The organism is Clostridium sp. BNL1100, assembly GCF_000244875.1.
Taxonomy (GTDB): domain Bacteria; phylum Bacillota; class Clostridia; order Acetivibrionales; family DSM-1351; genus Ruminiclostridium.
On the sequence record NC_016791.1, the window covers coordinates 1,504,216 to 1,619,558 of the forward strand.

General features: G+C 35.9%; 85 protein-coding genes, 1 tRNA gene, 2 rRNA genes and 1 pseudogene (2 of these 89 only partly in view). 75 read left to right on the forward strand and 14 right to left on the reverse strand.

The window, feature by feature from the left end; translation table 11 throughout:
- From CLO1100_RS06305 to CLO1100_RS06355, 11 genes are all read left to right on the forward strand, one after another.
- A 23S ribosomal RNA gene (locus CLO1100_RS06305) occupies positions 1-1,403 on the forward strand (it extends 1,649 nt beyond the left edge of the window).
- A gap of 247 nt (positions 1,404-1,650) precedes the next feature.
- Positions 1,651-1,767: ribosomal RNA gene (gene rrf / locus CLO1100_RS06310) — 5S ribosomal RNA — on the forward strand.
- Between the two features lie 6 nt (positions 1,768-1,773).
- Positions 1,774-1,849 (forward strand) — tRNA-Asn (locus CLO1100_RS06315).
- A gap of 509 nt (positions 1,850-2,358) precedes the next feature.
- Positions 2,359-3,468, forward strand: a complete 1,110-nt coding sequence (locus CLO1100_RS06320) for a hypothetical protein (protein WP_014312920.1) — start codon at positions 2,359-2,361, stop codon at positions 3,466-3,468.
- A gap of 841 nt (positions 3,469-4,309) precedes the next feature.
- Positions 4,310-10,843, forward strand: coding sequence for a non-ribosomal peptide synthetase (locus tag CLO1100_RS06325; protein ID WP_014312921.1), 6,534 nt, complete (start codon positions 4,310-4,312; stop codon positions 10,841-10,843).
- A gap of 37 nt (positions 10,844-10,880) precedes the next feature.
- The gene (locus CLO1100_RS06330) at positions 10,881-21,023 is read left to right on the forward strand and encodes a non-ribosomal peptide synthetase (RefSeq protein WP_014312922.1); all 10,143 of its coding nucleotides are present in this window, start codon (positions 10,881-10,883) and stop codon (positions 21,021-21,023) included.
- 14 nt (positions 21,024-21,037) lie between these two features.
- Complete coding sequence (locus CLO1100_RS06335; protein WP_014312923.1) at positions 21,038-21,859, forward strand: CPBP family intramembrane glutamic endopeptidase; 822 nt, start codon at positions 21,038-21,040, stop codon at positions 21,857-21,859.
- 28 nt (positions 21,860-21,887) lie between these two features.
- Complete coding sequence (locus CLO1100_RS06340) at positions 21,888-22,709, forward strand: CPBP family intramembrane glutamic endopeptidase (RefSeq protein ID WP_014312924.1); 822 nt, start codon at positions 21,888-21,890, stop codon at positions 22,707-22,709.
- Positions 22,696-26,304: a condensation domain-containing protein gene (locus tag CLO1100_RS06345; protein ID WP_014312925.1), complete on the forward strand. Its 3,609-nt coding sequence runs from the start codon at positions 22,696-22,698 to the stop codon at positions 26,302-26,304. Before CLO1100_RS06340 ends, CLO1100_RS06345 begins: the two co-directional genes overlap by 14 nt.
- Before the next feature lie 38 nt (positions 26,305-26,342).
- Positions 26,343-34,217 carry a non-ribosomal peptide synthetase gene (locus tag CLO1100_RS06350; RefSeq protein WP_014312926.1) on the forward strand — a complete coding sequence of 2,625 codons (7,875 nt, stop codon included), beginning with the start codon at positions 26,343-26,345 and terminating at the stop codon, positions 34,215-34,217.
- 15 nt (positions 34,218-34,232) lie between these two features.
- Positions 34,233-40,067: a non-ribosomal peptide synthetase gene (locus CLO1100_RS06355; RefSeq protein WP_014312927.1), complete on the forward strand. Its 5,835-nt coding sequence runs from the start codon at positions 34,233-34,235 to the stop codon at positions 40,065-40,067.
- Between the two features lie 241 nt (positions 40,068-40,308).
- On the opposite strand, the gene CLO1100_RS06360 is transcribed toward CLO1100_RS06355, so the two are convergent.
- Positions 40,309-40,665: a hypothetical protein gene (locus tag CLO1100_RS06360; protein WP_014312928.1), complete on the reverse strand. Its 357-nt coding sequence runs from the start codon at positions 40,663-40,665 to the stop codon at positions 40,309-40,311.
- Positions 40,666-41,147: 482 nt separating this feature from the next.
- On the opposite strand from CLO1100_RS06360, the gene CLO1100_RS06365 reads away from it, so the two are divergent.
- From CLO1100_RS06365 to CLO1100_RS06380, 4 genes are all read left to right on the forward strand, one after another.
- Complete coding sequence (locus CLO1100_RS06365) at positions 41,148-41,459, forward strand: hypothetical protein (protein WP_014312930.1); 312 nt, start codon at positions 41,148-41,150, stop codon at positions 41,457-41,459.
- A 290-nt stretch (positions 41,460-41,749) separates the two neighbouring features.
- The gene (locus CLO1100_RS06370) at positions 41,750-42,379 is read left to right on the forward strand and encodes a hypothetical protein (protein WP_014312931.1); all 630 of its coding nucleotides are present in this window, start codon (positions 41,750-41,752) and stop codon (positions 42,377-42,379) included.
- A 188-nt stretch (positions 42,380-42,567) separates the two neighbouring features.
- Positions 42,568-42,972 (forward strand): hypothetical protein, encoded by a 405-nt coding sequence (locus tag CLO1100_RS06375; RefSeq protein ID WP_014312932.1) that lies wholly within the window; start codon positions 42,568-42,570, stop codon positions 42,970-42,972.
- 189 nt (positions 42,973-43,161) lie between these two features.
- Entirely contained in the window at positions 43,162-43,683 is a 522-nt protein-coding gene (locus CLO1100_RS06380) for a GyrI-like domain-containing protein (RefSeq protein WP_014312933.1), read from the forward strand.
- A 454-nt stretch (positions 43,684-44,137) separates the two neighbouring features.
- Here CLO1100_RS06380 and CLO1100_RS06385 read toward each other — a convergent pair whose 3' ends face one another.
- Entirely contained in the window at positions 44,138-44,767 is a 630-nt protein-coding gene (locus tag CLO1100_RS06385; protein WP_014312934.1) for a hypothetical protein, read from the reverse strand.
- Positions 44,768-45,152: 385 nt separating this feature from the next.
- Here CLO1100_RS06385 and CLO1100_RS06390 point away from each other — a divergent pair, with 385 nt between their 5' ends.
- On the forward strand, positions 45,153-46,151 hold the full coding sequence (locus CLO1100_RS06390) for an alpha/beta hydrolase (RefSeq protein WP_014312935.1): 999 nt from the start codon (positions 45,153-45,155) through the stop codon (positions 46,149-46,151).
- Between the two features lie 34 nt (positions 46,152-46,185).
- Here CLO1100_RS06390 and CLO1100_RS06395 read toward each other — a convergent pair whose 3' ends face one another.
- Complete coding sequence (locus CLO1100_RS06395; protein WP_014312936.1) at positions 46,186-47,079, reverse strand: AraC family transcriptional regulator; 894 nt, start codon at positions 47,077-47,079, stop codon at positions 46,186-46,188.
- A gap of 180 nt (positions 47,080-47,259) precedes the next feature.
- Between CLO1100_RS06395 and CLO1100_RS06400 the strand changes: the two genes are divergently transcribed.
- Positions 47,260-48,378, forward strand: coding sequence for a dockerin type I domain-containing protein (locus CLO1100_RS06400; protein WP_014312937.1), 1,119 nt, complete (start codon positions 47,260-47,262; stop codon positions 48,376-48,378).
- Between the two features lie 294 nt (positions 48,379-48,672).
- Here CLO1100_RS06400 and CLO1100_RS06405 read toward each other — a convergent pair whose 3' ends face one another.
- The 6 genes from CLO1100_RS06405 to CLO1100_RS06430 all read right to left on the reverse strand — a co-directional run bounded on the left by CLO1100_RS06405 (position 48,673) and on the right by CLO1100_RS06430 (position 51,923).
- A complete protein-coding gene (locus CLO1100_RS06405; RefSeq protein ID WP_014312938.1) occupies positions 48,673-48,999 on the reverse strand; it encodes a hypothetical protein in 327 nt (108 codons plus the stop codon).
- A gap of 337 nt (positions 49,000-49,336) precedes the next feature.
- Positions 49,337-50,107, reverse strand: a complete 771-nt coding sequence (locus tag CLO1100_RS06410; RefSeq protein ID WP_014312940.1) for an ABC transporter permease — start codon at positions 50,105-50,107, stop codon at positions 49,337-49,339.
- Positions 50,094-50,867 (reverse strand): ATP-binding cassette domain-containing protein, encoded by a 774-nt coding sequence (locus CLO1100_RS06415; RefSeq protein WP_014312941.1) that lies wholly within the window; start codon positions 50,865-50,867, stop codon positions 50,094-50,096. Before CLO1100_RS06415 ends, CLO1100_RS06410 begins: the two co-directional genes overlap by 14 nt.
- A 16-nt stretch (positions 50,868-50,883) precedes the next feature.
- Positions 50,884-51,234, reverse strand: coding sequence for a DUF1048 domain-containing protein (locus CLO1100_RS06420; protein ID WP_014312942.1), 351 nt, complete (start codon positions 51,232-51,234; stop codon positions 50,884-50,886).
- A gap of 9 nt (positions 51,235-51,243) precedes the next feature.
- Complete coding sequence (locus CLO1100_RS06425) at positions 51,244-51,591, reverse strand: DUF1048 domain-containing protein (protein ID WP_014312943.1); 348 nt, start codon at positions 51,589-51,591, stop codon at positions 51,244-51,246.
- Positions 51,591-51,923 carry a PadR family transcriptional regulator gene (locus CLO1100_RS06430; RefSeq protein WP_278244399.1) on the reverse strand — a complete coding sequence of 111 codons (333 nt, stop codon included), beginning with the start codon at positions 51,921-51,923 and terminating at the stop codon, positions 51,591-51,593. Before CLO1100_RS06430 ends, CLO1100_RS06425 begins: the two co-directional genes overlap by 1 nt.
- A gap of 236 nt (positions 51,924-52,159) precedes the next feature.
- Here CLO1100_RS06430 and CLO1100_RS06435 point away from each other — a divergent pair, with 236 nt between their 5' ends.
- The 8 genes from CLO1100_RS06435 to CLO1100_RS06465 all read left to right on the forward strand — a co-directional run bounded on the left by CLO1100_RS06435 (position 52,160) and on the right by CLO1100_RS06465 (position 61,684).
- Positions 52,160-54,328 carry a DUF4474 domain-containing protein gene (locus CLO1100_RS06435; protein WP_014312945.1) on the forward strand — a complete coding sequence of 723 codons (2,169 nt, stop codon included), beginning with the start codon at positions 52,160-52,162 and terminating at the stop codon, positions 54,326-54,328.
- Positions 54,329-54,339: 11 nt separating this feature from the next.
- The gene (locus tag CLO1100_RS06440; protein WP_014312946.1) at positions 54,340-54,885 is read left to right on the forward strand and encodes a DUF5104 domain-containing protein; all 546 of its coding nucleotides are present in this window, start codon (positions 54,340-54,342) and stop codon (positions 54,883-54,885) included.
- On the forward strand, positions 54,882-55,682 hold the full coding sequence (locus CLO1100_RS06445; protein WP_014312947.1) for a class I SAM-dependent methyltransferase: 801 nt from the start codon (positions 54,882-54,884) through the stop codon (positions 55,680-55,682). The genes CLO1100_RS06440 and CLO1100_RS06445 overlap by 4 nt, the downstream gene beginning before the upstream one ends.
- Before the next feature lie 68 nt (positions 55,683-55,750).
- Entirely contained in the window at positions 55,751-56,143 is a 393-nt protein-coding gene (locus tag CLO1100_RS06450) for a VOC family protein (RefSeq protein WP_014312948.1), read from the forward strand.
- 199 nt (positions 56,144-56,342) lie between these two features.
- A complete protein-coding gene (locus tag CLO1100_RS06455; protein ID WP_014312949.1) occupies positions 56,343-58,889 on the forward strand; it encodes a dockerin type I domain-containing protein in 2,547 nt (848 codons plus the stop codon).
- Between the two features lie 236 nt (positions 58,890-59,125).
- The gene (locus tag CLO1100_RS20965; RefSeq protein WP_242836689.1) at positions 59,126-59,287 is read left to right on the forward strand and encodes a hypothetical protein; all 162 of its coding nucleotides are present in this window, start codon (positions 59,126-59,128) and stop codon (positions 59,285-59,287) included.
- 15 nt (positions 59,288-59,302) lie between these two features.
- Entirely contained in the window at positions 59,303-60,538 is a 1,236-nt protein-coding gene (locus CLO1100_RS06460; protein WP_242836690.1) for a cellulase family glycosylhydrolase, read from the forward strand.
- A 150-nt stretch (positions 60,539-60,688) separates the two neighbouring features.
- Entirely contained in the window at positions 60,689-61,684 is a 996-nt protein-coding gene (locus CLO1100_RS06465) for an MYG1 family protein (protein ID WP_014312950.1), read from the forward strand.
- A 50-nt stretch (positions 61,685-61,734) separates the two neighbouring features.
- Here the strand turns inward: CLO1100_RS06465 and CLO1100_RS06470 are convergent, their stop codons facing one another.
- On the reverse strand, positions 61,735-62,004 hold the full coding sequence (locus tag CLO1100_RS06470; protein WP_014312951.1) for a hypothetical protein: 270 nt from the start codon (positions 62,002-62,004) through the stop codon (positions 61,735-61,737).
- Positions 62,005-62,311: 307 nt separating this feature from the next.
- On the opposite strand from CLO1100_RS06470, the gene CLO1100_RS06475 reads away from it, so the two are divergent.
- From CLO1100_RS06475 to CLO1100_RS06495, 5 genes are all read left to right on the forward strand, one after another.
- Positions 62,312-62,956, forward strand: coding sequence for a class I SAM-dependent methyltransferase (locus CLO1100_RS06475; RefSeq protein WP_014312952.1), 645 nt, complete (start codon positions 62,312-62,314; stop codon positions 62,954-62,956).
- A gap of 122 nt (positions 62,957-63,078) precedes the next feature.
- Positions 63,079-63,342, forward strand: coding sequence for a CPCC family cysteine-rich protein (locus CLO1100_RS06480; RefSeq protein ID WP_014312953.1), 264 nt, complete (start codon positions 63,079-63,081; stop codon positions 63,340-63,342).
- Positions 63,343-64,066: 724 nt separating this feature from the next.
- Complete coding sequence (locus CLO1100_RS06485; RefSeq protein ID WP_014312954.1) at positions 64,067-64,900, forward strand: helix-turn-helix domain-containing protein; 834 nt, start codon at positions 64,067-64,069, stop codon at positions 64,898-64,900.
- A 336-nt stretch (positions 64,901-65,236) separates the two neighbouring features.
- On the forward strand, positions 65,237-66,358 hold the full coding sequence (locus CLO1100_RS06490) for a hypothetical protein (RefSeq protein WP_041700182.1): 1,122 nt from the start codon (positions 65,237-65,239) through the stop codon (positions 66,356-66,358).
- Between the two features lie 119 nt (positions 66,359-66,477).
- Positions 66,478-66,738 (forward strand): hypothetical protein, encoded by a 261-nt coding sequence (locus CLO1100_RS06495; RefSeq protein WP_014312956.1) that lies wholly within the window; start codon positions 66,478-66,480, stop codon positions 66,736-66,738.
- Between the two features lie 39 nt (positions 66,739-66,777).
- On the opposite strand, the pseudogene CLO1100_RS06500 reads toward CLO1100_RS06495, so the two are convergent.
- Positions 66,778-67,221 (reverse strand): annotated as a pseudogene (locus tag CLO1100_RS06500) (manganese catalase family protein); the annotation flags it as partial.
- A 332-nt stretch (positions 67,222-67,553) separates the two neighbouring features.
- On the opposite strand from CLO1100_RS06500, the gene CLO1100_RS20970 reads away from it, so the two are divergent.
- The 4 genes from CLO1100_RS20970 to CLO1100_RS20695 all read left to right on the forward strand — a co-directional run bounded on the left by CLO1100_RS20970 (position 67,554) and on the right by CLO1100_RS20695 (position 69,475).
- Positions 67,554-67,886 (forward strand): hypothetical protein, encoded by a 333-nt coding sequence (locus CLO1100_RS20970; protein WP_041700183.1) that lies wholly within the window; start codon positions 67,554-67,556, stop codon positions 67,884-67,886.
- The gene (locus tag CLO1100_RS20975; protein ID WP_041700184.1) at positions 67,883-68,089 is read left to right on the forward strand and encodes a hypothetical protein; all 207 of its coding nucleotides are present in this window, start codon (positions 67,883-67,885) and stop codon (positions 68,087-68,089) included. Before CLO1100_RS20970 ends, CLO1100_RS20975 begins: the two co-directional genes overlap by 4 nt.
- Positions 68,090-68,446: 357 nt before the next feature.
- Positions 68,447-69,046 (forward strand): hypothetical protein, encoded by a 600-nt coding sequence (locus tag CLO1100_RS06515; protein ID WP_014312957.1) that lies wholly within the window; start codon positions 68,447-68,449, stop codon positions 69,044-69,046.
- A gap of 264 nt (positions 69,047-69,310) precedes the next feature.
- Complete coding sequence (locus CLO1100_RS20695) at positions 69,311-69,475, forward strand: hypothetical protein (protein ID WP_014312958.1); 165 nt, start codon at positions 69,311-69,313, stop codon at positions 69,473-69,475.
- Positions 69,476-70,046: 571 nt separating this feature from the next.
- Here CLO1100_RS20695 and CLO1100_RS06520 read toward each other — a convergent pair.
- A complete protein-coding gene (locus tag CLO1100_RS06520) occupies positions 70,047-70,472 on the reverse strand; it encodes a DUF3888 domain-containing protein (protein WP_014312959.1) in 426 nt (141 codons plus the stop codon).
- Between the two features lie 527 nt (positions 70,473-70,999).
- Between CLO1100_RS06520 and CLO1100_RS06530 the strand changes: the two genes are divergently transcribed.
- From CLO1100_RS06530 to CLO1100_RS20990, 6 genes are all read left to right on the forward strand, one after another.
- Complete coding sequence (locus tag CLO1100_RS06530; protein WP_014312961.1) at positions 71,000-71,209, forward strand: hypothetical protein; 210 nt, start codon at positions 71,000-71,002, stop codon at positions 71,207-71,209.
- A 275-nt stretch (positions 71,210-71,484) separates the two neighbouring features.
- Entirely contained in the window at positions 71,485-71,670 is a 186-nt protein-coding gene (locus tag CLO1100_RS06535; protein ID WP_014312962.1) for a DUF4177 domain-containing protein, read from the forward strand.
- 351 nt (positions 71,671-72,021) lie between these two features.
- Positions 72,022-72,315, forward strand: coding sequence for a GNAT family N-acetyltransferase (locus CLO1100_RS20980; RefSeq protein WP_347456236.1), 294 nt, complete (start codon positions 72,022-72,024; stop codon positions 72,313-72,315).
- Positions 72,316-72,834: 519 nt separating this feature from the next.
- Positions 72,835-73,539 (forward strand): NAD(P)H-dependent oxidoreductase, encoded by a 705-nt coding sequence (locus tag CLO1100_RS06545; protein ID WP_014312964.1) that lies wholly within the window; start codon positions 72,835-72,837, stop codon positions 73,537-73,539.
- 239 nt (positions 73,540-73,778) lie between these two features.
- The gene (locus tag CLO1100_RS20985; protein WP_014312965.1) at positions 73,779-74,012 is read left to right on the forward strand and encodes a DUF6199 family natural product biosynthesis protein; all 234 of its coding nucleotides are present in this window, start codon (positions 73,779-73,781) and stop codon (positions 74,010-74,012) included.
- A gap of 18 nt (positions 74,013-74,030) precedes the next feature.
- The gene (locus CLO1100_RS20990) at positions 74,031-74,180 is read left to right on the forward strand and encodes a conjugal transfer protein TrbL family protein (protein WP_347456239.1); all 150 of its coding nucleotides are present in this window, start codon (positions 74,031-74,033) and stop codon (positions 74,178-74,180) included.
- Between the two features lie 256 nt (positions 74,181-74,436).
- On the opposite strand, the gene CLO1100_RS06555 is transcribed toward CLO1100_RS20990, so the two are convergent.
- A complete protein-coding gene (locus CLO1100_RS06555) occupies positions 74,437-75,870 on the reverse strand; it encodes a hypothetical protein (protein WP_014312966.1) in 1,434 nt (477 codons plus the stop codon).
- Positions 75,871-76,773: 903 nt separating this feature from the next.
- Here CLO1100_RS06555 and CLO1100_RS20700 point away from each other — a divergent pair.
- Together CLO1100_RS20700 and CLO1100_RS06560 are read left to right on the forward strand one after the other, a co-directional pair.
- Positions 76,774-76,929 (forward strand): hypothetical protein, encoded by a 156-nt coding sequence (locus tag CLO1100_RS20700; RefSeq protein ID WP_014312967.1) that lies wholly within the window; start codon positions 76,774-76,776, stop codon positions 76,927-76,929.
- A gap of 66 nt (positions 76,930-76,995) precedes the next feature.
- Positions 76,996-78,597, forward strand: coding sequence for a recombinase family protein (locus CLO1100_RS06560; RefSeq protein ID WP_014312968.1), 1,602 nt, complete (start codon positions 76,996-76,998; stop codon positions 78,595-78,597).
- Positions 78,598-78,728: 131 nt separating this feature from the next.
- Here the strand turns inward: CLO1100_RS06560 and CLO1100_RS06565 are convergent, their stop codons facing one another.
- Positions 78,729-81,521 carry a carbohydrate-binding domain-containing protein gene (locus tag CLO1100_RS06565; RefSeq protein ID WP_014312969.1) on the reverse strand — a complete coding sequence of 931 codons (2,793 nt, stop codon included), beginning with the start codon at positions 81,519-81,521 and terminating at the stop codon, positions 78,729-78,731.
- Between the two features lie 661 nt (positions 81,522-82,182).
- Here CLO1100_RS06565 and CLO1100_RS06570 point away from each other — a divergent pair.
- The 33 genes from CLO1100_RS06570 to CLO1100_RS06720 form a co-directional block, all read left to right on the forward strand.
- Entirely contained in the window at positions 82,183-82,935 is a 753-nt protein-coding gene (locus CLO1100_RS06570; protein ID WP_014312970.1) for a hypothetical protein, read from the forward strand.
- 70 nt (positions 82,936-83,005) lie between these two features.
- Entirely contained in the window at positions 83,006-89,131 is a 6,126-nt protein-coding gene (locus CLO1100_RS06575) for a DEAD/DEAH box helicase family protein (RefSeq protein ID WP_014312971.1), read from the forward strand.
- 24 nt (positions 89,132-89,155) lie between these two features.
- Positions 89,156-89,596, forward strand: coding sequence for a hypothetical protein (locus tag CLO1100_RS06580; protein WP_014312972.1), 441 nt, complete (start codon positions 89,156-89,158; stop codon positions 89,594-89,596).
- A gap of 160 nt (positions 89,597-89,756) precedes the next feature.
- Entirely contained in the window at positions 89,757-90,191 is a 435-nt protein-coding gene (locus CLO1100_RS19960; protein WP_014312973.1) for a hypothetical protein, read from the forward strand.
- Positions 90,192-90,526: 335 nt separating this feature from the next.
- Positions 90,527-90,895: a hypothetical protein gene (locus CLO1100_RS20455; protein ID WP_187288909.1), complete on the forward strand. Its 369-nt coding sequence runs from the start codon at positions 90,527-90,529 to the stop codon at positions 90,893-90,895.
- A gap of 121 nt (positions 90,896-91,016) precedes the next feature.
- Positions 91,017-91,469 (forward strand): hypothetical protein, encoded by a 453-nt coding sequence (locus CLO1100_RS06595; protein WP_041700185.1) that lies wholly within the window; start codon positions 91,017-91,019, stop codon positions 91,467-91,469.
- Between the two features lie 167 nt (positions 91,470-91,636).
- Positions 91,637-92,416, forward strand: coding sequence for an AAA family ATPase (locus CLO1100_RS06600; protein WP_014312976.1), 780 nt, complete (start codon positions 91,637-91,639; stop codon positions 92,414-92,416).
- On the forward strand, positions 92,417-93,475 hold the full coding sequence (locus CLO1100_RS06605; protein ID WP_014312977.1) for a ParB N-terminal domain-containing protein: 1,059 nt from the start codon (positions 92,417-92,419) through the stop codon (positions 93,473-93,475).
- Entirely contained in the window at positions 93,462-95,180 is a 1,719-nt protein-coding gene (locus tag CLO1100_RS06610; RefSeq protein WP_014312978.1) for an ankyrin repeat domain-containing protein, read from the forward strand. The genes CLO1100_RS06605 and CLO1100_RS06610 overlap by 14 nt, the downstream gene beginning before the upstream one ends.
- Positions 95,181-95,188: 8 nt before the next feature.
- Complete coding sequence (locus CLO1100_RS06615) at positions 95,189-96,211, forward strand: DUF3991 domain-containing protein (protein ID WP_014312979.1); 1,023 nt, start codon at positions 95,189-95,191, stop codon at positions 96,209-96,211.
- Between the two features lie 61 nt (positions 96,212-96,272).
- A complete protein-coding gene (locus CLO1100_RS20705; RefSeq protein ID WP_187288910.1) occupies positions 96,273-96,416 on the forward strand; it encodes a hypothetical protein in 144 nt (47 codons plus the stop codon).
- Between the two features lie 274 nt (positions 96,417-96,690).
- A complete protein-coding gene (locus CLO1100_RS06620; protein WP_014312980.1) occupies positions 96,691-98,103 on the forward strand; it encodes an N-6 DNA methylase in 1,413 nt (470 codons plus the stop codon).
- Positions 98,096-100,615: an ATP-binding protein gene (locus tag CLO1100_RS06625; protein WP_014312981.1), complete on the forward strand. Its 2,520-nt coding sequence runs from the start codon at positions 98,096-98,098 to the stop codon at positions 100,613-100,615. The genes CLO1100_RS06620 and CLO1100_RS06625 overlap by 8 nt, the downstream gene beginning before the upstream one ends.
- Positions 100,616-100,633: 18 nt before the next feature.
- Positions 100,634-101,290: a hypothetical protein gene (locus CLO1100_RS06630; protein WP_014312982.1), complete on the forward strand. Its 657-nt coding sequence runs from the start codon at positions 100,634-100,636 to the stop codon at positions 101,288-101,290.
- 5 nt (positions 101,291-101,295) lie between these two features.
- Positions 101,296-101,925: an HNH endonuclease signature motif containing protein gene (locus CLO1100_RS06635; protein ID WP_014312983.1), complete on the forward strand. Its 630-nt coding sequence runs from the start codon at positions 101,296-101,298 to the stop codon at positions 101,923-101,925.
- Between the two features lie 201 nt (positions 101,926-102,126).
- Complete coding sequence (locus CLO1100_RS06640) at positions 102,127-102,585, forward strand: hypothetical protein (protein WP_014312984.1); 459 nt, start codon at positions 102,127-102,129, stop codon at positions 102,583-102,585.
- Between the two features lie 18 nt (positions 102,586-102,603).
- Positions 102,604-102,819 carry a hypothetical protein gene (locus CLO1100_RS06645; protein ID WP_014312985.1) on the forward strand — a complete coding sequence of 72 codons (216 nt, stop codon included), beginning with the start codon at positions 102,604-102,606 and terminating at the stop codon, positions 102,817-102,819.
- Positions 102,820-103,036: 217 nt separating this feature from the next.
- Positions 103,037-103,672 carry a hypothetical protein gene (locus tag CLO1100_RS06650; RefSeq protein WP_014312986.1) on the forward strand — a complete coding sequence of 212 codons (636 nt, stop codon included), beginning with the start codon at positions 103,037-103,039 and terminating at the stop codon, positions 103,670-103,672.
- A 15-nt stretch (positions 103,673-103,687) separates the two neighbouring features.
- A complete protein-coding gene (locus tag CLO1100_RS06655; RefSeq protein WP_014312987.1) occupies positions 103,688-104,053 on the forward strand; it encodes a mCpol domain-containing protein in 366 nt (121 codons plus the stop codon).
- Between the two features lie 93 nt (positions 104,054-104,146).
- Entirely contained in the window at positions 104,147-104,476 is a 330-nt protein-coding gene (locus tag CLO1100_RS06660) for a hypothetical protein (RefSeq protein WP_014312988.1), read from the forward strand.
- Positions 104,477-104,675: 199 nt separating this feature from the next.
- A complete protein-coding gene (mobP3, locus tag CLO1100_RS06665; RefSeq protein ID WP_014312989.1) occupies positions 104,676-105,890 on the forward strand; it encodes a MobP3 family relaxase in 1,215 nt (404 codons plus the stop codon).
- A gap of 24 nt (positions 105,891-105,914) precedes the next feature.
- Entirely contained in the window at positions 105,915-108,206 is a 2,292-nt protein-coding gene (locus tag CLO1100_RS06670) for a VirD4-like conjugal transfer protein, CD1115 family (protein ID WP_014312990.1), read from the forward strand.
- A gap of 167 nt (positions 108,207-108,373) precedes the next feature.
- Positions 108,374-109,087 carry an FRG domain-containing protein gene (locus CLO1100_RS06675; RefSeq protein ID WP_014312991.1) on the forward strand — a complete coding sequence of 238 codons (714 nt, stop codon included), beginning with the start codon at positions 108,374-108,376 and terminating at the stop codon, positions 109,085-109,087.
- Positions 109,088-109,376: 289 nt separating this feature from the next.
- The gene (locus tag CLO1100_RS20710) at positions 109,377-109,535 is read left to right on the forward strand and encodes a hypothetical protein (protein ID WP_187288911.1); all 159 of its coding nucleotides are present in this window, start codon (positions 109,377-109,379) and stop codon (positions 109,533-109,535) included.
- 276 nt (positions 109,536-109,811) lie between these two features.
- Complete coding sequence (locus CLO1100_RS06680; protein ID WP_014312992.1) at positions 109,812-110,150, forward strand: hypothetical protein; 339 nt, start codon at positions 109,812-109,814, stop codon at positions 110,148-110,150.
- A 142-nt stretch (positions 110,151-110,292) separates the two neighbouring features.
- Entirely contained in the window at positions 110,293-110,505 is a 213-nt protein-coding gene (locus CLO1100_RS06685) for a hypothetical protein (RefSeq protein ID WP_014312993.1), read from the forward strand.
- Between the two features lie 216 nt (positions 110,506-110,721).
- Positions 110,722-111,684, forward strand: coding sequence for a topoisomerase C-terminal repeat-containing protein (locus tag CLO1100_RS06690; RefSeq protein WP_041700187.1), 963 nt, complete (start codon positions 110,722-110,724; stop codon positions 111,682-111,684).
- Entirely contained in the window at positions 111,668-112,063 is a 396-nt protein-coding gene (locus CLO1100_RS06695; protein WP_014312994.1) for a hypothetical protein, read from the forward strand. Before CLO1100_RS06690 ends, CLO1100_RS06695 begins: the two co-directional genes overlap by 17 nt.
- Before the next feature lie 42 nt (positions 112,064-112,105).
- A complete protein-coding gene (locus tag CLO1100_RS06700; RefSeq protein WP_014312995.1) occupies positions 112,106-112,999 on the forward strand; it encodes a conjugal transfer protein TrbL family protein in 894 nt (297 codons plus the stop codon).
- Between the two features lie 12 nt (positions 113,000-113,011).
- Positions 113,012-113,245: a hypothetical protein gene (locus tag CLO1100_RS06705; protein ID WP_014312996.1), complete on the forward strand. Its 234-nt coding sequence runs from the start codon at positions 113,012-113,014 to the stop codon at positions 113,243-113,245.
- Positions 113,242-113,586 carry a hypothetical protein gene (locus CLO1100_RS06710; protein ID WP_014312997.1) on the forward strand — a complete coding sequence of 115 codons (345 nt, stop codon included), beginning with the start codon at positions 113,242-113,244 and terminating at the stop codon, positions 113,584-113,586. Before CLO1100_RS06705 ends, CLO1100_RS06710 begins: the two co-directional genes overlap by 4 nt.
- A complete protein-coding gene (locus tag CLO1100_RS06715; protein WP_014312998.1) occupies positions 113,583-114,770 on the forward strand; it encodes a hypothetical protein in 1,188 nt (395 codons plus the stop codon). The genes CLO1100_RS06710 and CLO1100_RS06715 overlap by 4 nt, the downstream gene beginning before the upstream one ends.
- Before the next feature lie 7 nt (positions 114,771-114,777).
- Positions 114,778-115,343 carry the 5' portion of a hypothetical protein gene (locus CLO1100_RS06720; RefSeq protein ID WP_014312999.1) on the forward strand. Its footprint extends 115 nt past the window's final position, so 566 of the gene's 681 nt are visible here — the first part of the coding sequence; its start codon is at positions 114,778-114,780; the stop codon falls past the right edge of the window.

A 115,343-nucleotide genomic window follows, 5' to 3' on the forward strand; every position in this document is an offset into this window, starting at 1 on the left:
TGCAAGCGAGGTAGATAGTCCGGTAGGCAAATCCGCCGGATGTTTCGAAGACGTGATGCGGAGGGAAAACAAGTACCGAAGTGACAGATTCCACACTGACGAGAAAAACCACTATCCAGATTAAAGGTACCAGTACCGCAAACCGACACAGGTAGGTGAGGAGAGAATCCTAAGACGAGCGGGAGAAGCGTTGTTAAGGAACTCGGCAAATTGACCCCGTAAGTTAGCGAAAAGGGGTGCCTCAAGAGATTGAGGCCGCAGAGAATAGGCCCAAGCAACTGTTTATCAAAAACACAGGTCTCTGCTAAATCGAAAGATGAAGTATAGGGGCTGACGCCTGCCCGGTGCTGGAAGGTTACGGGAATTGCTTAGCGCAAGCGAAGGCATGAACTTAAGCCCCAGTAAACGGCGGCCGTAACTATAACGGTCCTAAGGTAGCGAAATTCCTTGTCAGGTAAGTTCTGACCCGCACGAATGGCGTAATGACTTGGGCACTGTCTCAACAACGTACCCGGCGAAATTGTAGTACTTGTGAAGATGCAAGTTACCCGCGACTAGACGGAAAGACCCCATGGAGCTTCACTGTAGCTTGATATTGGGTTTCGGTATTTTTTGTACAGGATAGGTGGGAGACTGAGAAGTGGTGGCGCCAGCCATCATGGAGTCGACGTTGGGATACCACTCTAAAAGTACTGGAACTCTAACCTGAGACCATAAGCTGGTCTAGGGACACTGTCAGGTGGGCAGTTTGACTGGGGCGGTCGCCTCCCAAAGAGTAACGGAGGCGTCCAAAGGTTACCTCAGCGCGGTTGGAAATCGCGCAACGAGTGCAAAGGCATAAGGTAGCCTGACTGCGAGAGAGACACCTCGAGCAGGTACGAAAGTAGGGCTTAGTGATCCGGTGGTATGAAAGTGGAATTGCCATCGCTCAACGGATAAAAGCTACCCTGGGGATAACAGGCTTATCTCCCCCAAGAGTCCACATCGACGGGGAGGTTTGGCACCTCGATGTCGGCTCATCGCATCCTGGAGCTGTAGCAGGTTCCAAGGGTTTGGCTGTTCGCCAATTAAAGCGGTACGCGAGCTGGGTTCAGAACGTCGTGAGACAGTTCGGTCCCTATCTGTCGCGGGCGCAGGATATTTGAGAGGATCTGTCCTTAGTACGAGAGGACCGGGATGGACGAACCTCTAGTGCACCAGTTGTCATACCAATGGCACAGCTGGGTAGCCAAGTTCGGCAGGGATAAACGCTGAAGGCATCTAAGCGTGAAACCCACCTCAAGATGAGATATCCCACTAGCAATAGGTAAGACCCCATGTAGACTACATGGTTGATAGGTCAGGAGTGTAAGCATAGTAATGTGTTAAGCTGACTGATACTAATAGGTCGAGGGTTTGACCCAAAGAAAACAGGTATTCAAAAGTAGAAGGTCTTAAAACTAGACAATGAGAGAGCTTCACATCTTCTTAAAAGGATAACATTAGTCAGTTCTGAAGGTACAAAAAGTATCTTAAAAAAGTTAATAAAATTGTCAGAAGCGAGTAGTACAAGAAAGATGAGTGATGAGGAGCGGAGTTTATACACATAAATGAGCACCACAAGAACGAAATCTGACGCAGTAATACGAAGCTTATCACAATTTTAAATCTTCTGGTGGAAATGACGAGATGGCCACACCCGTTCCCATACCGAACACGGCAGTTAAGCATCTCAGTGCCGATAATACTTGGCTGGAAACGGCCCGGGAAAGTAGGTCTCCGCCAGATTTATATTCCTCAATAGCTCAGTCGGTAGAGCATGCGGCTGTTAACCGCAGGGTCGTAGGTTCAAGTCCTACTTGAGGAGCCAAAAAGATCCTTTAAGGGTCTTTTTTTGTTACTTTAAATTAGTTCTTAAATATATCTCTTTTTAAATCGGGAGTTTCATTTTATTCTTAATTCGTAAAAACTGATAAAGCTGATAAGTTGAGAAAGAGTGTAAAGTTTTATTACCAAATATAATAAAACTTTTTTACATAATATTACAACATAACAAATTCTGCTTTATCTAATAATTAGACAGCACAAGGACATAGCAATCTAGTTATGTTGAAAAATTTGGATTTCTCTTTGACATTATCAAAAACATAATATACAATAAATGTAATAATTTGCCACATTCTTGTCTTAGAATTTCTATTTCCATTGGGCTCGATATTTGGTAAGTTCTGTACCCCTAAGCAAATAGGGCTTATTTACTTGTGACCACATGGGGATATTTGCTAAGGGAGATGTTTAAAAAGGGAGGGTAAGTATATTTAAAAGTCATAAATTCCCCTAATTGTATTTAACAAAATTTAAAACTTAAGGAGAAATTTTATGAAAACGATTTTGAGAACTATAGTATCAATTTTTATGGCAGTGGTATTAGTAAGTAGTTCATTGACTGCTTTTGCTGAAAGTGGTGATAATGCCAACACTGCAAATATTAATATCGCAGATGTAAACATAAAAAGCCATGTGAATATAGACTATAGTAAGCCAGCAATAAAATTAAAAGCAAATAAGGCATCAAAAGCAGCTTCCAGTGTGAGTGCCTATATGACATCAACCGTAGTTTCAAATACCGTATTTTTACAAAATAATCCAAGATTAATTCAAAACGGAATAATAACAGCTGAGAATAATACAAATTATGTTTACTTTACTGTAACGAAAGATACCTTTATTTGGGCTAAATTAGCTTCAAGTAATGCTGATTATACAATAAGTCTTTACAAAATTGATGATATAACGGGTCAAGCTTTACCTACGGATATTGTAGAGAGTTCAAACAACATAATAGCAAATAGTGGACTGGAACAGGGCGATTATTTATTTCTGATATCTTCTAAGGGTTCCGTAGGAGATAATTATGACTTGCAAATCAATGCTACTAATCCAGCAGGCGAGTTTAGCAGTATCAATGCAATTACTCCTTCTTTACAACAGTTGGTTATATCATATGCAAATCAAGAAGTTTATGCAAATGGAATATATGTTTTTAGTTGGGATACTGTAGCATCTAACAGTCATTTAAATTGGAGAAGGGATGTTATGACTGTGAAAGAGCTAGTTACTGAAACAAAGAAAATGATTTTAGAAAATGTTAAAGTTAGAACACTTTCCGCTCCTGTTACGTATAAATCACAATATGCATCTTCTGATAATGCAATATTGTTATATTTAAATGAAGGTACCACATATACATATTACGAAACAATTACTGAAAATTCCAATCCTTTAAACTATTCAAAATCTTTTGTGGATCCGAATGGGAGAATTACTCCTAGAGATCTTGACTCATCTGACTTTGTAAATGCCAATCACATTCTTGTGTTTGATTTAAATACAGGAAAGCCTATTGATTTCTTCAGTTCTCTTAATTATTTCTATAATGACAAAAGCATTGATAGGGAAGATTCACCAACAATAACTTATAATGAATGATAAATAAAACAATGTAAAATATTAAAGGCTTGCTTTTATTAAGATTTGTGTATAAAAGAAGCCTTTAATATTTTTATAAAAATGACTTTAACTCTTGAGGTAATTTATCCAATATAGTATTTTATATATAATAAAGGATTTTTCAAGGAGAATGAAAATGATTTTTTTGATATAGACGATACATTATTGGATCACAGTAAGTCTAAGTTTCTTGGTGTAAAAGTATTTTATAACAGATATAGACATGAAATTAATCTAGACAAATTTTATATGTTATGGAACCAAGCTTCTGAAAGTGGAGATAACATTTAAAGAGCAACGCTTTGAAAGAATTAAAGAAATATATAAAATTGAAGAAAAGAATGAAGTTATTTACCTAATATTACTACGATTAATAGTCTACGCCATTTAAAGTTTGTATTATAAAGCCTTTTAAGAAAAGCATTAGCAAATCTTTTTCCTTTCGAATAATCCTACAGATAAATTCTTTATTTGACAAAATAATCATTATATAGTAATATGTTACATATAATATTAACGACAAAGTATGCGATTATTTTTAAGTTTTAATACTTATACAGCAGAATTCATCATACTAAATATAATTCAATTATTTATTACACAATTCATACAAGTTGAAATAATACTACATAATGCAGACTAGCATTATTACGACTTTGTCATTCGTTTTTTATCAATAAATACGCTTTAAAATATTAATATTGATTTTTATATAACTCTTTAATCCTATGAATATCGGGATATATTAGGGTTATATTGCTAAACTCCGGCAGTATAAAGACTTTATAATCACAATTAAGATATGGGAGATGTATAAAGTATGAGCTTATACAATAGTCTGGTTGATTTGATTGTAGACAAACCTGCTAATAAAGGGATTACTTTTATTTCTGGTGAATGTAATGAGGTATTTATTTCATATAGTGATTTATATGAGAAAGCTCTCGGAATATTGTATAACCTTCAGAAAAACGGAATACACCGTGGAAACGAACTCGTATTTCAAATAAAAGATAATTATGAGTTTGTTTGCTGTTTCTGGGCATGTATACTGGGGGGAGTAATACCTGTTCCTGTAGCGGTGGGAAACAAAAGCGAACACAGACAGAAATTATTTAACATATGGGAAGTTTTAAATAACCCATACCTCTTAACAGATAAAGGAACAAATGTCCTGGAAAAATCTTTGGAAGACGGTATTGAGCAGGATAAAATACAAGAAATCACAGGAAAAACTGTTTTTATAGAAGATATAACAGAGGCCAACGGTACTGGAGAACTGTTTAAGTCAACTCCTGAGGATATCGCCTTTATACAATTCTCATCAGGTTCCACCGGAGACCCGAAAGGAGTAATACTTACTCACGGTAATTTGTTAACTAACGTTAGTGCAATACTTTCAGGTATATGTGTAACACAAAAAGACACTTCTCTTAGTTGGATGCCTTTAACTCATGACATGGGTTTAATCGGGTTTCATATAACACCTTTGGCAGCGGGTATAAATCAATATATTATGGATACTTCACTATTTATCCGTAATCCGATTCTATGGATTAAAAAGGCTAATGAACACAGGCTTACCATACTTTCATCACCTAATTTCGGATATAAGTATTTTCTTGAGTTTTATAAGGCTGAACGAGCTGAAAACTGGGATTTGTCCAATGTAAGAATAATTTTTAACGGTGCGGAGCCTATTTCCGTAGAACTTTGTAAAAAGTTTTTAGATGAGTTATCAGTATACGGATTAAAATCAAACGTTTTATTTAATGTATATGGAATGGCTGAAGCCAGTCTTGCAGTAACATTTCCTCCACATGGTGAGGAACTTGTGTCTATAAAACTTGATCGTGAATTCTTGTATATAGGACAAAGTATCAAGGAATTTGACGGGAACGATTGCATAAGTGCTATAGAGTTTGCAGATGTTGGCTATCCTGTAACAGACTGTAGTGTTAGGATTTGTGACAATAACGGTACAGTTCTGGGTGAAAATATAGTAGGTAATATCGAAATACAGGGTAATAATGTAACTTCGGGTTATTATAATAACAGGAATGCTACGTTAAAGGCATTTAGGAAAGATAACTGGCTAGATACCGGGGACCTGGGATTTTTCAGAAATGGAAGGCTGATTGTTACCGGGAGAGCAAAAGACGTTATTTTTGTAAACGGACAGAATTATTATGCTCATGATGTGGAACGGGTCTCGGAAGGTGTTGACGGTGTGGAGCTTGGTAAGGCGGCTGCATGTGGTTTGTTCAATAGAACTTCCCAAAAAGATGACATAATACTATTTATTGTTTATAAGAAAAAACCAGATAGTTTTGTTAAACTCGCATCTAACCTCAAAAAGCACATATATAAGCACATGGGGTTGGAGATAGAAAATGTAATTCCTGTTAAAAGCTTTCCCAAAACCACAAGCGGAAAAATTCAAAGGTACAAACTTGGGGAGATGTACCAAAATGGTGAATTTGACAAAGTAATTAGTGAGCTTAAAGAATTAACAAATATTGAACCGGTTGAAAATATTGGCAACATCGGGGATACCACCGAAGAAACCCTTAAAAATATTTGTTGTGATGTGTTAGGTATTAGAAGCATTGGGCTAACCGATAATCTTATTGAGCTGGGGGGAGATTCCTTAAAGTCAGCAATTCTGGCTTCAAGAATTCAAAAACATTTTAACGTTGAGATACCAATTGAAAAGCTATTTGAGTATGGTACTTTAAATGAGATTTTGTCATACATAAAAAAAGCTGATAATAAAAAATATCAAAGTATTGAACCTGTTTTTGAAAAACTCTACTATCCGGTGACACCTGCACAAAAAAGGGTCTTTTCTCTGGAAATGCTTGGTGGAGTAGGGACTAGTTATAATATTCCGGTCGTCATAATTATTGAGGGAGATATTGATTACAAAAGGCTTGAGAAAGTATTTAATGACTTAGTTCAGAGACACGAATCTTTAAGGACTTCATTTGAGGTCGTGGAAGGCCAAACTGTTCAAAAGATACATAGTAGTGTTAATTTTAGTATTGAAACAGATACTCTACAAGTTGGTTCAAATGAAAATGTTAATCACATAATAAATTCTTTAGCTGAAAAGTTTATCAGGCCATTTAATGTGTTTGAAGCTCCCCTTATGAGGGTGAAACTTGTAAAGATATCGGATAGGAAGCATACCCTATTTCTTGATATACACCATATTATATCCGACGGAACATCCATGGGTATTTTAATAAAAGATTTTGCAGGTTTATATAGAGGCGAAAAGTTGAATCCATTGAAAGTCCAATATAAGGACTATTCGCAATGGAGAAATGATTTTTCAGAGACAGATGTTTTGAAAATTCAGGAAAATTATTGGCTGGACAGATTTAAGGGAGAATTACCGTTATTGTCACTGCCACTGGATTACAACAGACCTGCAATTAAAGACTTTAATGGAGATTCCATAAGGTTTAGTATACAAAATAATCTTAAAGAGAAACTGAAAAAGCTCGGAGAAAAAAATGGTGCAAGCCTTTTTATGATTATTCTTGCGGCGTACAATGTGCTGCTTTCAAAGTATTCAGGACAGGAAGATATTGTTGTAGGGTCACCTGTAGCCGGTAGAAAGCATCCAGATGTATCAAATGTTGTAGGTATGTTTGTAAACACTTTACCATTAAGAAATTTTCCTGTAGGAGATAAAACTTTTTTATATTTCCTTGAAGAAGTAAAAAAAGACGCATTAAAAGCTTTTGAGTATCAGGACTATCAATTCGATCAGTTGGTAGAAAAGTTGGACAAAAGAAGGGATATCAGCAGAAATCCTCTTTTTGATACAATGCTCGTAATGCAAAATATGGACATACCGGAGTTTGAAATTGATGATTTATGCTTTAATCAATATTACATAAACAGCAAGTCGTCCAAGTTTGATTTGACATTGGAAGCAGTAGAAAACTGCAACGATATAGCATTCAATCTGGAGTACTGTACATCACTATTTAAAAAAGAAACCATGGAGAGGTTGGCACTCCATTTTAAAAACATACTTGAGAGAATTGCAGAAAACCCTCAAATACAGATTTCACAGATAGAAATGCTGACTACACAGGAAAAAAGTCAGATACTATTTGATTTTAATAACACAGAATATGAATATCCAATAGAAAAAACCATTTCCAGGGTTTTTGAGGAGCAGGCAGAAAAAACCCCTGATAATATTGCGGTAATGTTTGGGGATGAAAAGCTTAGCTACAGAGAGCTTAACCAACGTGCCAACTCTCTGGCAAGAGTATTGAGAAAGCAGGGAGTGAAGGGAGATAGCATAGTTGCGGTAATGCTTGACCGCTCCCTTGAAATGATAACGGGTATACTTGCGGTACTAAAGGCAGGGGGAGCCTATCTGCCTGTGAGCCCGGACTATCCCGAGGAAAGGGTAAGGTATATTTTAAAGGACAGCGGTACAAGCATACTGCTAACAAATAGAGACGCTGTCGGAAGATGGACACCAGAGGTTATTGCTGCTTTAGAGGTCACGGTAATGAATCTGGATGACAGTGTACTATACGAAGGCGATAGCTCAAACCTCGAAAAAATAAATACCTCCCGTAACCTCGCATATATAATCTATACCTCCGGCTCTACAGGAAAGCCGAAGGGTGCCATGATTGAGCATTACTCGGTTATAAACAGGATAAACTGGATGCAGAGAAAGTATCCGATTGGGAATGCGGACGTAATACTGCAAAAAACAACCTATACCTTTGATGTATCTGTATGGGAGTTGTTCTGGTGGTTTTTTGCAGGGGCAAAAGTGTATTTTCTGGCACCTGGAGGAGAAAAAGATCCGGGAGCCATAACAGATGCAATAGAAAAGCAAGGTGTTACTACAATGCACTTTGTTCCGTCAATGTTAAACATGTTCCTTGAATATATGGAAAACGGAAAATCAGAGGATAAAATTTCAAGCCTGAAACAGGTATTTGCCAGCGGGGAGGCCCTACAGGTAAAACAGGTACAGAGATTTAACCAACTGGTAGGCAGCAGATACGGAACAAAGCTTATAAATCTGTACGGCCCTACCGAAGCAACCGTGGATGTGTCCTACTTTGATTGCCCGCAAGGAACGGATATTGACCTTGTACCAATCGGAAAGCCAATAGACAATATACAGCTCTATGTGGTGGACAAGTACAATAACATGCAGCCTGTGGGGATACCGGGTGAATTGTGTATATCAGGTGACGGCTTGGCAAGAGGGTATCTCAACAGGCCTGAGCTGACGGCAGAGAAATTTGTACACAATCCCTTTGCAGGTGAGAACGCCGCTAACATTCTCATGTACAGAACCGGGGATTTGGCAAGGTGGCTGCCCGATGGGAATATAGAATATCTGGGTAGAATAGATCATCAGGTTAAAATAAGAGGGTTCAGGATTGAGCTGGAAGAGATTGAAGAAAAACTTTTAAAACATGAAAACATAAAAGAGGTTGTGGTTGCAGCAAGGACAGAAAAAGAGGGCAGCAGCTACCTGTGTGCATATTTGATAGCAGACAGGGACATTGCACCGGGAGAATTAAGAGAATATCTGACTAGGAGCCTCCCGGAATATATGGTTCCGTCGTATTTTGTAAGGCTGGAAAAGATGCCACTTTCCCAGAACGGAAAAGTGGACAGAAAGGCTCTGCCAGAGCCTGAATTAAGCATAAATAGGAATATGGAGTATGTTGAGCCCTCTTGTAAAGAAGAACATATAATGGCTAAAGTATGGGGAAAAGTTCTTGGGTTAGCCAAAGTTGGTATTAATGATGATTTTTTTGAACTTGGGGGAGATTCCATTAAAGCAATACAGATTGTTTCTCTACTTGCCGGGGAAGGTTTAAATATAGAGGTAAAAGATATCCTTGTACATCGTACTATTTCAAAAGTTATTTTAAATGCTGATGATATGCAAAAATCCAATAATTATGGACAAGGGTTTATTGAAGGAAGCTTTGGTTTTACTCCTGTAGTTAAATGGTTTTTTAACAAAAGGTTTAATAATCTCAATTACTTTAATCAATCCATTTTGCTAGAACTTAAAAAGCCCATAGATATTCAAAAACTTAAAATGGCTTTGGTAAAAATAATAGAACACCATGACGCATTGAGGGTTAACTACTCCCACGATAGACACGAATTTTTCTTTAATAATGGGGAAATAACCAAAGATTTTGATATTAAAACCTTTAATATTGCCGGATTACCACCGCAAAATCAGGAAAATGAATTGATTAAAATAGGTATGGAATTAAAGTCGGGATTTGATATAAAAGATGGATTACTTATTAAAGCTGCTATTATTCATTTCGAAGACAATGACAAGCTGTTTATAACAATCCATCATTTAGCGGTTGACGGAGTTTCATGGAGGATTATTCTGGGGGATTTATTTTCGGCATATGAGGCAATTGAGAATGGTCGGGAAGTTATTATGCCTAATAAGACAGCATCCTTAAAGGATTGGTATGAAAAGCTGTTAAGTATAAAAGACAGTGATAAGCTAATTTTAGAAAAAGGATTTTGGGAGAAATATGCTGATTTCAGATTTGAGCTTCCTAAGGATGCTGACACAGAAGACTGGAGTATTGCTTCAGGATATTTTGTAAAAGGATATCTTGACAAAGGAAAAACTGAAAAACTTTTAAATGATGCGAATAAAGCTTACAACACTTCGGTTGAAGACCTTCTTGTTACAGCACTTGCAAAAACTGTAAAAGAGTGGACTGGCTTGTGTGAAATAGTAATTGAGATGGAGAATAACGGCCGAAATATAGAAGGAATAAATGTTTCAAGAACAGTTGGCTGGTTTACCGCAATTTATCCTCTGAAAATTTCTATAAGTAGCGCAGATACGGGAGACCAGATAAAACAGATAAAAGAAAGCATAAGGGAAGTTCCTCAAAACGGAGTAGGCTACGGAATATTAAAATACTTAACCGATGAGGATAATGAAATAGATGAAAGAATGACGGAACTTAGATTTAATTATCTTGGACGATTTGATAAAGAGTCTGATAACGATATATTTTCTTATTCACATTTGACAACGGGAAGTGAATCATGCCTCACCAATACAATGACAGCAAGGCTGGAGATTAATTGTATGGTGATAAATGACATGTTTGAAATTGAAATATTCTACAACGAAAAAGCATATAAGGAAGAAACCATGTCCGGCTTTAGGGACAGATATCTGAGAAATCTTGAAAATATCATAAGCTACACTGTTGGCAGTGATGATGTTTATTTTACACCATCTGATTTTGAAACACTTGATATGAATCAGGAAGAGCTTGATTCACTGTTTGAGTAGCACTACTGGTTTGCCAAATTAAACTGGGGGTTTTTACATGAACAATAAGAAGCTTGATAAGAAAAACATTGAGGATATTCTTGCATTGACTCCAATGCAGGAGGGGATTCTTTTTCATTACATTAGTAATCCCAAAAGTAGGCAATATTTTGAACAACTAAGCTTGAGGCTAAACGGACCGTTTGATTTGGAGGTACTTCAAAAGACTTGGAACTTTGTAGCTGAAAACAACGAAATCCTGAGAACTTTTTTTCGGTGGGATAAGCTTGAGAAACCTGTCCAAATTGTTTTAAGAAATTACGAAATCCCGGTTAGATATTATGACATTTCTATGATAGATAAGAATATAAAAATTAAAAATCTTGAAGAAATAAAATTAAAGGATCGGGAAGAAAGTCTGAATATAAGTAAAGAACCTTTCAGGATAACATTTTGCAAGCTTGAAGTTGATAATTTTGAGATGATAATTTCAAATCATCATATACTTTATGATGGCTGGAGCAATGCTATTCTGCTTAAGGAGTTTTTTCACGCCTATCAAGCCATTTTTCAGGGTGAGAATCCAGTGAGGCCTGTCAAAAACAGGTATAGGGAATTTGTAAAATGGCAGAAAAATCATGAAACAGATTCACATAAAAAGTTTTGGACGGAGTATCTGCAAGATTTTGAAAATAAAACGGTGCTACCATGTGATAAAAGGAACCATGAAAATGCTGAAAAAGGTGAAGTTTTTACACTGAGCCTTTCCGAGAGTAATTCGGAGGGGATAAAAAACTTTGCCAGAGAGCATAGATTAGCTTTAGCATCAGTTCTTTATGCTGCATGGGGAATAATGCTACTAAGATTTAGTGATACTGATGATGTGATTTTTGGAACAACAGTGTCGGGTAGAACGGCTAAAATAAAAGACATCGAGGACATAGCAGGACTTTTTATAAATACTCCGCCTTTAAGAATAAGGTTAAGAAATGGTGAAAATGTACTTGAATTTCTTAACGGGGTAGAGAATTCCATAAGAGAACGTGGCTTATTTGAAAACACATCACTCACCAAAATCAAAGAATACAGTTCCTTGGGGGGAAACGATGCACTATTTGATTCAATTATGGTAATCGAAAATTACCCTCTGGATAAACAACTGGGCAATGAAAACAGGTTTATCAGAATTGACGATTTTTCAATTTTTGAAATGACAAATTTTGATATAGCTATTGCGGTTTCAGTATTTGAAAATCTAGAAATAAAGTTTATTTATAACGGAAATAAATTTTACTCCAATACCATAAAAAGATTGGCGGAGTATTTTCAAAATATAGTCGAACAAATAATTAACAATCCACTGTGCAGGGTATCAGATATTGAAATTTTAACGTGCGATCAACGGAACTGGCTAATAAACAGTTATAACGATACAGCTACTTTATATCCTCGTGAAAAGACATTAAGTCAATTGTTTGAAGAACAGGTCAGAATGGTGCCTGAAAACACTGCTCTTGTATTTGGTGAAAATAAAATGACTTATAGAGAACTAAACGAAAAAGCAAACAAATTTGCAAATTTCCTAAGGAACAAAGGGGTAGGAAAAGAAAGTATAGTTGGTTTGCTGTTGGAACGTTCTTTTGATATGATAAAGGCCATTTTAGGTATTTTAAAGGCAGGAGGAGCTTATCTTCCAATCGACCCGGAGTACCCTTGTGAAAGGGTTGTATCAATAATAAATGACTCTGGTACAAAAGTGCTTGTTACTCAAAAAGAAATTTATGAAAAGATTTGTCTTTCAGAACATTTTAACGATTCTTCAATAGAAATGCTCCTTATGAACGGAACAGATACGGAGTTTGAAAATGAGAACCCGGAAAATCTTGAGAGTATAAGTACTTCAGATAATTCTGCTTATGTTATGTATACTTCAGGTTCCACAGGTTTACCTAAAGGAACTCTTACAATGCATCACAATATAAGTAGAGTTGTGAAGGATACAAATTATATTGATATTACTGATAAAGATACACTGCTACAGTTGTCAAACTATGCATTTGACGGCTCCACTTTTGATATTTTCGGAGCGTTGTTGAATGGAGCTAAACTGGTCCTGGTAAGCAAAAAATCGCTTTTGGATATGGAAGAACTGTCTAAAATCATAAGACAGCAGAATATATCTGTTTTTTTTGTAACAACAGCCTTGTTTAATACACTGGTTGATGTTAATATTGAATGCTTTAAAAATGTCAGGAAAGTACTTTTTGGAGGAGAAAGAGTATCTGTACCCCATGTCAGGAAAGCATTTGGATACATGGGACCCGGAAGGATAATACATGTTTATGGGCCTACCGAAAGTACTGTTTTTGCATCGTTTCATCCAATAGACAAAGTAGGCAGTGAAGCAATTACTATTCCTATAGGAAAACAACTTGCAAATACAAGACTGTATATTGTTGATAAAAACAATAAGCTCCAGCCTTTTGGTGCCCAAGGTGAATTATGTATAGCTGGGGATGGATTGGCTAGGGGATACCTGAATCGCCCCGAATTAACAGCTGAGAAGTTTGTACCTGATCCGTTTTGGAGTGGAAGTGGCCAAGGTAAGCAGGAACTGATGTACAAAACCGGAGACCTTGTAAAATGGCTGCCGGATGGAAGCATTGAATTTCTGGATAGAATAGACACACAGGTGAAGCTGAGAGGGTTCAGAATTGAACTGGGAGAAATTGAGGCATGTCTACTGCAGTATAATGGCATTAAAGAAGCAGTGGTACTAGCTAAAGAAGATAAAAATGGGAATAAATTTCTCTGCGCCTACTATACCTCAAGGACTGAAATCGGATTGTCGGAGTTAAGGGAGTATTTGAGTGGGAAGCTTCCTGTCTATATGGTGCCAGCTTGTTTTGTAAGAATGGAGATTGTGCCGTTAAATTCTAACGGAAAAATAGATAAGAAAAAACTCCCAGAGCCTTATTTGGAAGAAAAAGAATATGTTCCTCCAGAAGGTGGAACAGAGGTTAAATTAGCCGGGTTGTGGAAGGATGTTCTTGGAGTTGAGACAGTAGGTGCAAATGACAATTTCTTTGAATTGGGAGGCCACTCTCTAAAAGCTACTGTTCTGGCTGCACGAATACATAAAGAGTTCAATAAATCAGTACCTTTGGAAAAAGTACTCAATACCCGGGATTTAAGGGAGTTGGCCGGGTATTTGGAGGATGCAGAGGAAAAAGTATACTCAAGGATAAAACCTGTAAATGAGGATGAGGCTTATATTAATGCAGCTTATCCTGAGGGAGTTTACCCTTCATCCGCATCACAGCAGAGAATGTATGTTCAACAGCAATTTGAAGGAATTGGTACAAGCTATAACATGCCATTGGCAATGAATGTAGAAGGTGAACTTGACATTTCCAAAGTAGAAGAGACTCTTAAAACTTTGATAATGAGACATGAACCTTTCAGGACATCATTTGAAATATATAATGGTGAAGTAGTTCAAAGGATTCATAAAGAAATTGACTTTAAAGTTACATATTTAACTAAAAGTAGGGACAAGATTCTGAGAGAATTAATAAAGCCTTTTGACCTTGGTAAGGCACCATTAATAAGAGCGACTGTGTTGAATACAGGAGACAAAAAACATATTTTCCTTCTTGATATGCATCACATAATATCTGATGGAATTTCCATAACAGTTCTGGTAGGGGAATTTGAACAGATTTATAAGGGTTTAAAAATTGCTGAACCTGAAATTCAGTACAAGGATTTTTCATATTGGCACAATAATTTTCTTGAAAGTAAAGTAATTAAAAAACAGAAAGAATACTGGCGGAATGTACTTGAAGGTATAGATTCAACAATTAATATGCCTTCGGATTATTCCAGATCTGACAGCAGAACCTTTTACGGAGATAGTGTTTCGTTCAATCTGGATTCTGCAATTTGTGAATCTCTTAACTTACTTTCACATAAATACGGAGTAACCATAAATGTGCTGCTTTTGGCTCTTTATACCACTTTGTTATATAGGTACACCGGGCAGCAGGATATTGCAGTAGGATCCTTAGTTGCCGGAAGAAACCATCCTGATGTTGAAGGCATGATTGGCATGTTTAATAATTTTCTTCCCATAAGAAGCAGAATTGAGCCATCCGGTACCTTTACAGAATTTATAGGCAGTGTAAATGATACAGTAATGAAAGCTTATGAAAACCAAGATTATCCATACGACAGGATGGTTGAGAATTTTGCAGGAAGAACGGATATAACAAGAAATCCCCTTTTTGATACAATGCTGATACTGCATAATGAACTTCACCAAGAGATTGTCCCCAGAATAGACGGACTCTTATTTGAAATATATGATTTGAATTCATTTACTTCAAAGCTGGATTTTAAGCTGGACGTTTACATGGGTAAATCAAATATTATGAATTGTGTTCTGGAGTACAATACCGGAATCTTTAAGAAAGAAACAATGGAGAGGTTTGTACGTCATTTTATTAATATTGTTGATGAAATTGTTACAAACCCTGGTAAAAAAATATGTGAGATAGGAATGCTGACTTCACAGGAAAAGAGTCAGATACTATTTGATTTTAATAACACAGAATATGAATATCCAATAGAAAAAACCATTTCCAGGGTTTTTGAGGAACAAGCAGAAAAAACCCCTGATAATATTGCGGTAATGTTTGGGGATGAAAAGCTTACCTACAGAGAGCTTAACCAACGTGCCAACTCTCTGGCAAGAGTATTGAGAGAGCGGGGAGTGAAGGGGGACAGCATAGTTGCGGTAATGCTTGACCGTTCCCTTGAAATGATAACGGGTATACTTGCGGTATTAAAGGCAGGAGGAGCCTATCTGCCTGTGAGCCCGGACTATCCCGAAGAAAGGGTAAGGTATATTTTAAAGGACAGCGGTACAAGCATACTGCTAACAAATAGAGACGCTGTCGGAAGATGGACACCGGAGGTTATTGCTGCTTTAGAGGTCAAGGTAATGAATCTGGATGACAGTGTACTATACGAAGGCGATAGCTCAAACCTCGAAAAAATAAATACCTCCCGTAACCTCGCATATATAATCTATACCTCCGGCTCTACAGGAAAGCCGAAGGGTGCCATGATTGAGCATTACTCGGTTATAAACAGGATAAGCTGGATGCAGAGAAAGTATCCGATTGGGAATGAGGATGTAATACTGCAAAAAACAACCTATACCTTTGATGTATCTGTATGGGAGCTGTTCTGGTGGTTTTTTGCAGGGGCAAAAGTGTATTTTCTGGCACCTGGAGGAGAAAAAGATCCGGGAGCCATAACAGATGCAATAGAAAAGCAAGGTGTTACTACAATGCACTTTGTTCCGTCAATGTTAAACATGTTCCTTGAATATATGGAAAACGGAAAATCAGAGGATAAAATTTCAAGCCTGAAACAGGTATTTGCCAGCGGGGAGGCCCTACAGGTAAAACAGGTACAGAGATTTAACCAACTGGTAGGCAGCAGATACGGAACAAAGCTTATAAATCTGTACGGCCCTACCGAAGCAACCGTGGATGTGTCCTACTTTGATTGCCCGCAAGGAACGGATATTGACCTTGTACCAATCGGAAAGCCAATAGACAATATACAGCTCTATGTGGTGGACAAGTACAACAACATGCAGCCTGTGGGAATACCGGGTGAATTGTGTATATCAGGTGACGGCTTGGCAAGAGGGTATCTCAACAGGCCTGAGCTGACGGCAGAGAAATTTGTACACAATCCCTTTGCAGGTGAGAACGCCGCTAACATTCTCATGTACAGAACCGGGGATTTGGCAAGGTGGCTCCCCGATGGGAATATAGAATATCTGGGTAGAATAGACCATCAGGTTAAAATCAGAGGCTTCAGGATTGAGCTGGGAGAGATTGAAGAAGAACTTTTAAAACATGAGAACATAAAAGAGGTTGTGGTTGCAGCAAGGACAGAAAAAGAGGGCAGCAGCTACCTGTGTGCATATTTGATAGCAGACAGGGACATTGCACCGGGAGAATTAAGAGAATATCTGACTAGGAACCTCCCGGAATATATGGTTCCGTCGTATTTTGTAAGACTGGAAAAGATGCCACTTTCCCAGAACGGAAAAGTGGACAGAAAAGCTCTGCCGGAGCCTCAATTCAGTGTAAATACAGGCACAGAATATGTTGAGCCTGCCAATGAAGACGAAAGAAAAATGGTAAAGCTGTGGCAGGAAGTTCTGGACATTGATAGGATTGGCATTAATGACAATTTCTTTGAAATGGGAGGACATTCCTTAAAGGCGGCTGTACTGGTTTCCAAGATACAGAAGGAATTTAGCGTTGAAATATCTTTGAGTGAAATATTTAAAGCTTCTACTGTTAAGGAAATTACGTCACGACTGAAAGCTTTGAAAGGAAGCATTTATTCATCAATTTTACATGTTGATGAAACGGAATATCTGGATACTAAATATGGTTCATATGTTTATCCGGTATCGTCAGCGCAAAAGCGTTTATTTATTCTGGAACAGATGGGCGGTTTGGGTACAACATATAATTTACCCGGAGTTATACAGGTAGAGGGTAAAATTGATATAGAGGCCTTTGAAAATGCATTCATAAAGCTCATTGAAAGACATGAAACATTAAGAACCTCTTTTAAATTATTTGATGGTAAACCTTTTCAAATAGTTCAAAAAAGTGTTGATTTCAAGCTTGGATACAAAGAACAGGGCAACACAGGCATTGATGAGATAATTCGGATGTTTATAAGAGTATTTGAGTTGGGCACAGCACCATTATTCCGTGCAGAGCTTGTAAAGCTGAACAACGAAACCCACTTATTAATGTTCGATATGCACCACATAATTTCTGATGGTGTGTCCTCTGTAATTCTTGTAAAAGAATTTATTGATATTTACAGAGGTGCAAATTTGCCTGAATTAAGGGTACAGTACCGGGACTACGCCTTGTGGCAGAACAAAGCACTGGAATCTGAAATCCTTGAAAAGCAGCAGAAATACTGGCTTGATGTGTTTTCAGGTGAACTGCCTGTTCTTAATATGCCGCTGGATTATCCCAGACCTTCTATACAGTCTTATGAGGGTGACAGGATAACGTTTACTATTTCAAAAAAATTGGCGGACACTTTAAAGGATATTACTTTAAAAACGGGCTCAACTCTTTATATGGTACTACTTTGCGCATATAATATCCTGCTTAATAAATATACGGGACAGGAAGATATTATAGTAGGTTCTCCTACTGCCGGCAGACCTCATGCAGATCTTGAAAATCTGGCGGGTATGTTTGTAAATACACTTGCCCTCAGAAATTTCCCAAAGGGTGATAAAACATTTATTGATTTTTTGGAAGAAGTTAAGAAAAATGTTGTAACTGCACTGGAAAATCAGGATTACCAGTTTGAAAGTCTTATAGAAAATCTAAAACTGAAAAGGGATTTGAGCAGAAATTCTTTGTTTGACACATTGTTTGTACTTCAAAACATGGGAATGCCTGAAACAGATGTGAATGGTTTAAAATTTACACCATATAAGTTTGGAAACAGGGTCTCCAAGTTTGATTTGACCCTTGAGGCTGTAGAAAGCAGTGAGGGCATAACATTCAATCTGGAATATTGCACAGCTCTCTTTAAAAGAGAAACTATTGAGAGCTTGTTGCTCCATTTTCAAAAAATACTTGAGAGCATAGCTGAAAACCCTCAAATACTGATTTCACAGATAGAAATGCTGACTACACAGGAAAAAAGTCAGATATTATTTGATTTTAATAATACGGTTTATGAATATCCAAGGGACAAAACAATATCCTGTATTTTTGAGGAACAAGCAGAAAAAACCCCTGATAATATTGCGGTAATATTTGGGGATGAAAAGCTTACCTATAGAGAACTTAACCAACGTGCCAACTCTCTGGCAAGAGTATTGAGAAAGCAGGGAGTGAAGGGGGACAGCATAGTTGCGGTAATGCTTGACCGCTCCCTTGAAATGATAACGGGTATACTTGCGGTACTAAAGGCAGGGGGAGCCTATCTGCCTGTGAGCCCGGACTATCCCGAGGAAAGGGTAAGGTATATTTTAAAGGACAGTGGTACAAGCATACTGCTAACAAATAGAGACGCTGTCGGAAGATGGACACCAGAGGTTATTGCTTCTTTAGAGGTCACGGTAATGAATCTGAATGACAGTGTACTATACGAAGGCGATAGGTCAAACCTCGAAAAAATAAATACCTCCCGAAATCTTGCATATATAATCTATACCTCCGGCTCCACAGGAAAGCCGAAGGGTGCCATGATAGAGCATTACTCGGTTATAAACCGGATAAACTGGATGCAGAGAAAGTATCCGATTGGGAATGAGGATGTAATACTGCAAAAAACAACCTATACCTTTGATGTATCTGTATGGGAGCTGTTCTGGTGGTTTTTTGCAGGGGCAAAAGTGTATTTTCTGGTACCGGGAGGAGAAAAAGATCCGGGTGCCATAACAGATGCAATAGAAAAGCAGGGTGTTACTACAATGCACTTTGTTCCGTCAATGTTAAACATGTTCCTTGAATATATGGAAAACGGAAAATCAGCGGATAAAATTTCAAGCCTGAAACAGGTATTTGCCAGCGGGGAGGCCTTACAGGTAAAACAGGTACAGAGATTTAACCAACTGGTAGGCAGCAGATACGGAACAAAGCTTATAAATCTGTATGGCCCTACCGAAGCAACCGTGGATGTGTCCTACTTTGATTGCCCGCAAGGAACGGATATTGACCTTGTACCAATCGGAAAGCCAATAGACAATATACAGCTCTATGTGGTGGACAAGTACAACAACATGCAGCCTGTGGGAATACCGGGTGAATTGTGTATATCAGGTGACGGCTTGGCAAGAGGGTATCTCAACAGGCCTGAACTGACGGCAGAGAAATTTGTACACAATCCCTTTGCAGGGAAAGACGCTTCTGCAAACAGTCTTATGTACAGAACCGGGGATTTGGCAAGGTGGCTGCCCGATGGGAATATAGAATATCTGGGTAGAATAGACCATCAGGTTAAAATCAGAGGCTTCAGGATTGAGCTGGGAGAGATTGAAGAAGAACTTTTAAAACATGAGAACATAAAAGAGGTTGTGGTTGCAGCAAGGACAGAAAAAGAGGGCAGCAGCTACCTGTGTGCATATTTGATAGCAGACAGGGACATTGCACCGGGAGAATTAAGAGAATATCTGACTAGGAGCCTCCCGGAATATATGGTTCCGTCGTATTTTGTAAGGCTGGAAAAGATGCCACTTTCCCAGAACGGAAAAGTGGACAGAAAAGCTCTGCCGGAGCCTCAATTCAGTGTAAATACAGGCACAGAGTATATTGAACCAATAGGAAAAACTGAAAAAATACTGGCGGATATCTGGAGGCAGATTTTAAAAATTGAACGTGTTGGTACAACAGACAATTTTTTTGATCTGGGAGGTACATCCCTTACCTTGATTCAGGTACATTCTAAAATAGAAGAAAAATATCCGGGTAAAGTAAAGATTACTGATATTTTTTCAAACCCTACAATTTCAAAGCTGTCAGCTTTTATAGAAATAGGGGAGGAAAATTCTACTAAAGATATTAGTCTTGAATTTCTTGAATTTCCACAACAATATTTCTTGAAAGAAGGTGGAGACTATGGCTCTGTGTTCAAGTTCCGGTTAAACAATGATGTTTTAAGAGGTTTTGAAAAAACAGATGTCCTGATTTGTGCTTTTGTTTATTTGCTTGGTCAGATAACACAAAAAGTCGAAATAACCATACAGACTATGGTTGATGATTGTGACAGAGTATATCCTATTAGCTTGGATTTAAAGGAAGCAGGCAGCTTCGGAGAGTTATGCGAGATGGTATACCATCAGAGAAGTTGTGGAAAGTCATCAGGGTATGATTTAAAGGATTTAAGAGAAGAAAGCATTGAAAATAAAAGTAATTTTTCAATTTTGCCGGTATTCTACAAGAAAAACTTGCTATCAACTCCACAAAATTTGACCGGAGTTTATGATATCGCTCTTGGTGTAAGTGAGGAAAACGAACAAACCGTTTTCATATGTGAATACAACTCTACAAGGCTCAGGGGGGATAAAATAAAAGAACTTACAGGTAAGTATCTAAAAGTAGTGCAGTTCATTACAAGTAATAAATAATTGGAGGTAAGGAAATGAAAAAGTATTTGGTAATGGTAGGTAATCTATTAATCTATGTTGTTACATATTTCTTAATCATTAAGTCATTAGTCTATATCGGGAAAGGATATATACTTCCAAGACCGGGAATAGGCCCATGGCTGAACAGAAATTCGCTGGTTGTAACAGTTACAAGTGACTTGATACAATTTACTATTTTCTACTTTGTATTTAAGAAGTTTAAGGGAATTAATTTACTTAAATATGTTAAGCTAACGGAAAAAATCAGCAAGAAGAATTTTGCGGTTATTTTTGTTATCGGATTGGCTTCAGGGTTTTTTACGTCTTCAGTATTCAAGCTTCCTTTTATAACCGAAAGATATCCGGATTTGATAAACATAATGAAATTCATGTTTATAGATGGGGGAACTATAGTAGTATTTACCTGCTTCCTTCTGGTTGGGTCGGTCTATAAGGAAATACTGTTCAGAGGGCTGATTTTCAATGAGTTGAGAGATAAACTGCCGGTTGTTGCGGCTGTAATAATACAGGGACTTATGTACGGATTGATGTTCTTTAATATGAATGTACCATTGATAGCTTATGGATTTTTAGGAGCAGTATTATTTGTTACCCTGTACTTACTGGTTAAGTCCTTATGGGCTTCAGTAATTGCACAGGCTTCATGTCAGGGAATTATGTACATTTTAATGAGAACGGAAGATTCCATTCTCAATAAAGGTACTGCTTGGCCCGCAATCGCAATCAGTTTTGTCATAATTGTAGCGGGTGTAATTTATCTCACAAAAATTAATAAGTCAAAGAATGCCCTAAGTAATTTTGCTTCGGCACGATAAGAAAATAACCGGGGAGGATAAAACAAAAATGAAAAGATATCTCAAAATGACAGGTTATATAGTGTTATATTTAATATTGCTTTATGCAGTACTAAGAGGAGTCCAATGGGTAGTGTTCAACATTTGCTCGAAGAATAAGGCTCTTAATGATTTCCTGTGGAGTAACAAAACTCTCTTTAGTTTTTCAATATCCATAATTACAATTTCTTTGTATTCTTTAATTTTAAAACTTCGAAACAAAAATCTTTTTAAGATATGCAGTTTCACTAAAATAAGTCCAAAGAACGTACTTGGTATAGCTTTAATGGGTATTTCAATGTGCTTATTTACAACATGCTTTACATCTATAAATTTTATCGGTAAAACCTTTCCGCAGTTCGGAGAATACATGGATAGTTTCTTCCAGACAAAAGGAAGTTTTTTGATTTTTATAATTATGCTTATGGTTCTTCCTATGTTTGAAGAAATCATTTTCAGAGGAGTTATATTCAACGAGTTAAGGTCAAATATACCAATTGTTGCTGCTGTACTGATTCAGGCCTTAATATACGGTTTGCTGCAATTAAATCCGGTTTTGGGAACTTACGCTGCAATAGGTTCAGTTATATATGTACTTCCTTACATATGGACCAAATCCCTTTGGGGCTCCATTCTTGTTCAGGATTCATGTATACTGGGACTCTTTATCTTTAGAAAAACAGGTATTAAGGATATATTAGCAGGAACAGGGAACGTGGGATTGATTCTTCTTACATTAGTAGGAATAGCAGGTATTCTTGCAGCCGGGTACTTCGTTCGGAAAAACTCTGTTAAAGAAAAACTAAAGGGTGGATTCTATGTTGGATTTTAATTTGATTGAGTATGACGAGGGTATGGATGAAATTGAAGAAATTTCTTCAAAAGATATAGCTGTAATAGGAATGTCTGCGCACCTTCCCCAAGCTTCCGATTTGGATGAATTCTGGGACAATATGCGAAATGGTATTGATTGTGTTACCGAATTTCCTAATTCCAGAAGGGCTGATGCAGACAGGTATTTAAGATTTAAGAATATGTATGTAAACGATGTTAAATACCGAGATGGAGCCTATCTTGAGGAAATAGATAAATTTGATTACAAGTTTTTTAATATTTCACCTAAAGAGGCTGCTCTCATGGACCCCAATCAAAGGTTGTTCCTTCAGACAGCTTGGGAAGCAATTGAGGATTCAGGATACGGTAGCAGAAAAATTGAGGGAAGTGAAACCGGAGTTTACGTGGGATATGTTTCAGGTCTTGAATATAAGCAGTTTATTTCAGAGGTAGAGCCTTCATCGTCAGTAGCTTCAATTCCGGGCAACCTTACTTCGGTAATAGCAGGCAGATTATCATATATTCTGGATCTAAAAGGGCCAAGCGTGATGGTGGATACTGCATGCTCGTCATCACTTGTGGCGGTACACATGGCATGTACGGGGATTAGAAACGGAGACTGCGAAATGGCAATCGCAGGGAGTGTTAAGCTCAGCTTTTTGCCTGTACAGACAGGTGACAAATTCGGCATAGAATCGGGGGATAGCAGAACAAGAGCTTTTGATGACAGCTCAGACGGCACTGGCATGGGAGAAGGAGTAATAGCCATTTTGCTGAAGCCTTTAAGTAAAGCTGTAAGGGACGGAGACAGAGTTTATGGGGTTATAAAAGGAAGTGCTGTAAATCAAGATGGAAGGTCTATAGGGCTTACTGCACCAAATGCGGTCGCACAGGAGAAAGTAATATTAAAAGCGTGGAAAGATGCCGGAATCAATCCTGAGACAATTTCATACATAGAAACTCACGGCACAGGTACCAAGCTCGGAGATCCAATTGAAATAGACGGGATAACCAGAGCATTTCGAAATTATACCCAGAAAAATCAATTCTGCGCTATCGGAGCTCTTAAAACCAATATAGGCCATTTGGATAATGCATCAGGAATAGCCGGCTTGGTAAGGGCAATATTGGCAATGGATAATAAAGAAATACCTCCAATACTTCACTTTAACAAGCCCAACAGTAAAATTAATTTTGAAACTTCTCCCGTCTATATAAATAAGGAGCTTACACCATGGGAAACAGAAGGCTTTGCAAGAAGATGCGGAGTAAGCGCCTTTGGCCTTAGTGGCACAAATTGTCATGTAGTCCTGGAAGAACCTCCAGCCATTGAATATGAACAGGAAATTGAAAGTGAGAAAATTAAGGTTTTTACCATTTCTGCCAAAAGTTTAGATGCACTAAGGATATTAATACAAAAGTACTTAAAACTTACTGAGAAATGGGATAAGCAAAAACTTGAAGACATTTGCTATACAGCTCTTACGGGTAGAGGACACTATGAATACAGAGTAGCTATAGTAATCAGAAGTAAGGATGATTTTAAAGACAAAATCCGAGAGCTGTCAAAAATGGATATAGCTAAAGAAAGTGGAGAACGGTTCTTCTATGGCCAATGTCATAAGTTAAATAATCAGATTGACGCAAGCACTAACACGATGCTTATAGAGTTTGTGGAAGGTTCATGTGTAAACGAAGATTTAATTAATGAGATTCTCAAACTTTATGTAAAAGGTGCCAACATTCAGTGGGAGGAAATGTACAGAAAAGAAAGCAGGAAAAAGGCTGCTATCCCAGTATATCCTTTTGAGAAAAGAAGATGCTGGATTGAAATACCGGAGGTTTCAAAGGAGACGGTTGTATCAGTTAAACAAATAGAAGAAGAAAAATCTTCTACGGACATAAAGCTCACAGGCAGTGAAAATGGAGAATACACACAGACTCAAATACTTTTGGGCCAGATTTGGGGAACTGTATTAGGATATAAGGAAATTGATATTAACGAAGATTTTTACGAGCTTGGAGGAGACTCTATAATAGCCGCAAATATTGCAAACAGGACAGCTAAACAAATTGATGCTTCATTGAGTGTGGCGGATATTTTAGCATTTACCACTATACAAGAGCTTTCTGACTATATTGACAAGGAGTTGAAGAAACAGATTTCCACTCCTAAAATCAGTAAATTTATAGAGCCTGTGGAGGAAAAAGATTATTATCCGGCTTCATCAGCACAAAAAAGGCTTTATGTACTGGGACAGTTAAAAGGCATCGAAACCTGCTACAATATGCCTGGAGTTATGATAATAGAGGGAAAGTTGAATAAAGCAAGGTTTGAAGATGCTTTTAAAACGCTTGTGCAAAGGCATGAAACTCTAAAAACTTCTTTTCAAACAGTTAACTGTGAAATTGTTCAGGTAGTACACAAAGACACTCAATTTAACGTTAAGTACTCAGAGTTGGATGATTTTACAGGAACAGAAGAAGAAATTGTACGAGGCCTCATGCATTCCTTTGTAAAGCCATTTGACTTGGAAACAGCTCCCCTTTTAAGGGTTGAAATTGTAAAGATAGATGAAAACAGGCATATTATGATGTTTGACATGCACCATATAATATCCGACGGGACCTCAATGGCTATTTTAGTAAAGGAAATTATTGATTTATATGATGGCAGGCAGCTGCCGGAATTGAGAATACAGTACAAGGACTTTGCTGATTGGCAGAATAGGCTTCTCCAATCTCAGGAAATTAAAAAGCAGGAAGAATATTGGGTTAAAAGGTTTGAAGGAGAAATTCCGCTCCTTCAAATGCCTACTGATTATAGCCGACCAAATGCTAAAAGCTTTGAAGGGGACAGATACAATTTTGTGTTGGGCGAGGAGCTTACAAGTGCGGTTAACAGATTGGCCAAGGAGTCAGGAACTACCCTTTATATGGTACTGATGGCAGCATATAATATTCTTCTTTCAAAGTATTCCGGCCAGACCGACATAATTGTTGGTTCTCCGATAGCAGGCAGACAAAATGCAGACCTTGAAAACATAATCGGTATGTTTGTAAATGCTCTTCCTATTAGAAACCTTATTGAATATGACAAATCTTTCATAGAGTTTTTATATAACGTAAGAGATACTTCACTCAGGGCTTATGAGAATCAAGACTACCAATTTGAAATGCTGGTGGAAAAGCTCAACTTACAGGTAAAGCCGGGACGTAATCCTATATTTGATGTGGCATTTGTGCTGCAAAATATGAAGATGCCGCAGATGAGCGTAAAAGGCCTGAATTTTAAACCTTACATGGATGATTCAAAATCATCAAAAGCAGATTTTACCCTAATGGCTACGGAAGAAGGGGAAACAATATCCTATGTTTTTGAGTACTGTACTAAATTATTTAAGCCTGAGACAATAGAGCGTTTGTCCAAGGACTTTATAAAAATAATTAAAATCGTTACAGATAACAGGCAAATCAAAATAAAGGATATAGAACTGCTTGAAAAAGATGAGGAAAACAAGTTTGCCTCTATTATTAAAAATATGGGGGATGTATTTAATAAGCTTATAGACGAAGATTTTGGAGATATTTAAGCTTTTTTTAAAATGTAAAGTTTGTGAGGGATAATGATATGAATACAAATATTTTAACGTTGTATAAAGAGTTTGAGGATGCAAAGAAGTACTGGGAAGAAAAATTAGGCGGCGAAATCAATCAGCTTAAGCTTCCGGTTGATTATCCGAATAACAACAACTATACATATGGAACCCGTGAAATGGCATTAGGAGAAGAACTGTCAAAAAAGCTATTATCTCTTGGTAAGAATCAAGACCTGCTGATTTTCATAATAATGCTTACAAGCCTGAAGATATTATTCTATAAATATACGGGACAGGAGGACATATTAGTTGCAGCTCCTACTTATAAAGATGAAAATATACAGAAGGTTAATAAATATGTAATTTTAAGGGATATTCTTAGGGCGGACATGTCCTTTAAAGAACTTTTGGTTAATGTAAAGCAAACAGTGTCACAGGGGTACAAGAATCAGCATTATCCTGTTGAAAAACTTATAGAGCTAATAGAGGAAAGTAACGGTGATATACTGGCTCTGAATACTGTATTGATGATGAAAGGTATTCATAATGAAGGAGCCAACGAAGATATAGGAAAGTCCTTTACAAATAATCTGAAACTGTTAGTCTCTGTTGAGGGAAATTATCTAAATATCAAGACGATATATAATGCAAGCCTTTTTAAAGAGGAATCAATAAGGACGTTGGTGGAGCGTTATGAGTATATATTAAGTCAGGCCGTGGAAGATTTAAATAAAAAGCTTACAGATTTTACAATTATCACTGAAATTGAAAAAGAGAAAATAATTCATGAATTCAATAATACAACAAGGGATTATCCTCATAATAAAACAATTCACCAACTGTTTGAAGAACAGGCACAAAAGACCCCCGAAAAAACTGCGATAGTATATAGAAACCGTGAGGTTACATATTCCAGTCTAAACAAAGAAGCAAACAAACTGGCAAATTACCTGATAGCAACTCAGGATATAAAACCGGATACACTTATAGGCCTTTTTATGGAAAACAGCATAGAGCAGATAACAGCAATTCTTGGCATTTTAAAAGCCGGAGGGGCTTATGTTCCCATATCCACAGGGCTTCCGGAAGAGAGAATAAAAACCATAATAAATGATTCTCAAATTAAGTTTATGGTTTCTACAAAAAAGAATATAAAAATGCTGAACAAACTTCAATGGGAGTGTAAAACACTGGAAAACTTCCTATGTATGGATTCCGAAGACATATACTCTGAACCTGAGTTACAGGAAAGCGGCCTCATGGATAAAAAGCTCTGGGAATACATAGGTGAAAACGCAGTAGATGAAATAACCGGTGGAGGATGGGCAAGCAGTTATACCGGAGAAAATCTTTCAAAAGAAGAAATGTCGGAATATGCAGACAATGTTTTTGAGAAATTGAAGCCATTTTTGAAACCAGAAGCCAGAGTACTTGAAATAGGCTGTGCTTCAGGTATCAGTATGTTTAAAATTGCTCCCCAGGTAGGAATGTACTATGGCACCGACCTTTCAGGGGTTATTATTGAAAAGGACAGAGAAAGGGCTGTCAAAGAAGGTTTCAATAATATAATGTTGGAATGTCTTCCGGCACATGAGATTGACCGGGTTTCAGAGAATGATTTTGACATTGTAATAATCAACAGTGTAATTCAGGCTTTCAGCGGACACAATTATCTGAGACAGGTTATCAAAAAGGCATTGAAACTTATGAAAGACAAGGGTGTGCTTTTTATCGGTGATATTATGGATCAAGATAAAAAGTATGAACTGCTGGAATCTCTATTGGAATTCAAGAAACAGAATCCCGGATATGATACTAAAACAGACGTTAGTGAGGAACTCTTTGTTTCAAGAGGATTTTTTAAAGACCTGTCTGTTGAAATGAAAGAGATTCAAAAGGTAGAATTCTCAACTAAAATACACACTATAGAAAATGAACTTACAAGATTCCGCTATGATACTGTACTTCGTATTGACAAGAATTGCGGGGAAAAGGAACCTAAATATGAAAAGAACCGCTATCAATACGACCTAACTGTTTTAAAGAACTTTTCGGAGGAATCTCCGGCTTGTTCCGTCACACAGAATAACCTGGCGTACATAATTTATACCTCGGGAACAACAGGCAAGCCAAAAGGTGTAATGCTGGAGCATAGAGGAGTTGCAAACCTTAAAGGGATTTTTGATAATACACTTGGATTAAATGAAAAAGATAGGGTAATACATTTCGCAAGCATATCTTTTGATGCTTCAGTTTGGGATATTTTCACCGGGCTTTTAACGGGTGCAACCCTGTACATAATGCCGGAAGAGGTAATTGGAAATTATGAAAAATTTGAGGGATTCATTAATGAAAATAAAATAACCTTTGCTACTTTGCCTCCTACTTATCTGGTGAATTTAAATCCAGGTAAGATTACTTCAATGAAAAAGCTTATAACAGCGGGTTCGGCTGCTAGTCCTGAACTTCTTTCTAAATGGAAGGACCGTGTGGAATACAGAAACGGTTACGGGCCAACAGAATCAACGGTATGCGCTACCCTTTGGAAGTACGAAAGCGACTATAGCATTGATAATTCTGTACCAATTGGAAAACCTGCAAATAATATAAGGGTTTATATTGTAGACAATAACAACAATCTTCAACCAGTGGGTGTAGTAGGAGAACTGTGCATTGCAGGAGTATCCCTGGCAAGAGGATATCTCAACAACAAAGAGCTTACGGATGAAAAATTCGTAGAGAGTCCTTTTTTACCGGGCGAAAGAATGTACAAATCAGGAGACCTGGCAAGATGGCTGCCTGATGGAAATATCGAATTTCTGGGAAGAAAGGACCAGCAGGTTAAAATCAGAGGTTTCAGAATAGAAACAGGAGAGATAGAAGCTCAACTGCTAAAGCACGGTTTAATACAGGAAGTTGCGGTTATACCACGGGGGGATGAGGACAAATACCTTTGCGCCTATTTTACTGCCCCGGAGAAGCTTGCGATTTCAGAGGTAAAGGAATTTCTGGCAAGAAGGCTTCCTGACTATATGATACCTTTGTACTTTGTGCAATTAGACAGTATGCCTCTTACTTCAAACAGCAAAATAAATGTTAAAGCCCTGCCTGATCCTGATGGAAGACAAAGTTTGGGTGTAAAATACGTGGAACCAAGAAATGAGACGGAAAAGGAATTGGCGGCTATTTGGAGTGCGATTCTCGGAATTGAGAAAATCGGCATAGACGATGATTTTTTCCAGCTTGGGGGACATTCCTTGAAAGCTACTGCTTTGGTAACCAATATTCACAGAGCATTTAATACCGAAATTCAGCTAAAAGAGGTTTTTAATACACCTACCATAAGAGGCCTTGCAAATAAAATTAAAAATTGCGTACCAAGCATTTACTCATCCATAAAACCAATTGACAGACCTCAAAACTGTCCGACAGGATTTTATCCGGTTTCATCGGCACAAAAGAGACTTTTTATAATAAACCAGTATGAGGGTATAGGAACAGGATACAACATGCCTGCTGCTGTTTGTATAGAAGGAATTCTTGACATAGAACGCCTTAAACAAAGCTTTAAGAAATTAATTAAAAGACATGAATCACTAAGGACTTATTTTCGGATATACGAAGATGAGATTATGCAGGTAGTTCAGAAGGAGGCTGATTTCAATATAGAGTTTATTGATATATCTGAAAAACCTGAAACTACACCGGATATAAAATCTTTTATAAAGCCCTTTGAATTGGATAAAGCACCTCTTTTAAGAGCGACATTAGTTAAGATCACAGAGGACAGACATATATTAATTATTGACATGCACCATATTATTTCAGATGGTATGTCCATGAATGTAATTATAGAAGAATTTGCACAAATTTACGAGGGACAGAGCCTCCCTGAACTTAAAATACAGTACAAGGATTATGCATCTTGGCAGAATGACCTGTTTAAATCTGATTCTATTAAAAAGCAGGAAGAGTACTGGAAGAAGGTATTCAAAGGCGATATACCTGTACTCGATATGCCTTACGACTATACAAGACCATTAATACAGAATTTCGAAGGAGACAGAATAAACTTCAAGCTTGACCGTAGTATGGCAAAGAAGTTGAAGGAGCTTGCTTCAAAGACAGAAACTACACTTTATATGGTAATGCTTGCAGCATACAATATTTTGCTATCAAAATATGCAGGGCAAGAGGATATAGTGGTAGGCTCACCGATTGCGGGAAGACATCACCCGGATCTTCAGAGCATTGTAGGATTTTTTGTGAATACAGTTGCACTGAGAAATTCCGTTAGTGATGATAAACCATTTATTGATTTTCTTGCACAAGTAAAGGAAAACACACTTGAGGCCTTTGAAAATCAGGATTATCAATTTGAGCAACTGGTGGACATTCTGGCTTTGCCAAGAGATATGAGCAGAAATCCTTTATTTGATACAATGTTTGTTATGCAGAACATAGGAAATACGGAAATAAGTATAAACGGCTTAAAGTTTTCGTCAGTTGACATTGACTTCAGTACGGCAAAATTTGATTTGAAGATGGAAGCAATGGAATGGGAAGACGAAATAAAAATCGGGCTTGAATATAAAACAAAACTATTTAAAAGTGAGACTATGGAGAGTCTGGCACAGCACTACACAAATATTCTCCTTGCCATAACGGATTGCCCTGAATTGGAAATTTCACAGATAAGCCTTTTATCTGAAAATGAGGAAAATCAGCTTGTTTGTGGGTTTAACCAAGGCCTAACGGAGTCAAGACAACCCGACACCTTCAAACAGCTGTTTGAGAAGCAGGTTCATGCAGTTGCAGACAACATTGCTCTGGTTTCAGGAGAAGTACGGCTTAGTTATGGAGAATTGAATAAAAGAGCAAACAGCCTTGCCAGAGTATTGAGGTCAAATGGAATCAAACCTGACGAAATAGTTGGAATTTTATGTGAACAGTCATACCATATGATTATAAGTATTCTGGCTGTGACAAAGGCCGGAGGGGCATATATGCCTTTGAACCCGGAGCTTCCTCAAGACCGGATAGTATACATGCTTGAAGATAGCGGAGCCAAAATTCTTTTAAGCCATGGAGAACTTGTACAAAAGGTTGATTTCATGGGCATAATTATAGACCTTGACAACGAGAATACATATGACACGGACACTTCAAATCTGCCTGATATAAGTAAGCCTGACGACCTCATATATGTAATTTATACATCAGGAACTACCGGAAAACCAAAGGGAGTAATGATTGAAAATCACAGTCTGGTTAATTACTCTGATTGGTTTATTAAAAAGTTCAATATCGGCAAGAAAGACAAGACTGCAATAGTTTCATCACTTTGCTTTGACCTTGCTTATACCGCCCTGTATTCCGCCATGTTGAGCGGCAGCGAAATACATCTGCTATCAAAAGAGGAATACTCAGACCCGGAAATTCTACTTACATATATCAAAACAAGTGGAATAACTTATGTAAAAATGACTCCGTCTCTATTCAATATGATGGTTAATTCAGATACTTTCACCAAAACAAGTTCTTGTCACCATCTTAGCCTGATTGTTTTGGGAGGAGAAGAAATAAATCTAAAAGATTTAGAGGCATACAATAAAAAATACCCCGTAGCTACATTGGTAAATCATTATGGGCCCACTGAGACAACAGTTGGTGCAATCGCACAGGCTATTGATTTTACACAATTTGATAGCTATAAAAAACATCCGGTTATAGGTAAGCCAATTCAGAATGCGGGTGTATACATCCTTGATAAAAACATGAAGCCTGTTCCAGTTGGCATAAAGGGAGAATTGTACATAACGGGTGAAGGGGTAGCAAGGGGATATTTAAACAGACCTGACTTGACTTCTGAAAGGTTTATGGAAAATCCTTTTTTATTAAACGGAACACGAATTTACAAAACCGGTGATATTGGAAGATATATGCCTGACGGATGCATTGAATTCCTTGGAAGAGGGGACAACCAAATTAAAATAAGAGGTTACAGGGTTGAACTTGGAGAAATAGAGGCACAGCTTTTAAGGATAACTACTGTAAAAGATACTTTTGCGACAGTAAAAGAGGACGAAAACAAGGATAAGAATATTGTTGCTTACGTGGTTTGTGAAGGAGAATTGGATGAAAGGAGCCTCAGGGAATACCTTTCAGAGTACTTGCCCGGCTATATGATACCGACCTGCTTTATAAAACTTGAAAAAATACCTCTTACATTAAATGGTAAGGTGGATAAAAATGCTCTTCCTGACGTTGAGATAATTTCAGAAAGAGACTATGAAGAACCTTCCGGAGAAATAGAGATAAGACTTGCAAAAATATGGAGCGAAATACTGAAAGTTGAACGAATAGGTGCAAATGATAATTTCTTTGAACTTGGGGGACATTCTTTGAAGGCTACCATGCTAGTCAACAAAATACATAAAGAGTTGAATTCAGTTATACCTTTAAAGGAAGTTTTCACTTTGAAAAATTTAAAAAGTATGGCTGAGTATATTCAGAGTTCAAAGAGTAACAGTTTTTCATCGATAAAGCCGATAGAACAGAACAGCTATTATGAATTGTCGTCGGCGCAGAGAAGAATGTTTATTCTGAATACATTTGAAGAAACAGGTATTGCGTACAATCTGCCGGGAGTTATTGAGATATCAGGTAAGATTGACAAGCTCAAATTTGAAGAAGCTTTTAAAAAGCTGGTGGAGAGGCATGAATCTCTGAGGACATCCTTCAGGGTTGTAAATGAGCAGCCTGTTCAGGAGATACACCAACAGGCAGATTTACGGATAAAATACATTGAAATTCAAGAAAGCAGACTACCCAATGTAATTAAAGAATTTATCAGACCTTTTGACCTGGGTAAGGCTCCCCTTTTGAGAGTAGCACTTGTGAGTGTTTTGGACGGACAGTCAGAAGAAAGTGACAGATATACTTTACTTTATGACATGCATCATATTGTTTCGGATGGGGTATCAAGACGTATTATGGTTAATGAATTTATAAGCTTATACGAGGGTAAACAGCTTGAACCTTTAAGACTGCAATATAAGGATTTTGCAGCATGGCAGAACAATATGTTCCGCTCCGGTGAGATTGAAAAGCAGGAAAAGTACTGGAGAGAAAGGTTTGAAGGGAATATTCCGGTGCTAAATATGCCTACTGATTTTAAAAGGCCGGATATTAAAAACTTTGCAGGAAGTAATATAAGTTTCAAGGTTGAAAAGGATTTGGCTGTTGAGCTGAACAATCTAAATGCTAAGACGGGTTCTACCCTTTACATGGTACTGCTTGCCGCCTACAAGGTTCTTCTTTCCAGATATTCGGGACAGCAGGATTTGGTAGTTGGCTCTCCTATAGCCGGAAGACCTCACGCAGACATTGAGAATATAATCGGCATGTTTGTAAATATGATAGCCATCAGGAGTTTTCCTTCTTCTCATAAATCTTTTAATGAGTTTTTGAACGAGGTAAAGGAAAGCTGCTTAAAAGCATATGAGAATCAGGAATACCAGTACGAAGAGCTTGTGGACAAGCTTGGCGCAAAGAGGGATATGAGCAGAAATCCTCTATTTGATGTTTCCTTTACATTGCAGAATCTTGATATCGAAACAAATACACAAAGCCTTAAATTCAAGCCCTACGAATTTGAAAATTCTGTGTCCAAATTTGATTTGACCTTGTGGTGCGCTCAAGGAAATGACGGTATTGAATTCGTTTTTGAGTATTGTACCGGGTTATTTAAAAAAGAGACTATAGAACGACTAAAAAAGGATTACGTAAAAATATTGGAAAGCATAGTTGAAAATCCTGACATTAAAATCAAGGATATTGAACTGGAAGACAAATATCTTAAACGTGAAAAGGTATTGACGGATGATATACACTTTAATTTTTAAGGGGAGGGTATAAAAATGAGTCTTGACAGCTATTCAAGAAACATAATAATGTCTGCGGGTGAGTACGAAGAAGAAAAAAAATATTGGACTGAAAGACTTTATGGACATGAGGAAACAAGCGGTTTGCCTGCAAGCTTTTCCTGCATTAAAAAGGAGCAGGCTAAAAAGGCGTGCAAGAGCATTAATATCCAAAATGAGACATTGGAAAAGTTGATTTCCATTAGTGGCGGTTCGGATTACGCAATATATATGGTACTCATGTCCTGTGTAAGCTATCTTTTTTACAAATACACCGGTGGTAAAGACATCACCCTGGGTATGCCTGAATTTAAAAAAGAAGATACTGCCAATCCACTTAATATACTTCCCTTAAAAGTTAAAATAAACAGTAAGGAAACTTTCAAGGAGCTTTTAATAAGAGTAAAGGGAGATATTATTAAGGCAGACGAGAATAAAAATCTTCCTATGGAAATTATTGCAGAACTTTTGAGTGCAAAGCCTGAGGATACATCATCTCTGTTTAAAACGATTGTATTGTATGAGAATATACATGATAAAAGCTGCATTGAAGGCATGGAGCCGGATACCCTGTTTTATTTCAGTAGAAGTGAAGAGGCAATAAGGATAGATTTACACTATAATGAGGCGATTTATAAAAATGAATTTGTTGAAAGTGTGCTGAGACACCTGATTAATATTATCACCTCAGTTACAGCAAAACCTGATATTTTGCTGTCTAAGGTGGAGATTCTTTCAAATAGTGAAATAACTAGAATCTTGTACGACTTCAACAATACCCTTGAAAGTTATAACGGTAACAGAACCATGCATGACCTGTTTGAAGAACAGGTTGAAAAGACACCGGATAATACAGCAGTGGTATTCGGTGACAGCGAAATGACATATAAAGAACTGAACATGCAGGCCAACCGGCTTGCAGCATTACTCAGAGACAGGGGTGTCAAAACCGGAGTCTTTGTAGGTGTATTAATGGAGCGTTCTTTGGAGATGGTAATTGCAGTAATGGGAATATTAAAATCAGGTGGAATTTATGTTCCTTTTGAACCTGCTTTTCCAAGAATGCGTACTCAAAAAATACTTTCTGACCTTAAAATTCACTGTGTTATTACACAGCAACCACAGAGCAGAACTATTATTGAAATGCAGTGGGAACTGCCCCAACTGACAGATATAGTTTATATGGATGTGGATGATAAAGAACTTCCTATGGAGGAGATTGATAAAACATCCGTAAGACAACTATGGGATCATATTACTGAAAAATCTGTAGATGACGTTTCAGCAGGTGGTTTTGTCAGCAGTTATACCGGAAACCCGTTTTCAAAAGAAGAAGTGGATAAATACAAAAACCACGTTGCTTCTCTTGCAGCGCCCTATCTGGGTAAAGATAAAAAAGTGCTGGAAATTGGCTGTGGTTCAGGTTCTATCATGTTTTCAATTGCCCCACTTGTGAAAGAGTATACCGGGATTGACCCTTCAGAACTCACACAAAAACGAAATGAGGAAAATATCAAAGCAGGAGGATTTACCAATATTAAACTGGTAGATGGCTTTGCTCACGAGCTGGAAACGTTGATAGAGGATACTTTTGACGTTGTAATCATATCCAGTGTAGTCCAGTTCTTCCCGGGGTTTATTTACCTGAAAAAGGTAATTGAAAAGGCATTAAAGTCACTGAATCCCGGAGGAACTCTTATTGTGGCAGATGTAATGGATACAAGAAAAAAAGATGAGTTCAGAAATTCTTTGGAAGAGTTCAAAAGTAAAAACGCCGGACAAGAGGGTGTCAGGACAAAAACAGATACAGACGGAGAACTGTATGTAGACGAGCAGTTCTTTAATGAAATAAAGAAAAACAGTATTCAAGTAAATGAAGTAAGAGTACTGCATAGAAATAATAAATTTAACAACGAATTGGACTACAGATATGATGTTGTATTCAATACAGCTTTAGAAGTCCAAGCACAGGTAAATGATACGGAATTAAAAAGAAGTGACTGGACACTTATGGACATTAACAGGTATTCGGGAGAAAATCTTTGTCTCGATATAAAATCCGAAGACATGGCATATGTCATATATACGTCAGGTTCTACAGGGGTTCCCAAAGGGGTTGCGGTTCGCCATAAACCAGTTATAAACCTGATTGAATGGGTTAACAGAACCTTCGATGTCGGCTCTCATGACAGAATATTATTTGTGACATCCCTGTGCTTTGACCTGTCAGTTTACGATATTTTTGGAATTTTGGCTTCGGGAGGGTCCATACGTGTAGCTTCAAGAAACGAGCTGAGAGACCCGGCGAGGCTTGTTGATATTCTAAGAGAAGAACCAATAACCTTTTGGGATTCAGCTCCTGCCGCTTTGCAGCAACTTGTACCGTATTTCAACAAAGTAAAGCCGTCAAACAGTACGGATACTTTGAGACTGGTATTCCAAAGCGGTGATTGGATACCTGTGACATTGCCGGACAATGTAAGAAATGCATTTCCGGGTACGGAGGTCGTAAGTCTTGGAGGTGCCACAGAGGCTACTGTCTGGTCTAACTACTATCCGATTGGTGAGGTTGACCCTCAATGGGCTAGTATACCATACGGAAAGCCTATTCAGAATGCATTATACTATATTCTTGATTCAGACTTACAACCTTGTCCAATAGGTGTTACCGGGGATTTATATATAGGTGGCGAATGTCTTGCAAACAGATATATGAACGATGAAAAACTTACAAATGATAAATTCATTCCAGACCCTTTTAACAAGGAAATGGGGGGAAGAATGTATAAAACCGGAGACACTGCAAGGTGGTTTGAAGACGGAAATATGGAGTTTATGGGCAGAAAGGACTTTCAGGTAAAGGTCAGAGGATACAGGATTGAACTTGGTGAAATTGAAAGCAACTTACTCAAGCACAAGGATATAAAAGATGCAGCGGTTATCGTAAGAAAAGACGATGAAGACAATAATTACATCTGTGCCTATTATGTTTCGGACAAGGAATTGACTGTATCTGAGCTAAGAGAATACCTTTTAAGGGAATTGCCCTCATATATGGTACCTTCATTCTTTGTAAAAATCCCAAAACTGCCTTTGACACCTAATGGAAAACTGGACAGAAAAGGGCTGCCTGAGCCGTCTTTAAATATAAATACCGGAGTAGAATATGAAGCACCAAGAAATGATGCTGAAAAAAATCTGGCTCAGATATACCAGGAGGTACTTAAAGTTGAAAAAGTCGGTATAAATGATGACTTTTTCGACTTTGGGGGAGATTCCATAAAAGCTATTCAGGTTACATCTTCAGCAGAAAAATTGGGTATAAACATTTCAGTTTCTGATGTACTGAAATATAAAACTATCATTGATATTTTGAGCAACGTTGATTACACAAAAAAGAAGAATTCAATTTCACAGGAAGAAATAATAGGCGAAATACCTCTTACCCCTATTCAACAGTGGTTCTTTGAAACAGACAGAGGCTCTATACAACATTGGAATCAGGCGAATCTATTTTCTCTGAATAAAAATGTAAGCCTTAAGCAATTAGAAACCATATTCAGAGTGATAATTGAACATCACGATGCATTAAGAATCAGATATGATTTTTCAGATAAAGAGATAATTCAGATTAACACAGGTACTGAAGAAGCAGCTTTTAATCTTGAAGTAATTGATTTATCCCAACAAGACTATGAAACACAAAAAGATAGTATAAAAGAAATAAGTGAAAAAATACAGTCAGGTCTTGATTTACAGAACGACCTGTTGATAAAGGCATGTGTTTTTGAATTAGGTGATAATGGACGCAGACTGTTAATTGCTGTTCACCACCTTGTAATAGACGGAGTATCCTGGAGAATTCTGCTGGAAGATATGGAGAATCTGTTTAAATCACAGCTTAAAGAGAAACTTCCATTAAAGACTACTTCTTTTAAAGAATGGAGCAAAAAGCTTGAAAGTTACGCAAATGAGAAATCCCTGGATATTGATTACTGGTTAAACATGAGTAATTTGGAAACGAGTTCATTTACAAATAAAAAGGTAGAGGATAACTATTTCAGAGACCACAGGAAGCTTTCATTTGAGCTTGGAACTGAACATACTAAAGGACTTCTTACCGAAGCCAATAAAGCTTATGGTACTGAGGTTAACGATATTCTTCTGTCTGCTCTGGTGCTTTCTCTGGTCAAAGTTTTTGATATGGACAGAATCTTTCTGATGTTGGAAGGGTACGGACGTGATGAAATAATTGAAGGGATAAATCTGTCCAGAACAATAGGTTGGTTTACAAGTATATATCCTGTTTATCTTGAAAGACAAAACAGTATTGAAAATACAATTAAAGGAGTCAGTCAAAACCTTAGAAAAATACCGTCAAAAGGTATTAATTACGGACTTTCGAGATATTTAAACAAAAATGATAAATTGAAGACAATAAAGCCTGAAATTTCCTTTAATTATTTGGGACAATTTGATAATGCTGAAAGTGAAGAGGACGGATTGCTGGGACGGTGCAACGAAGAATATGGGGTGAGTATTAATGAAAATAATACCCACGATTATTTAATGGATTTTAATGGAATGGTAGCAGATGGTAAGCTAAGGTTTATAGTGGGCTATAACGAAAAATATATAGACAATGATACCGCCAGAGAGACGGCAGAGCATTTTGAGAAATCGCTGTTGGAAATACTTAAACATTGTAAAAACAAGCTTAATGAATCATTTGAGGTAAAAAATCAAAAACTCTATCAGATTAACGAACCCGGCAAAAAGGAATTAAAAATAGTCCTTCAAAATGAAATAACAACATACCTTTGCCATTCATTACCCATATGTGTAATATTGGCAGACGAAAGACTAATTCCTTGGTATAACGAACACTTTATAAAGCTATTTACGGAGTTTCAGCCAAGGGGTATGCTGTATCTGGATTTCCTTGAAGTTAGGGCACCATACAACGAGGTGATTCAGGAAGTATATATGGGCTATGAACTTCTTAAGGGGATACCGGATATCGTAGACTATGTAATTGATAAAATAAACCTGGGCTACTATGTTATCATACATGTGGATGAATACTATATTCCACAGAAAAGATTCTATAAAAAGCTGCACTACGTCCATCATTCTATTGTATATGGTTACGACAATTCAACTAGGGAGCTGAAGGCTATAGGATTTAACGCAGAGCAGATATTTACATATCTTAGCTTTGATTATGATTTGTTCAAAGAAGCGTATGAAAGTGGAAAATTGCACTATAAAAATGCTGCACCATGGGCTGAAACAAATGCTGTAGAGTTGTTGAAAGTAAAGGATTTTTTGACAGATTACCCATACAGTGTTGAACGGTTTACATCAACTTTAGAAGAATATGTAAACTCAAAAGAAGACTTGCATGTTGTCTTTACACATAAATTTGACAAGTATGTATTGGATAGAGATCGTTTGAAATTTGGGATTGATATATACGACGAAATCATACTACATTTACATAATCTAACGGAAGGCAAGGTTACTGTAGATTATAGAGCAATTCATCTCTTGCATGAGCATAAAAAATCCATATATAAAAGATTGCAGTATGCAGCATCGAAATGTAACGCATCTGTAAGGCTTGAGGAACTTATAAAAGAGTACCTTGAAGTTATTGAACTGGTTGATTCCGCAAGAAGGTTATTCTTAAAATATACCTTTACCGGAAGGGATGACTATAATCTCTTGCCTGATAAGGAGGCCGTGATACAGATAATTGATTTATTAAAACAAGTAAAGGATATGGAGAAGCGGATTCTTTCCGACATATGTGTACAACTGAGAATGTAAGTATGTTTTAGGATAACGTGAAAATACGAAGTTTAAAATGAATTCAGACAAGGGTTTTCGAATAATTGATTACAAATCTTGAAGAACTGTATATTGCAAACAATCATATAACTGATCTCTCAGCTATATGATTGTTTGCCACGATTAAGAATTCTCGATGCATCAAAAAACTCAATAGAAAATCGGTCAGCAATTGATCAATTAAAATATAGCAAATTACAAAAGTAAAAAAGGTTAATAATTACCTTCCCTTAACAAATCTTGCAGTTGCATAGGCAAATGCCAATAATCCAAACAATATAAGTGCTGCTCCTATGTAAATATTTAAAGTCCATGGGCCTATATGATTAGTATTTGTCAAAGTAGAATATATTAAATTGCCTCCCATAATAGCATATATAATAAATCCTGCCAGATTTATTATTAAATTGTTATTTCTGCTTAAACTCCACGCAGCTAAAAATAATAATAGTGAACATTCCAACGCTAGTATCCACTCAACTCCGCCTACACTTATTCCAAAAAGACATATTAAAATTACAAAATACAACGGTATTAGCAATGTAAAAAACATAGTTCTGTTATTCTTTTTTAACATAATAGTCCCCCGCTAAATTGTGTCGTACCACGTTATACTATATCAATATACACTATTTAGATGTCAGATATCAATTTATTTCATAAAAGGATGATATCGTAAAATAATCGAAAAAATATTCAAAAAAGGTTTAAATTATTGAAAGTAATGTGTATAATTATAATCAGATGGATAAAAGTGGATAATTTGTAAAAGTCAAGGAGGTAGTAAATAATACTACGAATTAGGGCGGTTCATAAAACGACCAAATACATAATATATTAACTCGAAAAATTTTAAAAGGAGCGTACATTTATGAAAAAAAGTTTGATAAGCTTTGTTTTAATCTTAACAATTATATCTGTATTTAGCTGTTCTGCTTTTGCCTATTCACCAGTAACAAAAATTAATGGACAAATTTGGGAGACGGAACCTAATGATTCCCTGAAGATGCAACAATAATATATCAAGTGGGTTCTACAGTATATCCAACCTATGGATCAATGACAAATGTCTACGATGGAGATTATTATTTATATCAGTGCAATATCACAAAAACAAAAACTTTACGAGTTGGCAGAAGTGCAGGTTTAGCGCATGTTCCTGATGCAGGACTTTTTGTAGCTTGCTACGATTTAACAGCTGACAAAAATGTATTTGAACAACACGTACTTGTTTCTAAAGGAGCAACTGTAGCATTCCAGACTGTTGCAGGACATGAGTATACTATATATGTTGCCCTTGAAGGACCTGTGGACGCTATGCAACAGGACTTAGATGGACAAGATTTCAGATATCTTGTAGCCTTACCCTAATACATAAACAGAAGTTAAAGGTAAAATACCAATTAATCCGCTTTATCTATTAAATAGCAATGTAAAGAATAATAAGTAGTATAATAAATGAACCGATAGTTATCCATCGGTTCATTTATTGTTGTAAAAAGTATAAAAATTGGAACACTCTTGTTTTACAGGATGTTGCATTTTAAGGATGATATTCCATTTTATGGATTTAATATGTATAATAAAAAGTACCGTACCAGTTAGTAGTTATGTACTAATAATAGACTACAACAACAATTTTTATTGAAGAATGGAGAAATATGAAAGCAGATAATAATACATCCATAATTTATTGGCTTGGGGGTTCAACTTGTGCTGGAAAGACAACAATTTCAAATATCCTTTCAGAGAAATATGGATTCATTGTATATCACTGTGATGAATATTTGGCTAAACATATCGAAAAATCAAATGCTCAAGAGCATCCAAATCTAAACCGAGTAATTAAAATTAGTTGGAATGATATTCTTAGTATGAAAGCTGAGGAATATTTGAAATGGACAATTGGTTTATTCAAAGAAGAATTTAAAATGATTTTAGAAGATTTGAATAAGTTTTCTGATGGTAAACCTATTCTTGTAGAAGGTGTAGGCTTGCTTCCTGAACTTATAAACAATGAAATTTCTGATATTGACCATGCTATATGGATAGTAGCCGATGAATTATTTTACAAAAGGCATCAAATGGAAAGGAAGGAATTGTATGAAAGAATAAGAGAATGCTCAAAACCAGAACAGGCATTGGAAAATTATATAAATTATGATTTAGCAATGGGCAGATATATTATTAATGATGCAAAAAGGCTTGGGTTAAGTGTAATTGAAATAGGAAATGATTGTGAAATAATAAAAAATGTAGAAACCATTTCTTCATATTTCAAATTGGTTTAAGATTGTTGCACAATGTTTATATATATTAACTTAAATGGGCTGCATATTTTCAAAAGTATGCAGTTTTTGCTTGCTTAAATATTTAGCAATAACCTGATATTAAGAAAAAAGGATGGTTCACATAAATAAGTGAACACACATAGTTTGTAATAAGACATTTACTATTTGTAGACATGTGGAGGTTGAAAATGTTTAATTATGATACAGAGCGACAGGGGATTCCTCATCCTATTATAGTGGAGGCTAGACAAATTGCATCCAACCGAATTTTAATGACGTATGATCAACGGACTGATTTAGATTCAGCAACAAATGTTTCGAATTATTGGATTAGAAGTAATATGGGTACTGTTGGTATAGCGAGCGTAGGTATGAAAGAAGCTCTAACGGCAAATAATGCAATACGCCCCGATATGGCAGGAATAACACCTGCTGACAATTCGAGGATGAGATACATCATGACATTTAGGGTTAATGCAATGTCTGGTATCATGTATACAGTGCTCCCTTGTTTTGTTAATCTGGAGGGAATGACTGGTTTTAGAGGAGAAAATTGGAGTACATTTAGCAGAAATATGTTTATTGGCATGTAATTCAGATGTTGAAATTTTGTGTACTGCATATTCCATAACAATATGCAGTATTTATTTGCTCACAATCTTGCTTATTTATTTCACAATAGCCTGATAGTATGATTATTATTCCTTTTTATAAAATTTTAGTATAAAATAGAGGAATCAGGATATGTTTGAGGTGACTATTTCATTTGGGAGGAAAGAAAAATGAGCGAACTTATTAAATTCGAAGTTAAAAAATTGCCAAGTATAAAACTAGTGGGAAAAGAACTACGTTATAATATGGAAGCACATATGAAAGGTGATAATCGGATTCCCGCTTTTTGGGATAAATGTTTCACTGACGAAATTTTTCTACTACTTGAAAAACAAACCGATTTTATCTATGACAGTGCATACGTAGGTGTAATGATTGACTGGGATAATGAGGATGGAGACTTTTCATATATCGTTGGTATGTTAATGAAAGATGGAGTATCTGTTCCAGAAGGCTACTACTATAAAGATATAGAAGAAACAGATGTTGCAATTGGATGGATTAAAGGTACAAACACAGCTGATGTTTGCTCTTCTGCTCATTCTCTTACTGAGCAAGCCATTAAAGAAAATGGGTATAAGTGTGACAAAATGAAATGGTGCATGGAGTTGTATAATTGTCCTCGATATACTACACCTGATGAAAATGGCGATATAACACTTGATTATTATATTCCCGTTAATGATAACTAATTAGTGTACATTGTTTTACAATATTTCTATGAAGTAGAATAACGGGTATTGCATATGAATAATATATGAAGAACTAATGCTCGTATTCTGCTTGTATTTCATATAAGCCTGATTTAACGATAAATATTCCATTTTATAGTGTTATATTATAAAACAGAAAGTACTACATATAAGTTTGGTGTACAACAAAAATAAATGGGAGTGGGATTTTATGAAGAATGCTAAACTGTCCAGAAATCTATGGATAATTTCTGGGTTTTGTTTTTTGATATCTACTTTTTTGTCATTAGAAAGCAGTAAATTTATTATGGTACCAATTCTAAATGGTATTACGTGTATTCTCTTTTTTATTAATGCTTATATTAGCCATAAGAAAATATAATAAGTGAGGCTGCATACTATTTTCCAGTATACAGTGCTTATTGTTCATTATCCTAATCTTTATGCAATATGCCTATTTTGAACTTTGTTCTTTGTGGAAATATCTATACCCTAAAATGCAGATGGGGATAAAATATGCACACCATATTTCCAGCAAAATGGTTCCCGGAACATTACTTGTCCCTGCGGTGAAAACAGGAAACATAGGTACAAAAAGGCAAGACAAAAAGAATACACCATGTCCCCATAGCAATCCCCGAAGAACTTTATCGCCTTTACTTTTTGGCTCTATTGTAAACGCAATTAAAAATGTCGATAATCCCATGAATCCATAGCCAAGTAAGTCATAGTTGAAAAACAGACTGCCAATATGCCCATAGCTTATTATTGATAATGCTTCATCACTTAACAATGGATTCATTCTTATGGTGGTACACTCTGCGTAATAAACCAAGAAAATAATTACAGCATACACAGCGGCGAATGCGATTCCGGTCAATCCAACAGCTTTCTTATCATTATTTTTGCTTTTTGAGAATAATGAAACCATAAACGGTATAAAACCAACCGCTATAAAAATGCTGGAAAGACAGCTTAGAAATATCGTGTTGAAAAATAATCCAAAAACCATAGAAACAGCAAAAGATAAAACCGCCAGCCCTGTTATCACAGCTCCCGTTTTCCCCATTATAATATTATTCATGCGGATGCCTCCGATAATATAAATACTGCTAACCTAAACCCAAGTCCTATGATACCACAGGCCCCACACCCTGTAAATCCACAACACCAAAAAATTTCCTAATTCTGACACCTGTTCCCCTCAAAGGTATCAACCCTCATAACATTGTAGATTCACATTGTGCTTGCAGAGTCCTTTAATATGCCGACATATCAGTTAGGAATATCGATTATTCTCGCATATCCCAAAGATGTGATAAAAAATATATATCAATGGGCTGCAGATTTGCAAAAGTATGCAGTTTTTGCTTGCGTGTGTTGTTTCGTATAAGCCTGATATAGCGATTGAACTTGTTTTACTTTTAACGTAATAGTAAAATAGGAAGGTAGTACATATATTTGTTTTAATGGAATTAACTTCGTTTATAGTGTTTCCATCGAGGGGAGCTGTTCATATTAAAATTAAAAAGAAGTCTATAAAAATTTGGATTTTTATCTTAGGAATCCTTTTAGTATTAGTATGCATATGTGGATTCTTACTAGCTTATATACCTGCAAAAATGTCTGAAAAGCACACAAATGAAATTGTTGAGTTATATTTTACAGATACAGGATACTCCCTTTCAGAATTTAATAAAAATTGGGCATCAAAAATCAATAATTATGAACTGACTTCAGTTTTTGGACATACAATTCCGGTTACATATATTTGCGCAAATGAAAAATATGAAAACAAAACTATCATCCTTGTCCACTGGCACGAATCAAATCATGAAGCAATGTATCCCATTGCAGAAGTATTTTTAGAAAAAGGTTGGAATGTTGTGCTGTATGACCAGCGGGCACATGGTCAGAATACTGCTAAAACAGTAACTTTTGGCTTATATGAAAGTCAGGACTTACAAGAAGTGGTTGATTTTACATACCAAAAATCAAAAGGAGCAACAATGGGTGCTTTAGGGCAATCTATGGGAGCAGCAACGATTGCCTTTTATTCAGGAACAGAACATGCAAGCAAGTATTTAGATTTTGCAGTAATTGATAGTGCGTTTAGTGGAATGTATGAAGAAATATATTGGGAGATTTCACAATCGCAAGTTCCTCTTCCCGCTACTGCGTTGACCAATCTCGGTAGCAGTTTCTGTAAATTAATATATGGTTACAGATATTCTGATATAAGCATTACGGAGCAAATGTGCTTAAACAATATACCAACTCTTATTATGCACAGTAAGCAGGACAACAAATGCCCTTATTATATGGGAGAAGAACTGTATAATGGTCTTTCACATTCTGATAAACAGTTAATTACATTCGAAAATTCTGAACATTTACTTTCATTTTGGGATGAAAAAGAACGATATATGCAGTCTGTATTTTTATTTATTGATAAGTTTGTTAAGTAATAAATGAGCATATGCGAGGTTGAATCTAAAGATATTAGTAAGGCCTCATGATACTATATCGTTCACGGTAATTCGCAGGTGTCATATTAACATATTTCTTAAATATCTTATAAAAATAAGTTATATCAACAAAACCACACATAAGGCTTATATCAGAAATTTTTATATTAGTTGTAATCAATAATTTTTTTGCGTGATTAATCCGGCTTTGAGCAATATAGTCAAATGGTGATATACCAAATATGCTTTTGAAAATTTTGCTATAAAAACTTTTACTCATGTGGCACATTTCAGCAAGACCGGATAATGTAAAATCTTTATGGAGATTATGGTCTATGTAAGCTTTGGAGGATTTTATCGAATCATAATTATTTTTAAAAGAACGGGTATTAACGTTTTTATTAGTAATCCCCGGAGTGAAAATCAATAGATTAAATATTGTCATAAGATATGATTTCAAGATTAACTGGCAACTTTGATGGTATTTGGTAAATTCGCTAAATACCTTGTAAAATAAAGCTTCCAATTCGACATTAAAAGTGTTTATCTTATTTGGGACATCCTTGAAAATACCTACATCACTAAGCATTTCTTTTTCATTTGGCACCCAGTAGGGTGTAAGTGTAGAATAAAGCTTTTTCCGGGAGTTATCATATATCGCATCAAACGCAACAACAATAAAATAGTAACCGGAATATCCCTCAACTACTGTACCGGGTACTCTTAAAAATACATCACCTTTTACTACGGAAGCAACTTCTCCGTTAGTTATTATTGTTCCGCTTCCTCCTGTTATGAGTTCAAGCTCATAGAATCTGACAGTTCTTTTTGGAAAATGTGTCCCAATAGGATATGGAACATTGTTTTCATTTATGGTAAATGCTTCTATAATGTACGGATTTAAAATTGATTGGTGCTCACTGTTCATATCGATTTAACTTCCTTATTATTTCAACATTATATCCCATTATATCACATAAAGTTTTATAAAATAAACCAAGAGTAATTGAACAATATTGTACAATAAGTGCTAAGTTACAATTGTTCTCAAAGAAATTAGAAAATATAATTAAGTTGAAAATAAGCTAAATTTTTACAGGAGGTAAGTATGATTAAAAAGGTTTTAATTTCATTTCTAGTATTTAGTATGGTTATTTCATGTTGTATTGCTACCCGGGCATATGCTGCAGATTTAAAAATAGGTGCATGGGTGGGGACACAGCCTACAGAAGCTGAAATAGTAAAGTACCAAGAGGTTCAGCAGAGGAAAATTGACATTGTGCACCAATTTGTTAACTGGTCCACTAATTTTGACTGGATTAGGCCATATGCTGACGCTGTTTATAAAAATGGTTCAATATTAATGGTTACCTGGGAGCCATGGGAATATAATACTGTTGATATTAAAAACGGTAAAGCAGATGCCTATTTAACAAAAATGGCTCAGGATATAAAATCCTACGGTAAGGAAATATGGTTAAGGCCACTTCATGAAGCTAATGGAAATTGGTATCCATGGGCCATAGGATATGCTGGCAAGATAAATACAAACGAAACATATATAGCTGCATTCAGACATGTTGTTGATGTTTTTCGCAATAACGGTGTTTCAAATGTCAAATGGGTGTATAATGTTAACTGCTCCAATGTAGGTGATGGCACAAGTTACCTTGATTACTATCCCGGAGATAACTACGTAGATTACACTTCAGTTGACGGATATAATTGGGGAACAACTCAATCATGGGGAAGTGTATGGCAGACATTTGATCAGATTTTTTCTCAATCATATAATGCATTGAAAACAATAAACAAACCTATAATCATTGCAGAATGGGCATCAACTGAAGTTGGCGGAGATAAAGCAAAATGGATTACAGAATCATTTGATACCATAAAAACATCATATACAAAAATCTATGCTGCTGTATGGTTTAGCGAAAATAAAGAAACTGACTGGAGAATAAATTCAAGCAATGCGTCTCTTGAGTCTTACAGAAAGGCAATAAGTCCTGTATCCGTAAAGTATGGAGATTTAAATAAGGATGGAGAAATTGACTCAATAGATTTCTCCATATTAAAAGGATACGTGTTAGGTAACAACAGGGATATAGATACGATTGCAGCAGACGTGAACCTTGACGGTTTTGTAGATTCACTAGACTTTTCTATTTTAAAGAAATATCTTTTAAGTATAATTACAGTTCTGCCTGATACAAATAAATAGTTTTCATTTAAAATTATTGCTTTGCTTTATGTTAACTTCGATTCTTAAAATTACTCGATCAGGTGTATTTTCTATTGTTAATAGTTTACATAAAGCAGTAAATACTGTAACAAGGAAATTTGGCGAGGGGAATTCTTAAGTTTATATTATTTCTTTATAAAAACAAACTGGCTGAATTAGGACATTAGCCAGTTTGTTATTTTTCATATTAAAAGAAGACGGTTTTTATACTGAATACCTGCAGTAGGGCATTTTTTGAAACTAAGTTCTGGTTTTATGCTGACTGAAATACTATTATCCGCCGCTTGTGGAACCATTGGAAGCAGAACTCGCTGATGCTGTGCTACTGGCCCCAGCACTGCTCGATACGGAGTTGTTCAGTTCAGAACCTAGACTGTATGTGGTCGTTATTGATATTGTAGTTGTTACCTGTGGTGTAGCAGCTAGATTAAAGCTGGGTGTAGTAGCTAGATTAAGGCTGGGTGTTGCAGTAATATTATTGGTAAAATTCTTCATCAAATTGCTGTTAAATGAATTCATTGCAGACATCATATTATTGATGTATTCAAAAACTGGACGCATTCCCATCAAGGCTATCTTGAAATTGGTTCCGCTTCCCATATTTATTCCTCCTTGCATAATCATGAAACTGTGTGTTCAATTTAGCATAGATATTGCATGCTAGACACAGTGATTGTTATATAACATAATGCTTATTATAAAATATTCCCGATCGGTATGATTTGTTACATGTTCTCAGTAGAAATTTTGACATAATAAGTTTATGGTTTCGCTTTAGTAGCTATCAGGTCAATGAGATCAAACATAGGAGGAGAATTGAAGCTTCTTTCTTGAACTTGATATAGAAGCAGATTAAAATGATTTCTTTCAGAGGGCTTATATGCCATGTGGAACTGAACTAATAAAAACGGCAAACGCTTAGTAATGACTGCAAGCATTAAGCAGCTTTACGTCTATAGACTCTCATTGCAAATATATATGCAACAATAAGAATACCAAGACACCATGCAAGTGCAATCCAAATGTCGCTGCCGACAGGCTGTTGAGTGAGCAGAGAACGTATCGCATCTACGATGGAAGTTACCGGCTGGTTTTCTGCAAAAACACGGACAGGCCCCGGCATAGAATCGGTTGGTACAAAGGCCGAGCTTATGAATGGAAGAAAGATAAGAGGGTAGGAAAAGGCACCTGCACCGTCCACGGATTTTGCGGACAGTCCTGCAATCGCCGCAATCCATGTCAAGGCCAGCGTAAACATCGCCAGGATACCTGCCACGGCAAGCCATGACAATATTCCTGCAGACGAGCGAAAGCCCATAATCAGCGCTGCAATTATGATTACAACAACTGAAATCGCATTTGATACCAATGAGGTCAGCACATGTCCCCACAGCGCAGATGAACCTGCGATTGGCATAGAGTGGAATCTCTCAAAGATGCCACTTTTCATATCCATAAACAGGCGGTAAGCCGTGTAGGATATGCCGCTTGCAATGGCAATCAGCAGGATGCCCGGCAGCAAGTAATTCACATAGTTGTTTGTTTCGGCTTGAATCGCTCCGCCCAACACATAAACGAATAGCAGCATCATTGCAATCGGAGTGATAGTCACCGTGATAATGGTATCCATACTGCGGAAAATATGGCGCATGGAACGTCCTAACATTACGCACATATCACTAAAAAAGTGTTTATTAATTGTTTCCATTTTCTTTTCCTCCTTTTTTACCGATGATTGCGAGGAATATCTCCTCCAATGTCAGTTGTTTTTCCACATACTCCACCTTTGCGGGCGGGAATAGTTTTTTCAGCTCAGCAAGTGTACCGTTTGCGATAATTTTTCCTTCATGAAGAATGGCAATTCTGTCTGCGAGCTGTTCGGCTTCATCTAAGTACTGTGTAGTTAAAAAAACAGTAGTGCCACCATTAGAAAGTTCTTTTACAACTTTCCAAACCTCTATGCGTGCCTCGGGGTCAAGCCCGGTTGTCGGCTCGTCGAGAAAGATAATCTGCGGATTTCCTATAAGGCTCATAGCGATATCTAGCTTCCTGCGCATACCTCCCGAATAAGTAGACACCCTGCGGTCGGCGGCTTCAGTCAGTCCGAAGCGCTTCAGCAAATTGTCGGCAACAAGGCGTGGATCTTTCTGGTGACGTAGCTTGGCTATCAATATAAGATTTTCACGTCCTGTCAAAATCTCGTCCACGGCGGCAAATTGCCCGGTCAGGCTGATGGACTGACGCACATTGTCGGGCTTTGATGCAACGTCAAAGCCATTGACGACGGCTGTCCCGCCATCTTGTTTCAGCAGTGTTGAGAGTATTTTGACAATTGTTGTTTTGCCTGCACCGTTGGAGCCCAACAGGGCGAAAATACTGCCTTTTTCTACCTGAAAATCTACACTCTTTAGAACTTGAAGTTTCTTGTAGGACTTTTGCAGTCCTTTTACTTGAATTGCTTTTTCCATTCAGATATCCCCCCTTTTACTTTGTTTTATCCGTATCCTTTTTTATGGCCTTGTAAACTTCCTGGTCAACAGATTCCTGATAAATGTCAGCATAAGTTTTTGAATCTTTGATTAGATCGTCGCAGAATGCCGCTACGTTGCTACCCGTCACTTCGAGCACGCCTTTCCCCAGGGACGCACCCTCTTCAAAAAGATCGATAATCCCCGATAGCAACCCTGTCCCTTCAGTTAGCTCAACAGGACCGACCTTAAATAGATATTTTTGAATCTCTTTATAAACAATCTGATAATCTTGCGGGAGTGATTTGACACGTGCCACGTGTGCTCTCCACTCTTTTTTACCTTCGATGATATCTTGTATTCTCATTTTATCCTCCTATTTACCTAATTTTTTAGTAATATTGTTATTAAGTTGCTGGCGCCACTTGTCACGAAAAGACTTTGCTCCTTCTTCGCCGGCCAGTGCGGAGCAGAAGCCTTTGATATCGTCGCCCAAAACCTCTTCCACATTCTGACCGTCCGCTGCCGTTTCTTCCAGTAGGCCAAGTACACCATCAAGAATTGGCATAAGGTTGCGACCGGTAAAGTCTGAGTGGGGCCAGAGGTTTATCTTGATTTTTTCCCATGCCTCTTGATAATCAGCCGGTAGCTTTTTGGCTCGCACTTCAAAGATTTTCAATTCTTTAGTCATGTCACTTCCTGTAATCATTTCCCAGAAATTCATTATATTTTCTCCTTTAATTCGTTAATTTTAGACGAAACAAATACCCATTTTTCCCAAAATCGGTTCAGTTCTTCTCGTCCTGAGTCATTTAACGTGTAGAATTTGCGCGGTGGCCCCATGTCGGAGGGCTTTTTTTCTATGTTCACGAGTTTATTCTTCTCAAGCCGCACCAAAATGGTGTAGACAGTTCCTTCCACAACATCGGAGAAGCCGAGAGCATTAAGCCGTCGCGTGATTTCGTAGCCATATGTTTCGCCACGACTTATAATTTCAAGTACACAGCCCTCAAGCACGCCTTTGAGCATTTCCGTTAGATTATCCAGCACAATCACCTCCTATTACTATTCTGTATGACTGATATTCAGTATTACTTACTACTGGTATATAGTATCACGTAGTAGTATAGCTGTCAAGACAAAAAAATAAACCTTTAAAAGTAAAACTATGGTCGAGTTTCCGGCTAGTACGCCAATACTCAATCAGCGTGGTATATATTTTTTTACAATCCGGGTGTTAGAAGCCCCAAAAAATTTACTTATATTTGAGTAAACTTTTTGGGAGTGATCTAATGCAGACTAAGATGCTATTAAAAAAACCTGACCAATCGTTGCACAGAAATCCTCTGAATAGCAGTAAAAAGAATAATATGCCGGCTGCAAATAAAAAAAATGTAAGAACAACGGATTACAAGAAATTAGTTCAGATAATGGTCAGTAATCCGAATGCCATATCCAGAGAAGAATTTATATTTATACAATCAATAATTGGATACCGGCAGGCAATAGCCATGAGAGAGGAGGCAATACTCCGTAAAAAGCAAGGAAAGTTGGATGGAAGTAGTATAAATTCCAAAGTTGTGAAAAATTCAAATAACAAAAATCAGGCATCTTCAAATACCGGTATGCCCAATAATTTGCGGACAGGGCTTGAAAAGTTATCCGGAGTTGACCTCTCAGACCTAAAAGTTCATAAAAACTCTGATAAACCACAGCAAATTGGAGCTTTGGCGTATACACAGGGAAGTGATATACATATTGCTCCAGGACAGGAAAAACATCTTCCTCATGAAGGTTGGCACGCTGTACAGCAAATGCAGGGGAAAGTACGCCCTACTATACAAATGAAAACGGATTTACTTGTGAGCCATGATAATGAGCTTGAAAAAGAAGCAGATATTATGGGAAGTAAGGCTAAAAAAGAGGGCTCCAAAAGTAACACATTTCAGTACCCAAAATCTCCAAAACCACAATCAGGTCATAACGCTAGAGTTATTCAGGGGTTTGGATTTAATCCTGGTAAACTGGCAGGGAATATAGTAAAAAAAGTAGCTAAAGCTGGTTCATCGGGTATAAAAACAGTAGGCAATGCAGTTAAACATGCAGCAAAAGCGGGATCAAACGGAATTAAAGCAGTTGGAAATATAGTTCAACATGCAGCAAAAGCAGGAGCAAACGGAATTAAAGCAGTTGGAAATATAGTTAAACACGCAGCAAAAACAGGGGCAAACGGAATAAAAGCGGTAGGAAATATAGTCAAACATGCAGCAAAAACAGGGGCAAACGGAATAAAAGCGGTAGGAAATATAGTCAAACATGCAGCAAAAACAGGAGCAAACGGAATAAAAGCAGTAGGAAATATAGTAAAGCACGCAGCAAAAACAGGGGCAAACGGAATAAAAGCGGTTGGAAACCTAGTAAAACATACAGCTAAAGCAGGGGCCAGCGGAATAAAAACGTTAGGAAAAATAGTAAAACACGGAGTAAAGCAAGGAATAAAAGGATTAAAATCTGTAGGCAGTTTAGTGAAAAAAGGTGCGAAGCTAGGGGCAAAGGGTTTAAAAACAGCACTAAATGTTGTAAAGCAAGGGGTTAAATTAGGTGCTAAGGCAGGAACAAAAGTTATAAAGAAAGCAAAGAGTGTTGCAAAGCAAGCAACGGGAGCATTTTCAAACCTTAAGAAGAGATTTGGTAAATTAGTAGATTTTGCAAAAAAAGAAGTTTATCAAACAGTTAAAAAGAATCCCTTGGCATTTGTAAAAGGAGTACTAGAAACTGGGAAATCTGGAATACAATTTGGCCGAAGCCTATATGAAAATTTTACTAAAAATGATAATATGAAATGGAACGATAAAATAATGGATGCTGCTAAAGATACTTCTCTATATAAGAGTTTTGTCAAGAAAACTCAAAGTGGAGCTTGGCAGGAGTTATTTGACGTAGGTGGCTTTGACAGAGACAAAAATGGAGTTTATCATGCACAACAAGATGCACTGCAGCAATACGGCGGTTACAATGACCTTTACGATATTGTTTTTGATTTTGCTACCAGTATGAGAAGAGAAAAATATGATTATAAAGTTGGGGAAAAAGAATATATTGTTTGGTTATGGAAAGGAGATTATCTGAATCTTGGGGCAGGAGCAGAGATAGGTATATATACCGGAGGAGAACCCCATTGGTTTTCAGATGTGGATAATGCCATGCCAATGACACTATCTTTAAGAGATAAAGAAGGAAACAATATTTTCGAGTGGGACCCAAAGAAGAAAAATTGGTGGTGCACGGGATTTAATCCAAATTACCCAGATAAAAAAGCGGAAGATCTTATTTCAGTAGGAACTATAGACTTTTCAGGACATTTGGATATGTGGGAAGCTTTCTATAAAAAATATGATGGATTTTATCCATGGAAATTTTACCCAGATAAACATATTGCTGAATTTGAATGGAAAAATTAGGGAGGATTATTATGAAAATTAAAAAAATATTATTATTTACAACAATTATCGGACTTTCTTTAGGGTTGTCATCGTGCGGATCCTTCAGCTCTAGGCTTATAAGAAATGATGAAAAAACCGCCGATGCACGTTTTAAAAATATAATTGAAGCAATAGAAAAGAAAGATAAGGAGGGACTGAAAAAAATGTTCTCTCCCAATGCACTGAAAGAGGCAAAAGATATTGATGATGGAATTGAATACATAATGAAATTCTATAAAGGTAAAATGAAATCAAGGGATGAGGGCACCGTAATAACATCTGATTCAAAAAATGAAGGTGTAAAGAAGAGTGAACTAAGATGTGGATACACAGTTACAACTGATGAAGATACTTACATAGTATTTTTTATAGACCAGATAGTAAATACAAAAAGCACTGATAATATTGGGCTTTATATGTTACAAATAATAAAAGAGTCAGACAAGAAAAAAGAATTTGATGGTGGGGGAGAAAAGACAAGGTGTGCCGGAATTTACAGACCCCAAAATACTACGATGAAAGAGGAAAGTAAATGAGTGATACTAGTATAAAAAACGCCAAGCGTTTTTTAGGATTTGCTGATACATATGATACTGCAAGACCACAGTTACCTTTGTATCCGATTAATGTAATTAAGAACTATTTAGGGAAAATACCTGACTTGGTGGTAGACTTAGGTTGTGGGACCGGTTTATCTACACTAATTTGGGAAAATAATTGCAGTAAAATAATCGGAATAGAACCAAGCGATGACATGATTAATGTTGCAAGAACAAAGCAAATATGCGGAGTCGAATTTGTTAAAGCCTACTCTCATGACACCGGTCTGTCTGACAGCATTGCTGATGTTGTTATCTGTTCGCAATCATTTCATTGGATGGAACCAAAAAAAACACTTAGTGAAGTGAACAGAATATTAGCTCCAAATGGTATTTTTGCAACAATTGACTGTGATTGGCCACCTATAAGTCATTGGGAGGTTGAACAGTCATATAAAAAATTATTTAACAAAGTAAGTATTATTGAAAATGAAAATAAAGAGCTGCAAGATAATCATTTTAGATGGGATAAAAATAAGCACTTATTAAATATTGAGAGCTGTGGTTATTTTAGATATACCCGGGAGATTGTTTTTAAAAATACTGAAAAATATACGGCGAGAAGACTTATTAATATTGCTTTAAGTCAAGGCGGCTTACAGAGTATTTTAAGGAAAATACCTGAGGCTATTACTCCTGAGATAGACAGTTATAAAGAAAAAGTCTTTGAAATATTTGGTGACAAAGAATTCAATATTGACTTCTGTTATAGAATGCGTATTGGTATAAAATAAATTGGTTATTTATGTTTTATTTCGAAGTATAAATAATAATTTGGATTTGAAATAGGAGTGATATTTGTATGGGTATTTTGTCTGGCAGTGTACATACAGGGTTATTTGTTGAAGATATCGTAAAGATGGTGGCGTTTTACAGAGATATACTGGGCTTTGAAACAGATTGGGACGGAGGACCATTTGCAAGTTTCAAAGTAAAAGATGGCGGGTTGTTTATGTTCGATAGGAAACAATTTGCCGTGTCTATGAATAAACCTTATTACCCACCAAAAGGATTTAATCAGACAATGGAAATTGGAATAGGTGTTCCTACTAAAGCTGATGTGGATAGAGAATATGAACGACTAACGGCACTTGGTGTTCAATCACTGACAGGTGAGCCAGTTACCCAACAGTGGGGACAAAGAAATTTTTGGATAGCTGACCCTGAAGGTAATTATATTGAAATTGGTTGTTAATTTTGGCTACCTGCTATATTAAGTAGAAGTCTATTGACATTTTAAGTATAATTTGATAAATTCAAACCATAAATAATATATTTTTACATTTCAAAATTAGATTAATATCTTTTGCAGTTACTCATATCTAAATTTTCAATAATAAAACTTACAATTTTATAGAAATTTGTCTGATGACCAATATATGGAGGCGATAATAATGAAGTACTTTAAAAAGGTATGCATTACTCTGGCTGCTTTGCTTATCAGTACCGTTTTTGCTGCCGGTATAGGGACGCAATCTGTAAATGCAGCATCAACAACTATTCCATGCAGACAGCTTGAACGTCTGGATAGGGGAATTGTAGCTATTAATCAGGGAAATGGGAAGGTTTATGTGGGCTGGCGTCTTCTTGGGATAGAACCCGGTAATATTGCATTCAATCTTTACCGTAAAACAGCCGGTGGCATGGAAGTTAAACTCAATAGCTCACCCATTATATCCAGTACAAATTATGTTGATAACGGTGTTGATACGACAAAGGATAACACTTATACAGTAAAAACTGTTTTAAACGGAATTGAGAGTAGTGAAAGTGAACAGTATACTTTGGCTGCAAATACTCCTGTCAGACAGTATATTCCTTTAAAATTAAAATCCCTTCCCACCGGATATTATACAATGCATGTAAATGTGGGTGACCTTGATGGGGACGGAAAATATGACTATATAGTAAAGCGTATGAATGAGGACAGGTCTCCTGTGCAGGTAGAGGCCTATAAATCAGACGGAACATTTTTATGGCGTATTGATCTCGGGCCAAATATCGAAACATATAACACAGCCATGACTTCACCTTTGATTGTATCGGATTTAAATAGTGACGGAAAGGCGGAAGTCCTTTTAAAAACCGGTGAAAGCACCAGATTTGGTGATGGTACCTTAATCGGGGACACAAATAATGACGGGGTAACTAACTATTGTAATACAGCATCAACAAGTTACCAGGTTCTATCAGGCCCCGAATTTATTTCTGTAGTTGATGGAATGACAGGTAAAGAGCTAAGCAGAGCAGATTTTATTGCAAGAGGAAAAGTAACAGACTGGGGAGATGACTATGGGAACCGTGCAAGCTTTATTTTTATGACAGTTGCATATCTGGACGGCATTCACCCAAGTGTAGTAATGTCAAGAGGCCCCGGTAACGTTATGAAAGTTGAAGCGTGGGATTTCAAGGATGGAAAGCTTAGTCAGCGATGGAAATGGGATGCCCGGAATCAAACTCTTCCGTCGGGTAAGCACTTTCCTGATTTCCACGCTATACGTGCAGTAGATGTAGATAAGGACGGTAAAGATGAAATATCCTGGGGAGGTTCAATGCTGGATGATAACGGAACCTTGCTTTACGCCACTGAACTTGAACATGGAGACCGGTTCATAATAGGGGATATTGACCCTGAAAGGGACGGCTTGGAATGCTATGCTATACAGCAAAACAACAAGGATCTTTTAGGGGCGGCCATATATGACGCTGATAATGGTACCATGATTAAAAAAATGTATATGAGCGCAGTCGGTGATGTAGGAAGAGGGGATTGCGCTGATATTGATCCAAACTACAAGGGGATGGAATGCTGGTCTACACTTGAGAATTTATACAACTGTAAGGGTGAGGCTATCGGAACAGAAAAATCTTTTCCATTCTTGAGTATATGGTGGGATGGGGATTTGCTCCGGGAATTTTTTATAGGTGTTGACTCAAATGGTTTTAATGCGGCAATCAACAAATGGAATTACACTACAAAAACCAGCAATCGGTTATACTCTGTTTATCAGGAGGGGGTTAAGTCAACATATGCAGGCAGACCGCCTTTCTATGGTGACATTATGAGTGACTGGCGTGAGGAAGTAATTCTTGAAACCACAGACAATACTGAGCTTCGTATTTACACTACAACCATTCCAACGAACTACCGGATATATACCCTGATGCATAACCCGGCATACAGGAATTCCGTAGATGTTAAGGGCTACCTGTCTTCTGTTTACCCTGATTATTATCTGGGCGAAGGTATGTCAACGCCACCGGCTCCTAATATTTCAACAGGGGATGGAGAATTAATAAAATCACTAAGGGTCAACGATTCAAACAATGCAGCTGACTGGTACATACAATCGAATTTGCAAGTTGGTGATACAGTTTATGGAGATAGAACATATAAATATACAAAAATTCCTCAGAGTGTTGCAGGTTCGGAATGGATAAGGACTGCATGTGATTCTAAAAGCTATTTATCTGAGGAAGCGTATTTTACCGCAAAAAAGGACATTTCGGTTTATATTGGTTTGGATTCAAGAATTACCAGTATCCCGTCATGGCTAAGCGACTGGACAAAAACAGGAGAAACAATAAGCGATGATAACACAATTATCTTCAACCTGTACAAAAAGGATTTTACTTCCGGCTCTGTTGTGAGGCTTGGAACTAATGGGGGGTCTTCCAGTTTTGTGAATTATACAGTTATTGTTAAGCCAAACACGGCACCTGCTTTTCTTTATGGTGATGTAAACGGAGACGGTATTGTGGATGTTCTGGATTACAGTACCATGAGAAGTTATCTTCTACAGATAACCAATTCAATGCCCTCTTCATATTGGCAGAAGGCGGGAGATTTGAATTCCGACGGTGCTATAGACAGTATGGATTATTTGTATCTGAAAATGTACTTGTTGGGGACAATTGATTCGCTTCCTATTTCGACATAAGTGTGTTTAGAATAAACTACATAAGAGTATATCGAAAAAACGGGGTTGGTAGCGAAAAGGCTGCCTACCCCTTCTTTTGTGCTTTTTGCTAGATGCAGTATAAGCAATAACTTATAAATATTATAATCATTATTTTAGAAAGTATAAAATTTTATGATAAATTAGTACCAAAAATAATATTTTTTTACAAATAATTTAAGAGTATAAATATATTATTAAGAAAAGGAGGTATTATTATGTTTAAATCCAAATCGTTAAAATTATTTTTTCTGGCTGCGGTTGTTACCTTGATAACTGTATTTTCCAGTCTGAGTTCAGGAGTATCGGCTGCATCTCTGACAAACGATTTTAATCAATTAAACCAATCTCAAATTGTTTCGGAAATGGGCGCCGGATAGAATCTGGGAAATCAGATGGAGGCTAATATTGACGGTATGCCATGGGAAGATGCCTGGGGTAATCCTAAAATCACACAAGCTCTTATTACTAAAATAAAGTCATTGGGCTTCAAAACAATTCGTATTCCAATATCATATTTAAAAAAAATAGGGGCTGCACCGGATTATACAATTGATGCTGCGTGGCTGGCGAGAATTAAAGAAGTTGTCGATTACGCCTTCAATGAGGGCATGTATGTAGTTATAAACATGCATGGAGACGGCTATAACACAATTACCGGTTCATGGCTGCTTGTAAATTCCAATGATCAGGCAACTATTAAAGCTAAATATCAAAAAGTATGGCAGCAGATTGCAAATACATTTGTAAATTACGATGAGCATTTAATTTTTGAATCTATGAACGAAGAATTTGACGGTAATTATAGCAATCCAAACCCTACATACTATGCAAATCTGAATGCCTATAATCAGATATTTGTGGACACCGTACGACAAACCAGCGGAAATAACAGTGCAAGGTGGTTGCTGATTCCCGGCTGGAATACCAATATTGATTATACAACAGGCAACTTTGGATTTGTTCTACCGACAGACACCTACAGGTCTGCTACAATTCCAAGCTCAGAAAAGAGAATAATGATATCTGTTCACTATTATTCGCCATGGGATTTTTGTGGAGATAATTCAGGAACAATAACACAGTGGGGAGCAACGGCTACAGACAATTACAGAAAATCAACCTGGGGTCAGGAAGACTATATGGATTCCCAGCTTAAGGCCATGTATGATAAATTCGTAACACAAGGATACCCATTTGTTGTGGGCGAATGGGGCGCAGTAGATAAAACAAGTGCAGATTCTACTAATAATAAATATCGTCAGATATTTGCTAAAACAATTTGTTCGTATTGCAAAAAATATGGCGGTGTTCCCATTGTCTGGGATAATAACTACAACCAAGCCTATGGATTTGGTTTGCTTGACAGGAAAACCATGACTGTAACACAACAAGGAATTATTGATGCAATAATGAGCGGAATGGGCACAGGCGGCACAGGTATTATGGGAGATATTAACGGGGATAATATGATAGATGCTCTTGATGTTGCAATGTTTAAGCAATATCTTCTGGGAAAGATAACTGTCACCCCGGAGGTTTTCCATGTAATGGATATGAATGCTGATAACAGTGTGGATGCCATTGACTTTGCATTGTTAAAAAAATTGATATTAGGTCCAATTTATTAAAATAAATAAAACGCATAAATCATGAGTAAAAAACAAGGTGCTAGAAGGAAACTAGCACCTTGTTTTTTCTTTATGAATCAAAATAACCTTGTTAGAACAAAATAATGTAAAAATAATTGCATTAATAAAATTCCCGAAGGAAGGATTATTGTGGATACAATTAAAGAATTTAAGAAAGTAGGAACTCATAGCGGTAAATTTCATGCTGATGAAGTAATGGCAACGGCTATACTCAAACAAATATTTGAAATTGAGTTGACCAGAACCAGAGACCCGGAGATACTTGAAAAACAGGATTTAATATATGATATTGGTAATGGTGAGTTTGACCATCATCAATTGGAAAAAGAGTACCGGGACAATGGTACTCCATACGCTGCTTGCGGACTGATATGGAGAAAGTTCGGAAGGCAAGGGATATTATCAAAGCACCCTGAAGTATCTGAAAATGAAGTTGAAATTATTTTCAGATATGTAGATGCGGTACTGATAGAGGGAATTGATGCAGCGGATAACGGTATCAGAACAACAGAGAACATCATTCCTACTATGTGCATATCCTCTATTATTGGTGGCTATAACCCTACATGGGATTCCCCCGAATCAGTAGATGCGGCCTTTAACGACGCAGTAGGTTTTGCGGAAGATATACTGGAAAATTTAATAGATCAAAAGGTTTCAACACTTAAAGCGAAGACTTTTGTAATCGAGGCTTACAATAATCGTACAAGGCCGGAACTGTTAATATTAGATAACTCTTATCCATGGGAACGTACATTAAAAGAAATTGATATAAATAAAGAAGTTCTCTTTGTAATTTATCCAAAGGAAGAAGGCTTCTATATACAAACTGTTCGTGAGTACGGTGAAGTACGTAGGGACAGAAAAAGTCTTCCAGAGGAGTGGGCTGGGAAAAGAGAAGAGGAACTGGGCCGTATTATTGGCATAAAAGATGCGGTCTTTTGCCATACATCAAGATTTATAGCTAAAGCAGGTTCATTTGATAGTATATTGAGAATGGCGGATATAGCTATTTCAAAGCCTGAACCAAAGATAGAAAACAGGGTTGCAGATAGAAATATTTTTGATATTTTAAGGTTAATTTTACAAAATAAATTAGTGATTAAGATCAGAAGAAATAGATAAAGAGAGTGAAAGCCAGCGTCTTTCGGCGCTGGCGGGCACATTAAGAAAAGCTACTTCATAACTTGGTTATCTTTGTTTACTTTTACTGCTTCAAAAATAGTTTCTTCTGAACAAGCCGGACATTTAATTCTTAGCCCATAAATAATGGCAATTTTAATATTACCCGCAGTTTTTATATAATCAGAATCACAAATGCTTTTACAATTTGTACAGCGTAAATTATAGTTTTTTGTTAATGAAGAGTTCCATTTAAATATAATTAGGATAGAAATTATGCTTCCTAAAAGAATAATTGATCCAAATATTATTATAAAACTCATAATGAACTCCTTTTGTTAGTCCTATTCTAAATATTACACATTTTTAACACAAATGCAAATCTAAATATTAATTTTCATACAATCTGGAGCTACTTTTACCTATTAATAGTTAGCAACTTAGTTTAATTTAAGCTCGCAATATAAGTCGATATCGTCCTAAAAAATTTGCACATTGATAACTGGATAGTGCGGTATACAGTATAAACTTGACTAATTCATATTCCTAATATAGTATTACTTGTAATTAATTGGCTAGATTTAAAATTCATAAGTTGTGCTACTGAATAATTAAAAAAGGTGGTTTATAATGAAAAAAATCGAAGACTATTTTAATGAAGAAGCTTCAAATCATGATGATATATTTGTTCGGGAAATAGGTCTGACAGAGTTTTATGATGAGTTAGAACGACATATAGAAAAGTGTACTAGGAAAAGTAGTATTTTAGTATTAGGATGTGGAACAGGATTAGAAATAGAACGAATAAAAAATAATGCAAAAGTAACAGCCATTGATGTTGCAGAAAAAATGCTAGATGAGTTAAGAAAAAAGCAGTTACATAAGGACTTGATTTTAACAACAGTATGTGGGTCGTTACTTGAACTAGATTATGGCATTCAAACTTATGATTTAGTTTTAAGCTGTTATGTAATGCACCATTTTAAAGAGGAACAGAAAATTAGTATCTATTCGAAAATATATGGCTGCCTTACTGAAGGTGGAACATTTATAAATGGGGACATAATGGAAAAAAATTATGTAGATGAACAAATAAGATTAAAAGATGCTGAACAAGTATATTCTGAAAGAGAGCTTCCATTTGCAAGTTTACATATAGATGTTCCTTTTTGTATTGAGCATGAAATGGATGTATTAAAGAAGGCAGGTTTTTTTGATATTGTGTTAGAAAAAGAATGGAATACTACAAAACTATATCGAGCTACTAAGAAATGAAGTGCTGTTTTTTGCGTCTTTACTTAATTCTCAATATAGAGGGATAGCGTAGTAAGAAAGTTGAACATTGACAACTGGATAGTGCGGTAATAACATATAAATGGCTGTATCTAGGAGAAAATATGAAAAGAATAAAGTGTCCTTGTTGCGGTTATTATACAATTGAGAGTGAAGATGAAGTAATTGCAGATATTTGCGGAGTTTGTTTCTGGCAATATGATTGGATTGCTCAAAAATACCCGGATAAGATTATCGGACCCAATAAAATATCTCTAAATGAAGCGACTAAAAACTATAAACAACACAATATATCAGATTTGAGGTTTAAGAATGAGAAATATACTAGAAATCCTTTGCCAGAAGAATTGCCACAGAATAACGAATAAATAGAATTTGAAATGTTTATGTTTTGTAGGCTTATTTTACCGCACATTCAGTTAAAAGAATGTGCTTTTATTTTGCACAAAATAAGTCTATTGCGAACTTAGTAAGGGTATTTTTTTAGTGGAATTAAAAAGATAAAAGCTAATATAAGGACTACACATGAACTTATTAATAAAAAAGCGTTCTGCCAAGGAGAATATTGTAATACTGCTACCCATAGTAAATAGAAAAGTAGGGTTAATATAATAGGTGAGGTTACTTTGTTTTTGCAATATTTACATTTACACTCGAATAAAATTTACTGAAGAGAGACAGACATAACTTCTGAGCAATACTGATACCTTTCTTTTGGCAATGGAGACATGTGAACATATGACCTCCTAGTTATTCTAACTTAATATGTATTATTAATAGCATGGAAAGGTTTACAAGTAAATTAAAGGTCTCAAAATGAATAAAATGTTCCTCATGTTGAGGATATAAGTCGATTTCGTCCTAAAAAAGTTGTGCATTGATAATTGAATAGTGCATTAAGGATTAAAAGGTTGACATAGAAACATGCCAGATGTAGTATTATCTGTAAATGAATGCTTTTGATTGGTATTGTTGTAAACTTAGAAGTAAGGTTATTATATTTTATTCAGAAAAAACCGTTATAAAATCTGCGAAAAATAACGGGTAAACTAGAAGAAAAATCCTTATAATTGTACTTGAGGGGGTGAAGCTATGGATTGGGTAAATAGAATGAATAGGGTAATTGACTATGTGGAAAATCATTTGAGCAATGAGATTAACGAAAAAGAAATAAGTAAAATTACGGCTTGTTCTTTTTCTTTGTTTCAAGGATCGTTTGCACAGATAACGGGTATATCATTATCTGAGTATGTCCGCCGACGTAAGCTCACTTGTGCCGCTTATGATTTGCAGAATACTAATGAAAAGGTTATTGATATTGCTTTGAAATACGGTTATCAATCGTCGGATGCATTTTGTGTAGCTTTTAAGCGTTTACATGGAGTTACGCCGACATCTGCCAAAAAAGACAGCGTTAAACTAACATTTTATTGTCGTCTAAGCTTCACCTTAACAATTAAAGGAGTTGATAAAATGGATTATACAATTATTGAAAAAGCACCGTTTAATGTCATCGGAGTAAGACGTACGACCCCTTATGGTGGCGGTACATGGGCCGTGGTAAAAAGTGATGGTAGCAGCGAGTCAATAAAGAAAATGACCGGTCGTATTTACGATTTAGGGCTATGTTTCGGTTTTAGTGAGGATGGTAGTAATGACTACATGTGTGGCATTGAATGGGAAGATAAACCCATTGATGGTCTTGATATTTTTAATTATCCAGCGGCAACTTGGCTGAGATTTGAAGCAAAGGGCAATATTTCATGTCAAATTCTGGGAAGTGTATGGCAAAGAATCAATCATGAGTTTCTACCGCAAAGCAAATATAAAAAATCTGGTCTTCCTACAATAGAAAAATTTATCTTGTGGGATGAAGCAGCAAATATATGCAATGTTGAAATCTGGATACCTGTTGCGCTTAAATGAAACCCACCAAATGAGCGAAGTATGACTGATTATATACCGAGAACCATTCTAAAGCAATATAGCATCTGTAAGGATACTTGAAAAAGTAGGGATGATGGAAATATCATGAAGGTAAAGCTACGCTGATGAGATTCAACGTGTATGGAGCAGGGATATTCCGAATAGTATTTTTGTCGTTGTAGATTTACATAAAAATTGCTATAATATGGGCTGGAGAATTGTATTCATGGAAATTCTTTGAGTTATAATATCAGTTAATTGATATACAATTTACTTTATAGTTTCCATATGAGCCAATTGTTTGGTAGCCTATATCAATTCCTATGGGGTGTTGAAATGAAAAAATACGATATTGATATTAAATCGATTTTATCAAAGGGTCATGTTGTTACAGATGTAAAAAGTGAAATGCTGTACATAACAACAACGAGAAGGTTATCTACAAATTTTGAAAAAGAAAACATGGCTTTAGATTCTTATGTATACATTCCCGGAACTTTTAAGTTGCCCCTACGCATTGACATATCTGTCAAAATTGATTCTCCAGGATTATACTTGCTTTTAGGTAATGGACATATAAATTTTGGAACACCTTGGTCAGATAACAGGCGGATTGACGATATAGTTGCTCCAAATTGTAAACCTAGATTTTTTTATAACCATATTCCTATGAATGAATTTGTTGATATATCTGTAATTTATGGTCTAGACGCAATGCAAATATTGGTGAACGGTGAAGAACGGTTTTATTCAGAAAAAGAAAAATATATGAAGTCCAAACTATTGAAAGAGTTGAATAGTATAGGCTTTACGCTAAGAATATCTTGTACCAAACGTACAAATTTATTAGTTAAATCTTTAAGTATTACGGAATATGATGAAGCCCCTCCAATAGTACGCTCAAATTCCGACTTGCCAAAACCCTTGACAAGTAATGAGGCTGTAGAGGTAGGACAGAAACCGAAGTTTGAAAGTTGCATTTCTTTACTACCAAACGAAATACGTAATGAAATAATAAAAATGGACAGCTTTTTACGCTCATTAAGGCCATTTAAATTCAAAAGGCAAATAGAAAAGTATGGTAATAAGATAACATATTTGGCATCAGACTATGGATTTTCATATGCTTTGTATCCAAGTAACGATGTTATGCATCATTCGTTATGTTGGTATATAATAACAAACAGTAAACCTGAGTTCTGGCACAGAAAAGCTGACATGATGGAAGAGACCTTAAAAAAACTTGATGAAACTTCACCTGAATTTGCAGAGCGAATGTTTTCAAACTTAACTGAATGTATAGCTTGCCGTCCATGCTCAGTTAAAACATTATACGAGTTCAATGGTAAAAAGAAATTAGTATGTCACGGAATAATGGAATTTAAAATGTGTGTTTCAGATTTTGAGGGTGTACGAACTTTTATTAATACTGTAAATGACCTTGCATCAATAAAATAAACAGCAAGATTCCCTTATTTACTTTGATTCTCTCACGATTGAAAAGAAATAAGCTATTTTTATAATGGAGTATACTTTATGAAGGTGCTTTTAATATCAATGGATTTGGCAGTATAGGCTTGAACATCAAAGATAAGGAGAAAATAAGTAAGGTTATAAAATATTTCGACTTAATAAAGTATTACAAAAATGAAAAACATGAAATTCATAATGAAACACCGGATACTAGTGTAACTTTACTTGGCAGAGATGAAAAGACCATAGATAAAATTGAGTTTTATGGAGATTTGGCAGAATATAAGGGTGAGCAATATAAATTAATAATACATGATGCACATAAATTCTATGAGGGTATTGAAAGTTTATGTACTAGAAACTAACAGCCAGCGTCTTTCGGCGCTGGCTGTTAATAAGCTCTATTATGATTCCTTAAACTTTGTAGTCTTATCGAATTCAGGATTAAAGGCGTAATAATTTTTGGCATTTAAATTATCCTGTACTGTCCTTAATGTTTCACCGAACCTCTGGAAGTGAACTATTTCTCTTGCACGGAGGAATTTTATAGGTTCTTTAACATCCGGATCATCTGCCAACCTAAGTATATTATCATAAGTCGTTCTTGCTTTTTGCTCTGCTGCAAGGTCTTCCGTTAAATCTGTAATTGGATCGCCTTTTGATTGGAAGTATGTTGCTGTAAAAGGCATACCCGAAGCAGCAATAGGGTATATTGCTGTTGTATGATCAACAAAATAGGTATCAAAACCACTCTTTTTAATTTCTTCAATACTTAGACCTCTAGTTAGTTGATAAACAATTGCCGATATAATTTCCATATGGGCCAGTTCTTCGGTACCTATATCTGTACCGAAAAGACGATTTGAATTAATGACTTAAAACCCTTGATATCAGGGGTTTTTATTATGTATGCATTATATCATAAATATGAATGGAGGTAAATAAAATGGAATGAACCCAAGAAAAATTATTATGGGGAGCAATATCAGGTAAGCAATTTATTATCTGAGGACTATGGGAAATGGAGCTACATCAGTTAATAACAGCGGAAAGGAGGGTAATTGGGATGCTGAAAAATATGTGTAACCAAAGATGGCAGAGATTTGTGTGATATCAAATGATATAAAAAATAAATTTGTCAGTCTCGGGATTCCGGAAGATGAAATATGCATAATCCACGATGCTGCTTTCCGTACTAAAGGTTGCTTGGTCAAAACAAAGATACTCCCTGCAGGATAGTATAGTTTACTCAATTCTAAAAGGTATTAATTCAAACGAAGCAAAAATAGAAGCCATACGAAAGGACATAGAATTACGAAACTCAAATAAGTTTCCTGATGATGAGTTCAGCATTATATTGGAAAACACCCTGATTACTGAAAAAGAAAAAGCTGGAGAGCTTATGTTACTGCTTTGTACCAAGGCAAAAAAAGAGAACTGGAAGCAGGTAAGTATCGGAAGCTATAAAGACTTTGATTTAAAGCTTGAATACAATGAATTCCAGTGGGTTTGATTTACATATTACAATTGAACTTGGTTGGAATCCAATCGGGAATATCACACGATAAAAAAAATGCACTGGAAGGCATGGAGCCTGCATTACAAAGATGTCTCAATCAGTTGGAACAGCTGTACGAGGACTTTGAAACAGCAAAGGCAGAATATGAAAAGCCGTGGCGTTACGAGGAAGAATATAAGACAAAACTAGCACGTTAGGCAGAACTAAACATTGAACTTGATCTAAACAAGCAGGATGAAGTTCTGGGAGATGAAGCATCAATTGAATACAAAGATGAAGCTGAAATCAATGCTTCGTCTATAATCTCTGATGAAGAAGAGCATGGAATGGAGATGTAAATGTATCGGGTGTAAAACAATTTATTGAGTGGTAATAGCAAAATATTACGAACCAAGAAAGCTGAACTTTGAAAAGTGAATAATGCGGTACCTGGTGATGACAGATATACATTGACTCTAGTTAATTCCAAATGTAGTATGTATATATGGAATTTTGATTAAATTAGAATAGAATGATATTCTGCCTTACACCATTTAGAAAGGAGTATGAAATAGATGGATTCAAATTATAGGAGTTCTTGGTATGTAAATATTTCATCAGATGATATATTAAACTTCATTATTTATGTTGGATGTGCATATGGGTTAATAGACAAACAAATATATACGGGGATGGAAATTTTATGGCCATCTAAATTCTTAAATACAGAGGCTACAAGAGAACAATGGCAAAAATGGTTTGACGAAATGGTGAACTTAAAGCTAGAAAAAATTAAAGAAGGAAAAAACCCTGATTTTCTTTTTGAAGAATATATGCCTCCAGAGTTTTCAAAAGTTTATAGCCCTTTATTAAGACAATGCTGTAAAGAAGTATGGCCTATGTTTCAAGAATGGTGGTATATGATGGCAGGAGGTAAGGCTGCTCTTAATTTTATTGAAAGAGTTGTAAGCCAAAATCTGATTGACATTAATGAATTTCAAAAAGGATTAGGTAGGAAATTAGAGCCTTTTCAATTGTACATTAATTTAGTGTACACTGGTGTAAGTGAAACTATTGACATTAACGCTGATAATAAAAATCTAGTTATAACATCAACACCTATATCTACATTTACAAAAGATTGGTGGATAAAAAAAATAGCAGAATTAGGATGAGTTCATAATCATTGTACCTTATAAAATGATTACAGTTGTAAATCGGCAAAGTATAAAAGTAAACAAAATTTTAAAATCAGTACCGCATAATTCAGTTAAATTGGTTATGCGGTATTTTTGCGCGCAATTTAAGTCGCAATATAGAGGGAATGCGATTATATATAGATGAACTTTGACAACTGAATACAGTAACATTTAATTGTATACAAGTTACATATATGGTATTATTAGCTATAAAAAGCCTGATTGTAGGAGGAGTAATAAATGGAGTTAATTGTATACATACTAGGAGGATTAGCTTTATTTTTAATAATTTTAGGTGCTGTAAAAATGGCTGTTAAAGAGGCACTATATGAAATTAAAGAAGATATAATTAAGGAATTTAACCTTAAAAAGGTAAATGCAGATGATATTTATGAAGATAATTAATTCGCTAATTTAATTAACTCTAAAGTTGACAACTAAATATAGGTTTTCCTAAATACCGCATTATTCAGTAAACGAAAGTGCGGTACTTTTTTGGTTTGCTCGTAATATAGCTGAAGTCTGAGTGAAAAGGGGAGTTTGTAAGATGTTCTTTGAAAACTAAATAGTGTGGTATTGATTTATGTTAGAATATGGAATATCCTGTATAAAAGATATAATTGTTTTATGTGAGATTCCACCATTGATGCTGGTATTTATTAGATATAATTCTTATCTCTACAAAATCTCTATGTAACAACAATAAGTAAGCCTCTTTTTCCTTTTTATCCATAACTACCAAACTATATATAGGCATTTAAAACAAATTAATATGTTAGCAGATATTTTTCATAATCTTCCGTTACTGTTAGATTCTAATGATTTTAATAAAGAAGAATTTTGGCAACAAATAGGCAGTTATGAAAGGCAATTTTTGGTCAATACCGCACATTTAGTTAACCGAAGTGCTTTTTTATTGAACAAAATAAGTCTATTACGACGCAAAAGGGGCGATTAATTCGAGCAATTGGGAAAGCTAATTTTCTTCATGTTTAAACTTTATCATTTTAAGTGAAGTAGTGTATTCTTTTGTCCTAAAAGTTATTGTGTCTTTCCCGTAAGGTGGATTGTGAGCACCTTCAAAAGTTTGAAGTTGAACGGTAATTTCATAATAATTAAGGTAGTTAATCTCCACTCTTCGGATATCAATGATTCTATGTTGCCAAAATTGTTTAGGATTACCATAGTAATCTATTAGTGAATCTTGGATGTATGTATAAATCATGTAGAGTGAAAAACTTTCAAGAAGTTGCTCACGAGTTTCAGTTAAAGATACAGTTGAGTGGATATATTCTTCATGACTTGAGTGAAAATAGTAAAGAGCTATTAGAGATACTAACAAACTTATTAATAATAAAATTATGAAAGATTTTCTCACACGGAAAAGGTAAAAGTTCTTCATAACTTACCTTCAAAAATGAACTACTAAATTATAAATATGAAATTTATCTTAAAACAATTCGTGTAAGTCGCAAAATAAATAAAATGTTCCTCATGTTGAGGATATAAGTCAATTTCGTACTAGAGATATATTATCTCTTTCTATTTTTTAATTTGAAATATATGTTGAAACAAATAGCTGCAGGTATTCCAGTAAAAAAAATAATAGGAAATTCTTTTTGGGCCCTAGTATATTTATCAAGACCTTTTTAACAAGTGACACGTCATATACTACAAGTAAGATTATAGATATTATAAAACATATAAGAACTAGTGTCCAAAATATAGTGTGTCTCATAAGACCTCCAGTGACTGATTATAGATTAATTATAACTGGATAATGTTGGTTTGCAAGTAAATCAAAAAATAGAGATTCGCAATATGCTTGAACATTGAAAACTGAATAGTGCGGTAATGATTGAAACTTGACTTAGTATTATTCTAGATATAGTATTAATTGTAGAAATATTAATCAAAGGGAGACATCTGATGAGTAATGAAAGTTATTATTGGTATTGCCCTGGAAGAGAAGAAGATGTTGATTGGGGTTTATGCTGGGAATTTTGTTTCGCAGGTAGTATTGGGCCTATTGATACAACAGATGAACTTATACAATGGATTAAACAGAGTAAAAAGTTTAAAAATTTAAAAGATTTTCATAAAGTATGCGAAAAATGTTCTCATTGTCAATGGGGTTAGCACTAAAATTTTACACTAATTTCTAACATCAGGTCAAAGCCTCCAAAGTTTCAAATACAAATGTACCGCACATTCAGTTAAGCTGATGTGCTTTTTTATTGCACAAAATAAGTCTATAGCGAACAAATGATCTTTGAAAAGTGAATAGTGCGGTAGTGGTTGAAACTTGACTTAGAAACATGCCAGATGTAGTATTATTTGTAATGCATTGCTTTTTATCGGCATCTGTTTTAAATTATGAACCAAGAATAGGTATTAGTTGAAAGGAGTTAATTATGTGGGAATATACGACAGTAACTTTTAATAGTCTTTTTGATACGGAAAAAAGTTTAAAGAGGAAAAGCGATAAAGTGCTTGAACAACATGGGAAAGAAGGTTGGGAACTTGTTAACTTTCAATGTGTGGGCGGCTTTGGTTCTATGATGGTGCTTGTGTTTAAAAGGGAAAAGAAGCAAGAGTAGAGTATAAGAATAGTCGGAAGTATCATTAGTTCGCATTTTTTACATACCAAGAATTATTCTATTACCGCATATTCATTAAATGAAAATGCGGTTTTTTACTGCCCATTTTAGGGCGCATTTTGAATAGATTGCGACGGAAGAATTTTGGACTTTGCGAACTGAATAGTGCGGTAGTAGTTAAATAAAAAATTGTTGACTCCAATATACTCCCAATATAGTATTGACGTAATAGTGTTTGATAGATTAGAATCGGATAATATTGTGATGTAAAGAGAGACAACAAGTTGTGGGGGATAAGAAATATGGAAGAATTATTTTTATTAAAGATTAAAAAACAAATGCTTAAGGATTGTGTGGATTTGTATTAATAATAATTACTTTATAGGTTATGCAGCTTTATTAGATGATAAGATGGTAGCCTTGAGTATAGGTATGAAAAAACCATGGATAAAAGGTTTTGAATATTATATTGATAAATTTTACGTTAGTTACGAAATGCAGGGTAGAGGTATTGGTAGCTGGTTTATAAAGGCAATAGAAGAAGATATTAACGAGCAAGGAATAAATGGCATGATATTAAACACAGAAAAAGATTATCCATCGCAAAAATTCTATAAAAAAAACGGATTTAAAAACACTTGGTGACTTAATAGTTCTTGGTAAATAATGCTTCGTAATATTTATAGAAACCGCCTATAGTGGAAGAAAGGTAAAATTATGAGAAAACAAAAGTGGAAAGCTTTTGAAATGGACGATATGACAACAGTGCAGAAGCAACAGAGTGGTTTTGTAGTGTATGTTGAAAAGAGGGATATTTCTCTTTAGGTGGTAGACCTGAAAAGACAATATATGAATTATGAAATTAGCGAAATACCAAGCAACCGAAAGAGAAGGGCTACATGTGAATATGAAGGTCAGCCATGCGTTGAAATTTCACTAAAAAAGGCTTTGAAATACCAGCTAAGATTACATAAGTATAAAGAACCATTTATATTGTGTTCTTGTCCATAAGTCGCCAGTAAGAATTGAAACTTGACATAGAAAAATGCCAAATGTAGTATTATCATAAATGTATTGCTTTTTATCGGTATCGTTAAATTATGCGAAACAATGGTCATATTTTCTTAAGCCGATAATTCTAGTGATGCGATTGGAGAATTTAACATGAAAATCACAATGATACATGGGCAAAACCATAAGGGAAGTACTTATCATATAGGAAAGTTATTGGCGTATAAGCTTGCAAAGGAGGACGAAATTACAGAGTTTTTCCTACCAAGGGACTTGAATCATTTTTGCATGGGCTGCTACCAATGCATTGAAGATGATACAAAATGCCCATACTATACGGAAAAGCGGATCATCACCGACGCTATGGAAAAGGCAGATATGCTTATTTTCACGACTCCAAACTATTGCATGGGTCCATCTGCATCCATGAAAGCTTTGCTTGACCTGATGTTTACATATTGGATGTCACATTGTCCAAGAGAGTGGATGTTCAGAAAGAAAGCAGTTGTTATTTCAACTGCTGCTGGAGCAGGAGCTAAGCAGGCCATTAAGAACGTGAAAAAATCTCTCTTCTATTGGGGTGTTCCTTATATAAAAAGCTATGGCATTAACGTACAGGCCATGAACTGGGCTGGTGTGAAGGAGGATAAGAAAATAAAAATTGAAAAAGATATGATTAAGTTTGCCCGAAAATTTGCATATGTTGAAAGACCGAGAGCCTGTATAAAGACAAAATTCGTATTTTTTATGATGGCGAATATGCACAAAGCCGGATTGGACTCTTCTCCTGTCGAAAGGCAATACTGGGAGGAACGGGGTTGGCTAAATAAGGAGCGACCTTGGAAAAAAAGGTCATGAGGATTGCATAAGGTGTGTCGAATGTCGTAATCCTTTATCTATCAATAATCATTCTATTACCGCACAGTTAATTTTAAATGTTGCGGTTTTTTACGCTCATATAAGTTCGCAAAATGAATAAAAAGCGTCCAAATAAATCTCTTTGAAAAATGAATAATGTGGTAGTGATTGATATTTGATTACAGATATAGTATTAGTATTAAGGTAATATATGGATTACAAGGAAGGGAGTTAAATATATGCCAAAAGGAGTAATGATATTTCCATTTATTATTATAGGATTGATTTTTACTATTGGATTATTAAATGTTATATGTCCTAAATTATTGTGGAAGACTTTTGAAAGCTGGAAGGCTACAAAAGAGCCAAGTAATGCTTATTTTTATTTCACGAAGAATTGCAGGTATCATGATACAATTTCTGAATCCATTTTATCTGGAGTTACATTACAAGCAGCCACTGTACTGTCATAGGCATTATCAAAAATACAGGTGTTATACCTTAGTATGGCTGTGGCAATGATTATACTTAAATTCCTTAAAAAAGGGTTTGAAGCATACGTTCTATGGACAGAAGGGGATGCTGATGCAGACCCTTTGCTTTATGGGCTTCAGCCTTTTGAGTATGAAGCGAGTTTTTAATAGAAGTTCCTCAGCCATTTTACTGATAGTTGTTTCAACGGATAAGAATCCTTAGTACAGCTACTTAAATGCTTTGTCAAACGTTCTTTGTTCTCTCATTTTGAATCCCTCCCTTTTTTATTATATAGGGATTCTTCGTGTCCATCAAACTGGAGTAAGGTCATATCTTAGAATAATAGTCGAAATACAACACCCATAAAGGATAAGCTATTAGCTTATCCTTTATGGGTGTGAACATACTTTTTTTAGGTAAACTCTATTGTGCTATACTTGTTGCATAGACAGCGCCAATTCCATGGGAATGATGTGATGCACTGCTTTCATAGTACCAATTAGGAGAAAATAAATCAATAACTTTGCCTGTGTTTACATCAACGATGAGGTATGCCTCTGCTACAGAACGTGAATCAAAAACATAGGTGGGAGCGAGGGATGCACTTGCCGTCCTATAATACGTGTAAGAAACGTTTTGTATTGGAATGAATAATGCCACATCTCTTGCTGAACCATTAAAAGTCGAAGTATATTTTATAAATGATATTCCAAGACTTTGCTCATCAGCAAAGTTTTTAACCGATGTATTTGCTTTTGTACTTAAAGTCATCGATGCATGAAGATAGTCAGCACCTGCTGAAATATCATATTTATAACTGAATGAAAAATCAATTAATTTTCCATTTATATAATAGTTTGCTCCTACCTGCTGCACAAGATATCCATTATAACTCAGCAGATCTGTTCCACCAAGAACACTGTCTTGATTTGTTACAGCTACTGTATATGGAGCTGCATTACTATATGTTCCATCTGAAGTTGTAACTATAAGATAATAATCCCCATTTCCAAGCGAATAGGTTACCCCACTATTAATAGAATATATAGAATTATCCGACGTTACAATATATAAAGCATAATTACAATTTTCCGGATTTGCCAAAGTGAATGATTTTCGTGATGCTTCAGTTGTAATAGAAAATTTATATATATCCATATCCAACGGTGAATCTATTGCATCAGTTAATGTACAACTCTTACTGATCGCCGTTGCTGTCCCAATCGTATCGTTAATCTCTCTACTGATGTAGTTAATTGACTGGTAACTTACCAAACCAAAAGTACCTGTTCCTGTATATGCATTCACTTGTATGTAATAAACACCTTCATTAACAATTAAATCAACTTTTTCATCATTTCCCGCTTCTTGACAGGAATAACCTATATTATCTAATGTACCAGTAGCTTCATCTAATTTATATATATATAAATCAAAGTCGGATGATGGATCACTAGCTACCATTAATGTAGTAATTCTACAAGTCTCATCTGCGACTACACCATACCATCTGCTGCCGCCCTCTGTATCAATAGCATCTCCGGTTGCTTCATTGAATGGTAAATAACTCGCACCGTTTGGATCGGAATTATCATCTGCAGTGCTCGCATATACCTGCTTAGACTGATTCATATGATTTACAATATTGTTATATTTACCGACATTTCTTCTATGGGATTGCTTCTTATTAAGGTCTAACCGCACATTACTTTTGCCCACTTCATTTAACGTTATAGCCGACGCTGAACCAGAAGTAGCATCCGAACTACTTATTTCTGCAGCAATAGCCTGGAATGGAGTACTAAAGAACAATAAGCACACCATACAACCTAAAATTCCACTTTTCCACTTTTTCATAATTATGTTTCCTCCTTTTGAAATTCAATTAACAGTTACCTTCAGCTATCCAATCACCACCATCACAAGGATTGCGGCTATCAGTGTGATCACAAAGAACACAGATTTCTTCCTCACTTTGCGATACCAAGTTTAATGTTCTATTGTCATTTAATTCACCCTCTAGCTATTATTATTTATTAAAACAGTGCCTGCAGTCACTGTTTTTAATCATTACAATTAATGGTCAACAAAATCATTATTACTTTACTATTGCGATAAAATAGTGTGATTCTATCCCTTTCGAATTATTGCATTATTGCTTGCAGTTTAGAGTTCCTCGGCATACATAAAAGTATATTTGCTAAAGTTATAGTGTGATATAAATCATAAAGGGCAAAAAGTAGAAAAAAGCTATTGCACTACTCACCCATAAATCATTGACTATAGTAAGAGGACAAATCATTTGTGGGTTCTAATTATGCATTGTCATATTATTACATTTTATGTATTATTTAACACTACTTAAACCTATTTGTCAATTATTTTTCTCTAATTTTTCCATATGTGCTTCTCCTTATTACCATGAAGTACCACAAAAATAAAATATATAAATATAAGCAAATATAGCGATAGTTAAATGTGGGATGGAATAACACTAGGGCATTCGGCGGTTTGCATGGATAATGGCAATATGCCGGGCACAAATAGCTGCTGATAATACCGGAGCGGAGGCAAGAGGTTAAATCCTGCGAGAAAGTTACAATTAAAGTTTTAATTGGCGAAAAAGATTATTTCATTTTTGTGTTTTCACAATAGACCATGTACTGGAATACAGTTTCTATATGCCAGTGCGTGGATGTACTATGAAAATAAATTAACTATTTTTTTACTTTTGAATAGAATGTATTGGGGGTTGATAGTATGACAATTAAAAATAACAGGATTGAACTTACTTCAGAAGAAAGTAGCATATTTATGCGCCAGTTTAAAATAGGAGTAATCAAGCAGCTGTATAAAGAGAAGCTGCTGACTGGAGAACAATATGATCAGGTGATTAAAGCAATTAATAGCTATTGATTTATAAAACGGCCTGCTTGCAATTATAAGTAGGCTCTTATTTTATATCTAATCAGAGGTAAATGTATGAAAGTAAAAGTTGGTGCTTATTGCAGAGTTTCAACGGAAAAGGATGACCAGGTAAATTCACTGCAGAGCCAAAAAAAGTATTTTGAAGAATATATAAGGAATAGACCTGACTGGGAATTTGTTGACATTTATGCTGATGAGGGAATTAGTGGGACTCAGGCCGAGAATAGAATGGAATTTCAAAGGATGATCTCTGATGCTAAATACAAAAGGTTGGATTTGATATTGACTAAAGAGATTTCAAGATTTGCAAGAAACACAAAGATCAGTATTGATTATACGCGTATGCTTAAAGAGCTTGGAGTAGGTGTCATCTTTATTAATGATAATATTAATACTCTTGACGGAGATGGTGAATTGAGGCTTACAATTATGTCGGCCATTGCCCAGGATGAAAGTAGAAAAACATCCGAACGGGTAAAGTGGGGACAGAAAAGAAGAATGGAGCAGGGTGTTGTTTTTGGACGTGAGCTATTTGGATACAACTTGTATAAAGGCGCTTTAACGGTTAATGAGGAAGAAGCTGAAATAGTAAGATTGATTTTTCACAAGTACACCATCGAAGGAAAAGGTACTCATGTAATTGCAAAAGAGCTATATGAAGACAATATACAATCAAAAAGATATATAAAAAGGTGGTCAAATACCGTAATTTTAAGACTTCTAAAAAATGAAAAATATGCTGGAGATCTGGCCCAAAAAAAGACCATAACTCCAAATTACTTAAATCATAAAAAGAAATACAACAGGGGAGAAGAAGAGATCGTATATATAAAAAACCATCATACACCTATCATATCAAGGGAATTATGGGATGCAACACAAGAACAGATCAGTCACCGATCAGCATCAAAGGAGCAAAAAAGCAAATACAGTAATAAATATTGGTGCTCGGGAAAGCTACTATGTGGCGAGTGTGGAAGTAAATTTGTGGGGAAAAGTAAAAAATTAAAAAACGGAGAAGTTTACAAAGCTTGGAGATGTAGTCAGGCTAAAAGCTATGGCAGTCTCAAGATTGATGTCAATGGAAATCGGGTTGGCTGCAACAATAAGAGTATTAATCACATAGTGCTGGGTAAAATAGTAAAAAGTGTTTTGTACTCAATAAATTCAAATAAGGAAAAAATAAAATCCGAGTTGGTATCGGAAATCAGGAAATCAAACAAGTTGACTGATATAAAGAGTACAGATTCATTTACAAGAAAAATAGAAGACCTGAACCGTAAAAAGCAGGAAGTAATTAATCTAATGATTGAGGGAAGCATATCTAAGGATGATATGGTTTTAATGAATAAAAGGTATGACTTTGAGATGAATAAAGTCAAAACGGATATTAAAAATATTGAAGATATCAATCTTATAAATAGCAGCGCAGATAAGCTGCAGATATACATAGACAGGATAAATTCTCTTGTTAACCAGATAGAAGGAATAGATTCAGAGGAAGTATTTAAGCTTACAGTAAAAAAGGTTATCCTATATAAAAATAATATATTGGAATTATATTTAACATGTATGCCGGAGCCAATAAAACTAAAGTATAAAAGCAAAGGTAAAAATGGTAACTATAGTGTTGAATACAGCTTTATGGACAATTGATTTATGATGTACCCTACTGATTTAGCAGATTACGCCAAACCATAACCATCATAATTTCGCTTAACATCAAAAAGATCTTCCGTACATATGTACAGAAGATCTTTTTTGATAGGTGATTTAATCCAATATTTCTATTTATGCAAACTTGTGTATATTTTATAAAGCATTAACGCAGCCTCAGCTTTTGGAACAGATGCTTTTAGATTCAGTTTCTTTGCATCACCTGAATAAAATCCGTTCTTTACGATAGTGGCTACACTTTCAACAGTATTCCTTGAAACCTTTGAAGCATCAGTAAATTGTTTCAGATCGTCAGCATTACCTTTAACCAAATCTTTATTTACTAATTTCAGAGCTTTAAAGGTAAATACCAACATATCCTCTCTGCTTATTGCCTTATTAGGATTGAATTTATTATGTCCGATACCGTTAGTAATACCAAGTGCTTTGGCAATACCCAGTGAATTATAGTAGCTGTCTTTCTTATGAACATCACTGAAATTTGAACGATATTTTGCACTCAAATCTAAAGTCTTAACAAGCCACATCAAAAACTCGCCTCTTGAAATGCTCTTATTCAAGTTGATTTTTTTAACATCAGAGCTCTTGATGATACCTTTTGATACCAACATCTGAATGGCATTATTAAGTTCACTTTCGCTGTCATTTTCGAACCTGACATTATCCAGGTACATCGTACCGGCGAAGTCACTGTTACCGTCCGCAACAACGAGCGTGATATCACGGAGGACAGTATCAGCAGTAAGTACTTTTCCATCATTTATTTTATCCAAATCATATTTTGCCTGGAAGTGGTACAAGCCATCTTTGGTTTTTTTCATTTTGCTCAGGCTTGTTAAAGGTATATCGAAATTAACCGATGCCTGTGCCCAGTAACCAAGGCTTGGTGGAGCAAAAGCCAGATTTATTGAGAGAGAGCCTTTGCTGGCCTGTGTCGGTTTAAGATAGAAATCAAAAGCAAGATATTTGTTACTTCCACGTGTTGCGTTTATTCCAGCAAGCATGATACGTGGTGCTGAAGCCCATCCGTCTACGGGCTTGACTTCAGGGTATTTAACTTCCCATGAAATAGCCTTTGAACCATTTGCATCTTTTATTGTCAAGGCACTTTGAACGCCGGATGCAGCATCCCAGGCCCATCCCTGACGGGTTGAATCTTCAAAGTTTGAAGGAAGTGTTGCCTTTCCTATCGGGGCATGCTCAACAGGTGCTTCTACGACAGCACGGTTTCCTGATATAGTTATATTGTCGAGTGAAATAACATTAGTATCCGCACCAACAAATAAAATAATATTAGTCATTGTACTATCTTTGCTGTCTTTTGCTATAGAATCAAAATTCGGTGAATCAGCAGGTGTTATTGTTAATACAGCTTTATATGTACCATCTGCCTGCTGTATAAATTCAGCAGGCTTAACCTGTATGGCACGTGTAGGATTCGCCCAACCATGGGTTGAACTCTGTGGTATGGCTGCTATTGATACTGTAGCAGGAGCATCTGCAATAACGTCCATTGTAAGTTTTTCTGCACCGAGAATGTTCGGTTTATTGCTTGTACCATCAGCTGAAAGACGAACGTTTGCCCAGTAGTTTCCTTCGGTAAGATCCTTGCTGGTATTTAAGCCGGTGATTTTAAGAGCATTTTTTTCATTTGCAAGAGTGATACTGTCAGCTTTAACCGGACTGTCGCTGTTTATGCCGAAACCTTGAGTCGTTCCATCATTGAAATCCCATACATTTGTTGTAAACTCTTCTTTTTCAGCACGATCAATAGGCTCATATTTTATACCTTTTATTCTGGCACGGGCATATTCGCCGGATACACTCAGCTCTTTTGGTGACCAAACCTGATCATCTCCGGGATCCAGGCTTGTGGCATCTGATTTGCCGGATATGAAAGGTATAAACGATCCTGATGTTTCATTCTTATTTGTCAGAGACCAGTTACACCAGCCGATATTGTTTGCATTGAGGAATTCAAGCCATTCATCTGCTTCTTTCAAGTAAGGTCCATTGTTTCCGCTTGCTTCACTGGTTCCCCATTCTGAACAAAAAACTGCTACACCATGCTCAAGAGCGTACCTTGCATTACTCATTATATTTCCTCTGTCTGTACTGTCTGGCGAGGTTTTATGTGTACCGCTATAGAAATGAATGGTATAAATCGTATTGTTATCATTAATGGGGTTGTCTGCGGCCAAATCAGGACGCTGACTCCAGTTTGGACTTCCAACGATTACAAGATTCTTATTACCGCTGTCACGGAGCATTTTTATTATGGGTTCTGCGTAACTCTTTACTTTTACCCAACCTGCCGCATCATTTGTAACACCGGGATCGTTGGGGCTGGGCTCATTAGCCAGTTCGTATATTATATGCGGATCATTGGGATACTTTTGGGATATTTCCTTGAAGAAATCCATTGAACCCTTATATATGTCTGCATTCGGGTCACCTGGTGTAAGCACATGCCAGTCCACCATAGCGTACATGTCATTTGCAATGGCTAGATCAATTCCGTCAATTACTCTTTTCTTAATTGTTTCAGGGTCTTTTGAATATCCGCCTTCAGCAACGTACATTGCAATACGGATTACATTGCTTCCCCAGTCCTTGGAGAGTGCTGCAAAGGCATTATTGTTAATTATTTCAGGATACCACTGAAGGCCGTGCGTACTCATACCACGAAGCTGTATAGGGTTCCCGTCTTTGTTACATAATGTTTTAACTCCGTTTTTATCAAGAATTTGAAGGGCACCCGCAGATGAAGGCTTTTCAGCCTGGCTTGTAATCAGATGAGAGCCCTCTGGTTCTGCTGCAAAAGTGATTGTGGGAATGAAAGACATTAACATTGCAACAACAATCACATAAGAAAGAATCCTTCTATTAATGTTTCTTAACATGATAAACCTCCTTTTAATATTTAAGATAATTAAATTTGGTATGGACGGTGTCGTTCATACCGGTAAAACAAAAATGGATTTTATTTTGCCTCCTCTCTATATAAAAGATATAGCATTATATAACCGATCATTTAATTAACAAATCCCGGTTATATTGCATCACTTACATTTCGCTGTGCGTATGTCCGATACTCCACACAGAGAAAGACGAGAAACAGATGTGGTCGATTTTTAGTAGGATTGATTTACAATTTAATATGGCATATGAAATGACTTTACATTTTTAAGAAATATACTTATTTATTCTATTTTTTTCCGTTATATTATATCATTGTGATAACACGGCAATCAAGATAAATTGAAATGGAAGTGATTTTTTATAAAAATAATATAGTAGAACTGTATATATAATTTATGCCGGAGCCAATAAAACTAAAGTATAAAAGCAAAGATAAAAATGGTAACTATAGTATTGAATACAGTTTTATGGACAATTGATTTAAGATGTGCCCTACAGATACAGATACACCGATATCTGTAAGGGTTCCTTTAGGTATATTATATAAATGTATATTGTTATAATATGATAAAGATACCTTAAAATAACCAGATTTCTGGTTATTTTTTATTTTATATTTATTTTATAAAGGAGGAATTCCGGATGGATAAAGGTGATAATACTGCGATTTGGCAAGCTATATCCACAAAGCTGATTTACAGATTAAGAATGATGGGTTATGGAGCTGTCTCAGTTAATACCAGCAGAAAGGAGGGAAATTGGGATACTGAAAAAATATGTGTAACCAAAGATGGCAGAGATTTGTGTGATATCAATTGTATTGAAGGAACGATTACATACCACCAGGCTTATGATCGGGAGGAAATAGATTTAATCCGAGACCTTATTAATGACCTTCAGGAGCAGGAAAGGATTTTTACCAGAGCTGATCCTATGCAAGTTGAAGGGTTAAAACATTATAAGGTTTTAGCTGAATACAATAACGTTATTCTTGCTGCCTGTGAATCAGAAAGTATAAATTCTTCCATGCAGCGGGTTAATAGTTATCAATATGTCACATGGGAAAAAGACAATGGAGGATCTGGTGTTCACTCTGGGAATTACTTTAGTGATAACTATAGTGGAGCAAAGGATAACTTTGCTGTCAGATCCGGAATTATGAGAAAAAGCAAGCTGTTGAGTGAGACTGAAATGATGGCTATATATAGCGGAATCGTAAAGCTTGAAGATAGTGAAAATAACGCTGATGGCAGTAACAAAATATTCAAGCAGATAAAAGAAAAAATACAAGACACAATTCCTGATATTGAAGCAAGGATTTATAGGAATGATCCCAGGTTTATTGAATCAGAGGTTATCGAGGAAGACATTGAGCTATATGACCAAGAGATTTAGTAAGAGAAATAGTCATTTCTTATTAGACTTCATGAATTTATATAATTAATACGGAAAGGATTTTGAAAAAATGCCTAGTTTCAAAACAATGTTTAATGAAACTATGAAGCAGATTACGAGGAATGACAGCGAGTGGAAAAGGTTTCTAGGTTTCTCAGGAAAGTTATATAAGTATGGTTTTTACGAAACTGTCCTTATTTACAATCAAAGACCTGATGCAACTATTGTTGCAGACATGGATACGTGGAATAAAAGAGTAGGAAGATGGATAAATCGTGGCAGCAGGGCGATTAAGGTTTTTGACTCGGATAATAAAGGTGTACGATATTTGTTTGATATATCAGATACACACGGTAACTATACAAGTAGAATTAATAGCTACACCATAAAATCAGATGCAGCTCAAAACTACATTATGGAATATTTAGGTGTAGAAAAAGAGAGGGATTTTGAGGGCTTTGTAGAAAGTCTTTTTACTGAGTTTTTAGAAAAACATGAGTACCCGGGAGAATACTTTGATTGCTTTGTACAAGATAGTGTAGTTTATTCTGTATATAGCAGGCTTAAACTTGATATTGAAGGAAAATTTCATTTTGATGGTATTTTGAAACAGCTTGACGTTGGACAAGCAACTGAGTACGCTTCAATAATATGTGAAATTAGTAAACAGGTTTTGAGACTTTTGGAAAGACCGGCACGAATATATGAAAATAAGGAGATAAGTAAAAATGCGAACCAAATACATAGAAGGAATTGGGCTGGTGGAATATCCGGAGACACCGGAGGAAATACAGGAAGCCAAGAACAAAGAGACGGATACAATAAAGAAGCAAGAACCGATATCCAAAGCGGAGTACCGGGAGGGAGAAGACGGGATATTATATCCGGTGATATCACCGGACGAGAATCAGGAACTGGACAAGATACCGGAAGGGATATTCGCAGCGGAGGCAGTGAAATACTTGGTGCACAATCACCCGAAGAGAGTGCAGGAACTGAAAATACAGGGTACATGGTTCAGCACAATTTATCAGATAGACAATCAAGCATTGGAAATGATGGACAAGGTTCAACAAGAGTTGAAGAAAGTGCATCCAGTTCCGAATACGGAGAACTTTACCGAGCTGGCAAGCTACAACAACTGGATCAGGGAAACAGCTCAGGAGATAGTGATGAAGGAAGTAGTCAGAGTTCCGAGATAAAAGATAATAACAATGGCAAAGTTAAAGAGTCATCAGAAAATGGTGGCTCTAATTTTTTACCCCGGAATCAACAAACTCTATTTGATTTAATTGAGACAAAAGAAAATGAGGTTGAGAAGTTCACCTCGGAAATTTTTAACGGAGCCGAGCGAACTGGAGGGAAATTCAACTACAGATATAATCCTTCGGATGATATTGGTGTCGGTGGCCAAAAGACAAAATATAAAGCCAATGTTGGAGCAATTAAGCTGCTAAAGGATATTGAAAAGGAAAACCGTCTTGCAACAAGCCAAGAGCAAAGTATTCTTACCCGATATACCGGATGGGGTGGAGTATCACAGGTATTCAATGAAGAAGCCAAAGGCTGGGAAAATGAGTTCAAGGAATTGAAAGAACTCCTTACTGAAGAAGAATACAGAAGTGCCAGAGCATCTACGCCCAATGCTCATTATACAGAGCCGCAAGTAATAAAAGCTATATACAAAGCCCTGAACAGATTTGGTTTTAAAGGAGGAAACATACTTGAACCGTCAATGGCTACCGGCTTATTTTATTCCTTAATTCCGGAGGACATTTCTGATAAATCCAAGTTATATGGCGTCGAACTGGACGGCATATCCGGAAGAATATCAAAGCAGTTATACCAAAAGGCTGATATAAGGATTCAGGGGTTTGAAGATACAGACTATTCAGATAATTTCTTTGATATTGCAGTAGGCAATGTGCCTTTTGGAGACTATAAGCTACATGATAAAAGATATGACAAGCTCAACCTTAACATACACGATTACTTCTTTGCAAAGACCTTGGACAAGATTCGCCCAGGTGGGATTATATCATATATAACCAGCAAAGGAACTCTAGATAAGGCAAACGGTTCTTTCAGGAGATACCTGGCAGAACGTGCCGAACTGATAGGAGCAATAAGGCTTCCAAACAATGCCTTCAAGCAGATAGCAAATACAGACGTAACAACAGATATCATTTTTCTTCAGAAACGTGACCATGCAATTATTTTGGATGAAGAACCGGCTTGGACGGGACTTGGCCAGACTGATGACGGAGTACCTGTAAATCAGTATTATCTGGATAATCCTGATATGCTCCTTGGAAAAATGATTTTTGATAACAGGATGTTCGGAAGTGATGGAAAATATATAAGCCTTGTTGCAGAGGACAATTTCAATTTGGTTGAAGCTCTTGACAGAGCAGTTGAAAAACTACATGCCAGGATAGAAATTATTGATACCGGAAAAGAAAATCAGGAAGAATATCTGCCTGCAGAGCCGGAAGTCAAAAACTATACATATGTATTAAAAGATGAAAACATCTACTATAGAGAAAATTCCAAAATGGTTAAAGTAATACTTCCTGAAAAAACTTCCCAACGTGTCAGGGGTATGTGTGAGATAAGAGAAATATTAAGAAAGGTTATAGAAATCCAGACAGAAGGTTGTACCGTAGAAGAGCTTAAACCATATCAGGAGGAATTATTAAAGTCATATAATACATTTACCGGGAAGCAGGGAATAATAAACAGTACGGCAAATCTAAGGGCCTTTCAAAAGGATTCAGATTTGCCTTTATTATCTTCTCTTGAGGTTCTTGATGAAAAGGGCAAGGTTAAGTCATTAGCTGATATATTCTACAAACAAACAATCAGGCCTTATGAGACAATTACTAAAGTCGCTACTTCGGTAGATGCTCTGGCAGCGTCTCTTTCCGAAAGAGGAAAAGTTGATCTGGATTATATGGCGTCTATATATAAAGCTGATAAAAAAAAGATTATTAGTGAACTTGAAGGGCTTATATTCCTTAATCCAGAGAAAAAAAGATATGAAACAGCAGATGAATATCTCTCTGGGGATGTACGCTATAAGTTAAAAACCGCTTTATATTATGCCAAGGATAATCCGGATTATTATATAAATATTAAAGCCCTTGAGAGTGTTCAACCTGTGGATTTGGATGCCTCTGAAATAGATGTAAAGCTCGGGACAACATGGATTGAAACCGAAGATATAAATCAATTTATATACGAATTGTTAAAGGTACCTGGGTTTCATCAAAGAGATAATAACACCTCAAAGGAATCAGCAATCTACACAACTTACAATTCTTTTTCAAGTTCATGGTCAATACAGAATAAGTCACTTCAATGGAACAGCATGAAGGCCACTGAAGAATATGGAACCAAAAGGGCTGACGCCTACAGCATTATAGAAGACACTCTTAATTTGAGAAGTGTTGTAGTAAGGGATAGGGTAGAAGATACTGACGGAAAAATAAAATATGTTGTAAACAAAAATGAAACAATAGCAGCCAGGGCAAAGCAGGATGCTATCAAGGAAGAATTCCGGGACTGGATATTTAAAGATCCGGATAGAAGGAACAAGTATGTTGACTTCTATAATACCAACTTTAACAACATCAGGTTAAGGGAATACGATGGTTCACACCTGAAATTTCCGGGAATGAGTCCTTACATAAAACTTCGGGAACATCAAAAAAATGCCGTAGCTAGAATACTATACGGCGGTAATACCCTGTTGGCACATGTTGTAGGAGCAGGCAAGACGTTCACCATGCAGGCTGCCTGCATGGAAATGAGAAGGCTTAATATAATCAAAAAAACTATGTTTGTGCTGCCTAACCATTTGACGGAACAGCAGGGAGCAGACTTCTTAAAACTATATCCTGCTGCCAGCATTCTGGTTGCCACTGAAAAGGATTTTGAAACGGCAAACCGAAAAAGATTTCTGGCAAGGATAGCAACAGGTGATTATGATGCAATAATCATAGGTCAGAGCCAGTTTGAGAGAATACCGGTATCGGTTGAACTGCAAACCCAGATTATAAAAAACACCATAGAAGAAATAGTTGATTTTGTCTCTGCTTGTAAGCAACAAAACGGCGACAAGTGGACAATAAAGCAAATGGAGAAAATGAAGTTTAATCTTGAAGCTAAGTTAGAACAGCTGGCGGATGCCCCCAAGGATGATGTATTAACCTTTGAACAGCTGGGGGTTGATTGCTTGTTTGTGGACGAAGCCCACCATTACAAGAATGGCGGTGTATTTACCAAGATGAGAAACGTTGCGAGGATTTCAGGGAACTCTGCAAAAAAGGTACTGGATATGCAGATGAAATGCGACTATATAATTTCAGAGAACAACGGACGAAACGTTATCTTCGCAACAGGAACACCCGTAAGTAATTCAATGACCGAAATGTTTATAATGCAGCAGTTCCTGCAAAAAAATGAACTTAGAGAAAAAGGGCTGCATAACTTTGATGCATGGGCTGCGGACTTTGGTGAAGTTGTATCAGCACTTGAACTTGCACCTGAAGGTCGTGGATTCAGAATGAGAAACAGATTCAGTAAATTTACAAATCTTCCTGAGTTAATGACAATGTTTAAAAATATAGCTGATATTCAGACTGCCGACATGTTAAACCTTCCTGTACCAAAACTTAAAAACGATAAGGTTACAGTGGTAACTTCTGAGCCATCGGAGCTGCAGCAGGAGCTTGTACAGAAAACTGCAGAACGAGCTGAAAGAATCAGAAATGGACTGGTAGACCCCTCAATAGATAACATGCTTAAAATAACAAATGAAGCAAGGCAGTTTGGGACTGATCCACGATTAATAATCCCTAATGCACCTGATGAACCGGAAAGCAAAATAAATAAACTGGTAGACAATGTATATCAGAAATATGTTGAATTCAACTCAACCAAGGGTACACAAATAATATTCTCTGATGTCGGAACTCCAAATGACCGTGGAGGTTTTTGTGCTTATTATGATATAAAAAATAAACTTGTCAGTCTCGGAATTCCGGAAGATGAAATATGCATAATCCACGATGCCAAAACAAAGAAGCAGAAAGAATTCATGTTCTCTGCAATGCGTACAGGCGAGAAAAGAATAATCTTGGGCTCAACCTCAAAAATGGGAACCGGCACAAACATACAAAACAAGCTTGTTGCACTTCATCACCTGGATTGTCCATGGAGGCCTGCAGATATAGAGCAACGTGATGGAAGAATACTAAGGCAGGGAAACGAAAACGAGGAAGTAGAGATATTCAGATATGTTACAAAAGACACTTTCGATGCCTACCTCTGGCAAATAGTTGAACAGAAGCAGCGGTTTATTTCACAGGTAATGACAAGCAAGTCTGTCAGCCGCAGCTGTGAGGACATAGATGAAGTGGTTTTAAACTATGCGGAAATAAAAGCTTTGGCAATGGGAGATCCAAGAATAAAGGAGAAGATGGATTTGGACATAGAGATAAACAAGCTTTCCGTACTAAAGGCGGCTTGGTCAAAACAAAGATACTCCCTGCAGGACAGTATAGTTTACTCAATTCCCAAAGGGATTAATTCATATCAAGCAAAAATAGAAGCAATACAAAAGGATATAGAATTACGAAACTCAAACAAGTTTCCGGATGATGAGTTCAGCATTATATTGGATAAAACCATGATTACTGAAAAAGAAAAAGCTGGAGAACTCTTGTTACTGCTTTGTACTAAGGCAAAAAAAGAGAACTGGAATCAGGTAAATATTGGAACATATAAAGGCTTTGATTTAAAGCTTGAATACAATGAATTTTTGAGTTTGTTTAATTTACATATTACAGGTAAATATCAATACGCAATTGAGCTTGGTGGGAATCCCACCGGGAATATCACACGTATAGACAATGCCCTAGAAGGCATGGAGCCGGCATTGCAAAGAAGTCGCAATCAGTTGGAACAACTTAATCAGGACTTTGAAACAGCAAAGGCAGAATATGAAAAGCCGTGGCGTTACGAGGAAGAATACAAGATAAAATTAGCACGTCAGGCAGAACTAAACATTGAGCTTGATTTAAACAAACAGGATGAAGTTCTGGGAGATGAAGCATCAATTGAAGACAAAGAGGTAGTAATAAATACTTCGTCTGTAGTCTCTGATGAAGAAGAACAGGAAATGGAGATGTAAATAATTTTAAGAAAGGAAGATTTTATGATTAAGGTCAATATCGAGGGAGAAAATGAACAAATAAATGAGTTTATTAAAAATCTCAAAGAATCAAATTTTTACTTTTCAGTTACTAGCCAAAACGAAAATAATCCTAGTAACATTTCGCTTACAGTAAGTGAAGTGCCGGGAAAAATTCCTGATGAAGCGGGGTTTAGCTTCAGAGGGTTTATAGCAGAGTGGATTAGGGACGGGTTATACTCAACATTGAAAGATTTCTTACATCTATCCAATAACGGAATAATGATTTCTTTTGAAAATATTTCTGAATTCAAGAAAATAAACGATTTCCTAACAGACAACTTCGGAGGAAACGTAGACATATCTCAGATGTTGGACAGAATATCAGAAAATAATGTAAATAACTTTGAAAATTCAGAATTAATGGTCTTTGGATGTGATACTGATTTTGATAATGAAATGTGAATAATGATTGGATGGTAGATAAAATAAGTCTATCACGAACAAAATTGATCTTTGATAAATGAATATTGCGGTGGTTATTTGAATATGGTACATTATGAATTAAGTACAATATTAATTTAAACGTTAATGATTCTGATAAATAAATCTATTTGGAGACGGCATGGATAGTAGGTATAAAGCACCTAACAAAAGTATATACAACTTTTATAATAAAATTTATGTATCTTGTCCAAGATGTAATTTACGAGCAACTATAAGTAAAAATAACAATGAAGGGATAGAATCTCAAAATATAGATATCCTTATTTGTTCTGAATGTGGATATATAAAGGAAAATCCACGTTTGCATATTAGTCAACAACTAAAATTGTGGTTGCAAGTATCATGTTGTGGGCATATATTGTGGGCTTTAAATGAGGAACATTTAGATTATTTAGAAAACTATGTTAGGGTAATGCTTAGAGAAAGGGTTCAAGACAATCTAGGATGGCATAATCAAAGTGTTTCTAGTAGGTTACCCAAATGGATAAAGGAATCTAGGAATAGAGATGATATTTTGAAAGGTATTTCAAAATTAAGAGGTAAGTTAAATTAAAGATAATAAATTTTTGTGTGTTATCACTACCGCATATTCAGTAAATGGAAATGCGGTTTTTTAACTCCCATTTTAGGGCGCATTTTGAATAGATAGCGGTGCAAGAAATAGAGCTATTTATACTAAGTTGTTTGGAAATACTAAGTAAAAAATAAGAAGGGATTAATAGATTGAGTAAAATTGATAGAATATTATTAATTGTACTGACATTACTTATTTCATTTCTAGTGTTTTTTTTCATAGTCTTTATCTACTATATACTACGGTATAGAAATACAAACTTATTTACAGATAGAGGTCAAAAAAATATTTATGAAATATCAGATGAAGAGATTTTGCACCAACTTAACAAATTCACTTTAAAAATAATTGATTTCCCTCAAATACTTAGCAGTTTCATGAATCAATGCAAAGAAGAGTACAAAGTTATTTTTCATGCAAATCTAATTAAACTATATATTGACAATGACAGTATATCGGACTACTTTAAGGAAAATACAAAAGAAAATATTGAACTAACCATAGAAGTATTAAAGACTATTAAGCAAATAGATTTATCCGATTTGGTTAATAGAACATGGGAACTCTATGAACAAAATTATCATGAGATTGACTTTATGAATAATGACTTCATGTGGTATAAATTTCCTCTAAAGAATGCATTACTTTTGTACATTAGGGAAAATGTTGAAAAATTTAATTAGCAGTAGTTTTCAACATAGAGGGAAGGCGAAGGGAAGTGAATGAAAATGTAAGATGTAATTGGAAAGGTCATAAAGCTCCAGAGTGGCGAAAAAGGTAAGTGTATTGGGGCTAAGCCGCAGTATGAATAAATGGTGCAGTCAGGAGCTGCCGGAAAGGATGGTTTGTATGCAAAATATTGAGATTAAAAAAAATATATGGAATATTTTTGAGGGACTAAGCAGAAAAGACACTTTAACTGTACTTGCTGATGTTATTGAGTACTTGGGAGATTTGGATTTTGTTTCCAAATTAGTACGGGAAGACTTTGAACCGAGCATTACAGCAGAATCTATCTATTGTGATAATGGCTATGATGAAGGTGCTGCTGGTCATATACCTCTTGCAGATGTATTGACATTTGTTGAGGATATAATGACAAAAAGCAGCAATTACAATATATCATTCAGCGGCTTTGTCAGGCCAGAAACGGATGAGGAAATGAAAGAAAACGGGCATGGAGGAGTGGACTCCTGGTACACATTTGATGAAAGCGTTAAAATAAACGACCTCGAACTACAATTTGAAACAGAATAGTTCGGGAAATGAATACAGGCCGTATATAAGTCAATTGAAAATGAAACCATAGTTACATTTTCAATGGTTTTATTATTTTTATATTTAATTTCATAACATGTTAAATCAACCAAACAGCAGGCACATTTGTGTTCTGCTTTTTTTATTTTGAAAGGAGAAAACAAAAAATGGGAAAAGTAATTGCAATTGCAAATCAAAAAGGCGGAGTAGGTAAAACTACAACCGCTGTAAACATTGCCGCCGGTCTGGTACAGGAAGGATTGAGTGTCATGGGCATTGACCTCGATCCGCAGGCAAACATGAGTGACTATTTAGGTTATGACAATGAAAGCTTATACAATATCAGCGACCTGATGGTGGCAGCCGCAAACAATAATTTGAGCGAGGATTACATAGCAGAAAGCATAGTCCACAGCAAGGAGGGCATTGACTACATTCCTTCCAGTATAAAGCTTTCCGGGGCTGACTTGTTCTTATCAAATGTAATGTGTAGGGAGCAAGTGTTGAACAGGATACTGAAAAAAGAAATATTCAGTAAATATGACTACATAATTATCGACTGCCTGCCCAGTCTTGGTATCCTTCTTACAAATGCACTTGCAGCAGCGGATAGCCTCATAATTCCAGTACAAGCACAGAAGTTTGCTTTGGATGGATTAGTACAGCTGGAACAGGTATATGACATGGTTAAGGTAAATGTAAATCCTGAACTTAAAATTGACGGTGTTATTTTGACCATGGCTGATAATACAAATATGTCTAAGGCGGTAGAATCTGCCTTAGAAAGACAATATGGTGATACTCTTTTTGTTACCAGGATACACAAAAGGGTTGAAGCTACAAACAGTACATTTGAACAAAAAAGCTTGGTTTCCATGGAAAACAGTGTACTGGGTGCCGAATATAGAAATGTGACAAAGGAGCTGATTGAAAGGAGTAGAGTGTAAGTGGGGACAATAAAAATTGACTTTTCAAAGAAAATGGATAAGCCATCAGACAAAGCTTTTGCACAGATGTTTAATCTTAATACTACAAATAAAAATAAGGAAAATGCTACTGAAATAGATATAAACCTTATAGTACCCTTCCAAAATCATCCATTCCGACTGTACACAGGTGAGAAGCTCAGGCAAATGGTTGAATCAATAAAGGAGAATGGAGTAATAGTTCCCATAGTGGTTAGGAAAAAAGATGACGGGACATATGAGAATCTGGCAGGCCATAACCGTGTTAATGCAGCGAAGCTTGCCGGGCTAACAAAAGTTCCTGCGGAAATTAAAGAACATATCACAGATGCACAGGCAAAAATAATTGTAACAGACTCAAACTTTATACAACGTTCAGTGGAAGAAATGCTTCCCAGTGAGCTTGCCAAGAGCTTACAGATGCAGCTTGAGGCATGTAAGGAAGCCAAGCAAAAACGTGAGTTTATTAATGCAATCGAAAGTGACTCAAATACTGATGAGAGTAAGGGCTATGGTGGTTCTGTCCAAGTTGGACAGGGGCAATGGAGTGTTAATAAAGTAGCTAATAACAATAAGATGAGTGAATCAAATATTAAAAGATATATCCGTCTTAATTATCTCATTGAAGAATTACTTAACATGGTGGACGAAGGAATCATCAAGTTAAATCCGGCAGTTAGTCTGTCATATTTAACTATAGATGAACAAAATATTCTTTTCAGTATCCTGACCAAAAACGATTACAGGATAGATATGAAAAGGGCAGATAAACTTAAAGAAAGGAGTGGAAAACTTACGGAGGATGATATATTGGCCATAGCATCCGGTGAATTTTTTGAAAAGAAGAAAAGGCCAAAGCTAACAGCAGTAAAAGTGAAACCAAAACTAATTTCAAGATTCTTCAATGCTTATGCTACGCAGACAGAAATAACATCGACAATTGAACAGGCTCTTGAAGAATACTTTGAACGCCGTAGGCAAGAAGCTGAAGATTTTGAAAAAGAAAACAACAAGGAGGTCGAAGGCGATGAAGAAAATTGATTTGTACAAACCTGGTGGAGGTAAAGGAAAAGAAACTATAAAAACAATTAAGGAAATAGCGGATGAGCTGGGCAGCAGACTGGAAAGTCAGGGATTGAAACCTGACTTTTCTTTTTTATCCGCAGACTTTAAGAAATTCCAAAAGAGTGAATTCCCGAAGGATTATAACGTTTCGGGAATGTTATCTGTGAGCAGCGACATGGTTGTTGCTTCAATAAATGTAATGGATAACAAAAATCCGGAGTTAAAGGGGAGGATGTTCAGCGGACAGTACAAGATTGAGTCCGGTAAAGCAGCCGAAGCTTTTAGCAAAGCAACAAAGGCAATGCAGTTAATGGTTGAAAGCTTCTGGATGGATACTGAAGAAAAGGAAGTCAGTAATGAGGAAGAACAGTTAGAATCCAAAAAACAGCAAGAAATTGAAAACGAATTAAAGAATGATGCTGATCCTAGAGAAGTTGCATTATCCATCCAGAAGGCATTGGATAATGAAGATGTTGCTAAGGAATTTAAGAAGCTTCAGCAACCGGCCTCTGAAGACGAAGAAACAACAGCTAAAACAACTAAAACAGTTACAATTCCAACAGGTAATAAAGCCTTAACTGACATGGATATTAACAATAATTACAGTCAGAAAGAATTAATTACCGGCGGTAATGAGAGTGGAAGTATTAAGAATCAGCTTATTAACGTAAACTTTACTCCTGAACAGGCAGAGGTTGTTATTGATTTACTTGAAGAGAATCAGAAAAAGTATGAGCCAAAGAGCAGCATGTTTGGCTTGCTGGGAGAAGTAATGGGAAAGATGCTCCGTGCACTCAGCAAGAAGCTTGATCAGGTTATAGATGCAGACAAAATAACATCAGAAAAATTGAACTCTTTATACTCTGCAATAAATAACGAAAACATTGATAAATTCAGAGAACTGTACAGAACATTTGAGCAGAAGGTTAAATATTGTCATGACTTTATATGTGAAGCAGCCCAGGGAGCGACAATCCAAAGTACGGATATAATAAACCATATTCTATACAAAGAAAAAGTTCCTGTATCTATCAGAACATTGCAAAATACATTTGTAACAGCAATAGACAATAACATTGATTCAGCATTGAGCATATACAAATATGCAGATGCAAACCTACATGGAGAAGCACAGTTTGATACCATGAGGGGTTTTCTCAGTCATGCATTAACCACATTACCGGATAAAGAAGCAGAAAAATTCATTAAGTCAAGTTCAAAAGCATTAGATGATACAGTAGTATTCAAAGAAATGATAAGAGCCGGAAAATATGGACTACTCAATTCAGGTTTAATGCAATGCCGGAACATAGACGAACACGCCCCGGCACTGTTCTATTTCGCTGCCCAGCATAAGGATGCAGATGCAATGCATACACTTATCAGCCGAGGAGCTGACGTTAATTCAAACAATGGCGAAGCCCTCTATGCATGTTATGAAGCCAATAAGCTTGAAGCAGCAAAAGTTCTCATAAACTATGGGGCAGATATCAATTACCTTACAAATTACATAAGTCAAATAAAAGATGCAAGACCAGATATTCATTTCATTCAAGAGTTATTTAAACACTGTGGAATAGCTGAAAATGAACTGGAAAATAAATTGCAGTCAGGACCAGAGATAGATGAAGCCGTAGGTCAATATGGTGAGATTGGTGTATTTGATGGTAGTTGGGAGTGATACTGAAAATGAAAAGATTTACAGATGAACAAATTTATCAGGCGAATCATACCAGCATATATGAGTTGGCAAAACAGCTTGGATACAATCCGGAAAAGCGTGGTTCAAACTATCATATCAAGAATCATGGAGGCCTGTATATCGATGATGCCAAGAACTCATTTTATTGCTGGGCGGCTGAACGTGGAGGAGGTCCCATTCAGTTTATAATGTTTACTGAAAATAAAAGTTGGTTGGATTCTATGAAATACCTTGTTGGTGATGGAGAAATCCAACAAACTCAAAAAGCGAGCCTAAAATTACACAAGCCAGTGGAAGAAAATCGTGTAGAATTCAAACTTCCGGATAAAGCCAGTCCATACAAAAGATTATTTGCATATCTGATAAAAACCCGTGGGTTAGATAAGGAAATAGTAACCGATCTTGTTTACAAGAAAAAAATATATGAAAGCCTTCCTCATCACAATATTGTATTTGTTGGATATGATGAAAATGGCGAAGCAAGGCAGGCATTTCAGCGTGGAACAGTAACCGGCTTGACCTTCAAAGGAGTTGTACCGGGAAGTAATATGAACTATTGTTTTGAGATGGAAGGCAAAGGAGACAGCTTAACAGTGTACGAAGCCGCAATAGATGCAATAAGTCATGCAAGTATATACAAAAGTCTTGGCATGGGGTGGAAAAAAGAACACAGGATAGCACTGGGATGTCTCTCTGATAATGCGTTGACAGGTTACCTAAAACGGCATCCGGAGATAAAAAATATAACGTTTGCATTGGATAATGACGATGAGGCAAAATTTGCCAACGGAAGCCCTGCGCCAAACTGGGGACAGGAAGCAGCTAACAAGTATGCAGAAAAATATGCAAAACTAGGTTATAACACAACCGTGGAAAAACCCCTTGCGAAGGATTGGAATGAGGATCTGCTAAATATTCAACTCGTACAGCAGGATTTAATGGATAGGCATGAAGAAGATCGTTTACAGATTCTGAAAGGAAATAATGAAGAACTTGAGGCAACTTTATAAACATTACGGAAGGCTGTTGGAGTTATCATTCCGGCAGCCTTCTTAAAATACGGAGGTGGACATGAAAATTATTCAAAAATATTTCTTTTTTCAGAATCATTTTTCAGAGTTTTGCTCTGAAAAAACAGGGGGCATGGGGGAGAATCCCCCGATTTACGTACAAAAAACCGCACCTTTTTGGGGTGGGTATGTACGGCAGGAATAGTCGGGTGACACACCCGGCGGTATACAGCTTGCCAACAGAGTTGGCAACGGGTGACGTTGTAATTTATGGGTGACAAAAGGGTGACAAAACCTGGGAAGTAGGATATAATTATAGGTTGTATAGATTATGATAAATACTGTAACTGAATATGGTAAAATGAATGGTAAAAGGTTTTATAAGAATATAAATTAAATTTAAATAATACACCCATAAATAGTACAGATAATTAACTATAAAATCAAGCATCAATAAATATAAAAGGGAGGTGAGAACTATGGATATCAGGTGTCAACAATTTACATCATATAAGATAACAAATAACATGTTAGATATGATTGGCTATAAAAGTAATTTATATGGCAAGAAAGTTTTAGAGAATTCTTGTGGTGAAGGTAATATCTTATGTGTAGTTGTTGAAAGATATATAGAAGACGGATTGGCTTCTGGTTTGTCGTCTGACGAAATAGTTCACGGATTACAAAATGATATTTATGGTGCAGAGATTATTAAAAGTACATATGATATTTGTATTTCCAGATTAAATGTTGTTGCTGCTAATTATAATATCTCAAATGTAAATTGGAATGTTTTTAATGGGGATGTATTAGTAAAACCGTTTGACAAATATTTTGATTATATTGTTGGGAATCCACCATATATTTCATATAAAAATTTAGAACAGGACGTAAGAGAATTTATTAAAGAAAAGTATTTGACATGTAAAGATGGTAAACCTGACTACTGTTATGCATTTATTGAAAATGCTATTAATTATTTAAAAGTAGATGGTAAAATGGCCTATCTTATACCAAATAGTATTTTTAAAAATGTTTTTGCAAGCAAATTAAGAGAAAGTATATTACCATATATTTCAAAAATATATGATTACCCAAATTGTAAATTATTTGAGAATGCACTTACTTCATCAGCAATTTTAGTTTTAGATAAGGAAGTCAAAAAGGATGAATTTGAATATAATAATGTATTACAAGAATATAATTTGAATATTAATAAGCAAAACTTAGGGGAAAAATGGACTTTTGGCTTTAAACCTAAAGCGGAAGGTGACGATATTGTCCGGTTCGGACAGTTTTATAAAGCATCAATAACTATAGCCACACAACGAAATAATATTTTTGTGATTAATGAAGAAACGAAGTCTAAATATCAGATTGAGCCTGGTATTTTGAGAAACGCTATTAGTCCTCGAAATCAAAAATATTATAAAAAAGAATACATCATTTTTCCATATAGTGTGAGAAAACATAAGATACATAGGTTTCAAGAAGAAGATTTTAAAACCAAATATCCAAATACATATACATATTTAAGTGAAAATCGTAATGAATTGGAGTTAAGAGATGCTGATGATAGTGCACAGTGGTTTGAATATGGAAGAAGTCAAGCTATACAAAATATGAATAGAACAAAACTCTTGATTTCTACTGTCGTAACCAACACAATTAATGTTTATAATATAAGTTCAAAAGCGATACCTTACTCAGGGATATATATTATTTCCGAAGAAGATTATGATTTAAACATAGCCAGGAAGATTTTGGAATCGGTAGAATTCTTGGGTTATGTACAAAAAATAGGTACGCCTGCAAGTGGAATTTCCTTAAGGATTACAGCAGACGATATAAATCAATTTACATTTAAGGCAGGTGACTTTATTAATGGATAGTATTAGTTTTGAGGTAAGTGCAAAGACTGCCAGATTAATTGGAAGAGAAAATATATCCGATGTGGATGGCGCTATATTGGAATTAATAAAAAATAGTTACGATGCAGATGCAGACTGTGTTTATGTTAAATATGTTAATCCATATAATAAAGTACCAGATGAACTTGGATTATCTGAAATTGAACAATTCTTTGATAAAAAGGAAATTTCAAATTTTTATGAAATTAAAGATGGTAGATATGTTTTGAAGACAGATTTATCTGTACCAGAAAAACATGAATTAAAGAACATGATATTGTCATTATCAAGAATTTTGGTATTAGATAATGGATGTGGAATGACACAGGAAATATTAAAAACCACATGGATGAATATCGGAACTGATGATAAAGAAATTAACATACTTAGCGAAAGTAAAAAGAGAATAAAGACTGGTGCAAAAGGGATAGGGAGATTCGCACTTGATAAATTATCATTAAAATCTCAGGTTATTACCAAAAATAAAAATGATGAGGCTGTAAGTTGGGAGCTCGATTGGACTCAATTTGATAACGCAAAATTACTTAATCAAGTCAAGGCGAATATAAATATAGTTAACGATAGTTTTGTTTATATAATAAAAGGATTAGTTGGTTCTGACTATGAAAAGTTGTCATCATATGATTGGTCAACAGGAACAGCAATAATTCTTACACCCATAAGAGATTTTTGGAATAAAAAATTATATGAAAAAGTTAATAGTAATTTACAGAACATTAATCCGTTAGGTAATGTTGATAAATTTGATATTATTGTAAAGAATGCAACTTATCCAGCACTTAACTATGAATCTTATAGCGAAGGTATAAGTCGAGAATGTTATGACTATATGATCGAGGCTGAATATGATGGTAAAGATAATATTAAAATCACTTTTGATAGAAATGAAATAGATATTAATGTCAAAGGCATTATCGTAGATTATTCTGATACAGATAAAGAAACATATGATTTGGGAGAGTTTTGGAATCGGGAGATATTCCAAAGAGAAAAATATAAGAGAGAAACATTTAATGGTAGAGTTGAATTTGAATATACATTGAAAGAAATTTTGACTAAGCAAAAAGATGAACCATTTGATGAATATTCAAGAATAGGCCCATTTATCGTTAAAATATTTTATTTAAAAAATCAAAAAAGTACTGTAGAAATAATACGGGATTTTAAAAGTCAAATACGTAAAAAATTGTTAAATAGTTTTTCTGGAATTAAAATTTATAGGGATAAGTTCAAAGTTCGCCCATACGGTGATGAAGGCGTATTCTACGATTGGCTGAACCTAAGTGAAAGGGTGCAAAAGAGTCCAGCAGCTGCTTCTCATGAATCCGGTAATTGGCGAGTTTCACCGAACCAAGTTATTGGAAGTATTTCGATTAGTAGAATTACAAATCCAAATTTAGAGGATACTGCTAATAGAGAAGGAATGAATTTAAATCAAGAATATTATGCATTTGTAAAATTACTTCAAGGGATTTTTGAAAAATTTGAATATGATAGGCAGTTTCCTTTAAGAGAATATGCTTTATGGTTTAATGCAAAGAAAAATGCTCACCAAGTTAAACTTCAAACAATATATGAACAAGTTATGAAAGAAAAAGAGAACGCTGAAAAAGAAAAAACAGAACAAAAAAATAAATTTGATGATAAAAAAGATGCTCAAGAACCCACAAATGAAGAAAGTAATGATGAATATTCTAAAGAAGACTTAAAAGATGTTATTTATTCTATTGGAAAGAAAAACGAAAATGAAATGACAACAAATCAACTTTTGACGGTGCTAAGTTCAGCAGGAGTCATGGCACAAACTTTTTCCCATGAGATTAGTAGGGTAGCTACTAACTTAGGAAGTAGAGGTCAACATTTGAAGGAGTCAATAAATAGATTATTAAATTATCAGCCATACTCAGGTGACGAAGATTTTGATCCATTTGATATGATTGACGAATTAAATAGCACTGATGCTTTATTATCAGAATGGGTTAACTTAATAATGGAGAGTGTCAATAAAGAGAATTTTTATACTAAAGTAGTAGAATTAAAAGAATTTTTAGAACACATTCGGTGTAAATGGTTACCATTGCTGAACAGAAAGTATATAAAAATAAGCAATATAAAGTGTTCAGAGGAAATAGAATTATCATTACCTGCTGTAGATTTACATTTACTTTTGAATAATTTTATATTGAATTCTGCATACTTTTTAGAAGAATGTGATGGAGAGCGAGTAATTGAATTTAAAGTTTACAAGCAAGATGCATACATTTTATTAGACATGAAAAACAATGGGCCAGAGTTAGATGAACGATATAAGCAAAACCCTGATGAGATATTGAATGCACGTGAAAGTAGTAAAAGAGACGGCACTGGTCTTGGATTATGGGTCGCACGTGAAGCAGTAAATAGAAATCAGGGAAGTTTACACGTAATACCAATTAAAGAAGGATTTATGCTACAAGCATCTTGGAGATTGTAAGTAGGAGGGGAATGCCATATGTACATCATAGGATTAGTAGACGATGAGGATAGTCAGATAAAAGCAATAAGACGTACAATAAAAACAAATGCTCCTCAACAAGAAGAATATGATTTTAAATCATATTCTTTGTCAGAAGAGAGTGGGAAATTAGTCGATGAGGTATTCAATAATGTTATGTCTGATATTGTAAACCTGAAAATTTCATGCCTAATCATAGACTATAAAATAATGGTAAAGACAACGAAAATAAAAGGTACTGAGATATTTGGAAAAATTAAAGAAACAGTGCCCAAATTTCCTATTATAATTTTAACAGAAGTTGTTGAGGAGAGTATTGAACCGGATTTTGTAGATGCTGATAAAGTCTACAAGAAGAGAGAGTTCTTTAAACTTGATGAGGAGTACTCAAAAGAGAAGGTAAGTAACATATTTGATAGTATGAAGAAATATGTTAACAAACGGGATTCTCTACAACTAACTTTAGAGTCACTTAAAGACAAAATGGTAAAAGGATCAGCCGTTGAGGATAATATCAGAGAAGTATTAAAAGTAGAGAGTGAGTTGGATGATTTTTTACCAACAGAACAAACTCAGATTGATAAAGTATTTGATGAAAAAAAGGCAAAAAAGATTGTTGAGTTAATAGAGAAAGCAAACAGTATGTTGGAGTAAAAACTATGAGAAGAAAATTTAGAGATTTTAGTATTAAAAGGTCATGTAATAAAAATTATACTAATTATACCAGATATAAGCCATATTTAAAGCAAGACTTTTCTTGCAGATGTGCTTACTGTAATTTATTAGATACCAGTATTACAACACCGTTTGAGGTTGATCATTTTATACCTAGGGATACTTTTAAAGATGATTGGCCAGAGTGCGATACATTATATGAAAATTTAATATACTCTTGTAAAAAGTGTAATATTGCAAAAAGTAGTCAGTTTAGTGGTGATATTTCTCCTAAAAAAATTATTAATGAATTTTTTTATAACCCAGTATTAGAAGATTATGGAGAAATTTTTTATCGAAACGATTACGGTGGTATAGATTCAGATGATTTAAAAGGTCGTGAGATGATTAAACGATTAAAATTATATAGACCAATACATAATATAGCATGGCTTTGCGAAGCCTTAAAAAATTTATTAGTCAAAATAAATAATCAAATTGAAAAAGTTGGGCGGGATTCAGAGCAAGGAAAGGTATTTCTATTAGCAAAAGAAGAATTAAGTGATTATTACATAACCTGCCAACACATATTTATAGAGAATTATAATAACGAGAAATTTGTGATGCCAGAATAAAATGGACAAATAACAAAGCTTCAAATTTTTACTTAAAGTACCTTGAAAATGGGGTGCTACATTGTGGCTCTATACATCATAGTTGTGGGCTAGTGCGACTCTTTTTTATAATAAATATTTGAACGAAGGAGATTAATATAAAGAAGTATAATTTTGCTGTGGCATAAATGCTGCAGCTTTTGTTTTGTCAGGAGGTGCAAAGTGGCTAAAAAGAAAACCAATCCGGAGGAGCATAAAAGATCGGTACGATTTAAAGCAAAGAGCATTGAAGATATGGAGAAGCTTGCAACTGTCAGGGGTATATCCGTTTCAGATATAGTCAGAGAATTTGTTGAAAAGGGCCTAGCAGTTGATGGCTATAAAAGCAACATTGATTTTATTACAGAAATCATTCATAAGGAGCTGAAGGAAGTACTGGAGCCACAGATAAACAGGATAGTAAAAATGCTTATGAAAATAGGAAAAGTATCAGCCGGAACCATGTATTCAAATCTGAGCCTTATCCAGATGATAAGTGATGAGGATCAAGAAGCATTCTATGAAATGATTAACAGAAGCTTACGGCTTGGAGTTGAGTACATGAAGAAGAAGGATGTTGAGATTGACCAGTATTTGAGCCAGGCTGATGAAGTGGGTAAGGATAGTAGGAGGGTGAAGTAGAAAATGGAGGTGCTTAAAATGAAGAAGATAGATAAAAGGATGCATAAAGATAATAAAAGTGAAGAAATTGATATCAAAAGTCTCTTTAGCCACACATCTGATGATTCGAATCAGGGGTACTACGTGGTGAATGGAAATACAAACGGTGCGCTTGTGAAATTTGAACATGGGAGTATAAGGATAGAAATTCGAGTACTGTTTTCTTGGAATAGTATGAGAAGGGGAGGTGGTTAAAATTTTTGAGTGAGATTAAATGAATATTAATGATTTGATAAGTAAGGGAAAAATATGTATAATTAAAATAAAATGTAATTTAATATAGAATTGATCGACCAGTTGTATATCATCAAAATTTGAGCCTACAATGATTAAACAATACCATAACTAGTATTATGTTATATGCTTTTAGTATTTTTAGGTTATGATTATTAATCTAGTCAGGGAGAAGAAAATGAACAGTAAGGCACAGTCTAGAATAGTATCTTTATCGTATTTGATAAGTGTTATAGGATCATTTGGTTTAAACTACTTAAAAGTAAATAATATAGATTTTTATGGGCTGGTCAGTGCTGTAAAAGTTTCAAGTATATTAACCATTTGGTGGTTATTTTATTTTAAGGTAGGATGGAAAATACCAGTCTTAAATAAAGTTCTATACAGAATAAATCTACGTGGAACGTGGTATGGAAAATATAGATCAATCAGCCCTGAAAGTCAAGTACCTTATACTGGTAATATTGTTTTAAGAATAAATCAGGACTTTTTAAATTTAAGCATAATATCATATACTCGAAATTATAAAAATTACTCATACAGCGAAGAATTAAGATATGAAGAAAAAAGCAATACTCATGGATTAGTATATGTATATTCACAAAAGGAAAATAATCCACTTGACTTAAATGAACGTAATGGCACATCAGACTTAAAAGTTATAAAGTATGAGGATACATATAAATTAGAAGGGGAATTCTGGACTATTTTAGGGTCAAAAGGTAAATTAGAAGTTGTTAAAGTCAGTAGTAAAATAGTTGACTCATATAAAGATGGACAAAATCTGTATTCTCGATCGAAATATACAATTTGAGGAGGAATAGAAATTATGTATGCATATATTGATGGTGATGATATCGGGCTAAAAATAGAGAATAGTTTTATGAATAATGATGAGGATAGTTTAAGAACAATAAATAATAAAGTTAAAGAGATTGTTGAAAAAATTACTTTGTACTTAATAAGTAATGATTATAAGATAATTTTCAGCGGTGCAGACGGAATTATATGTAAAAAAGAAAAAGTTGAAATCAAGTCAATTTTAGATTTTATAAGAAGTAATGTACAATATATAACTTTTTCTTTGGGAGTAGGCGATAGCTTAAGAGATTCATATCTAGCTCTCAGATATGCAAAAACGAATGGTAAGAATATTGGTGCGATATTTTGTAATGATTTTAGATTGATAAAATAATACCTTTTTATTTACAATACAACAATACCATTAACAAATGATGTGCAATAATCATCCTTTTTTAGCAGAATCGAATATGAGGCTTGAAAAATTTTGAGTGAGATTAAAGGAATATGTGCACTTTGTAAAAAAGAGAATGTATTTCTTGAGGAAAGCCATATAATTCAAAAATTTGTTACTCGAAGAATAAAAAAGAAATCAGTTACTGGTTTTATACGAAATTTATTTGAACCTAATAAGGTAATACAAGATAGTGAGAAAGAATACTTATTATGTAGCAAATGTGAAGGCAGGTTTGGAATAGCGGAAACCTTATTTGCAAATGAAGTATTTCATCCGTTTAAAGATAATAAGATATACTTATTTGACTATGATACCTGGCTTAATTACTTTATTTATTCTGTCAGTTGGAGAACTATATAAAAGATAAAGGTATTGAGTAATAAGGAACAACTGTCGCTCCGGGGGTAACACCCCCGGCAACCCATCATTCATAAATAGAAAAAAGATTCTAAGAGCTGGTGATGTATATTATAACTTTAATTATCCATATACCCCGTACCCCACCCAAGGGACTACAGGTTTTTTTGTACCCAAAATCCATTTAAGAAGGTGATTCCTTTTGTCAGCAGTTTTCTACAAACAGTGGTTTAAGCCGGTAAATGAAACTCGCACACCAAATAAAAATGCCGAGCATATCCGGTACATAGGTACTCGTCCCGGAGTAATGAAAAACGAGGGAGAAAAGCATGGTCTGTTCGGTAAATTGTATGATTCCGATACTCTTGTAGTCAAACATAAGATAAAGGATGTAATGAATATAGTTAAGAAAAGATCCGAAGAAGGAAAAAATATATTCAGGTCAGTAATTTCTTTCTCTCCTGAAAATGCAGCAATAAAGGTTGGAGAACCAATAACAAAAGAGGCATGGCAAGAGCTTATAAAACAACAAATCAGGATAATTGCTGAGGGAAACAACATAAAGATGTCAGATTTCAAATGGGTTGCTGCAGCTCATGACACGCCCAGCCATCCACATGTACATATTGTTTTCTGGGACGAACGTCAGGAGATACGAAAAAACTGGGTCACTCCCAAAGTGCCAGACAAAATCAGAGGTAAACTGGTCAAGAACATATTTGAGGATGAACTGAAAGAATATTATGAGAAAAGAGATGAGAAAAAGTACTTACTTAGGGATATTACAGCTGAAATGACCGGTGAGTTTGAAGCCTATCTGGATAGAATGAGCAAGAGAGAATATTCAACTTTGACAAATGAAGAAATCTTTTTTGATAAACCGGATAGTCAATTCAACAAATATCTGGCTCAAAGGCTATTTGAAATAAGAAAAGATATACCAAAAGGTTCATTAAAGTTTGAGTATCTCAAACCTGATGTAAAGGACAAGCTTATTTCTTTAGTCAGAGAGTTGGTTGACATAGATGAAAGCCTACAGGAAGCCATTTCGGAGTATGTTGAATCAAAGCTGGACATTGCCAGAATGTATTCCTCCAATGAAGTGGAACTGGATGCAAAAGCTGATGAATATGAAAAGGAGGCTGAGAAAATTATCGCAAACAAGCTTTTGGAGCTAGTAAGGAAATTTATTAAAAAGGAGCGGAATATAAAAAATGAAGAGTTTGAAGCCGGTATAAGAGAACGGGCGACAGAACAGTTGGTAACAGAAATTTTTTCAACTCTGGCGAGGCTTTCAAAAAATAATAGAAAGAATCGCATATCCCGTAAGCATGTTATGGGTGGCGACCTTTCTAAACAGGCCAGAAAGGAAAAAGCAAAGGAAATGGAATCAACCGGTTGGGATATTGAAAAATAAATAGTGCAAGGAGGAACAATATTCATGCACAACAGACATTTGAAAGTACAGTACACAACTGTATTTTTTGTATTTATAGTACTTTCAGTATTTTGTGTATTTGCCTCAATGGCATTTCATAAGATACTGATAGGAGCTGACAGAGCACCAACATATTACCCTATAAAAGAATGTATCGAAAGCATAAGAACAGTCAAAAAACATAGACTGCTTTTTTTATGCTTTGAGGGATTATCCTTCTGTCTCGCAGCGTCACTTATGGTCAGTTACAGCAGAAACTATATTAGCAAGCTACAATGTATAACTCCCAAGATATATACACCGGTAGCCGCAGGGCAGAACCAGTTCGGATCTGCCAGGTGGATGACTGAAAAGGAAAAAGCAAAAGCCTTTGATACCGCTGTTATAAATCATAAAGATGAATTTTATAAAGCTTTGTTAGAGGCTGGTAAAAAGGATAGGGCAATAATAAAAAAGCATGTTATCGACAAGGAAGATAAACAGGAGCATAAGAAGTTACATTTTCAGTATATTAAATGGTTTGTGGGTAAGGTACTGCCGGAAGAAAAAAGGCATATACTCAGAGAAAAACTCAGACTATCTTATGATGAAATACTTAAAAAATACTTCCCAAGTATATGGCAAATGAAGGAGCAACGAAATGTTGATAAGCTAGCCAATTTATTTGAATGTGAATTTGATGTTTCAAAAGAGGCAGATTCAAACGCTGAAATAAAAACAGATAGTATAGAAACGATTACCAATACTCAATGCTTCAGTTCTGGGGGAGTGGTTATTGGAATGAAAAAGCTTGGTGGAGGAAAGGAGCTGTTCTATTATATTGGTGACGATACTCATTTGCTTGGAATAGGTGCAACCCGTTCAGGTAAAAGCAGAACTATGGTAATACAAAGTATTTGTTTTTTAGCTCTGGCAGGAGAAAGTATGATTGTATCCGATTTAAAGGGAGAACTGAACCAATATACCGGAACTTTCTTGAAAAGGTTGGGATACAACGTTATAACCCTAGACTTCAAAAATCCTTTAAAAAGCGATAGGTATAACCTACTACAGCCAATAATTGATGCCATAGATGAAGACAACATACCCAAAGCTACGGAGTGTGTATGGGACTTAGTCGGTATCCTGGTTGGAGATGCTAAAGGCGAAAAGATATGGAACAACGGTGAAGCTTCAACAATAGCCTGTGCCATAATGTCAGTTGTATATGACAACAGAGAGGGCGAACGGAGAAAGTATCAGACCTTGACCAATGTGTATTACTTCATAGCTGAAATGTGCAAGCCCATTGGAAAGAACATCCCCATAGTCGAATACGTAAAAGTATTACCGGACAATCATCCTGCCAAACCGTTGGTAGCCATATCTGAAATAGCTCCTGAGAGAACAAGGGGAAGCTTTTATACTGCGGCACTTACTACACTTAAACTCTTTACATCAAGCTACATAAACGCAATGACCATGGCCAGTGACTACAATCCAAAAGACCTCGGCAGAAAAAAGACAGCACTGTTTATGGTTCTTCCGGACGAACGTACAACATATTACAGCATTGCATCATTACTTGTCCTGCAGCATTACATTCAGTTGGTAAATGAAAGTGATGGCAGGGGAGGACGTCTCAAAAACAGAGTAAATTTTATACTTGATGAATTTGGAAACTTTGCTGCCATACCTTCCTTTGACACTTTACTTACAGTCGGCGGAGGCAGAGGAATGAGATTCAATTTATTCCTTCAGGACTTTGCTCAGTTGGAAATCAAGTACGATGAAAAGGTTGCCAAAACAATAAAAGGAAATTGTCAGGTATGGGATTACTTGCAGACAAACTCTCCTGAAACTCTTAAAGAAATATCAGAAAAGCTTGGAAACTACACAGTATCAACCTATTCACTATCCAGTCAAAGCAGTAAATACCAAACGCCTTCATCATCAGCAAGTGTAAATCTGACAGGAAGAGCATTGCTAATGACAAACGAAATAGCTCAGATTGACAGACCATACAGCCTAGTTACATCCAAGGAAAACCCGGCAATAATGTATTCCCCGGATTTGTCAAAATGGAACTTCAACACAATGCTTGGCCTTGGCAATACGAAACACAACGAAAAGGTAAGAGACTACAGAGAAAAACAAAGAATCGAAAGAATGACTAAAAAGGAAGCTGAAAAAATAGAGCTTTGGAGCGAGTGTTGGAAGTATTGGCAGAAACAATGCGGAGGGATGCTGGAACAGCCGCTGCAGCAGATTCCTATAAGAAGGACTATTGCAAGGAGGGATGAGGATTATTATTAGCTTTTTGATAAGTTAAGTTCACAATAGTATAATTGAGCGTATTCCATTTTGAGGTATAATTGTTATATAATTACTACAATTATACACAGATTTCCACTTAGCTTTAATAAACATGTATAAATTAAAAAGTAAATAATTTATAACAAAACTAAAAAGAGGGAAAAAATATGAAAAGATCATGGAATGACTTTCTTAATACAATTGAAAACGAAATAAATTCTTTAGATAAGAAAGGGTGCGATATTCCGTTTTTTAGGGGCCATAACGATGGAATATGGGAATTAAAACCAAGTTTATTTAGAAAGGGAACAAATGTTAACGAATCAAATATTTACTTTGATTTTGTAACTTACTCTGCACCTTTACTAGAGAATAAAATCATGACAGGGTGGGATTACTTATTTGAAATGAGACATTGTGGATTACCCACAAGACTCTTAGATTGGACAGAAAATTTTGCAGTTGCGTTATATTTTGCAATCAAAGGTAACCCCAAAAATCCTTGCATCTGGATCCTTGATCCTTTTGAGATGAACCATCAATCCTGTGGTAATTCCGAGATATATAACCCTGCTATTGATTTCGAATTTACATATGAGGGTGCTTTTGTAAAGGAACAGGAAACTTCCTTTACTAATCCTATTGCAATAATTCCAATAAAGCAAAGCAAGAGGTTATTTGCTCAAAAGGGCGTGTTTACTTTACATTTCGAAAATAGAAAGTCAATCAATGAAATTTTTGATAATTGTGTTAAACAGATATTTATTCCTAAAGATGCAATAAAAGAGGCGAAAAGTTTTTTAAAACTTTCAGGTATTAATGAATATACAATATTTCCTGATTTTGATGGTTTATCCAGATACATATTGGAAAATAAATAAATATGCATGCTTTATCAAGAACAACCACTAAAAGAACGCTAGAACACCCTTCCCCGGGTGTTTTTTCTTTCGTGCGTCCAGAGAAGCTGGACCACACTTGCCAGTGAAAGTCTGGCAAGGGTAGTTGCCAAGAAGCCCGTTAGCTAATCCCGGTGTGTCACAGTAATGTGAGGTACTGAGCGGGAGGAAAAAGTATCTGTCTAACCAACAGGGCGAGCGAAGATGCAGACCGTAACATAAAGTGAATTCTGCCGCATCGTCAAAAACGTCTCTGGTATACAGAGGTAAAATGAGAAGTCGAGCCTTGGTAAGATGGGCGAAGACCATGGAAGATGGGAAGAACTTGGAAAGCACCATCGAAGAATCCCTCGGTGCAGAGGAAACGGTATGTATTAAAAGTGTGGTTTCGGAACTGGAGAGACCCTACTTTGCACAGCCATTGTTGTAAAGAAGAATCATATAAGCTGATGAAGCGAAGTTGATATCTTGCAAAGAGGGAGGCGGAGGAGTTCATAGTACCCATAATATTGCAGACAACAAAACTGCAATTAGGGAAGGGACTCTGCTTTATTCAAGTATTCCAATGGAGGTATGAGCGAGTGAGTGCCCAAAAGGCTAACAACACCATTGAAAAAGTTCGACGAAAACTGAATAGTACGGTAAGGATTGAAATCTTTTAAACTTCCATATATAGTTTTAAGTAATAATTGAATTGGAGGTATCAATGGATAGTAATGAGTTAAAGAAGTGGACTATTGATAATAATATACGAGAAAGAACTATTCAGGGCTTTTGGAAATGCTTAGAAAACTATAAGAAAGAAGAACCAAAAGAATATGATGAATGTTTTCCCAATTTTGATACTCAACTTTTGACAATTTGGTTTAGTAATATCACAATAAACATTAGAAATTGGGATAATTTCGATGATGAGTATAATGAAAATCATGAATACGTCGAAGCGTTTCTGAAGTTAGAGTATAGAAACAGATATATCGGATATTACAGTTTGCTTTTTAATTTTTCAGGTGAAGTATTTGATGATTTCTTTGTTCTAGATTAGATATTCATTTAAACTTTTACGGCATATTCGCTAATCCTGAACTTCGTTTTTCATATTCCCTTTTAGCCAAAATTTGAATATAATATCTTAGAACATTTGTTCTTTTTCTGTGATATAATATAGGAAAAGGACAGGTGACTATATGAAAATCATTGAAGATATGGAAAAATGGGATATACTAAAAGCTGCTATGAAGGAAAAAGGGTATATGCCATATATGTGGCAGTATAGTGTTCAATCAGAAGAAGGACTTCATGTTTGGTTTTATAAAAAGAATTCAGATTTTCTTAAACGAGTTGAGGTAATAACACATAATAAGGCGATTGCAGATGATATTGAAAAATATGATTGGTGAGCAAAAATACTGGCTATATTATGAAGGTGGATTTTTTCACACAAAGAAATAACTACAAACCAATTCACACATCAAACACATATGATAAATTTTACAACACCCCACCGGGTGTTTTTTTCTGTCCCTTTTTTCGTTACCAAAATCATCAGCCTTGGTTCTCATACGAATCGGGCTGATTTTATATATACAAAAATAAAAAGAACGGAGAGTGACTAAATGGATGAAATTTTGTGCATTAACTGCAAAAAACCAATGAAGGGAGATGATAAAAAGTGGTTCTGTGACTGTGGTATGACAATCTGGAAGGTAACTTCCGGAAAGCTGCTTTCACCGGTACATTTAAGGCAGCTTATGGAGCAGGGTAGTACTGAAATGTTGACTTTCAGGTCAAAGAAAAACAAACCGTTTAAAGCAATACTGACTATAAACGGCACACGTACAGAATTTGTTTTTGAGAATGCCGGGCAGGATCAGGATGCTGATGAGGAAGCAAACAGGTATATGGCTCTTGACAGGAAGGAGGTACGTGTGAGAGTTGAATCGGGCCAACCCGGAATAGTTGACCTGACTATAGAAAGTCTTGATATGCCAAGATACTTTCAAAAGATTAATTTCGGGCTGTGTTCTACGAGAGAAGCTGAGTGTATGGGTATTGTAGTTGCTGCTGATTATGCCAAGTTCTATATACCTGACTTTTCGGAGAAGACTATGCGTATTCAGGTTAACTCAGAGGAGTTTTCCAACTACATACTTCGTGAGACAAAGCCCCGTGACAAGGAAATGCAGTATTTTATATCCTACGCATGGGAGAAGCTTAGCGGGTTCAGAGCTTTTGAAGCTGTGCACACACCAAAAAGGAGACGGAAGAATGAAGGAGGTAATGTTTCAAGAAAGTTTCCTACCGGTATATTTCCATGGCTTGAAAAGAACGTGGAGAATCAGGAACTGGACGAAAGAATTAGAGTGTTTCTTCCCAGAAACCCGGCGGTTTACAGACAGTTTAAAGCATCATTTCATGTTGCCGAGTTACTTGAGGTTGATGATGACGAATATGTAATCTATGAAGTTCCGCTGGAATTAAAAAAGGCACTGGATACATGGTATTCAATGGTGTCTTCAATTTCAACAAATACCAATTCACTTCAAGAAGGGAGAAGTACCAATGAACATGCTAATTAGGAAGATACAATGTAAGCCAAATAAAATTAGCAATAGACTACGAAGAATCTATTTAATATTAGCAATTACAGTTTTTACGTTTATTAATACCTTTCCAGTATCGGCAGGAGGTTTCGGTGATAGTATATTTGCAAAAGGAACCAAGGATCTTTTTACAGACATAGGAAAATACCTTATAATCCTGGCTCCAATTGCAGGAGCTGCAGTGGGAGCGTACTTCTTCATCAGGAGGGGTGCTGCAGACGAAATGGATCAGAAAAAATGGAATGACAGAATTAAGACCACTGTCATATCAACTCTTGGTGCCGTTCTCATTGGAACACTCATTGTACTAATCGCATCCTACTATGGTAAGTCAATTACAACAGGTATTGAATAAAGAATATTTATCAATAATGAATTATCAAAGAAAGGGTGTGGTGTGTTGGATAAGATACTTGAATTTCTTTTCACACCGGTTATAAATCATGGTGCAATATGGCTTGGAGGTATGTTTTCGGGACTAGCTGAAATAACACTTCGTATAGAAAATTCAATACCGGTAATTTTAGAGAAAGATGCAATTTCAGAATCTATTTCATCCGAAATTATTTTACAAGCAGCTAATGTACTGTCATCGGCATTATCAAAAATACAGGTGCTATGCCTTAGTATGGCTGTTGCTATGATTATACTTAAATTCCTTAAAAAAGGGTTTGAAGCATACGTTTTATGGACAGAAGGGGATGCAGATGAAGACCCTTTGCTTTTAACCACAAGCTTTTTTAAGGCATTAGCAATTGCAATGGCTTTCCCTGTCCTATACGGATATGTATGTGATATAACAAGTAGTTTTTCCACGGCAATAAAAAATGCTTGCGGTGTTACATCTGAATTTTCTTACGGAAATATCGGTGCTCTTTTAGAAACAGGTTTGTTTAATATAATTGGATGTCTGGTTGCGGTAATTATGCTGATTATACTTTATGTACAATTTGTAAAACGTGGTTTTGAAATGTTCGTATTAAGGATGGCATTCCCTATTGGCTGTGTTGGTTTGCTGGACTCGGATAGGGCCATGTACAAGGCAATGACTCAGGTAATGTTACAGTGCTGTGCTACTATTGTTGTTCAGGTAGGGCTTTCACAGCTTGCACTAAGTATTGTATTTACCGGACACCCGATAATAGGGATAGCAGCAATATTGGCAGCACTGGGTACTCCAAAGTTCCTGCAACATTTCATGGTTCCAAGCGGAGGAGGATTTAATACGGGTTCAGTTTATCAGACAGCAAAGGTTTTTCAAATGGCAAAAGGGGTTGTCACAAGAGGATAGGGGGGAGTATTGATGGATTCGGTAAACCTGGTTAAGTTAATTTCTATATGGCTTGCCCCGGTGTGTGCAATCGGCGGAGCAGCTAGAGCTACCTATTGCTTGATTGCATCTAACTACAATGAGGACGATTCCGCCATGCTCAAAAAGCGTGCTAAAAACGCAATAAAGTTTGCAATTATGGCATCTCTCACAGAAGCCGTAAAGCAATTAGCAGAGGCATATTATAACGGAGGTAGAAGTATATGAGCTCAGAGGATGAAAACAGAGATACCTTTTATATACCGGCAGGCTTGAAGACACAAAAGGAAATATACACAGGGTTTGGCAAGAATGAATTAAGGCAAGCCATAATCGGGATATTGATTATAGGAGGGTTGGACGCACTATTTGCTTTGTTGGTGTTTAACAATGTGCCGGTATTTGTAATCTTGCTGCTCCTAGGTATCTTTGTAAGTGTAATGTGTGTACAAAAGGATGTAACAAATCTTTCAGCACTTGATATGGCGAAAAATTTGTACAACTATATTCGCTCACAGAAAAAATTCTATTATAAATCACTGGACGAATGGAGGTGGGATAATAAATGAAAACAGCGGGTTTATTTGAAAATAATGAAGTAATGGCAGGAATAAATAAATTCCTGAATAAGTTTGATATAAGTATTGTATACAACATGGAAGACCTTTTGAACAATGTCAGCAACATTAACAGTTGTCAGGATCTAGAAGCAATACTAATTCATGCTGCTGCAAGGCCAAAGGAACCACATAAAAAGCTTCTATACAATATTAGAGCCATACTTCCAAATACATTATTAATCTGGTTCTGCCATGAAAATGAAAAGGATGAGCAGTTTGAAGCGTGGGCCTTCAGTGCGGTTGGATTGAAGCATATCATATACATAAATGAAAATGGAGAAATACCTGTAAATCGCTTGGTTGAAACACTTACGGCAGAGCATGAACGTCTGGTACACCTTGAAGAAGCGAAGAAACAGAAGCAAGCTGTTAATACCAAGCTTTTAAGGGTGAAGCCACCACCTAAAGAAAAAATAGTTGAGAAGGTAGTGGAGAAAAAAATAATAGTAGAAAAAGAAGTAATTGTAGACAGACCTACAGTTGTGAAAGGGTTGCTTAAAATAGCAACCTTTTCTGTTTCCCCGGGCTGTGGAAGTACCTCTATGGCAGTCCGGTTGGGCAAGTACCTGTCACTGTACGGAAAGACAGCCGTAATAGAGGTTGACGGGTCAGATTCATTGCAGTTCGCAAAGCCGATATCAAACTGTGACTACAGGGCTTTGAAAAAACCGGAAGAGCTTGGAGATGCTTTATATGAACTTTATAGGTCAGGATTTAACATAACCGTTACTGATTATGGATGCCTGTTCAAAATCAATTCAAACGGGAGTCTAGACAGTAATCAGGAGGATTCAATAAACCGGGTATTACTGAAGGAATTTATAAAGGCTGATGTAAAACTGGGGATGGCATTTACAGCCCCTTGGCAGCTGGAAAAGTTAAAATTCTTTACACCCGGAAGCGAAGTATTTGAAGGACTTTGCGGCAAGGCATATGAGGAGTTGTGCTTTCTCACTGACGGAGAAGAAAACAAGGCAGAAAAATATTTGAACGGCATCAAGTGCTTCAGTAGAGATATGGATACAGACCTTCTAATACAGACACTTATTCCGGATATAGCGGTTCCAAAAGAGAAAAAACAGCAGAGGCAGTATAGGATATTCAGATTACTGCCAAGAATAAGGGGGGTATAAACAAGAAATGAGACAGAAATTAAAAGGAATTATAGGAATAGCTATTATGTTTATAGCACTAATTGCAACATATTTATGGGTTACTTACGGACAAACCGAGGTTCAATCAGTATCCCTGCTTGTGGCCCAAAAGGATATACCAAAGGGTACTGTAATCAACAACGCACAGGACTATTTCAAACCTCAGAAAATAAGCCTTGAATCAGCAGTTACAGGAGCAATAAAGCCAAATCAAATCAATTTGCTGGATGGTCGGATAGCAGAGCAGTTTATTCCTGCTAACGGACAAATCGTAAAGCAGACATTTTCAAATAACAGCCTGATACTCAAGGAAAATGAATTTGTATTCAAACTTCCGCCTACTTGGGTATATTCAATTCCGTCATCAATACGGCGTGGAGACAAAATCAGCATATATGAAATAGACAGCAAAATTGATAACAAGTTAAATACCAATGAGGACATTGCAGCTATGCTGACCAAAGGCAAACAGGAATCAATATTTGATACCACAGTAGTATATGTAAAAGACAGTACCAACAGGGAAGTTACAGACACAAACGGAAATGAACG

What these genes read in the sequence shown, in the direction of transcription:
- CLO1100_RS06320 (WP_014312920.1), top strand. Translation starts at nt 2,359, where the DNA reads ATGAAAACGATTTTGAGAACTATAGTATCAATTTTTATGGCAGTGGTA.
- CLO1100_RS06325 (WP_014312921.1), top strand. Translation starts at nt 4,310, where the DNA reads ATGAGCTTATACAATAGTCTGGTTGATTTGATTGTAGACAAACCTGCT.
- CLO1100_RS06330 (WP_014312922.1), top strand. Translation starts at nt 10,881, where the DNA reads ATGAACAATAAGAAGCTTGATAAGAAAAACATTGAGGATATTCTTGCA.
- CLO1100_RS06335 (WP_014312923.1), top strand. Translation starts at nt 21,038, where the DNA reads ATGAAAAAGTATTTGGTAATGGTAGGTAATCTATTAATCTATGTTGTT.
- CLO1100_RS06340 (WP_014312924.1), top strand. Translation starts at nt 21,888, where the DNA reads ATGAAAAGATATCTCAAAATGACAGGTTATATAGTGTTATATTTAATA.
- CLO1100_RS06345 (WP_014312925.1), top strand. Translation starts at nt 22,696, where the DNA reads ATGTTGGATTTTAATTTGATTGAGTATGACGAGGGTATGGATGAAATT.
- CLO1100_RS06350 (WP_014312926.1), top strand. Translation starts at nt 26,343, where the DNA reads ATGAATACAAATATTTTAACGTTGTATAAAGAGTTTGAGGATGCAAAG.
- CLO1100_RS06355 (WP_014312927.1), top strand. Translation starts at nt 34,233, where the DNA reads ATGAGTCTTGACAGCTATTCAAGAAACATAATAATGTCTGCGGGTGAG.
- CLO1100_RS06360 (WP_014312928.1), bottom strand. Translation starts at nt 40,665, where the DNA reads ATGTTAAAAAAGAATAACAGAACTATGTTTTTTACATTGCTAATACCG.
- CLO1100_RS06365 (WP_014312930.1), top strand. Translation starts at nt 41,148, where the DNA reads ATGACAAATGTCTACGATGGAGATTATTATTTATATCAGTGCAATATC.
- CLO1100_RS06370 (WP_014312931.1), top strand. Translation starts at nt 41,750, where the DNA reads ATGAAAGCAGATAATAATACATCCATAATTTATTGGCTTGGGGGTTCA.
- CLO1100_RS06375 (WP_014312932.1), top strand. Translation starts at nt 42,568, where the DNA reads ATGTTTAATTATGATACAGAGCGACAGGGGATTCCTCATCCTATTATA.
- CLO1100_RS06380 (WP_014312933.1), top strand. Translation starts at nt 43,162, where the DNA reads ATGAGCGAACTTATTAAATTCGAAGTTAAAAAATTGCCAAGTATAAAA.
- CLO1100_RS06385 (WP_014312934.1), bottom strand. Translation starts at nt 44,767, where the DNA reads ATGAATAATATTATAATGGGGAAAACGGGAGCTGTGATAACAGGGCTG.
- CLO1100_RS06390 (WP_014312935.1), top strand. Translation starts at nt 45,153, where the DNA reads ATGGAATTAACTTCGTTTATAGTGTTTCCATCGAGGGGAGCTGTTCAT.
- CLO1100_RS06395 (WP_014312936.1), bottom strand. Translation starts at nt 47,079, where the DNA reads ATGAACAGTGAGCACCAATCAATTTTAAATCCGTACATTATAGAAGCA.
- CLO1100_RS06400 (WP_014312937.1), top strand. Translation starts at nt 47,260, where the DNA reads ATGATTAAAAAGGTTTTAATTTCATTTCTAGTATTTAGTATGGTTATT.
- CLO1100_RS06405 (WP_014312938.1), bottom strand. Translation starts at nt 48,999, where the DNA reads ATGGGAAGCGGAACCAATTTCAAGATAGCCTTGATGGGAATGCGTCCA.
- CLO1100_RS06410 (WP_014312940.1), bottom strand. Translation starts at nt 50,107, where the DNA reads ATGGAAACAATTAATAAACACTTTTTTAGTGATATGTGCGTAATGTTA.
- CLO1100_RS06415 (WP_014312941.1), bottom strand. Translation starts at nt 50,867, where the DNA reads ATGGAAAAAGCAATTCAAGTAAAAGGACTGCAAAAGTCCTACAAGAAA.
- CLO1100_RS06420 (WP_014312942.1), bottom strand. Translation starts at nt 51,234, where the DNA reads ATGAGAATACAAGATATCATCGAAGGTAAAAAAGAGTGGAGAGCACAC.
- CLO1100_RS06425 (WP_014312943.1), bottom strand. Translation starts at nt 51,591, where the DNA reads ATGAATTTCTGGGAAATGATTACAGGAAGTGACATGACTAAAGAATTG.
- CLO1100_RS06435 (WP_014312945.1), top strand. Translation starts at nt 52,160, where the DNA reads ATGCAGACTAAGATGCTATTAAAAAAACCTGACCAATCGTTGCACAGA.
- CLO1100_RS06440 (WP_014312946.1), top strand. Translation starts at nt 54,340, where the DNA reads ATGAAAATTAAAAAAATATTATTATTTACAACAATTATCGGACTTTCT.
- CLO1100_RS06445 (WP_014312947.1), top strand. Translation starts at nt 54,882, where the DNA reads ATGAGTGATACTAGTATAAAAAACGCCAAGCGTTTTTTAGGATTTGCT.
- CLO1100_RS06450 (WP_014312948.1), top strand. Translation starts at nt 55,751, where the DNA reads ATGGGTATTTTGTCTGGCAGTGTACATACAGGGTTATTTGTTGAAGAT.
- CLO1100_RS06455 (WP_014312949.1), top strand. Translation starts at nt 56,343, where the DNA reads ATGAAGTACTTTAAAAAGGTATGCATTACTCTGGCTGCTTTGCTTATC.
- CLO1100_RS20965 (WP_242836689.1), top strand. Translation starts at nt 59,126, where the DNA reads ATGTTTAAATCCAAATCGTTAAAATTATTTTTTCTGGCTGCGGTTGTT.
- CLO1100_RS06460 (WP_242836690.1), top strand. Translation starts at nt 59,303, where the DNA reads ATGGAGGCTAATATTGACGGTATGCCATGGGAAGATGCCTGGGGTAAT.
- CLO1100_RS06470 (WP_014312951.1), bottom strand. Translation starts at nt 62,004, where the DNA reads ATGAGTTTTATAATAATATTTGGATCAATTATTCTTTTAGGAAGCATA.
- CLO1100_RS06475 (WP_014312952.1), top strand. Translation starts at nt 62,312, where the DNA reads ATGAAAAAAATCGAAGACTATTTTAATGAAGAAGCTTCAAATCATGAT.
- CLO1100_RS06480 (WP_014312953.1), top strand. Translation starts at nt 63,079, where the DNA reads ATGAAAAGAATAAAGTGTCCTTGTTGCGGTTATTATACAATTGAGAGT.
- CLO1100_RS06485 (WP_014312954.1), top strand. Translation starts at nt 64,067, where the DNA reads ATGGATTGGGTAAATAGAATGAATAGGGTAATTGACTATGTGGAAAAT.
- CLO1100_RS06490 (WP_041700182.1), top strand. Translation starts at nt 65,237, where the DNA reads ATGAAAAAATACGATATTGATATTAAATCGATTTTATCAAAGGGTCAT.
- CLO1100_RS20970 (WP_041700183.1), top strand. Translation starts at nt 67,554, where the DNA reads ATGCTGCTTTCCGTACTAAAGGTTGCTTGGTCAAAACAAAGATACTCC.
- CLO1100_RS06515 (WP_014312957.1), top strand. Translation starts at nt 68,447, where the DNA reads ATGGATTCAAATTATAGGAGTTCTTGGTATGTAAATATTTCATCAGAT.
- CLO1100_RS20695 (WP_014312958.1), top strand. Translation starts at nt 69,311, where the DNA reads ATGGAGTTAATTGTATACATACTAGGAGGATTAGCTTTATTTTTAATA.
- CLO1100_RS06520 (WP_014312959.1), bottom strand. Translation starts at nt 70,472, where the DNA reads ATGAAGAACTTTTACCTTTTCCGTGTGAGAAAATCTTTCATAATTTTA.
- CLO1100_RS06530 (WP_014312961.1), top strand. Translation starts at nt 71,000, where the DNA reads ATGAGTAATGAAAGTTATTATTGGTATTGCCCTGGAAGAGAAGAAGAT.
- CLO1100_RS06535 (WP_014312962.1), top strand. Translation starts at nt 71,485, where the DNA reads ATGTGGGAATATACGACAGTAACTTTTAATAGTCTTTTTGATACGGAA.
- CLO1100_RS06545 (WP_014312964.1), top strand. Translation starts at nt 72,835, where the DNA reads ATGAAAATCACAATGATACATGGGCAAAACCATAAGGGAAGTACTTAT.
- CLO1100_RS20985 (WP_014312965.1), top strand. Translation starts at nt 73,779, where the DNA reads ATGCCAAAAGGAGTAATGATATTTCCATTTATTATTATAGGATTGATT.
- CLO1100_RS06555 (WP_014312966.1), bottom strand. Translation starts at nt 75,870, where the DNA reads ATGAAAAAGTGGAAAAGTGGAATTTTAGGTTGTATGGTGTGCTTATTG.
- CLO1100_RS20700 (WP_014312967.1), top strand. Translation starts at nt 76,774, where the DNA reads ATGACAATTAAAAATAACAGGATTGAACTTACTTCAGAAGAAAGTAGC.
- CLO1100_RS06560 (WP_014312968.1), top strand. Translation starts at nt 76,996, where the DNA reads ATGAAAGTAAAAGTTGGTGCTTATTGCAGAGTTTCAACGGAAAAGGAT.
- CLO1100_RS06565 (WP_014312969.1), bottom strand. Translation starts at nt 81,521, where the DNA reads ATGTTAAGAAACATTAATAGAAGGATTCTTTCTTATGTGATTGTTGTT.
- CLO1100_RS06570 (WP_014312970.1), top strand. Translation starts at nt 82,183, where the DNA reads ATGGATAAAGGTGATAATACTGCGATTTGGCAAGCTATATCCACAAAG.
- CLO1100_RS06575 (WP_014312971.1), top strand. Translation starts at nt 83,006, where the DNA reads ATGCCTAGTTTCAAAACAATGTTTAATGAAACTATGAAGCAGATTACG.
- CLO1100_RS06580 (WP_014312972.1), top strand. Translation starts at nt 89,156, where the DNA reads ATGATTAAGGTCAATATCGAGGGAGAAAATGAACAAATAAATGAGTTT.
- CLO1100_RS19960 (WP_014312973.1), top strand. Translation starts at nt 89,757, where the DNA reads ATGGATAGTAGGTATAAAGCACCTAACAAAAGTATATACAACTTTTAT.
- CLO1100_RS06595 (WP_041700185.1), top strand. Translation starts at nt 91,017, where the DNA reads ATGAATAAATGGTGCAGTCAGGAGCTGCCGGAAAGGATGGTTTGTATG.
- CLO1100_RS06600 (WP_014312976.1), top strand. Translation starts at nt 91,637, where the DNA reads ATGGGAAAAGTAATTGCAATTGCAAATCAAAAAGGCGGAGTAGGTAAA.
- CLO1100_RS06610 (WP_014312978.1), top strand. Translation starts at nt 93,462, where the DNA reads ATGAAGAAAATTGATTTGTACAAACCTGGTGGAGGTAAAGGAAAAGAA.
- CLO1100_RS06615 (WP_014312979.1), top strand. Translation starts at nt 95,189, where the DNA reads ATGAAAAGATTTACAGATGAACAAATTTATCAGGCGAATCATACCAGC.
- CLO1100_RS20705 (WP_187288910.1), top strand. Translation starts at nt 96,273, where the DNA reads ATGAAAATTATTCAAAAATATTTCTTTTTTCAGAATCATTTTTCAGAG.
- CLO1100_RS06620 (WP_014312980.1), top strand. Translation starts at nt 96,691, where the DNA reads ATGGATATCAGGTGTCAACAATTTACATCATATAAGATAACAAATAAC.
- CLO1100_RS06625 (WP_014312981.1), top strand. Translation starts at nt 98,096, where the DNA reads ATGGATAGTATTAGTTTTGAGGTAAGTGCAAAGACTGCCAGATTAATT.
- CLO1100_RS06630 (WP_014312982.1), top strand. Translation starts at nt 100,634, where the DNA reads ATGTACATCATAGGATTAGTAGACGATGAGGATAGTCAGATAAAAGCA.
- CLO1100_RS06635 (WP_014312983.1), top strand. Translation starts at nt 101,296, where the DNA reads ATGAGAAGAAAATTTAGAGATTTTAGTATTAAAAGGTCATGTAATAAA.
- CLO1100_RS06645 (WP_014312985.1), top strand. Translation starts at nt 102,604, where the DNA reads ATGAAGAAGATAGATAAAAGGATGCATAAAGATAATAAAAGTGAAGAA.
- CLO1100_RS06650 (WP_014312986.1), top strand. Translation starts at nt 103,037, where the DNA reads ATGAACAGTAAGGCACAGTCTAGAATAGTATCTTTATCGTATTTGATA.
- CLO1100_RS06655 (WP_014312987.1), top strand. Translation starts at nt 103,688, where the DNA reads ATGTATGCATATATTGATGGTGATGATATCGGGCTAAAAATAGAGAAT.
- CLO1100_RS06670 (WP_014312990.1), top strand. Translation starts at nt 105,915, where the DNA reads ATGCACAACAGACATTTGAAAGTACAGTACACAACTGTATTTTTTGTA.
- CLO1100_RS06675 (WP_014312991.1), top strand. Translation starts at nt 108,374, where the DNA reads ATGAAAAGATCATGGAATGACTTTCTTAATACAATTGAAAACGAAATA.
- CLO1100_RS20710 (WP_187288911.1), top strand. Translation starts at nt 109,377, where the DNA reads ATGAGAAGTCGAGCCTTGGTAAGATGGGCGAAGACCATGGAAGATGGG.
- CLO1100_RS06680 (WP_014312992.1), top strand. Translation starts at nt 109,812, where the DNA reads ATGGATAGTAATGAGTTAAAGAAGTGGACTATTGATAATAATATACGA.
- CLO1100_RS06685 (WP_014312993.1), top strand. Translation starts at nt 110,293, where the DNA reads ATGAAAATCATTGAAGATATGGAAAAATGGGATATACTAAAAGCTGCT.
- CLO1100_RS06690 (WP_041700187.1), top strand. Translation starts at nt 110,722, where the DNA reads ATGGATGAAATTTTGTGCATTAACTGCAAAAAACCAATGAAGGGAGAT.
- CLO1100_RS06695 (WP_014312994.1), top strand. Translation starts at nt 111,668, where the DNA reads ATGAACATGCTAATTAGGAAGATACAATGTAAGCCAAATAAAATTAGC.
- CLO1100_RS06705 (WP_014312996.1), top strand. Translation starts at nt 113,012, where the DNA reads ATGGATTCGGTAAACCTGGTTAAGTTAATTTCTATATGGCTTGCCCCG.
- CLO1100_RS06710 (WP_014312997.1), top strand. Translation starts at nt 113,242, where the DNA reads ATGAGCTCAGAGGATGAAAACAGAGATACCTTTTATATACCGGCAGGC.
- CLO1100_RS06715 (WP_014312998.1), top strand. Translation starts at nt 113,583, where the DNA reads ATGAAAACAGCGGGTTTATTTGAAAATAATGAAGTAATGGCAGGAATA.